Annotated in this window: 75 protein-coding genes and 2 pseudogenes (2 of these 77 running past the window's edge); 21 read left to right on the top strand and 56 right to left on the bottom strand. The window is 67.9% G+C overall.

Annotated elements, in window-relative coordinates:
• From KK141_RS04695 to KK141_RS04685, 3 genes are all read right to left on the bottom strand, one after another.
• On the bottom strand, positions 1–467 hold the start of the coding sequence (locus KK141_RS04695; RefSeq protein ID WP_214571709.1) for a PilW family protein. It extends 829 nt beyond the left edge of the window; only the first 467 of its 1296 coding nucleotides appear in the window; its start codon is at positions 465–467; its stop codon lies beyond the left edge, outside the window.
• Entirely contained in the window at positions 464–982 is a 519-nt protein-coding gene (gene pilV / locus KK141_RS04690; protein ID WP_214571566.1) for a type IV pilus modification protein PilV, read from the bottom strand. The genes KK141_RS04695 and pilV overlap by 4 nt, the downstream gene beginning before the upstream one ends.
• Positions 983–1307: 325 nt before the next feature.
• A complete protein-coding gene (locus tag KK141_RS04685; protein ID WP_250901564.1) occupies positions 1308–3158 on the bottom strand; it encodes an ABC transporter ATP-binding protein in 1851 nt (616 codons plus the stop codon).
• Positions 3159–3427: 269 nt separating this feature from the next.
• Between KK141_RS04685 and KK141_RS04680 the strand changes: the two genes are divergently transcribed.
• On the top strand, positions 3428–4669 hold the full coding sequence (locus KK141_RS04680) for a TIGR03862 family flavoprotein (protein ID WP_214571567.1): 1242 nt from the start codon (positions 3428–3430) through the stop codon (positions 4667–4669).
• A gap of 104 nt (positions 4670–4773) precedes the next feature.
• On the opposite strand, the gene KK141_RS04675 is transcribed toward KK141_RS04680, so the two are convergent.
• Both KK141_RS04675 and KK141_RS04670 read right to left on the bottom strand, forming a co-directional pair.
• The gene (locus tag KK141_RS04675) at positions 4774–5316 is read right to left on the bottom strand and encodes a hypothetical protein (RefSeq protein ID WP_214571568.1); all 543 of its coding nucleotides are present in this window, start codon (positions 5314–5316) and stop codon (positions 4774–4776) included.
• 138 nt (positions 5317–5454) lie between these two features.
• Positions 5455–7008, bottom strand: a complete 1554-nt coding sequence (locus KK141_RS04670) for an oligopeptide:H+ symporter (protein WP_214571569.1) — start codon at positions 7006–7008, stop codon at positions 5455–5457.
• Positions 7009–7127: 119 nt separating this feature from the next.
• Here KK141_RS04670 and KK141_RS04665 point away from each other — a divergent pair, with 119 nt between their 5' ends.
• The 3 genes from KK141_RS04665 to KK141_RS04655 are packed head-to-tail and all read left to right on the top strand — an operon-like array spanning position 7128 to position 8247.
• Positions 7128–7586, top strand: a complete 459-nt coding sequence (locus KK141_RS04665) for a ribonuclease domain-containing protein (RefSeq protein WP_214571570.1) — start codon at positions 7128–7130, stop codon at positions 7584–7586.
• Positions 7583–8020 carry a barstar family protein gene (locus KK141_RS04660; RefSeq protein ID WP_167255672.1) on the top strand — a complete coding sequence of 146 codons (438 nt, stop codon included), beginning with the start codon at positions 7583–7585 and terminating at the stop codon, positions 8018–8020. Before KK141_RS04665 ends, KK141_RS04660 begins: the two co-directional genes overlap by 4 nt.
• Positions 8020–8247 carry an RNA-binding S4 domain-containing protein gene (locus tag KK141_RS04655; RefSeq protein ID WP_167255674.1) on the top strand — a complete coding sequence of 76 codons (228 nt, stop codon included), beginning with the start codon at positions 8020–8022 and terminating at the stop codon, positions 8245–8247. Before KK141_RS04660 ends, KK141_RS04655 begins: the two co-directional genes overlap by 1 nt.
• A 424-nt stretch (positions 8248–8671) precedes the next feature.
• On the opposite strand, the gene KK141_RS04650 is transcribed toward KK141_RS04655, so the two are convergent.
• Positions 8672–9508 carry an arylamine N-acetyltransferase gene (locus tag KK141_RS04650; protein WP_214571571.1) on the bottom strand — a complete coding sequence of 279 codons (837 nt, stop codon included), beginning with the start codon at positions 9506–9508 and terminating at the stop codon, positions 8672–8674.
• 140 nt (positions 9509–9648) lie between these two features.
• Here KK141_RS04650 and msrA point away from each other — a divergent pair, with 140 nt between their 5' ends.
• The gene (gene msrA, locus KK141_RS04645) at positions 9649–10353 is read left to right on the top strand and encodes a peptide-methionine (S)-S-oxide reductase MsrA (protein ID WP_214571572.1); all 705 of its coding nucleotides are present in this window, start codon (positions 9649–9651) and stop codon (positions 10351–10353) included.
• Positions 10354–10412: 59 nt separating this feature from the next.
• Here msrA and KK141_RS04640 read toward each other — a convergent pair whose 3' ends face one another.
• The 5 genes from KK141_RS04640 to hutU form a co-directional block, all read right to left on the bottom strand.
• A complete protein-coding gene (locus KK141_RS04640) occupies positions 10413–13133 on the bottom strand; it encodes an EAL domain-containing protein (protein WP_345777591.1) in 2721 nt (906 codons plus the stop codon).
• A gap of 91 nt (positions 13134–13224) precedes the next feature.
• Positions 13225–13998 (bottom strand): iron-containing redox enzyme family protein, encoded by a 774-nt coding sequence (locus KK141_RS04635; RefSeq protein WP_214571574.1) that lies wholly within the window; start codon positions 13996–13998, stop codon positions 13225–13227.
• A 323-nt stretch (positions 13999–14321) separates the two neighbouring features.
• Entirely contained in the window at positions 14322–15308 is a 987-nt protein-coding gene (locus KK141_RS04630) for a GyrI-like domain-containing protein (protein ID WP_214571575.1), read from the bottom strand.
• Positions 15305–17038, bottom strand: coding sequence for an amidohydrolase family protein (locus KK141_RS04625; RefSeq protein WP_214571576.1), 1734 nt, complete (start codon positions 17036–17038; stop codon positions 15305–15307). Before KK141_RS04625 ends, KK141_RS04630 begins: the two co-directional genes overlap by 4 nt.
• A 167-nt stretch (positions 17039–17205) precedes the next feature.
• Positions 17206–18876, bottom strand: coding sequence for a urocanate hydratase (gene hutU, locus KK141_RS04620; RefSeq protein ID WP_214571577.1), 1671 nt, complete (start codon positions 18874–18876; stop codon positions 17206–17208).
• 194 nt (positions 18877–19070) lie between these two features.
• Here hutU and KK141_RS04615 point away from each other — a divergent pair, with 194 nt between their 5' ends.
• The 3 genes from KK141_RS04615 (at position 19071) to KK141_RS04605 (ending at position 21842) form a co-directional block, all read left to right on the top strand.
• A complete protein-coding gene (locus KK141_RS04615; protein ID WP_214571578.1) occupies positions 19071–19649 on the top strand; it encodes a hypothetical protein in 579 nt (192 codons plus the stop codon).
• Between the two features lie 178 nt (positions 19650–19827).
• Entirely contained in the window at positions 19828–21336 is a 1509-nt protein-coding gene (locus tag KK141_RS04610) for a DNA-3-methyladenine glycosylase 2 (RefSeq protein WP_214571579.1), read from the top strand.
• On the top strand, positions 21333–21842 hold the full coding sequence (locus KK141_RS04605; protein ID WP_214571580.1) for a methylated-DNA--[protein]-cysteine S-methyltransferase: 510 nt from the start codon (positions 21333–21335) through the stop codon (positions 21840–21842). Before KK141_RS04610 ends, KK141_RS04605 begins: the two co-directional genes overlap by 4 nt.
• 15 nt (positions 21843–21857) lie before the next feature.
• Here the strand turns inward: KK141_RS04605 and KK141_RS04600 are convergent, their stop codons facing one another.
• Positions 21858–22358 carry a hypothetical protein gene (locus tag KK141_RS04600; protein ID WP_214571581.1) on the bottom strand — a complete coding sequence of 167 codons (501 nt, stop codon included), beginning with the start codon at positions 22356–22358 and terminating at the stop codon, positions 21858–21860.
• A gap of 51 nt (positions 22359–22409) precedes the next feature.
• On the opposite strand from KK141_RS04600, the gene KK141_RS04595 reads away from it, so the two are divergent.
• Complete coding sequence (locus tag KK141_RS04595; RefSeq protein WP_214571582.1) at positions 22410–23672, top strand: ectonucleotide pyrophosphatase/phosphodiesterase; 1263 nt, start codon at positions 22410–22412, stop codon at positions 23670–23672.
• Positions 23673–23847: 175 nt separating this feature from the next.
• Here KK141_RS04595 and KK141_RS04590 read toward each other — a convergent pair whose 3' ends face one another.
• The 7 genes from KK141_RS04590 to KK141_RS04560 all read right to left on the bottom strand — a co-directional run bounded on the left by KK141_RS04590 (position 23848) and on the right by KK141_RS04560 (position 32232).
• Complete coding sequence (locus KK141_RS04590) at positions 23848–25110, bottom strand: MFS transporter (protein WP_214571583.1); 1263 nt, start codon at positions 25108–25110, stop codon at positions 23848–23850.
• Positions 25111–25201: 91 nt separating this feature from the next.
• On the bottom strand, positions 25202–28210 hold the full coding sequence (locus tag KK141_RS04585) for a glycoside hydrolase domain-containing protein (protein WP_214571584.1): 3009 nt from the start codon (positions 28208–28210) through the stop codon (positions 25202–25204).
• 87 nt (positions 28211–28297) lie between these two features.
• Positions 28298–29284, bottom strand: coding sequence for a multidrug resistance efflux transporter family protein (locus KK141_RS04580; RefSeq protein ID WP_214571585.1), 987 nt, complete (start codon positions 29282–29284; stop codon positions 28298–28300).
• A gap of 62 nt (positions 29285–29346) precedes the next feature.
• Positions 29347–29838, bottom strand: coding sequence for a GNAT family N-acetyltransferase (locus KK141_RS04575; protein WP_345777592.1), 492 nt, complete (start codon positions 29836–29838; stop codon positions 29347–29349).
• On the bottom strand, positions 29835–30125 hold the full coding sequence (locus KK141_RS04570) for a DUF1778 domain-containing protein (protein ID WP_214571586.1): 291 nt from the start codon (positions 30123–30125) through the stop codon (positions 29835–29837). The genes KK141_RS04575 and KK141_RS04570 overlap by 4 nt, the downstream gene beginning before the upstream one ends.
• Before the next feature lie 71 nt (positions 30126–30196).
• Complete coding sequence (locus KK141_RS04565; RefSeq protein WP_214571587.1) at positions 30197–31549, bottom strand: HAMP domain-containing sensor histidine kinase; 1353 nt, start codon at positions 31547–31549, stop codon at positions 30197–30199.
• Entirely contained in the window at positions 31546–32232 is a 687-nt protein-coding gene (locus KK141_RS04560; RefSeq protein WP_214571588.1) for a response regulator, read from the bottom strand. Before KK141_RS04560 ends, KK141_RS04565 begins: the two co-directional genes overlap by 4 nt.
• Before the next feature lie 150 nt (positions 32233–32382).
• Here KK141_RS04560 and KK141_RS04555 point away from each other — a divergent pair, with 150 nt between their 5' ends.
• Positions 32383–32880: a Spy/CpxP family protein refolding chaperone gene (locus KK141_RS04555; RefSeq protein WP_214571589.1), complete on the top strand. Its 498-nt coding sequence runs from the start codon at positions 32383–32385 to the stop codon at positions 32878–32880.
• Between the two features lie 64 nt (positions 32881–32944).
• Here KK141_RS04555 and KK141_RS04550 read toward each other — a convergent pair whose 3' ends face one another.
• The 4 genes from KK141_RS04550 to KK141_RS04535 all read right to left on the bottom strand — a co-directional run bounded on the left by KK141_RS04550 (position 32945) and on the right by KK141_RS04535 (position 36473).
• The gene (locus KK141_RS04550; protein WP_214571590.1) at positions 32945–33367 is read right to left on the bottom strand and encodes a heme-binding protein; all 423 of its coding nucleotides are present in this window, start codon (positions 33365–33367) and stop codon (positions 32945–32947) included.
• Positions 33364–34212 (bottom strand): alpha/beta hydrolase, encoded by an 849-nt coding sequence (locus KK141_RS04545; RefSeq protein WP_214571591.1) that lies wholly within the window; start codon positions 34210–34212, stop codon positions 33364–33366. Before KK141_RS04545 ends, KK141_RS04550 begins: the two co-directional genes overlap by 4 nt.
• Positions 34213–34224: 12 nt before the next feature.
• Complete coding sequence (locus tag KK141_RS04540) at positions 34225–35343, bottom strand: aldo/keto reductase (RefSeq protein ID WP_214571592.1); 1119 nt, start codon at positions 35341–35343, stop codon at positions 34225–34227.
• Between the two features lie 62 nt (positions 35344–35405).
• Positions 35406–36473, bottom strand: coding sequence for an aldo/keto reductase (locus tag KK141_RS04535; protein ID WP_214571593.1), 1068 nt, complete (start codon positions 36471–36473; stop codon positions 35406–35408).
• Positions 36474–36570: 97 nt separating this feature from the next.
• Between KK141_RS04535 and KK141_RS04530 the strand changes: the two genes are divergently transcribed.
• On the top strand, positions 36571–37473 hold the full coding sequence (locus KK141_RS04530; RefSeq protein ID WP_214571594.1) for a LysR family transcriptional regulator: 903 nt from the start codon (positions 36571–36573) through the stop codon (positions 37471–37473).
• On the opposite strand, the gene KK141_RS04525 is transcribed toward KK141_RS04530, so the two are convergent.
• The 3 genes from KK141_RS04525 to KK141_RS04515 all read right to left on the bottom strand — a co-directional run bounded on the left by KK141_RS04525 (position 37464) and on the right by KK141_RS04515 (position 39605).
• The gene (locus KK141_RS04525; protein WP_214571595.1) at positions 37464–37619 is read right to left on the bottom strand and encodes a hypothetical protein; all 156 of its coding nucleotides are present in this window, start codon (positions 37617–37619) and stop codon (positions 37464–37466) included. The genes KK141_RS04530 and KK141_RS04525 overlap by 10 nt on opposite strands.
• A gap of 149 nt (positions 37620–37768) precedes the next feature.
• Positions 37769–38176, bottom strand: a complete 408-nt coding sequence (locus KK141_RS04520; RefSeq protein WP_214571596.1) for a DoxX family protein — start codon at positions 38174–38176, stop codon at positions 37769–37771.
• Positions 38177–38228: 52 nt separating this feature from the next.
• Positions 38229–39605: a formimidoylglutamate deiminase gene (locus tag KK141_RS04515; RefSeq protein ID WP_214571597.1), complete on the bottom strand. Its 1377-nt coding sequence runs from the start codon at positions 39603–39605 to the stop codon at positions 38229–38231.
• A 71-nt stretch (positions 39606–39676) separates the two neighbouring features.
• Between KK141_RS04515 and KK141_RS04510 the strand changes: the two genes are divergently transcribed.
• Genes KK141_RS04510 through KK141_RS04495 form a run of 4 tightly spaced genes read left to right on the top strand, consistent with a single transcriptional unit; the run spans position 39677 to position 45372 of the window.
• Complete coding sequence (locus KK141_RS04510; RefSeq protein WP_214571598.1) at positions 39677–41248, top strand: bifunctional GNAT family N-acetyltransferase/carbon-nitrogen hydrolase family protein; 1572 nt, start codon at positions 39677–39679, stop codon at positions 41246–41248.
• Entirely contained in the window at positions 41245–42675 is a 1431-nt protein-coding gene (locus KK141_RS04505) for a chloride channel protein (RefSeq protein WP_214571599.1), read from the top strand. The genes KK141_RS04510 and KK141_RS04505 overlap by 4 nt, the downstream gene beginning before the upstream one ends.
• Complete coding sequence (gene hutI, locus KK141_RS04500; protein WP_214571600.1) at positions 42672–43895, top strand: imidazolonepropionase; 1224 nt, start codon at positions 42672–42674, stop codon at positions 43893–43895. Before KK141_RS04505 ends, hutI begins: the two co-directional genes overlap by 4 nt.
• Positions 43864–45372 (top strand): hypothetical protein, encoded by a 1509-nt coding sequence (locus KK141_RS04495; protein ID WP_214571601.1) that lies wholly within the window; start codon positions 43864–43866, stop codon positions 45370–45372. Before hutI ends, KK141_RS04495 begins: the two co-directional genes overlap by 32 nt.
• Before the next feature lie 91 nt (positions 45373–45463).
• Here the strand turns inward: KK141_RS04495 and KK141_RS04490 are convergent, their stop codons facing one another.
• The 3 genes from KK141_RS04490 to KK141_RS04480 form a co-directional block, all read right to left on the bottom strand.
• Positions 45464–45625 (bottom strand): 30S ribosomal protein THX, encoded by a 162-nt coding sequence (locus KK141_RS04490; RefSeq protein ID WP_090450405.1) that lies wholly within the window; start codon positions 45623–45625, stop codon positions 45464–45466.
• Positions 45626–45747: 122 nt separating this feature from the next.
• Positions 45748–46725: a cation diffusion facilitator family transporter gene (locus KK141_RS04485; protein WP_214571602.1), complete on the bottom strand. Its 978-nt coding sequence runs from the start codon at positions 46723–46725 to the stop codon at positions 45748–45750.
• 49 nt (positions 46726–46774) lie between these two features.
• Positions 46775–47197 carry a MerC domain-containing protein gene (locus tag KK141_RS04480; RefSeq protein WP_214571603.1) on the bottom strand — a complete coding sequence of 141 codons (423 nt, stop codon included), beginning with the start codon at positions 47195–47197 and terminating at the stop codon, positions 46775–46777.
• Between the two features lie 107 nt (positions 47198–47304).
• On the opposite strand from KK141_RS04480, the gene KK141_RS04475 reads away from it, so the two are divergent.
• A complete protein-coding gene (locus KK141_RS04475) occupies positions 47305–49305 on the top strand; it encodes a TonB-dependent receptor (protein ID WP_214571604.1) in 2001 nt (666 codons plus the stop codon).
• A 118-nt stretch (positions 49306–49423) separates the two neighbouring features.
• On the opposite strand, the gene KK141_RS04470 is transcribed toward KK141_RS04475, so the two are convergent.
• Genes KK141_RS04470 through gltX form a run of 3 tightly spaced genes read right to left on the bottom strand, consistent with a single transcriptional unit; the run spans position 49424 to position 51649 of the window.
• Positions 49424–49906 (bottom strand): transcriptional repressor, encoded by a 483-nt coding sequence (locus KK141_RS04470; RefSeq protein WP_214571605.1) that lies wholly within the window; start codon positions 49904–49906, stop codon positions 49424–49426.
• Between the two features lie 48 nt (positions 49907–49954).
• Entirely contained in the window at positions 49955–50233 is a 279-nt protein-coding gene (locus KK141_RS04465) for a hypothetical protein (protein ID WP_214571606.1), read from the bottom strand.
• Between the two features lie 15 nt (positions 50234–50248).
• Positions 50249–51649, bottom strand: a complete 1401-nt coding sequence (gene gltX, locus KK141_RS04460) for a glutamate--tRNA ligase (protein WP_214571607.1) — start codon at positions 51647–51649, stop codon at positions 50249–50251.
• Positions 51650–51678: 29 nt separating this feature from the next.
• Here gltX and KK141_RS04455 point away from each other — a divergent pair, with 29 nt between their 5' ends.
• A complete protein-coding gene (locus KK141_RS04455; protein ID WP_214571608.1) occupies positions 51679–52461 on the top strand; it encodes a transporter in 783 nt (260 codons plus the stop codon).
• Between the two features lie 127 nt (positions 52462–52588).
• Here KK141_RS04455 and KK141_RS04450 read toward each other — a convergent pair whose 3' ends face one another.
• A complete protein-coding gene (locus tag KK141_RS04450) occupies positions 52589–53023 on the bottom strand; it encodes a DUF4399 domain-containing protein (RefSeq protein ID WP_214571609.1) in 435 nt (144 codons plus the stop codon).
• 169 nt (positions 53024–53192) lie between these two features.
• Here KK141_RS04450 and KK141_RS04445 point away from each other — a divergent pair, with 169 nt between their 5' ends.
• Positions 53193–54353 (top strand): glycosyltransferase family 1 protein, encoded by a 1161-nt coding sequence (locus KK141_RS04445; protein WP_214571610.1) that lies wholly within the window; start codon positions 53193–53195, stop codon positions 54351–54353.
• Positions 54322–54894 carry a phosphatase PAP2 family protein gene (locus KK141_RS04440; RefSeq protein ID WP_214571611.1) on the top strand — a complete coding sequence of 191 codons (573 nt, stop codon included), beginning with the start codon at positions 54322–54324 and terminating at the stop codon, positions 54892–54894. The genes KK141_RS04445 and KK141_RS04440 overlap by 32 nt, the downstream gene beginning before the upstream one ends.
• A gap of 4 nt (positions 54895–54898) precedes the next feature.
• On the opposite strand, the gene KK141_RS04435 is transcribed toward KK141_RS04440, so the two are convergent.
• The 8 genes from KK141_RS04435 to KK141_RS04400 all read right to left on the bottom strand — a co-directional run bounded on the left by KK141_RS04435 (position 54899) and on the right by KK141_RS04400 (position 96436).
• Complete coding sequence (locus tag KK141_RS04435; RefSeq protein WP_250901562.1) at positions 54899–55597, bottom strand: 4'-phosphopantetheinyl transferase superfamily protein; 699 nt, start codon at positions 55595–55597, stop codon at positions 54899–54901.
• Positions 55598–55766: 169 nt separating this feature from the next.
• Positions 55767–57161 carry an MATE family efflux transporter gene (locus KK141_RS04430; RefSeq protein ID WP_214571613.1) on the bottom strand — a complete coding sequence of 465 codons (1395 nt, stop codon included), beginning with the start codon at positions 57159–57161 and terminating at the stop codon, positions 55767–55769.
• Positions 57158–58645, bottom strand: coding sequence for a cytochrome P450 (locus KK141_RS04425; RefSeq protein ID WP_214571614.1), 1488 nt, complete (start codon positions 58643–58645; stop codon positions 57158–57160). The genes KK141_RS04430 and KK141_RS04425 overlap by 4 nt, the downstream gene beginning before the upstream one ends.
• A 20-nt stretch (positions 58646–58665) precedes the next feature.
• Positions 58666–90441 carry a non-ribosomal peptide synthetase gene (locus KK141_RS04420; protein ID WP_214571615.1) on the bottom strand — a complete coding sequence of 10592 codons (31776 nt, stop codon included), beginning with the start codon at positions 90439–90441 and terminating at the stop codon, positions 58666–58668.
• A 30-nt stretch (positions 90442–90471) separates the two neighbouring features.
• Positions 90472–93786 (bottom strand): ACP S-malonyltransferase, encoded by a 3315-nt coding sequence (gene fabD, locus KK141_RS04415; protein WP_214571616.1) that lies wholly within the window; start codon positions 93784–93786, stop codon positions 90472–90474.
• 168 nt (positions 93787–93954) lie between these two features.
• Positions 93955–94164, bottom strand: a complete 210-nt coding sequence (locus tag KK141_RS04410) for an MbtH family NRPS accessory protein (RefSeq protein WP_214571617.1) — start codon at positions 94162–94164, stop codon at positions 93955–93957.
• Positions 94165–94512: 348 nt separating this feature from the next.
• Positions 94513–95316: a TetR/AcrR family transcriptional regulator gene (locus KK141_RS04405; protein ID WP_345777593.1), complete on the bottom strand. Its 804-nt coding sequence runs from the start codon at positions 95314–95316 to the stop codon at positions 94513–94515.
• Between the two features lie 199 nt (positions 95317–95515).
• The gene (locus KK141_RS04400; protein WP_214571618.1) at positions 95516–96436 is read right to left on the bottom strand and encodes a hypothetical protein; all 921 of its coding nucleotides are present in this window, start codon (positions 96434–96436) and stop codon (positions 95516–95518) included.
• Here KK141_RS04400 and KK141_RS04395 point away from each other — a divergent pair.
• On the top strand, positions 96408–96593 hold the full coding sequence (locus KK141_RS04395) for a hypothetical protein (RefSeq protein ID WP_214571619.1): 186 nt from the start codon (positions 96408–96410) through the stop codon (positions 96591–96593). The genes KK141_RS04400 and KK141_RS04395 overlap by 29 nt on opposite strands.
• Before the next feature lie 118 nt (positions 96594–96711).
• On the opposite strand, the gene KK141_RS04390 is transcribed toward KK141_RS04395, so the two are convergent.
• From KK141_RS04390 to trpB, 6 genes are all read right to left on the bottom strand, one after another.
• Positions 96712–97224: a hypothetical protein gene (locus KK141_RS04390; protein ID WP_214571620.1), complete on the bottom strand. Its 513-nt coding sequence runs from the start codon at positions 97222–97224 to the stop codon at positions 96712–96714.
• Between the two features lie 168 nt (positions 97225–97392).
• Entirely contained in the window at positions 97393–100518 is a 3126-nt protein-coding gene (locus tag KK141_RS04385; protein WP_214571621.1) for a TonB-dependent receptor, read from the bottom strand.
• A gap of 82 nt (positions 100519–100600) precedes the next feature.
• The gene (locus KK141_RS04380) at positions 100601–101500 is read right to left on the bottom strand and encodes a TetR/AcrR family transcriptional regulator (protein ID WP_214571622.1); all 900 of its coding nucleotides are present in this window, start codon (positions 101498–101500) and stop codon (positions 100601–100603) included.
• 1619 nt (positions 101501–103119) lie between these two features.
• Positions 103120–103989: an acetyl-CoA carboxylase, carboxyltransferase subunit beta gene (accD, locus tag KK141_RS04375; RefSeq protein ID WP_214571623.1), complete on the bottom strand. Its 870-nt coding sequence runs from the start codon at positions 103987–103989 to the stop codon at positions 103120–103122.
• 46 nt (positions 103990–104035) lie between these two features.
• Entirely contained in the window at positions 104036–104836 is an 801-nt protein-coding gene (gene trpA, locus KK141_RS04370) for a tryptophan synthase subunit alpha (protein WP_214571624.1), read from the bottom strand.
• Positions 104833–106038, bottom strand: coding sequence for a tryptophan synthase subunit beta (trpB, locus tag KK141_RS04365; RefSeq protein ID WP_214571625.1), 1206 nt, complete (start codon positions 106036–106038; stop codon positions 104833–104835). Before trpB ends, trpA begins: the two co-directional genes overlap by 4 nt.
• Before the next feature lie 127 nt (positions 106039–106165).
• Between trpB and KK141_RS22905 the strand changes: the two are divergent.
• A pseudogene (locus KK141_RS22905) lies at positions 106166–106990 on the top strand (LysR family transcriptional regulator); the annotation flags it as partial.
• A gap of 60 nt (positions 106991–107050) precedes the next feature.
• Here KK141_RS22905 and KK141_RS22900 read toward each other — a convergent pair.
• The 9 genes and pseudogenes from KK141_RS22900 to prmB all read right to left on the bottom strand — a co-directional run.
• Positions 107051–107656, bottom strand: a pseudogene (locus KK141_RS22900) (phosphoribosylanthranilate isomerase); the annotation flags it as partial.
• Positions 107653–108420 (bottom strand): tRNA pseudouridine(38-40) synthase TruA, encoded by a 768-nt coding sequence (gene truA / locus KK141_RS04355; protein ID WP_214571626.1) that lies wholly within the window; start codon positions 108418–108420, stop codon positions 107653–107655. The gene truA and the pseudogene KK141_RS22900, both read right to left, overlap by 4 nt.
• Positions 108421–108537: 117 nt before the next feature.
• Positions 108538–110907: a FimV/HubP family polar landmark protein gene (locus KK141_RS04350; RefSeq protein WP_214571627.1), complete on the bottom strand. Its 2370-nt coding sequence runs from the start codon at positions 110905–110907 to the stop codon at positions 108538–108540.
• 183 nt (positions 110908–111090) lie between these two features.
• Positions 111091–111381: a hypothetical protein gene (locus KK141_RS04345; RefSeq protein ID WP_250901561.1), complete on the bottom strand. Its 291-nt coding sequence runs from the start codon at positions 111379–111381 to the stop codon at positions 111091–111093.
• Positions 111381–112409, bottom strand: coding sequence for an aspartate-semialdehyde dehydrogenase (locus KK141_RS04340; RefSeq protein ID WP_214571628.1), 1029 nt, complete (start codon positions 112407–112409; stop codon positions 111381–111383). Before KK141_RS04340 ends, KK141_RS04345 begins: the two co-directional genes overlap by 1 nt.
• Positions 112410–112553: 144 nt before the next feature.
• The gene (locus KK141_RS04335) at positions 112554–113558 is read right to left on the bottom strand and encodes a D-glycerate dehydrogenase (RefSeq protein ID WP_214571629.1); all 1005 of its coding nucleotides are present in this window, start codon (positions 113556–113558) and stop codon (positions 112554–112556) included.
• Positions 113559–113604: 46 nt separating this feature from the next.
• Positions 113605–114693 (bottom strand): chorismate synthase, encoded by a 1089-nt coding sequence (gene aroC, locus KK141_RS04330; protein WP_214571630.1) that lies wholly within the window; start codon positions 114691–114693, stop codon positions 113605–113607.
• Between the two features lie 31 nt (positions 114694–114724).
• Positions 114725–115279 carry a GNAT family N-acetyltransferase gene (locus KK141_RS04325; RefSeq protein ID WP_214571631.1) on the bottom strand — a complete coding sequence of 185 codons (555 nt, stop codon included), beginning with the start codon at positions 115277–115279 and terminating at the stop codon, positions 114725–114727.
• A 3-nt stretch (positions 115280–115282) separates the two neighbouring features.
• Positions 115283–115343, bottom strand: the end of a protein-coding gene (gene prmB / locus KK141_RS04320; protein ID WP_214571714.1) for a 50S ribosomal protein L3 N(5)-glutamine methyltransferase. The gene runs 863 nt beyond the window's last position; only the last 61 of its 924 coding nucleotides appear in the window; its start codon lies beyond the right edge, outside the window; its stop codon occupies positions 115283–115285.

Here is a 115343-nt window from a genome sequence, read left to right as displayed (position 1 = left end):
AGCACGTCGGCGCCGATCACGCGCTGCCCCGCGGCGCGCCCCATCGCGGGCAAAGTAGCCGGCGCCGCCGGCACGCAGCTCGTTTTGCCGCACGCGTAGCCGCGCATCGACAGAAAGCGCGGGAACCGGTACGGCGAAACCGGCGCGGCCGGATAAGGCGCACGGCCCCAGCGTGTCGTTACATCATGCAGCGCACCCAGCAGGTCGCTCGCCAGCACGGTGGGCGCGGCGCCTGCGCGGCCGCAGTAGAACGCATTCGCCGCGCGCAGGTCGCGGCTGAGCCGGTCGATGGCGAAGCGGCCGCTTTCCTGCAGCAGGTTGAGCTGGGCCTGCGTACGGTAGCTGCTGGAGGTCGCCACGAAGGCGGCGACGAAACCGATGGCCACGATCAGACCCAGCGCCATCGCGACCATCAGTTCGATCAGGGAATGGCCGGAGGGGCGGTGCGCAACCTGGGCGACGGTCATGGCTGAAAGACCCAGGCGAAGCTGCGCGGCGCGGTGGCGCGGTGGTCCCGGTCGCCGATACCGCGCTCGAGCCAGCGCACCGTCATCGTGCACAGCCCGCCGAACGGCGGTGGCCGGCGCAACGGTTCGGCCGTGAGCGCGAAGCCGGCGCCGCGGTCGCAGTGGATGCTGCCCTTGCCACCCGGCAGCACCGCCTGCAGCCGCGCCGCCCAGACGGCGCGGTCATGCGCCGCGAGCGCTTCGGGCATGCATCCGACGGCAGCGCCGCAAGCCGAGCTGCGGACTTCCGCTTCGCCATCGTAGGCACCGGTCCATACCGCGGCGGTGTTGGCGCGCATGCGTTCGACCATGGCGCCGGCAAGCAGGCTGGCCTGCGTGTGCAGATAGGCGATATGACTGGCGCGCGCGGCCAGCAGCATCCATTCGCCGATACCCAGGGTGCCGATGCTGAAGATGGCGAGGGCGACGAGGACTTCGAGCAGGGAGGCGCCGCGTGGAGGCGTTGAGGTGAGCATCGGGTTCCGTCCGTGGGGGGAGGATGCTCAGCTTAGGCAGGGCGGGAGTGGCTGGAAGAGGTAGCGATGATTTTCTGCGGGGGGTGCAGAAGTGCGGCGCGGAGGGAGAAAAGCTAGAAGTGCATCACGAGGTCGGTGCGCGATGCTTCGCTGACTGAGGCATATGGTTTGGAGACAATCGGCGCGTTTTGAGCACGCGATGAAGAGCTTTGCGGCTGCCGTGACCCTCAGCTCAGCGCTCCGGCCGGCCCCTCACCCCGACCCTCTCCCCGGAGGGGAGAGGGAGATGAAAGGGTGAGGCGAGCTAAGACGAACTCAGGCAAGTTCAGGCGATGACTGCGTCGTCTTCCGCTGCGACAAACCCACCCGTCTGCCGCTTCCACAAGCGCGCATACAGGCCGTCGCGCGCGATCAGTTCCGCATGCGTGCCGCTTTCGACGATATGCCCCTTGTCCATCACCACCAGCCGGTCCATCCGCGCGATGGTGGACAGGCGGTGGGCGATGGCGATCACGGTCTTGCCGCGCATCAGCAGTTCCAGGCTGTCCTGGATCGCCGCTTCCGCTTCGGAATCCAGCGCCGAGGTGGCCTCGTCCAGGATCAGGATCGGCGCGTCCTTCAGCAGCACGCGCGCGATGGCGATGCGCTGGCGCTGGCCGCCGCTCAGTTTCACGCCGCGCTCGCCGACGTGCGCGTCGTAGCCGGTGCGGCCTTCGCCATCGGCCAGTTGCGGAATGAACTCGTCGGCGCGCGCCTTGCGCACGGCTTCGCGGATGTCTTCCTCGGTGGCGTCGGGGCGGCCGTACAGCAGGTTGTCGCGGATCGAGCGGTGCAGCAGCGAGGTATCCTGGGTGACCACACCGATCTGCGAGCGCAGGCTTTCCTGCTGCACCTGGGCGATGTCCTGGCCGTCGATCAGGATGCGGCCGCCTTCCAGGTCGTACAGGCGCAGCAGCACGTTCACCAGGGTGGACTTGCCGGCGCCGGAAGGGCCGACCAGGCCGATCTTCTCGCCGGGGCGCACGGCCAGGTCCAGGCCGGCGATCACGCCGCCCTTCTTGCCGTAGTGGAAATGGATCTCGTCGAAACGCACGCCGCCGTGGTTCACCTGCAGCGGCACGGCGTCCGCGCGGTCCTGCACCAGGCGGGGCCTGGCGATGGTTTCCAGGCCGTCCTGCACGGTGCCGACGTTTTCGAAGATGCCGTTGACCACCCACATGATCCAGCCGGACATGTTGTGGATGCGGATGACCAGCCCGGTGGACAGCGCGATCGCGCCCACCGTCACCCTGCCCTGGCTCCACAGCCATACCGCCAGCGCCGAGGTGCCCACGATCAGCAGGCCGTTGAGCGCGCTGATGGTGGCATCCATGGCGGTGGTCAGGCGGGTCATCGCGCGCATGCGCTGGATCTGCTCGCCCATCGCCTCGGCCACGTAGGCCTCCTCGCGGCGGGTATGCGCGAACAGCTTCAGGGTGAGGATATTGCTGTAGCCGTCGACGATGCGGCCCATCAGGCGCGAACGCGCTTCGGACTGCTTCCAGGAGCGCTCCTTGGTGCGCGGCACGAAGTACGCCAGGGTGATCACGTACAGCACCAGCCAGGCCAGCAAGGGCGCGGCCAGCCACACGTCGGCGTGCGCGAACATCACCAGCGCGCTGCCGGTGTAGATGGTGACGTACCAGATCGCATCCACGATCTGCACCGCCGATTCGCGCAGCGAGCCGGCTGTCTGCATGATGCGGTTGGCGATGCGGCCGGCGTAGTCGTTCTGGAAGAAGCCCAGGCTCTGGCGGATCACGTAGCGGTGGTTCTGCCAGCGGATGCGGCTGGTGAGGTTGGGCACGATGGCTTGGTTCACCAGCAGGTCGTGCAGCAGGATCAGCACCGGGCGCGCAATCAGGGTGACCAGCACCATCCACAGCAGCTCGTTGCCGTGCTCGGCGAAGAAGCCGGCCGTGGGCACGCCCTTGGCCAGGTCCACGATGCGGCCGATAAAGCCGAACATCGCCACTTCCACGATGGCCACGCCGAAGCCAACCACGATCGCCGCGGCGAACACCGGCCACACCTGGCGCAGATAGAACACGTAGAAACGCCAGACCGAGTCCGGCGGCATGCCGTCCTCGGGTTCCTTGAAGGCGTCGATCAGGGATTCGAACCAGCGGAAGATCATGGGGAGGTCCTGCCATGCCAGGTGAGGCATGGTGCCTGAAAAGGGGGTGAGGGGGATGACAAGTTGAGGGCCGCCCCCTCCTATAGCAAGTGGGCGTAGGTTGGGGTGAGCGCAGCGAACCCCAACATGGCGGCACGATGCGACGCCTCGTTGGGGTGACGGCCTGCATCCGCAGCCCGCCCTTCGGGCCATCCGCTGCGCGGATGTTCGCTATGGCATCCTGCCTTCGCAGTCGCCTTCGGCTCACCCCAACCTACAATGCGTTCTTCATGTCCAAGCCCACGCCCACTCTCGCCATCGTCGGCGCCGGCCCCGCCGGCCTGATGGCCGCCGAAACCGCCCGCGCCGCCGGCCTCGACGTCGACGTCTACGAAGCCAAGGGTTCGGTCGGCCGGAAATTCCTGCTGGCCGGCGTGGGCGGCATGAACCTCACGCATGGCGAGCCGCGTCCCGCCTTCGACGGGCGCTACGGCGAACGCGCGGCCGAAGTCGGGCATTGGCTGGACGATTTCGATGCCGACGCACTGCGCGCATGGGCGCGCGGCCTGGGCGTGGAGACCTTCGTCGGTACTTCCCACCGGGTGTTTCCCGCCGACCTCAAGGCCGCGCCGCTGCTGCGCGCCTGGGTGCATCGGCTGCGCGAGAGCGGCGTGCGCTTCCACGTGCAGCACCGCTGGCTGGGCTGGACGGACGACGGCGCGCTGCGCTTCACCGCACCTGCTGGCGAACTGGCGGTGCGCGCGGATGCCACCGTGCTGGCGCTGGGCGGCGGCAGTTGGCCGCAGCTGGGTTCGGATGGCGCCTGGCAGCCGTGGCTGGCCGCGCGCGGCGTGGACGTGGCGCCGCTGGAGCCGGCCAATTGCGGTTTCGATATCGGCTGGAGCGCGCATCTGGCCGAGCGCCATGCCGGCGCACCGCTCAAGCCGGTGGTGGCGCACTGGCACGACGCGGACGGCCGCGAGCAGCAGCGCCAGGGCGAGTGCGTGATCACCGCGACCGGCATCGAGGGCAGCCTGGTGTATGCGCTCTCGGCGATGCTGCGCAAGGCGATCGCACGCGACGGGCAGGCCACGCTGACACTGGATCTCGCGCCGGACCGTCCGCTGGAACGCCTGCAACAGGACCTGGCCAAGCCGCGCGGCAGCCGCTCGCTCAGCGAACACCTGCGCCGGCAAGCCGGCATCGCCGGCGTCAAGGCCGCGCTGCTGCACGAGCTGGTGAGCAAGGAGAAACTGCACGACAGCTCGAAGCTCGCCCGCGCGATCAAACGGCTCGATCTGCGGCTGAAACAGCCCCGCCCCATCGCCGAAGCGATCAGCAGCGCCGGCGGCGTGCGCCTCGAAGCGATGGACCAAGGCCTGATGCTCAGCGCCCTGCCCGGCAGCTTCTGCGCCGGCGAGATGCTGGACTGGGAAGCGCCGACCGGCGGCTACCTGCTGACCGCCTGCTTCGCCAGCGGACTGCGCGCGGGCGCCGCCGCGGCGGCGTGGGCGCTGGCCCGTCCGCTCTAGCAAGGACGCGTAGGTTGGGGTGAGCCACAGGCGAACCCCAACATTCAGCTCACCGCATGGTTGGGGTTCGCCTATGGCTCACCCCAACCTACGTCCTGTGCTGCTTACTTCAGATTCGCCTTGCTGGCGTCGATATCCGCCTGCAGCTTGGTCGCCAGCTCCTTCGACGCATGGTCGAGCAGGCTGACGAACAGCTTCGGATAGTTGGTCTGCCCGTTGACCTCGGCCGTCGGCTCCAGGTGCGGCTCGCTGCGCGTGACGAAGCCGCGCGCATTGGTGGTGCAGCGCATGCTGATGTCCAGCGTGGCGATCGAGGGCTTGTCGTCCTCGTGGCGCACGCGGATGTCGGTCTTGACCCGCTCGCAGGCCACGGTGAGGTTGGAGATGTAGGCCGGCTGCAGCGCCTGGCGCAGCTGGGCCTGCAGCACCTCGGACACGGGGCGGGAGGGGCTGAGCACCACCTTGTCGTCCAGGCCGCGCACCTGCAGGTCGCCCGCGGTGGGCTCCACGCTGATCCACGGCGCGAAGGCCGGCACCACCAGTGCATCCACCGGCGCGGTCTCGCGCGCCTTCTGTCCCCCGCAGGCGGCCAGCGCCAGCGCGATCACCGCCAGGCCCGCCCCACGGGCCATCGTCGTCTTGTTCATGGTTTCCCCCCAGCTAATTAGCCGAAATGTACCTTGCACTGCGGCAATCGGGCAACGCCGGATGCGCCTCAATGCGGCGCGGTTCGCAGGAATCGCCCATCGGCCACAACCGTCTAGCCGTCCAATCGACGCGGCGACTCAGGCCGCGCGGTAGTTGTCCACCTCGCGATAGCGGCGCGCATAGGCGCCGAAAGCCAGCGCGGCCAGCAGCGCGAAGGCGGCGAAGAAGAACATCTGGAAGGCGTCGACGCTGAGGCCCGTGCTGGCGATATGCCCGGTCACCGCCTCGTCCCGCACTGCGGCATTGGCGATCAGCACCCACAGGTTGCCGATGGTGGTGGACAGGTACCAGAAGCTCATCATCACGCCCTTCATCGACGCCGGCGCCTGGCTGTAGGCGAACTCCGGCCCGGTGGCGGAAACCAGCACCTCGCCGAAGGTCAGCAGCACATAGGGCAGCACCTGCCACACGATCGACAGCGCCTGGCCGTCGTCCAGCAGCAGCTGGTAGCCGCCCACCACGATCCAGGCCAGCCCGGCGAAGGCGATGCCCATGGTCATCTTGCGCAGCGCGGTGGGCTCGACGCCGCGGCGGCGCAGCAGCGGGAACAGCACCAGGTTGTTGAACGGGATCAGCAGCATCACCAGCAGCGGGTTCAGCGCCTGCATCTGCGCCGGATGGAACCACCCCGGCGCGGCCATCGCATTGCCCTGCAGCACCCAGGTCGAGGCCTTCTGGTCGAACAGCGAGAAGAACGGTGTGGTCAGCGCGAAGACCACCAGCACGCGCAGCACGTTGCGCGCGCCGTCCACCGCCGCATCCGCATGCCGACCGCGCGCACGCTCCAGCTGCAGCCAGGCGCCGGCACCGACGCCGCCGAGCAGCGCCACGATGGCCAGGCACAGCGCGATCACGAAACCCAGCGAAGGAGCCATGGCCAAGGCGGCGAGTGCGGCGAGCACGCCCGCGCCGGCCAGCCACAGGCCCGGCCGCGCCTGCCCCGGCGCCTGCGTGAGCAAGGCCGTGCGCACCACGCGGGAGAACGCATCCGGATCGGGCGGCGATGGCGGCACCATCACGTAGCGGTGCCGCCCCAGCCACAGCACGAACGTGGCCGCGAGCATCAGCGCGCCAGGAATACCGAACGCCACCGCCGCGCCGAAATGGCGCAGGAACATCGGCGCCAGCAGCGAGGCGAAGAACGAGCCGAAGTTGATGATCCAGTAGAAGGCGTCGAACACCGGCTTGGCCAGGTGCTTGTTGGCGCTGTCGAACTGGTCGCCCACGAACGAGGCCACCAGCGGCTTGATCCCGCCCGCGCCCAGCGCGATCAGGCCTAAGCCGACGTAGAAGCCGGTGGGATGGTGCTCGAACAGCGCCAGGCACAGATGCCCCAGGCAGTACACGAGGCTCATCCACAGCACGGTGTGGTACTTGCCGAAGAAGCGGTCGGCCAGCCAGCCGCCGAGCAGCGGGAAGAAGTACACGCCGATCACGAAGGTGTGGAACACGTCCTTGGCCGCGCCCGGGCGCTCGGCTTCCGGCAGGTGCAGCAGCAGCGAGGTGATCAGGAACGGGGTGAGGATGTTGCGCATCCCGTAGAAGGAAAAGCGCTCGCAGCCCTCGTTGCCGATGATGAAGGGGATCTGGCGCGGCAGGCGGCCGCGCGCGGTGGAAGGGGCGGCGCTCATGCGTGGCTCCAGGGGACCGGCCAAAGCCTCGAGTGTGCCGCAAGATTTTGCGGACACCAAGCCAGTGCCGCGTCATCTGGCCCTGTTAAGCTGCGCGCCACTTCAAGCGGCGGGGTCCCATGCGCTCCTTCAAACCATTGCTGGTGCTGGCCGTGGTGGTGTTCGCGGTCTTGCTGTGGAACCGCCGCACGGCGCCGCCGGTTCCTGCGGCCACGCCGCAGGCGCAGTCCGCAGCCACGCCCGCGCCGATGGCGCGCCAGGCTCGTGGCGCAACATCCCCAGCCAGCGTGCCTGCCAACGGCCTGCCCTCCTTCCTGCCGCCCGAGGCCGGCGACACCCTCGCCCTGATCGCGCGCGGCGGCCCGTTCCCGAACCGCCAGGACGGCGTGGTGTTCGGCAACCGCGAAGGCCTGCTGCCGCAGCAGCCGCGCGGCTATTACCACGAGTACACGGTGGCCACGCCCGGCCTCGACTATCGCGGCGCGCGGCGGATCATCACTGGCGGTAATCCGCCGGTGGTTTACTACTACACCGACGACCATTACCGCTCGTTCCGCGCTTTCGAGGTGCCGCGATGACTCCCCAGGACCACGACATCGACCTGCTCGACCCCGACGCCGGCGGCGTGTTCTTCGTGATCGAGGAAGACCTCGATCCGCTGGGCGCCCAGGGTTCCAGTCAGGGCCTGTTCGTCGCCCGCACCAGCCTCAAAGGCTGCACCGGCAAGGACGAACTGCTGCGCCGCCTGAAAGCCTCCTGGCGCCTGCCCGCCGAGTTCGGCGACAACTGGGACGCCCTGGCCGACGCCGTCAACGACCTGGACTGGCTCGAAGGCACCGGCTACCTGCTTCTATTCGACCACGCCGACGACCTGCGCGAAGCCAGCGAAGAAGACTTCGACATCCTCCTGGACATCCTCGACGAAGCCGCCGAGACCTGGCAGGAAGACAGCAAACCCTTCTTCGCTTTCTTCGCCATGCCCGAAAGCGCCTTCAACGACCCGGATTTCTGATGCAGTCCATCGATTTCGACCTCGACGACCGCCACGAGCACGTCGAACTCAACCAACTCCTGAAACTGACCGGCCTGTGCGACAGCGGCGGCGCCGGCAAGGCCATCGTGGCCAGCGGCGCGGTGTACGTGGACGGGCAGCAGGAGCTACGCAAGACCTGCAAGATCCACGCAGGCCAGGTCGTCGAGATCGACGACATTCGTATTCGCGTGAAGCGCGCGCCGTAAAGCTCGCTCGAACAACGCCATCGCGAGCCCCGGCCCCTCACCCTGCCCTCTCCCCGGAGGGGAGAGGGGTGAAGTCGTGAGGCAGGCAGGAACGAAGAACAAAAGCTAGCGCCAGTCCTTGAACGTCCTCTTCGCCACGGCACGTTGAAGCACCCGCTACGTAAACGCAACGTCGTTTCTTATAGACCCAGGTTAATCAGGTTACCGCAGCCGCCCACCGCTCCTTCTAGTCGCGTCGCGAGCCGTTGCTCTCAGGCCATTTCTTTTGGGTTACTTTTTCTTTGGGCCAGCAAAGAAAAAGTGACTCGGGCGCCGGCAGGCGCACGAAATGCCCGCTGCATAAGCGGCCCATTCGCGGCACCGCGAAAACCAGGCGATACCGCAAAAGGATCCCGGCCTACGCCGGGATGACGAGCAGGGAGGGCTACGCCGACACAACAGGCGAAGGAAGCGGCATCGCATCAATCCGCGCCCGCAGATGCGTCACCTGCGGCACCCGCAACAGAAACTCGCGCTCCAGAACATCAAGGATCTCATCCGTATCGGTAAGCGTGCGCCGCACAGTCTCCCCACCCAACGTATGCACCGCAAAATCCCGACTACGCAAAGTCAACCGCCGCCCCGGCACCGTACGCGCAATATTCAACCCATGCAGAAAATGCGACTCAGGAAACGTCGATGTGTAATGGTTCGCCACCACATAATCGACATCATCCTTAGGCTGCAGATCAAACCGATACAGCGTCTGCCACTGCTCCCGCACCAGCGCCTGCATGCGCCAGATGCCCCCCTGCTCCAGCAGCCGATACGGCTCATGCGTACTCACCTGCTCCACCAGCGGCACCAGCTTCAGCGCCCCCGGCAACACCATCCCCCCAAACCCCACATCGGCCAGCCAGCTCTCGCCATCGATCTCGATGCGCAACAGCATGTGACTCTGCGCAGTGACATCATCGTCGTCACGCTGCCATAGCACGCGGGCGATCAGCCCCCGCACCGGATAGCCGATCGCACGCAGCACTTCGCGGAACACGAAATTCTGCTCGAAGCAGTACCCCCCGCGCCCGAACTCGACCAGCTTGCGCTCCAGCCGCCGCGGCTCCAGCACCACCGGAATGCCCAGGAACGGATCGAGATTCTCGAACGGAATCGCCGCCACATGCGCCACCGCCAAGGCACGCAAGGTCGCCACGTCGGGCTTCGCTTCCCCCTGGAAACCGATGCGCCGCAGATAGGCCGGCAGGTCGATGGCGTAGCTCATGGAAAACACCTTGGGGAGCGGCTGGGGAGGCGGCACGATAGCACTGCGGCCGGAGGTAACCCCGTGCCATTCGTGGGCGAAAACAGTTCGAACGGCGCCGCTGTGCGCGCCGCCCCTTTCGATCGATGGAGCCTCGCACCATGAGCACCCGCCTGCCCCGCCTCCGCCTGCTCGCCGGCCTGATGCTGGCCGCCGGCACCACCGCCTGCGGCGTCGTTGCCGCCGACAGCGCACCCGTCGCCGCACCGGCGCCCACCGTCGACGCCGCGCCCGCCCTGGGCGAGCAGACCGCCGTATTCGCCGGCGGCTGTTTCTGGGGCGTCGAATCGGTGTTCGAGCACGTCAAGGGCGTGAAGAAGGTCTGGTCCGGCTATGCCGGTGGGCAAGCGGCTACGGCCAGCTACGAGCAGGTCTCCGGCGGCAACACCGGCCATGCCGAATCGGTCAAGGTCGTGTACGACCCGGCCAAGGTCAGCTACGGCAAGCTGCTGCAGGTGTTCTTCTCGGTCGCCACCGACCCGACCCTGCTCAACCGCCAGGGCCCGGACACCGGCACGCAGTACCGCTCGGTGATCTTCTACGGCAACGACGAGCAGAAGCGCGTGGCCAGCGCCTATATCGCCCAGCTCGACCAGGCCCACGTGTTCCGCGCACCGATCGTCACCCAGGTGGCGCCGCTCAGGGCCTTCTACATGGCCGAGGCCTACCACCAGGATTTCGCGCGGCTGCATCCGGACTATCCGTACATCGTGATCAACGATGCGCCGAAGGTGCGCCATCTGAAGGAGCTGTTCCCGGCCGAGTACAAGCCGGACGAAAGCGTCGTGGACGTGCAGTTGCACTGAGACGAACGGCGTAGGTTGGGGTTCGCCTGCGGCTCACCCCAACCTACGCATAAGCATCCTCAACGCTGCTTCGGCGGCACCAGCCGCAGCTTCGCGGGCTTCGGGCTGCGCACCAGCTGGCGCGCGATCTCCTCGGCCGCTTCGGGGCGCGAGTAGTAAAAGCCCTGGCCTTCGGCGCAGCCGGCCTTGAGCAGGAACTCGTGCTGCTCCTTGGTCTCGATGCCTTCGGCGATCGGCCGCAGGCCCAGGCTGCGCGCGATGGCCAGCATCGCCTCGGTGATGGCGGCGTTGTTGGAGTCCTGCGGCAGGCCGTTGATGAAGGAGCGGTCGATCTTGAGGAAGGCGATGGCCGACAGCTTCAGATAGGCCAGCGAGGAATAGCCGGTGCCGAAGTCGTCGATCGCCACGCCCACGCCCAGCGCGTGCAAGGCATGCATGGTGCGGTCGGTCTGTTCGCCCAGGCGCAGGATGGCGCTCTCGGTGATCTCCACCAGCAGGCGCTTGCCGTCCAGCTGCTCGGCATCCAGCGCCGCGCTGAGGCGCTCGATAAAGGTGCGGTGGCCGAAGGTGCTGGCCGAGACATTGATCGCCATGCGCAGCGGCGGCAGGTGCGCCTGGTCCCAGCGGCGCACCTGGGCGCAGGCTTCGCGCATCACCCATTCGTCGATCTGGCGGATCAGGCCTAAGCTTTCCGCCATCGGGATGAATTCGTCCGGCAGCAGCACGCCGCGTTCCGGATGGCGCCAGCGCAGCAGCGCTTCCACCGCCACGATGCGGCTGGTGCGCAGTTCCACGTTCGGCTGGTAGACCAGGTACAGCTCGCCGCGTATCAGGGCCTGGCGCAGGTCCACGCCCAGCATCAGGCGGCGGCGCGCGTCGGCATGCATCAGCGGCGTGTAGAAGCGGAACGCGTTGCGCTCCTCGGTCTTGGCCACGTACATGGCCGCGTCGGCATTGGTGATCAGGGTGATCGGGTCGCCGCCGTCCAGCGGGAAGCCGGCGATGCCGATGCTGGCGCTGAGCGCGATCTCGTAGTCGCCCACCAGCACCGGCTCGGCCAGCGAGGACAGCAGGCGCGTAGCCATGGTGCGCGCATCTTCGCGCGTGGGCAGGCGGCCCAGCAGCACGGTGAACTCGTCGCCGCCGATGCGCCCGGCCACGTCGTGCGGACCCAGCGCGCGGTCGATGCGCTCGGCCACCTTGACCAGCAGGCTGTCGCCGATCGCGTGGCTGTAGCTGTCGTTGACCACCTTGAAGGCGTCCAGGTCCACGAACAGCACCGCCACCGCATTGCGGCCGTGGGTGGCGCCGAGGATGGCGTGTTCGCACAGGCGCTCGAACTCGGCGCGGTTGACCAGGCCGGTGAGCGGGTCGTGCGTGGCCAGGTGTTCCAGGCGCAGGCGGTCGGCCTTGATCGCGGTGATGTCGGTCAGCACCGCCACGTAGTGCTGCACGCGGCCGTAGGTGTCGCGGATGGCGCTGATGCTGAGCAGTTCCGGATAGGTGCTGCCGTCCTGCCGCCGGCTCGACACCTCGCCCTTCCAGTTGCCGCCGTTGGCGACCGTGTCCCAGATCGAAGCCGGCAGCGGCGAGCCGTCGAGCTGGGTGCGCGTCTCGTCGAAGCGGCGCGTGCGCACGGCGTCGGCGTCGTAGCCGGTGATACGGGTAAAGGCGGTGTTGACCGTGGTGATGCGGCGCTCGGCATCGGCGATCACCACACCTTCGGCGATGCCGGCCAGCGCTTCGGAGGCGATGCGCCGCTCGTGCTCCATCGTCAGCCGCTCGGACACGTCGCTGATGATCGCCTGCCGCACGAAGCGCTCGCCCCACAGCGCCAGCGCGCTCTGCGTTTCCACCGGGCGCGCCTCGCCGCCGGCGTCGCGCAGCAGGGCGACGTTGCTGTCCTGCGGCGCCTCGCCCGAGGCGAACAGGCGCGCGAACGATTCGCCCAGCAGTTCGTCCGGGCCGCGCCCGGTCCAGCGCGCGGCTGTGCGGTTGGCGTCGAGAATCTGTCCGGAGGATTCGTCGACCATCACGATGGCCGAGGCGGCGCTGTCGAACAGCAGCCGGTAGCGTTCCTCGGTGCCGCGGATGCCGGCCAGGATGCGGCGCGCCATGCGCAGCCAGAGCAGTCCGGCGACCAGGGTGATCAGGGCCACGCTGGCGAACAGCACCCGGCCCATCCAGGTGGCGCCGTTGGCGATGTGCAGCGAGAAGCTGCTGCTGCGCGGCTCGATGAAATCGTTGAGCTGGTGGATGCGGTCGCGCTGCCGCGCGAGCTCGGCCGGGGCCAGCGCGCCGGTGGCATAGCTGCGTTCGAGTTCGCCGGCGATCACGTTCAGTTCGGCGATCTGGCCGTCCACCGAATGCCAGTCGACCAGCGCCTCGCGCATATGCGGGGCGGCGGAAAAATACTGCAGGATGAAAACCATGCCGGGGATCGCCGAGGGGATCACCCCGCCGCGGCGGAAGGCCTCGATCACTTCGGCCCGGTCGAAGTCGCCGCTGTCGATCTTGTCGCGCGCAAAGCGGTCGGTCATCAGCACCGCGTAGTTGCGGCGGAAACCCTGGAGGTAGACCGGGTCGCCCTTGGTGGCGTAATTCTCCAGGTCCACCACCGCCTGCTTCTGCGCCTTGGACCAAAGACTCTCGCCGTTGAGAAAACCGGCGAGAGTCACCTGGAGCTGCAAGGCCCCCCATGTAAGGGCGAGGACCAGCCCGAGCATTGCCGCCAGTGCGTAGGCCAGCGGCAGCAGCCTTTGCAGCAGGGGTCTTCGCAAGCCAGTACGAGCGTTACGCATAGCGTCCCGTGTCCTCATTCAAGCCGACATCCACTGCCTGCGATGCGTCCCGCCCGGCAAACGCGTTGCGTCAGGCTGCGGCTTCACTGACTGACCACGGATCCTGGCGCACGTCCAGGCAGCGGTCCAAGGTGATCTGCATGCTGACGTAGCTGCGTCGCACGCATTCCCCCAGATAAGCCACCTCGGCCGGCGTCGGCGCCGTCCCCATTAGCGTACACACAATTTCGAGCGCCTCCCAAGGATGAGTATCGTCGTAGGCTGCGTGAAGTTGGAGCCAACGCAAGCCCTTGCCCCGGGTCTCGGTCGCAAAGGCTTCCTTGTAGGGGCTTTCGAACACCTTCTGGGACCACTCCCCGGTTGCGCCTTCCACCGCGTAATTGGTGGCGATCATGCCGGCGGCGAGGGAAGCCTTGGTGCTTACCTGTTCGCACCAGTCGGGCAAGGCTCCCGTGCCATGGGGCGGCAACCCGTGCAGGACCTCGTCGCGGCTGATCCCCGCCGCTTCGGCCCAATCCAGCCAGTACTCGGCATGGTTCTGCTCCACACGGATATTGCGCACCAGCCAGCGCCGGGCCAGGTTGTCGCCCTGGGTTCGGCCGTACTGGGTCTTCAGCAGGTTCAGCGCCATGTAGGCCGGGAAACGCTCGATGACGGGCCAGATCCCCACCATGAAGTCTCGCGTGGAGGCAGCGTGAAGACGACTGTTCATCATCAGCTCCCATACCTCGTGGTTCACCACCGTGCGCTTGGTCTCCTCGGCGGCGTGGACGATGTCCTGCGCCCAGTGCGGATAGCTGCTCAGCTCGGTCAGCGCGCCGGTGCGTTCAAATTGCGTAGTCATGATGCGATCTCCAGTGTTTTGACTGACGTCGGCCGAATGGCCGACGCCCCGGCGCCAGAAAGGTGCCGGAGATCACATATTCTTCGTACTGGAGGTGGCAGGACATCGAAAAGTGTCCGGCTCTTCGGGGTAGTGCCATCGGCCGCCCCTTCGCTGCCGAAAGGCCGGCCGACGCGGTTTCGCGGGGCTGTGCCGGCCAGCAGCCGCCAACCGGCGCGGGGCTTCATTTTCCCCGGGGCGCGGGGTGCTCCGCAGCACCCTGAGCTATCGAAAGAGGTATCCCTGACGAGCGATACCGCGGGTTTCGGGCCGCGGCGCCGCGCTCAGCCGGCGTGGCGCACCGGCAGGCACAGCAGGCAATTGAACACGCCGGTGTCCTTGTCCATCTTGAAGTCCAGCCCGTACAGCTCGACCGCGCGGCGCGCCTCGTCGCTGGTGTCGACCACATAGCCGCTGCCCGGCAGCCATTCCGACACGAAGCGGCCCCAGGCGCCGGAAATCTGCGCGGCGGTACCGCCGAACAGCGCGCAGGCATAGCAGCCGCCCTTGAGCGTGGTCAAGCCGATCTCGCCCTGCGGCTTGAAGTCGTCCGCCACTTCGATGCAGGCGTCGTAGCGCAGCTTGTCCGCCGGCGTGACGCCCGGGTCGTCCATGCACACGCCGTACATCAGCCGCGGCGGCGGGATCAGCCCCTGCTCGCGGCACCACACCGCGAAGCGCTGCCACAGCTGGGAAATGCTCGCACTGCCGTAAGGCCCGACGTGGCGCATATAAGCAATGCGTGCATCGTTGAGCAGCTTGATCTCGACTTGCATGGGAAGGTCTCCGTTGGCGGGAACGTGGCCGTGCGGCCACATGCCCCCATCGTTGCGGATCGCTTCCAGCACGGCTTGATGCTTCTTGCTTTCGTCTTGACGAATCTTGCTGAGCAGCTCGCGCCGCGCCTCGATCCAGCCGCGATGGCCGCCGCCGCGCCACTGCGTGGGCGTCATGCCGAAATAGCCGCGGAAGGCGCGGGTGAATACTTCCGGCGACGCGAAGCCGACATCCAGCGCAATCGCCGACGCTGTCGCCGGCTGCGCCGCCATCAGCCGCGCCGCTGCCACTTCCACGCGCCGCCGGCGCACGCGCTCGGCCAGGGTCTCGCCGGCCAGCGCCTTGAAGATGCGGTGGAAGTGATACGGCGAGAAATGCGCGACCTTGGACAGCGCATCGAGATCCAGCGGCTCGGCCAGATGCGCGTCGATGTAGTCGAAGACCCGGTTGATGCGGGCCAGATAGGCGTTGTAGCCAGCCGTCGAAGCGTTCACTGCTGATCTTTCACGAACCATACGCGCGCGATCTTGCCCTGCTCCACTTCGTAGATCGCCGCCGCATGCAGCGTCTTGTTGTCGGGGCCGACGCCGGTCACCTCTTCCTCGTCGATCACGCGCTTGCCCAGCAGCATGCGCCTGACGATGCGCACATGCAGCTGCGGCGAGTTCTCGAAGAACTTCCCGTAGCCCTTGCGCATCGCCTCGGTACCGGACGTCACCAGCTTGTCCGGCTGGTCGTACAGTTTGACGTCCGGCTGGTAGGTATCCAGAAAAGCGTCGATGTCGCGCGCGTTGTAGGCATTGACCTGGCGCTGCACCACGTCGGCGGCGGAGACCGGCAGCAGTTCGTCCTGGCGGTAGGCATGGCCGCCCTTGATCACCAGGGCGATGTCGTGCAGATGCGCCGAATCCTGCAGCGGATCGGCATTGAGCACCACCAGATCGGCGAACTTGCCCGGCGCCACGCTGCCCAGCTCGCGCTCGCGGCCCATCAGGCGCGCGCCGTTGAGGGTGGTGTCGGTGAGAATCTGCGCGGGGGTGAGACCGGCCTTGGCCATCCAGGCGTATTCGCGATAGATCGACGGGCCCGGCAGCGTGCCGATATTGCCCGCGTCGGTGCCGACCACCACCGGCACACCGGCATCCTGCACCGTCTTCAGGTTCTGCAGCAGCACGGTCGGATCGGGGATCGCGGGGTGCTCCTTGATGCGCTTCAGCAGCCGCTCCGGCACCAGCCCGGGCGGCAGCTGCATCAGGTCGGACAGGCTGCCCATGATGGCCGGATTGCCCAGCGCGTACTCCTGCGGCGTGAACGCGAACTGCTGGTAGAAGCTGCGCATGTAGGCGCGCATCACTTCCAGCGTGGTGCTGTACAGCGCCTTGCGCTGTTTCAGCAGCGCCATGAAGTCCGCATCGAGCGGCTTATCGTCCACACCGTGCACGAGAATGTCGGCACCGGCCTTGAGCGCGGCGCGCGCGGTCTCAAGCTCGGTGGCATGCACGGCGACGCGCAAGCCGTGGCGATGCGCCTCGTCGATGGCGGCACTGACGATCGGCACGAACTGCTGCGCGGTGCTGCCCTTCTCTACCACGTACCAGATCTTGATGTAGTCCGGCTTATGCGGCAGTTCCTGGCGGACCAGCTCGCGCGCCTTCTCCGGCGTGTCGGCCAGGATGATCGGCGGATCGGCCACGTCGCTCAGCACCGGCGGCTTCCAGGTCGAGATCAGCGGCCCGGTCACCGCCACGCGCGGCGCGCGTTCGGTGCGCGCGGCGATATCGCGCACCTCGAAATTCCACATCGGGCCGCCCACATCGGCGACCGCGGTAATGCCCGAGGCCAGATAGCGCGCGAAGGTGTCGCCGAGCTGCGTCTTGATGCCGGCGATCTCGGTCTCGTACGGCACCGCCTTGCGCAGATCCAGGCCGTCGGGCCGGGTATACAGGCCGCCGGACTGGAAGAAATGCACGTGCGCATCGACATAGCCCGGCACCACCCACTTGCCGCGCGCATCGATCACCTGCGCACCCTTGGGCACGGCGACCTTCGCCGCGGGGCCGGCCTGCACGATGCGCCCGTCGCGCATCAGCACCACCGCATCGGGCACCGGCGCGCTGCCGTCGGAATTGACCAGGGTGCCGCCGGTAAGCGCGGTGGTGGTGTCCTGCGCGTGGATGGCGGCGGACGACAAGAACAGCACAACGAACAGCGCGACGCGTTTCATCGATGCTCTCTCCATGAGTTCCATGGTCCGGCCCGCGGCCGGACCGGCAAGGGGCGAAGAATAAGCCTTGCCGGGCATCAACAAAGATGCCTGAAGTCACGTGCGGGGCTGGAAAAAAAAAGCGCCCTCATCGATGAGGGCGCTTGATCGGCAGGCTCACACCGGCTTCACACCATCGGCAGCTTCAAACCCTGCTCTTTCGCGCACTGCACCGCGATGTCGTAGCCGGCATCGGCATGGCGCATCACGCCGGTGCCGGGATCGTTCCACAGCACTCGCGCCAGACGCTTGTCGGCTGCCTCGCTGCCGTCGCACACGATCACCACGCCGGAATGCTGCGAATAACCCATGCCCACGCCGCCGCCGTGATGCAGCGACACCCAGGTGGCGCCGCCGGCCACGTTGAGCATGGCGTTCAGCAGCGGCCAGTCGGACACGGCGTCGCTGCCGTCCTGCATCGCCTCGGTCTCGCGGTTGGGGCTGGCCACCGAGCCGGAATCCAAGTGATCGCGGCCGATCACCACGGGCGCCTTCAGCTCGCCCTTGCGCACCATCTCGTTGAAGGCCAGGCCGAGCTTGTGGCGCAGGCCGAGGCCGACCCAGCAGATGCGCGCCGGCAAGCCCTGGAAGCTGATGCGCTCGCGCGCCATGTCCAGCCAGCGGTGCAGGTGGGGATCGTCCGGGATCAGTTCCTTCACCTTGGCGTCGGTCTTGTAGATGTCTTCCGGATCGCCGGACAGCGCCACCCAGCGGAACGGACCCACGCCGCGGCAGAACAGCGGACGCACATAGGCCGGCACGAAGCCGGGGAACTCGAAGGCGTCGGCGCAGCCTTCGTCCTTGGCCATCTGGCGGATGTTGTTGCCGTAGTCGAAGGTGGGAATGCCGGCGCGCTGGAACGCCAGCATCGCTTCCACGTGCGTGCGCATGGAGTGCTTGGCGGCCTTGGCGGTGCCGGCCGGATCGCTCTTGCGGCGCTCGAACCACTGCTCCACCGTCCAGCCGCTGGGCAGGTAGCCGTTGACCGGGTCGTGCGCGCTGGTCTGGTCGGTGACCGCGTCCGGCTTCACGCCGCGGCGCACCAGTTCCGGCAGCACGTCCGCCGCATTGCCGAGCAGCGCGATCGACTTCGCTTCGCCGGCAGCGGTGTACTTGGCGATGCGCGCCAGCGCGTCGTCCAGGTCGGTGGCCTGCTCGTCGACATAGCGGGTCTTCAGGCGGAAATCGATGCGGCTCTGCTGGCATTCGATATTCAGCGAACACGCACCGGCCAGCGACGCCGCCAGCGGCTGCGCGCCGCCCATGCCGCCCAGGCCCGCGGTGAGGATCCACTTGCCCCTGAGGCTGCCGCCGTAGTGCTGGCGGCCCATTTCCACGAAGGTCTCGTAGGTGCCCTGCACGATGCCCTGCGAACCGATGTAGATCCACGAGCCGGCGGTCATCTGGCCGTACATCATCAAGCCCTTCTTATCGAGCTCGTTGAAGTGCTCCCAGTTCGCCCAGGCCGGCACCAGGTTGGAATTGGCCAGCAGCACGCGCGGCGCATCCGGGTGGCTGGGGAACACGCCGACCGGCTTGCCGGACTGGATCAGCAGGGTCTCGTCGTCGTTCAGTTCACGCAGCGCGCGCAGGATCGCGTCGAAGCATTCCCAGTTGCGCGCGGCGCGGCCGATGCCGCCGTACACCACCAGCTCGGCCGGGTTTTCCGCCACCTCCGGGTCGAGGTTGTTCTGCAGCATGCGGAACGGCGCTTCGGTGAGCCAGCTCTTGCAGCTCAGCTCGCCGCCGCGCGGCGCGCGGATGGTGCGGGTGGTGTCGATACGCGTCGGGGCATTCATGGGAAATCCTGACCAGCGGGGGAAAAAAGCAATTATGGGCGCCCGTTTTCGCCGCCGCCAACTGCACTGCGGCAAAACCGCGCCGCCGCCGACCCGACCGTTTGGCCGATTGCCGCCCCGCCGGGGCGGGACCAGACTTTTGCGCAGGGGAATCAAGGCACTGGCCGCCGTCGCGGTTCGAACGGGAGGCTCCCATGTACGCGACACGTACGACTTATTACCTTGCCGCGCTCGCCGTCGGCGTGCTGATGGCCGGCTCCGCCACTGCCGCCGACAAGGCCGCGCCGAAGAAAACGCCGGGCGATGCGGAACTGATCGCCAGCGCGATGCGCGCCGCGCCACCGGGCGTCGCCAAGGGCGCCACCATCATCGCGATGAATGCGGACGGCAGCACGCGCACGCTGCGCAAGGGCACGAACGACTACACCTGCATGCCGGACAACCCGGAAACACCCGGGCCGGATCCGATGTGCATGGACAAGAACGCAATGGAATGGGCGCAGGCCTGGATGGGCCACAAGCCGCCGCCGACCGGCAAGATGGGCGTGATGTACATGCTGTCGGGCGGCACGGATGCGAGCAACACGGATCCGTATGCGACGAAACCGGATGCAAGCAATCACTGGATCAAGACCGGCCCGCACATCATGGTGGTGGGCGCCGATGCGGCGTTCTACGACGCGTATCCGAAAGGCGCGGACCCGGATACGTCGGCGCCATATGTGATGTGGGCGGGGACGCCGTATCAGCATCTGATGGCGCCGGTGAAATAACCCCGCAGCGGCTTTCACCACGGCGTAGGTTGGGGTGAGCGCAGCGAACCCCAACGTGGCTGCCGCGGTGAGAGGTCCGTTGGGGTTCGCTGCGCTCACCCCCACCAACCCGGGAGCCCGCCCGATTGATGTCCGAAAACGGCGAGTCCCCCGCCGCCCCCGGTGCTAGCCTGCGTGCATGGCCACCGTCCCCACCCCCAACGCGCCCCTCCCCGACCGCCTCTGCGAACAGGCCCGCCTCAGCCGCGACGCGCGCTTCGACGGGCTGTTCTTCACCGCCGTCACCAGCACGCGCATCTACTGCCGCCCGGTCTGCCCGGCACCGTCGCCGAAGGCGGAGAACGTGCGCTATTACGCCAGCGCCGCCGCGGCCGAAGCGGCCGGCTTCCGTCCCTGCCTGCGCTGCCGGCCGGAACTGGCGCCGGGCAACGACAGCTGGCAGCGCGGCGACCATGTGATCGCACGCGCGCTGAAGCTGATGGAGCAAGGCGTGCTGGAAGACGACTCGCTGGAAGACATGGCGCAGCGATTGGGCGTCGGCGCGCGCCAGCTGCGCCGCGTGTTCGTCGAGCGCCTGGGCGCGCCGCCGATCAGCGTGCACACCACGCGCCGCCTGCTGTTCGCGAAGCAGCTGCTGACCGAGACCGAGCTGCCGGTGACCGACGTCGCGCTGGCCTCCGGCTTCCGCAGCCTGCGCCGCTTCAACGCGGCGTTCCAGCAGGCGAACCGGATGCCGCCGCGCGAACTGCGCCGCCATCCGGCGAAGGCGGCGGACGGCGGCCTGGTGCTGCGCCTCAACTACCGGCCGCCGTACGACTTCGAGGCGATCCTGGCGTTCCTGCGCACGCGTGCGCTGCCGGGCGTGGAGCAGGTGGACGAGCACAGCTATGCACGCGTGTTCGGCCCCGCGGATGCACCCGGCTGGCTGCGCCTGAGCGCGTGGCCGAACGGCGAGCACGCACTGAAACTGGAACTGCAATGCCCGCAGCCGGCGCGCATGCTCGGCGTGGTGTCGAAGCTGCGGCGCATGTTCGACCTGGACGCGGACCCGCAGGCGATCGGCGCCGTGATGGATGCCGGCGGCGTGCTGAAACCGCTGCACCTGCGCCGCCCCGGCCTGCGCCTGCCGGGCGGCTGGGACGGCTTCGAGATCGCGGTGCGGGCGATCCTCGGCCAGCAGGTGAGCGTGGCGGCGGCGCGCACGCTGGCCACGCGCATCGTGCAGCGCTGGGGCACGCCGGTGACGGGCATCGTGGCGCCGGGGCTGGAGCGCCTGTTTCCCGGGCCGGAACGGCTGGTCGACGTGGACCTGCGCGAAGTGGGCCTCACCTCGGCGCGCGCGAACACCGTGCAAGGCGTGGCGCGCGCGCTGCTGGACGGGCGCATCGATTTCCGCAGCGAACAGCCGCTGGACGCGTTCGTGGCGAGCTGGGTGGAACTGGCCGGCATCGGCGAATGGACCGCGCACTACATGGCGATGCGCGCGCTCAGCCACCCGGATGCGTTCCCCGCCGCGGACCTGATCCTGCGCCGCGCCGCCGCCGGCGACGGCGCGGAACTGAGCACCAAGGCGCTCACCGCGCTGGCCGAAGACTGGCGCCCCTGGCGCGCCTATGCGGTGATGCATCTGTGGCGCGCCGCCACCGACGCGGCCGAGCGCGCCAAACCGAAGGCAAAGAGCGCATGAGCGAGACGATCTGGTACGACGTACTGCCCACCCCGATCGGCCAGCTGCTGCTGGTGGCGGATGCGCATGGCTTGCGCGAGGTGTGGTTCGAGACCGGCCGGCAGCGCAAGTCGCCGCAGCCGGAATGGGTGCATGCCGCCAAGCCGCTGGCCCAGGCACGCCGCCAGCTGGAGGAATACTTCGCCGGCGAACGCACATCCTTCGAGCTGAAACTGCATCCCGTCGGCACGCCGTTCCAGCTGGCCGTGTGGGAGGAACTGGGGCGCATCCCCTATGGCGTGACGATCAGCTACGGGGAACTGGCGCGGCGCATCGGCCAGCCCGCGGCGATGCGCGCGGTGGGTGCGGCGAACGGGCGCAATCCGATCCCGATCATCCTGCCCTGCCACCGCGTGATCGGCAGCAACGGCAGCCTCACCGGCTTCGGCGGCGGGCTGCCGACCAAGCGTTTCCTGCTGTCGATGGAAGACCGCATCGCGCACGGCGACCTGTTCGCGCTGCCGTAGCGCGGGCCGCGGCGCTCAGCGCTGCGGCGGCTGCTGGTTCTGCGGCTGCGCCTGCGGCGTGGGATGCAGCTGATCGAGCACGGACGGCGGCGGCTTCTTCGCCGTCGACGACTGCCGCACCGGCTGCGGCAGCACCACCGGCGCGCTGGACGATGCGGCGCGGTACTGGTCCACGGCCGCGCGCTGGCGCGCGTCGAAGCGGTCCTGCTGGGCCTGGTTGGACAGGTCCAGCCCCTGGGCCGCGGCGGGATTGTTCGCCAGCGGCTGGCGCACCGCCGCCGCATTGCGCTGGCGCTGCTGCTCCTGCAGCTGGCTGGTGCGCAGCTTGTCCTGCAGGATCGCCTGCTGGTTCGCCTGCTGCGAATTGATGGCGTTGTAGTTGGGCTGGTAGTTGGGCTGCTGCGCCTGCTGGCGCTGCTGCTGTTGCGCGGCGGCCGGCGCCGCGACGGCCAGCACCGCCAGCCCGAGCAGGGCTGGCCGGACAAGACGCTGTATGGACAGAGATGTAATGGTCATACGAGTGCGCGATGATGGTGGGATTGCCTGGATCATCGTATGGACTCGCGCATGAAAATCCTGTTTCGCCTGCTGTTCTGCTCCGTTGCCGCATTCAGCGCCGGGTGTGCCACCCGTCCCCCGGCTAAACCCGCGCCGGTGGTCAAGGCCGCGCCGGCCCCGCTGCTGCTGATCTCGATCGACGGCTTCCGCGCCGACTACATCCAGCGCGGCCTCAGCCCCACCCTGGCCGCGCTGGCCCACGAAGGCGTGCGCGCCCAGGCCATGCAGCCGTCGTTTCCGTCGCTGACCTTCCCGAACCACTACACCATCGTCACCGGCCTGCGCCCGGACCACCACGGCATGGTCAACAACACCATGTTCGACCCGGAGCTGGGCGAGTTCTCGCTGAGCAACCGCGCCGCCGGCGCCGACGGCCGCTGGTGGGCCCAGGGCACGCCGATCTGGGAGACCGCCGGCCGCCAGGGCCTGAAGACCGCCACCATGTTCTGGCCCGGCAGCGAAGCACCGATCCACGACTACCGTCCGGACCACTGGCTGCCCTACGACGGCGCCATGTCGCCGGAGCAGCGCGTGGACACGGTGCTGAGCTGGCTGGACCTGCCGGCCGGCGAACGCCCGACCTTCCTCACCCTGTACTTCGACGACGTCGACCATGCCGGCCACAGTTACGGCCCGGATTCGAAGCAGGTGAACGAATCCATCGCCAAGGTCGACAGTGCGCTCGCCCACCTGGTCGACGGCCTTAAACAGCGCGGCCTGCTCGACCGTATCAATATGATCGTGGTGTCCGACCACGGCATGGCCAGCGTGCCGGCCAAGCACAACGTGATGGTGGACAAGCTGGTGCCGCTGAACCAGGTGCAGGTGGTGAGCCTGGGCGTGCTGGCCGGCTTCAACGCCAAGCCGGGCCATGACTTCGCCAAGATCGAGGCGAAGCTGGAGAAACAGCAGCAGCACATGCAGTGCTGGGACAAGACGCGCATCCCCGCGCGCCTGGCCTACGGCAAGAACCCGCGCGTGCCGCAGCTGGTGTGCCTGGCCGACGTGGGCTGGCGCGTGACCACCAGCGACTACGTGGCCAAGAAGCTCAAGAAGGGCGACAAGCTGAGCCTGGGCGAGCACGGCTACGACAATGCCGACCCGACCATGCAGGCGCTGTTCGTCGCGCGCGGCCCGGCCTTCCGCCAGGACACCGTGCTGCCGGCGATCTCGAACGTGGACGTGTATCCGCTGATGACCCAGCTGCTGGGCCTGACACCGGTGCAGAACGATGGCGATGCGCAGGCGTTGAAGGGTGCGCTCAAGCCATAACGCCTGTCGTAGGTTGGGGTGAGCCGCAGGCGAACCCCAACATCAAGGCCTCGCACTGTTGGGGTTACTGGCTGCATCAGCAGCCAGCCCTTTGGGCCATCCGCTACGCGGATGTTCGCTACGGCATCCTGCCTTCGCAGTCGCCTGCGGCTCACCCCAACCTACGCCAAAGTGATCAGAGCTCCGCCAGCGGCGGCTCGTCGCCCTTCGACGGCGGCCCCGGCAGCGGCGCCAGATGGCGCAGCCGCCACGCGATCAGCAGCCCCGCCAGCACCAGCGCGCCGACAAAGGCCGCCACGCCGTTCCAGCCATGGGACGCATAGAACAACCCGCCGCCCGCACCGGCCAGGCTGGAACCCATGTAGTACGCGAACAGATACATCGACGACGCCTGCGCCTTGGCCAGGCCCGCGCGGCGTCCCACCCAGCTGCTGGCGATCGAGTGCCCGCCGAAGAAACCGAAGGTGATCGCCACGATGCCCAGCACGATCAGCGCCAGCGGCGCGGTCAGGGTCAGCAGTACGCCGGCCAGCATCAGCGCGAACGCGGTCCACAGCACCTTGCGCCGCCCCAGCTTGCCGGCCAGATGTCCCATCCAGGCCGAACTGAACGTACCGATCAGATAGACGCTGAAGATCAGGCCCACCACCGCCTGGCTCAGCCCGTACGGCGGCGCCAGCAGGCGATAGCCGATGAAGTTGTAGACGGTGACGAAGGCGCCCAGCAGCAGGAAGCCCTCGGCGAACAGCCACGGCAGGCCCGCGTCGCGGAACGCGCCGGCAAAGCGCTGCTGCAGGGTTTTCCAGTGAAACGGCTGCACCGTGAAATGCCGCGACGGCGGCAGGCTGCGCCAGAACACCAGCCCCGCCAGCAGGCCGATCGCACCGACCGCGCCCACGCCCGCGCGCCAGCCGACAAAGTCGGCCATCACGCCGGCGACCAGGCGTCCGCCCATGCCGCCGATCGCATTGCCGCTGATATACAGACCCATCCCCAGGCCGATCGAATCCGGATGCATCTCTTCGCTGAGATACGTCATGGCGACCGCGGGCAATCCGCTCAAGGTCAGCCCGAGCAAGGTGCGCAGCACCAGCAGCATGTGCCAGTCGCGCACCATCGCGGTGGCGATGACCAGCAGCGAGGAGGTGAGCAGCGACACCGTCATCACCGACTTGCGGCCCCAGGCGTCGGATACCGCGCCGGCGACCAGCATCGCGACCGCCAGCACGCCGGTGGTGACCGACAGCGACAGCGCCGCGCCGGCCGCGCTGACGCCGAAGTCCTTGCTGAACTCCGGCATCAGCGGCTGCACGCAATACAGCAGGCCGAAGGTGGCGATACCCGCGGCGAACAGCGCGAAATTGGTGCGCCGGAACAGCGGCGTGCCGTGGCGGATGAACTCCTCGTCCGCGCGGTTCGCGGCGGCCTGGGCTTGCATGGTGGTCCCGTGCATAGTGGTCTTTGGCGGCGCGCCGGGGACTGGCGCGTCCGTCCAGGATAGAACCATCGTGCGGTGCGATCGACCGGACTTATTCCAGCCGCAGCAGCCAGCCCTTGCCCGGTTCGACAGGAATCGCATCGCCCGGCTTGAACGTCGCCGCCGGTTGGAAGCCCGGGATCGCCGGCGCCACCAGTTTCGCCTTGGCCGGATTCAGGCCCAGCGCCTTCCAGTCGATGGCGAGTTTCGCGTCGGTCTTCTCCGGCGCCCACGAGGCCAGTGCCACCAGGGTGCCCTGCCCCTTGCGCACGTAGCTGGTGGCGAGCACGTCGTCGCGGCCGGTCTTGACCGGCGCATCGTGCACCCACCAGCCGATCATCTCGGCCTTGGCGATGCCGAAGTCGTCCCACAGCTTCCACAGCGGACGCGGATCGCTCTTGGGCGACCAGCCCAGCCGGCTGGTCATACCGAACACCATGCCGCGCCACGGGTTGCCGTCGTTCTGCAGCATTTCGCCCATCAGGCCGTAGGGGATGCCGGAGATCTCGGTCAGCCAGTACGCCGGCGTGCTCTTCTCGTAGTCGAAGTATTCGCCGAACCACAGGCGGTCGATGTAGGGGAACAGCTCCATGTACAGCAGCGCGCTGTTGATATAGCCGTCGCGCGGGTTGTACTGGTTGGCCGAGTGCAGGTCGATCAGCGGATCCTGCCGGCGTGCCTGCAGCACCTTGCGCACGCGCTTCATGGTGATGCGGTCGTAGGCGACGTCGTCCAGATACAGCCCGTCGATGCCTTCGTTGCGCGCCAGCCAGTCCAGGCCTTCGATGTAGTAGTTGTGCCAGCGGCTCTGTCCGGCATTGATCACCGCCGCGTCGCGGTTTTCCGGCACGTGCCAGGCGGGGATGTAATCGCCGTCCATGTGTTCCTGCAGCCAGGAGAAGCCGCCGCCCTTGCCGGCGCTGATCACCTCGTGGCCCAGCGATTCGAGCATGGGCAGCTCGGGCGCGCGGTCGGACAGCTCGCGGATGGTGTCGTAGATCTTCACCCGCATGCCGCGCTGGTGGGCCGCGTCGATGTACTTGCGCATCGCCTCGGCTTCCAGGAACGGATAGTTGATCCACGGATTGATCGGCGTGGCGTGGTGGATGTTCACCACGTTGGCGCCGTCGGCCTTGATCGCGTCGAGGTCGCCGTACTTGTGGAAGAAGCGCTGGCCGAACTGCTGCGCCGGCTGGATGGTCTTGAACGGCGTCACGCGCAGGACCACGTCGTAGCGCAGCGTCTGCCCTGCCTTGAGCGTGCGCGAGCCGCTGAAGGCGCGCACCAGGTAGCGCTCCTTGCCTCGCTCCAGATCGATGCCGCCCTGTCCGCCGTTGTCCCAGGACTGCGGGATGCGCAGCGGCTGCTGCTGGTAGAAATTGGTGTTGAGCGGGCGCAGGTAATGTTCGTCGCGCAGGTGGAATTCCAGGCCGGCGTTGACCGCGCCGATCCACGCACCGTCCTGGTTGTTGCGCACGTTCCAGTGCCAGCTGTAATCGGCCGGCGCTTCGCCGCCCTGCTGGCCGAGGCCGAGCTGGTAATGGGCCACCTCGTTGCGCAGCGGAATCTCCAGGCGGATGTCGCCGATCTGGGTTTCCTTGTCGGCCTGCAGCTCGATCGCGTATTGCAGCGTGCCGTCCGCTTCCAGCGACGCCTTCACTTCGCCGCGCAGCGGGCCGGCGTTGCCGGTCACCGTCCAGTGCACCTTGCCCGGGCCATCCGTTTCCACTTTCGGCGCGCCCTTGCCGGCGAGCGGATGCACACCCGAGCCGTCTTCCACCAGCAACTGCATCGGCGCCTGCAGCAGCGCCTGCGGCTGCTTGGCGAAGCCGGTCATGCGCTCGTCGAAGCGGCTTTGGATTTGTGCGGGCAGGCCGCTGTCGGCGAGCGAGATGTCGCGGCCAAGAATGTCCAGCGTCGCGCCTTTCACCGCGATGGGCGTGAACGGCTTCACCACCGTGTCGTCCTGCGCCAGGGTGGAATCGAGCCAGCGCAGGCGGGTGAGCTTGAACGGATCGTCGTCGCCATGCGCAACCGCCACGCCGTCGCCTACCGTGATGGAAAGCGGCACGCGCTGCGCATCCGCGCCGTCGGCACCGACGGTCACTTCGCCCTGGTATAGGCCGGGCTTGGCGTCCGCGGGAATATCCACGCCCATCCACAACGGCTGCACACGGCCCTTCGCCACGTCCACGCGGGTGTCGAACGGCCGGCCGGTGTAGTCGATGCCGCGCAGGTTGAAGCAGGTCAGCGCGGTGGCGGGGATGATCGCGCCGTCGGGGCCGTGCAGGTCGCCGAAAGCCACGCGCACCGCGTTTGCAGGCGCGCGCGCTGCCCACAGGCCGATCTGGAAGCTGAGGTATTCGCCACGTAGCACGGTGTCGCTTAAATCGCCGCCAGGGCCGCGTTGCGCCCAGGAAGCCGGCAGCGTGTCGAACATGCGCACGGGGTTGGCGCGCGTTTCCGGAAACAGCAGCAGCGGCTCGGCATGCTTCGCCAGCAGTGCATCGAGTTCGGCCGGCGTGGCGGTGCGTTCCATGTCGGTATACGCATCGAAATCGTCGACCGCTTCGTAGCGCAGCACCTGCGCCTGCGGCAGGCGTTTCCAGGCCGAGGCCTTGCCGAGCTTGCCGGCCCAGGCCGGGTCGGCGATGTCGCGCGCCGCGACGTAGGTGACCACCGGGTAATTGCTGCGGCCGCCGCCGACGTAAGGCTGGTAGTACACCGCGTAGGTGCCTGCCTTCGCTGCCTGGAACACCAGTTCGCCGGATGCGCGGTCGATGGTGCCGGTGACGAGGTTGGCCACCGGCGTGCCGTCGGGATCGGCCACGATCACCGCCACCTTCTCCGGATGCGCATCGCGGCGGCGCCAGGGGATCACCACGTGTATGGCCTCGGCCGGCGCGTCGACTTGCACGAGATAGCGATGGTTGCCCAGCCGGGCCGGATCCCAGCGCAAGGCCGGTGCGCCGTGTTCGTCCGCCTGCGCCATCGGCGCCAGCGCCAGCGACGCTCCCGCCACCATGCAGGCCAGCACTGCCCGCGCGTAGAAATGCCGCATCGTCCACCTCGCCCATGCTGCTAAACGGAGGTGTTTAACCCGATGCGTGCGGGCGAGGCAAGTTCCGGACGTCTGGACGGCCGCGATTCAAGCGCCGCGGTCGGTGCGCAATGTGCGCAGTTCCTCATCGTGGCCGGCCGCGCCGCGGCCGCTGATCCAGCCGAACAAGGCAATGCCCGCCACGATCAGCACCGCGCCGCAGGCGGCGTAGCCATGCGGCCAGGCCTCGCCCAGCAGCAGGCCGCCGAGCAAGGTGGCGAACAGCAGCTCCGCCGCCTGCATCGCCTCCACCCCGGCCAGCGCGGTGGGCTCGCTGCGCACCATGTCGGTGGCGCGGAAGAACAGCACAGTGGCGATCACGCCGGAGGACAGCGCTACGCCGCCGGCGAGCAGCACGTCGCGCCACGACGGCGGACCGACCGTGGCCCAGGCGATGCCGGCGAACAGCAGCCACAGCGGCCAGCTGCACAGCGTCATGCCGAACACGCGCTGCACCGCGCCGAGCCGTGCGTGGCCGTGCTCCAGATGCAGCAGCAGCATGCGATTACCCAGCGGATAGGCGAACGCCGACACCACCACCGCGCCGATCGCCAGCCAGTCGCCCGCGCTCAATCGCCCCTGCGCATGCCCCCATTGCAGCGCGAACACGCCGGCCACGATCAACGCGCCGATCGCCAACGTGCGCCAGGCCAGCCGGCCGCGCGCATCGCGGTAGATCAGCGGCGCCATCAGCGGCCCGGCCAGCACGGTGGTCTGGAAGCTGCCGGCGATCAGCCACGACGGCCCGCTGCTGGCGGCCCAGGTCAACGGCACACCGAACAGCACGAAACCCACGCTGCTCCACAGCAGCCAGGTGCGCGGATGGCGGCGCAGCTCCCGCGGCAGCTCGCCCAGCCCGCCCTGCCAGGGCAGCACCAGGGCGAGCAGCGGCAAGGTGATCAGATAACGCAGGATGCCCGCCCACGCCCAATGCCCGCCGCCGGCGACGAAGCTGCGGTTGAGCACATAGGTCAGCGTGAAGAACAGCGCCGAGCACAGGGCGAGCCCGACGGCGGCGAGAGCGTTGGAGCGCATGGGGAACTCAGGACGGGTGGAACGAAGATCGATCTTAGGCGATGCGGCCGGCATGCCGGCGTCTACAGGTTCGCCTGCAGATCGGCCAGCGTGATCATCAGCAGCATCGGATCGAGCGGAGAAGGATCGAAGCCCACGTGGCGGTAGAACGCGCGCGCCTCGTGGCTGAGCGCATGCACGAGCATGCCGCGGATGCCGATCGCATCGGCCGCGTGGCCCATGCGCAGGCAGGCGTCGCGCACCAGGGCGCGCCCCAGGCCCTGGCCCTGCCAGGCGCGATCGACGGCCAGCCGTCCCAGCACCACCACCGGCACCGGGTCGGGCATGTTGCGGCTGAAGCGGCTGGTGGCGATGTCCCCGGCCACCGCGCTGGAGGCCAGCGCGTAGAACGCGACCACGCGTGCCCCCTCGCAGGCGACGTAGGTGCGCGAAGCACCCGTCGCCTGGTTGTTGATGGCTCGCCGCCTGAGCCAGCGGTCGAGGCTGTCGACGCCGCAGGCGAAGGGTTCGAGCTGGTGGTGCGCGGACAGCGGTTGCGGAGCGGTCAGCGTCACGCCTTGTCCCAGGGGGCCTTGCTGCGCAAGGTCTGGCGCAGGCGTTCATTGGACTGGGGCGGCTCGTCCAGGCGCTCCAGGAAGGCGGTGTATGCCTCCGGCGTGGCCATGACGACCGCCTGCTCCAGCAGGGCTTCCTCGGCGGCCGTGCGGGCGGCGTCGAGGACGAAGTCGGTGCGGGTCTTACCCCGGACCTGGGCGGCTCGGTCGATCAAGCTGCGGTCCTCCGGTTTGATACGAAGGTTCAGCGTATCCCGCTTGGCGGAAGGAGCGTCGGGTTTGGTCATGAGATTCAGACTCCAGGCAAGGCTCCAGCCTAGCAGGACGTACTGACAATGTCATTACGTGCAGGCCGCCATTACCCCTGCAGCGGCAAGCTCAGGCGCACTTCCAGCCCGCCGCCTTCGGCATTGCGCGCGCCGACCTCGCCGCCGTGCACCTGCGCCACCCGGCTGACGATGGCCAGGCCCAGCCCGTGGCCCTCCGCCTTGGGCGCGTTGCTGCCGCGGAAGAACGGGCGGAACAGCTGGGACAGCTCCTCTTCCGGCACGCCAGCGCCGTGGTTGCGCACGATCAGCTCGGCATGCCCGTGCTCCGCCCGCACCGCCAGCTCCACGCTGCCGCCTTCGGGGCTGTACTTGAGGGCGTTGCCGAGCAGGTTATCCAGCGCACGCTCCAGCAACTGGCCGCTGCCCGAAACCCAGGCCGGCGCCTCGATCGCCGCATTCAGGCGCAGGCCGCGTGCCGAGGTCTCGATCGCCGCCTTGGCCACGCATTCGCGTGCCAGCGCGGCGAGGTCCACCGGTTCGCGCTCCATGCCCGGCAGGCCGCCTTCCAGGCGCGAGAGGGCCAGCATCTCGCCGGTCATGCGGTCCAGGCGGACGATCTCGCGCTCGGCCTGGGCGAAGTACCCGGCGGCCTGTTCGCCGTCGCTGCGCCGGGCCAGGTCGAGGATCAGCTGCAGCCGCGCCAGCGGCGAGCGCAGTTCGTGCGAGAGGTCCTGCAGCACGGCGCGGTCGTGCGCGACCAGCGCCTCGATGCGCACGGCCATGGCGTCGAAATCCTGCGCCAGCTGCGACAGCTCGCCCGGCCCGCGCCGCCCTTCCGGGCCGACCCGCGTCGACAGCTCGCCCGCCGCCATGCGCCGCGCCGCGCGCTGCATTGCTTCCACCGGCCGCGCCACGCCGCGCGCGAACCACCAGCCGATCAGCACGATGAACAGCAGCGAGAGCGCGAACTGCACGGCCAGGTAGATCTGGTTGCGCGTCTGCATGGGAATGCGCGAATGCGTGCGGCTGAGCGCGACCAGCTGGCGCGTATGGCCATCCGCGCCGCCCACCTGCTGCACGGCGAGATAGATGCGCGGATACGGCTGCATCACCAGGTCATGCCCCGACGCCAGCCACTGCGGCAACTGATCGCGCACGCTGCCCGGCAGGCGGATCGGCACCAGCGGCGCCCCGTTCTCGTACAAGGTGGCGTCGACACCGTCGCGGCGCTGGTCGCGGATCCATGCTTCGAGGCCGCCGGTGCCTCCGCTTGCATAGGCTTCGTTCGCGCTGTCGGCCAGTGCGGTCCAGTTGATCTCCACCGCGGTGTTGTATTCGATGAAGCTGCGCGTGACATAACCGCCCAGCAGCAGCACCGCCAGGTTGGCCAGCACGATCCACACCAGCAGGCGCCAGAACAGCGAGGTCTTGAACGGATTCATGCCACGCCCACCACCAGCACGTAACCGGCGCCGCGCACCGACTCGATCCGCGGCGCCTGTTCGGACGCCTCCGCCAGCTTGTGCCGCAGGCGGCTCACGTGCACGTCGATGCTGCGGTCGAAGCGCTCCAGCTCGCGCCCCAGCGCCATGCGTGTCAGCGTGGCCTTGTCCACCAGCTGGCCGGCGCGCTGGGCCAGCGCCAGCAGCAGACCGAATTCCGCACCGGTCAGCGACAGCTCCGCCTCGCCCGCATACGCGCGCCGCTCGCCCGGCAGCAGGCGCAGCACGCCCACCTCCAACGTGCCCGCCGCGGCCGGCGAATGGCGGCGCAGCTGCGCGCGCACGCGGGCCAGCAGTTCGCGCGGCAGACAGGGCTTGGAAAGGTAATCGTCGGCGCCGAGCTCCAGGCCGATCACCCGATCCACCGGCTCGCCGCGCGCGGACAGCATGATCACCGGCAGCCGGTGCTGCAGGCGCAGCTCGCGCAAAGTCTCCAGGCCGTCGCGGCCGGGCATCATCACGTCGAGGATCAAAAGGTCCGGCCGCTGCGCGGGATTGCTCAGCCGCGCCAGCGCTTCCTCGCCGTCGTGGGCCACGTCGACCGTGAAACCCTCCCGGCGCAGGTATTCGGCCAGCAGGTCGGTCAGGGCGCGGTCGTCGTCGGCAAGCAGGATTCGTTGCATGAGTCGCTGGCGTGGGTTTTTGCGCCATTCAAACGGCGCGGGAGCCCAGGAACCACGGGCTTTACGCTTCTTTACCCATCGGCAAAAAACATACACGCGGGGTTGTCGTCAAATACTCCGCAAGTCCCCCCAACCCGAAAGGTGAAGAACATGCGCAAGTCCCTCTTCCTCGGCCTGGCCCTCGCTTCCGCCATGACCCTTGGCACCGCGGCGTTCGCGGCCGGCCAGGACGGCGGCCAGCATTTCGGCGGCCATCGCGGCGGCCACGGCTTCATGGCCATGCAGAAGCTCAACCTCACCGACGCGCAGAAGGCCAGCATCCACGACCTGGTCAAGAACAGCTTCAGCCAGAACAAGGCCCAGCGCGACGCCCTGCGCGCCCAGCGCCAGTCCTTCGAGTCGATGACCCCGGACCAGGCCGGCTACCAGGCCGCCGCGGCCCAGCTGGCCCAGGCCGAAGCCGCCGCCACGCAGACCCGCGTGCAGCAGCAGGCCCAGATCAAGGCGCAGATCTACGCCCTGCTGACCACGCAGCAGAAGGCGCAGTGGGCCGCACTGAAGCAGGAGCGTGAACAGCGCCGCCAGCAGTGGATGCAGTTCAAGGCGCAGCAGAAGGCCGCCGGCTCCAGCGCGTCGACGGCCCAGTAAGACCTTCTCTGGAAGGGTAGTGCCCCGGTGAAAGCCGCGTCCGCCCCGTGCGGACGCGGCTTTTTTACGCCGGCATCAAGGCCGCGCCGGCGGCGGCCACCTGGGCGTCCTGGGCGGACTGCATGCCGGAGACGCCGATCGCACCGACCACCTTGCCGTCCCGGTACAGCGGCAGGCCACCGTCCAGCGGCAGCAGGTTGTCCATGCCGAGCAGGCGCAGGCCCAGTCCGCCGTCGCGCACGGCATCCTCGAACAGCTTCGACGGGCGGCGGAAATTCACCGCCGTTTCGGCTTTCGCCTGCGCCACCGCGACGCTCGCATGCTGCACGTCGTCCAGCGCATGCAGCATCACCAGATGGCCGCCGCTGCCGACGACAGCGATGGCCATCGGCCAGTCGTTGCGCTGCGCCTCGGCCTGCGCCGCGGCCATCACGCGAGCGGCATCGGCGAGAGAAATCGGCGCGCCGTACGAAGGCGGGCGGCTCATGCGCGCACCGTGGCGAGGAATTCGCGCAGCAGCGGCAACACCACGTCGGGACGTTCGATATTCGCGTGATGGCCCGCGTCGGGCACGCGGATGAGGCGCGCATCCGGCAAACCGGCGGCGAGGCGCTCGGACAGCTCGATCACTTCCGGCTGGTCTTCCTCGCCTACGATCAGCAGCACCGGCATGCGCAGTTCCGCCAGACGCTCCGGCGCGGGGATCGGCGGATTACGCTGCAGCGAAGCGTGCTTCCAATAGCCGTCTGCGCGGCCGAAGTTCCATGCACTCATGGCGGCGATGCGTGCGCGTGCTTCCCGGTTGCTCTGCTGTGGCGTGCGGCGCGGCCCATCCACAAAGCTGCGCAGCGAGGTTTCCAGCAAGGCATCGGCATCGCCGCCCTGCACCGCCGCCCAGAACGCCTGCGCCTCCGCCGTGCGCGTGGCGTAGTAGCCCCAGTAGCCGGCGCCGATCAGCGCCAGCGCACTCACCCGCTGCGGATGCGCCAGCGCGAAATCCAGCGCCGTGCCGGCGCCGCCGGAACAGCCGAGCAAGGCAGTGCGTTCGATGCCGCTGTCGTCGAGCACGCGTTGCAGGTCTTCGTGATGCGAGAACGGCGTGGCCGGCATCGACGAGCGGCCGAAGCCGCGCAGGTCGTAGCGCAGCACGCGGTGGTCATCGGCCAGCGCGGCGAATGCTTCGTCCCACTGGCCGCTGTCGACCAGGAAGCCGTGCAGCATCGTCACGGCATCGCCGCGCCCCGCTTGTTCGGCATGGAAATGCACGCCGTCGGCCTCGATCCAGCGCGCCTGCGGCGCGCCGGTCTTCTTGTGCAAGAAAGTCGCTGACATGAAGGCCTCTCCTCAGCGGCTGGCGCGCACGTCGCGCGCTTCCACCGCATCCACCCACACCGGTGGCGCATAGCCGGCCGGCTTGTCGCCCACCGCGACGCCACCGTGGATGCGGGTCTGCTGGCGGTCGGCGAACATGTAGTACGGGAATGGCGCGTCCGGTGCGCTGGCTTCGTCCAGCCGTGCACGCAAAGCGTCCGGCAGCGTGAAGTCGAGTGCGCCGAGGTTGTCGTCCAGCTGCGCCAGCTTGGTCGCGCCGACGATCAGCGCCGCGATGCCCGGCCGGTTCGCGGCCCAGTTCAAGGCCACCTGCGCCATGCTGCGGCCGCTTTCGCGCGCCACTTCTTCCAGCGCGGCGACGATGCGCCAGTTGCGCTCGGTGAAGCGCTCGAAGCCCGGCGCCGCGGTGACCTTGGCCAGGCGCCCATCGCCCTCTCCGCCGGCCTGGCTCGGCCGGTACTTGCCCGACAGCAGGCCCATGCCGAGCGGACTCCACGCCGTAATGCCCATGCCCAGCTCGGTGGCCAGCGGCACGAACTCGTGCTCGATATGCCGCTCCACCATCGAGTACTCCAGCTGCATGTTCACCAGCGGCGTCAGCGCATGCGCCTCGGCATAGGTCTGCGCACGCGACGCATACCAGGCCGGTGTGTCCGACAGGCCGGCGTAGCGGATCTTGCCGGCGCGCACCAGGTCGTCGAGCGTGCGCACCACTTCCTCGGCCGGCGTGATGCGGTCCCAGGTGTGCAGCAGATAGAGGTCGATGTAATCCGTGCGCAGGCGGCGCAGCGAGCCTTCCACCGCGCGCAGGATGTTCTTGCGGCCGTTGCCGCCGGCATTGGGATTGCCGGGCTGCGCGTTGTAGCTGAACTTGGTGGAGATCACCACGCGGTCGCGCACGCCGGCCTGCTCCACGAACTTGCCGAGCAGGCTTTCGCTGCTGCCTTCGGTATACATGTCGGCGGTGTCGATGAAGTTGCCGCCGGCGTCGAGATAGCGGTCGAACATGGCGCGCGCGGTGTCTTCCGCGGCGCCCCAGCCCCAGTCCTCGCCGAAGGTCATGGTGCCGAGCGAAAGGCGGCTGACGCGCAGGCCGGAGCGGCCCAGGGTGTAGTACTGGTCGAGTGACATCGTTCTGTTCCTTGAAAGCGTGGGTGGGGAGGTCAGGGCTAAGAAAATCAGGGCTGGAAAAATCAGGGAAGACGGCCGACCTTGGCGTTGCCGAACAGCACCTGGCGGGTCTGTTCGAGCTGCATGAAGTCGTGCGGGAAACCGAGTTCGATGGCGCTGGCCTGGTCCAGGCGGCGGCGTTGTTCGTCGCTGAAGGCGATCTCCAGCGCGCCGAGGTTGTCTTCCAGCTGCTTGAGCGTGCGCGCGCCGACGATCGGACCGGTGACGGCGGGATGCAGCAGCGTCCACGCCAGCGCCACCTGCGATGGCGTGCGTTCCAGTTCCAGCGCTATCTGCTTGACCACCTCGGCGATATCCAGGGCGCGCGGCGTCAATGCGCCGATCGCCGCGGCGACATCCTTGCGCGTGCCGGTGACGTCGCTGCCGACGACCTGGCCGACGTGGGCCAGGTCCGCGCGGCTGTACTTGCCGGTCAGCACGCCGCTGGCCAGCGGCGACCAGGCCAGCACGCCCAGGCCCAGCTCTTTTGCCATCGGCAGCAGCTCGCGCTCCACCGTGCGCTCGGCCAGGTTGTACTGCACCTGCAGCGCCACCAGCGGTGCCCAGCCGCGCAGGTCGGCCATGGTCTGCATGCGCGCAACCTGCCAGGCCGGCGCGTCGGAGATGCCGGCGTACATCACCTTGCCGGAGCGCACCAGGTCGTCGAAGCCGCGCATCACTTCTTCCACCGGGGTGAGGTCGTCCCAGGCGTGCAGGTAAAGCAGGTCGATGTAGTCGGTATCGAGGCGGCGCAGGCTCGCTTCCACCGAACGCATCATGTTCTTGCGGTGGTTGCCGCCGCCGTTCGGATCATCCGGCCGCATGTTGAGCGAATACTTGGTGGCCACCACCAGCGAATCGCGGCGCTCGCCGATGAACTGGCCGAGCAGGCGTTCCGAGCTGCCGCCGGTATAGAAGTTGGCGGTGTCGATGAAGTTGCCGCCGCGCTCCACGTAGAGGTCGAAGATGCGGCGCGACTCGGCAGCGTCCGAACCCCAGCCCCAGTCCTCGCCAAAGGTCATGGTGCCGAGCGAGAGGCGGCTGACGCGCAGGCCGGAGCGGCCGAGGGTGTAGTAGCGATCGAGCGGCATGGTCGGAGTCCTCCGGTTGGGATGGAGGCAGTCTGGCCCTTGCCATTGCGTAGAAAAATACGGATTCTTTTGAAGCGTTATTTAGGAAATCTAATCAATGCGCGACGACCACTCCCCCACCCTGCGCGCCTTCCACCTGATCGCCCGCTACGGCAGCTTCACGCGCGCAGCGGCCGACATGGAGGTGACCGCTTCCGCGCTCAGCCAGACCATGCGCCAGCTGGAGCAGCGCGTCGGCGTGCGCCTGCTGCAGCGGACCACGCGCAAGGTCGGCCTGACCGAAGCGGGCCGGCAGTTCCTGCAACGCATCACCCCGGCGCTGGCCGCGATCGACGGCGCGCTGGACGAACTGCGCCAGCATGGCGACCGCCCCGCCGGCACCTTGCGCGTGACCGTGCCGGAGATCGTGCTGGACTGGCTGGTGGCGCCGCTGCAGGCGGATTTCCTGCGGCGCTGGCCGGAGATCACGCTGGATATCGGCGTCACCGGCGGGCTGGTGGATCTGGTGGCCGAGGGCTACGACTGCGGCATCCGCCTGGGCGAACGCCTGGCGCGCGACATGGTGGCGGTGCCGCTGGGCGGCAAAGTGCGTTCGATCGTGGCGGCCGCGCCGGGGTATCTGGACAAACATGGACGGCCGCAGCATCCGCGCGATCTGCAGAACCATGCCTGCATCCGCAACCGCTACGTGACCAGCGGCGCGATCTACCGCTGGGAGTTCGCGCAGCGCGGACGCTGGTTCGATCTCGACGTGGGCGGGCCGCTGATCGTCAACCATCCGGCGCTGGCGATCCGCGCCGCGCTGGACGGACTGGGCCTGACCCATACGCTGGAGCCGGCGGTGCGCGAACATCTCACCGCCGGCCGCCTGGAAAGCGTGCTGGACACCTGGCTGCCGCCCTACGACGGTTTCTATCTGTACTACCCCAGCCGCTTCCAGGTACCGCCGAAACTGCGCGCGTTCATCGACTTCCTGCGCGAGCGCATGGCTCAGCGATAGCGGTAATGCCCTTCGACCCATACGTGCGGGCCGGACCAGTAGCCCGGCACCCACACGCGGCCGCGCGCGGGAACGACGATGCAGCCGCTGAGCGCCGCGGTGGCGGCAAGCAAGGCAGCGCAGAAGAAGATCTTGGTCCGGCCCATTGACGTGCTCCGAGTGGAGAGGTGGGCAGGAAAACGGCGCGTGTGAAATGGCGATGACGAAGCGGCGCGGCGCACGATGCCGTGCGTTCAGGCCGCGGAGGGACGGCGTTCAGCGTGCGGCGCCGTCCCAGCGATGATGCAGTGCGGCGTCAGGTCCAGCGGCTGTACGGCTTGCCCAGCGCCATGCGCCCCGCGCCCAGCAGCATCACCGCGATGGCGCCGCCCAGGTACATGCCCTGCAGCTCCAGCGCCCAGCCGCCGGTGTCGGCCAGCGTCAGGAACTGGCTGGTGTGCACCAGCAGCAAGGCCACCACCATGTTGACCGCGACGATCAGCGCGCCGATGCGCGTCCACAGGCCCAGGATCAGCAGCAGCGGCGCCACCACTTCGCCCACGTACACGCCGTAGGCGAGGAACGACGGCAAGCCCTGCTGCGCCAGCACCTGCACGACGAAGCCCGGGCCGTGGATCAGCTTGGACACGCCATGGAACAAAATCAGCGCGCCCAGCACCACGCGCAGCACCAGCTTGCCCAGTTCGTTGGATGAGGACTGCATGGAAGGCTCTCCGTCGGCATAGCGGCCGCCCCGCGCGGCCGGGCGTTACAGCTCAGCCGCGCGCCAGGCGCTCCACCACCGCACGGTAGCGTGCGGCGATGCCGGCTTCGTCGTGATGATGGAAATCGCGCACCACCCAGCGGCCGCCGCACATCACATGGCGCACCAGCGGCGTGTTGCCGGCGAACAGGAAGCTGTCCAGCAGCGAGCGCGTGTCGCGTGCCGCGAGCAGCGGCGATGCCTCGTCCAGCACCAGCAGGTCGGCGCGCGCGGCGGCGTTCAAGCCGCCGACGGGCAGGCCGGCCGCGCGTGCGCCGCCGTGCAGCGCGGCGCGCCACAAGGTCTCGCCGACGCTGTCGCCTTCGCGCCGCGCCGCGATATTGCGGTGGCGCGTGGACAGGCGCTGGCCGTATTCCAGCCAGCGCAGTTCTTCCACCGGCGAGATCGAGATATGCGAATCCGAACCGACGCCGAGCACGCCCTTGGCGTCGAGATAATCGCCCAGCGGAAACAGGCCGTCGCCGAGATTCGCTTCCGTGGTCGGGCACAGGCCCGCCACCGCGCCGCTGCGCGCCAACCGCGAGGTTTCGTGGCCGGTCAAGTGGGTGGCATGCACCAGGGTCCAGCGCGCGTCCACCGGCGCATGGTCGAGCAGCCATTCCACCGGGCGCGCGCCGCGCGTGGCGAGGCAGTCCTGCACTTCGCCGATCTGCTCGGCGATGTGGATATGGATGGGCAGGTCCTGCGCGATGTTTGTAGCGAGCAGGCCGCGCATGGCTTCTTCCGGCACCGCGCGCAGCGAATGCAGCGCGATGCCGATGCGCAGGCCGTCGCCTTCGTGGCGGCGCAGGGCTTCGAGCATCTTCACGTAAGAAGACAAGTCGTTGCCGAAGCGCCGCTGCCGCGGACTGAGTGGGCGCCCGTCGAAACCGCCGGTCATATACAGCACCGGCAGCAAGGTCAGCGCGATGCCGGTTTCGCGCGCCGCTTCGATCAGCGCCAGCGACATCGCCTCGGCTTGCGCATACGGCGTACCGTCGGGCTGGTGATGCAGATAGTGGAATTCGCAGACCTGCGTATAGCCGGCCTTGAGCATTTCCACGTACAGCTGCGCGGCGATCGCCTTCAGTTCCTCCGGACCGATCGCGGCGGCGAAGGCATACATGGTCTCGCGCCAGGTCCAGAAACTGTCGTCGCTGCGCCCCTTGCGCTCGGCCAGGCCGGCCATGGCGCGCTGGAACGCGTGCGAATGCAGGTTGGGCATGCCCGGCAGCACCCAGGTGCCGAGCCGTTCGGCCTCGCCCCCACCATGCTCACCGAGGGGCGGCGCGACATGGCCGGTGGCATCCACCGCGAAGGCGCCGTCGGCGCTCCAGCCATCGGCCAGCCACAGCTGGTCGGCGCTGTAAGTACGGGTGGCATCGCTCATCGACAAGGCTCCGGCTGCGTTGCGCGGAGTGTAACCGGCCCTGCACGGATGGCTACGGCATAATGCGCGGCATGGCCAAGAAGAATGAACACACTCCCAAGCTGCTGGTGCGCCAGGCGCAGCCGGCCGACGTTCCTGCCCTGGTCGCGCTGACCGGCCGCGTCTATACGCCCGAGTGGGGGCATTCGGCCGAGATGCTGCGTTCGCAGCAGACGCACTTCCCCGAAGGGCAGTTCGTGGTCGAGTACGAAGGGCGCATCGTCGGTTATTGCGCCACCTTCCGCATCGACGAGGCCAGCGCGCTGGCGCCGCATACCTGGATGCAGATCACCGGCGGCGGCATGGGCTCGCGCCACAAGCCGGACGGCAACTGGCTGTACGGCATGGAAGTGGTGGTGCATCCGGATTACCGCGGCATGCGCATCGGCCAGCGCCTGTACCAGGCGCGCAAGCGGCTGTGCACCGACCTGAAGCTGCGCGGCATCGTGTTCGGCGGCCGCGTGCCGGGCCTGGCCCGCACCATCCAGCGCTACGGCAGCGCCGAGGCCTACGTGCAGGCGGTGGTGGAAGGCAAGCGGCGCGACCCCACGCTCAGCTTCCAGCTGTCCAACGATTTCCAGGTGATCGGCGTGCTGCGCGGCTACGTGCCGTCGGATTACGAATCGCTGGGCTACGCCGCGCATCTGGTATGGCGCAACCCGCAGTTGCTGAACCAGCCGGACGTGCCGTCGATTCCCTCGCCGCAGCGCCTGCCCGATTCGGTGCGCGTGGCGTCGGTGCAGTATCTGCAGCGGCGCATCCAGTCGTTCGAGGAATTCGCCACCCAGGTGGAATACTTCACCGATATCGCGGCGGACTACAGCGCGGATTTCGTCACCTTCCCCGAGCTGATCACCCTGCAGCTGCTGTCGATCGAGAACGCCGAACTGTCGCCGGTGGAGTCGATCCGCAAGCTCAGCCAGTACACGCCGCAGGTGAAGGAACTCTTCAGCCGGCTGGCGGTGCACTACAACATCAACATCATCGCCGGCTCGCATCCCACCGAGCAGCCGAACGGCGACATCCACAACGTCTGCTACGTGTGCCTGCGCGACGGCTCGATCCACGAGCAGGAAAAACTGCACCCCACGCCCAGCGAACGCACCGTGTGGAACATCACCGGCGGCGACAGCGCGGCCACCATCCAGACCGACTGCGGCCCGATCGGCGTGATGATCTGCTACGACTCCGAATTCCCGGAAGTGGCGCGCCACCTCACCGACCAGGGCGCGCTGATCCTGTTCGTACCGTTCTGCACCGACGTGCGCGAAGGCTACCTGCGCGTGCGCTACTGCTCGCAGGCGCGCGCGATCGAGAACCAGTGCTACGTGGTGCTGTCCGGCAACGTCGGCAACCTGCCGGGCGTGAACAACTTCGACATCCAGTACGGCCAGAGCTGCATCCTCACGCCCAGCGACTTCCCGTTCGCGCGCGACGGCATCGCCGCCGACTCCACGCCCAACATCGAAACCGTGCTGTTCGCCGACCTGCGCCTGGAAAGCCTGGCCCGCGCGCGCAACGCCGGCGCGGTGCAGAACCTCAAGGACCGCCGCTTCGACCTGTACGAAACGCGCTGGACCACCAAGCGCGACGGCAAATCATGAGCGAACCGGACACCGGAACGCCGGCCGGCCGGCTGCGGCGGCTGGCCGGTTCGGATCTGTTCTCGCCGGTGCATTGGCGCCGGCGGGTGCTGTTCTGGAGCGGCGCGGTCATCGTCGGCCTGGCCGCGGTCGGTTTTGCCCAGGCGGCCGACTACGCCTTCGGCCTGTTCCATCGCATGCTCGAGCACAGCCGCTGGTGGGCCTTCCTGGTCACGCCGTCGATGTTCGCCGTACTGGCCTGGCTGACCTCCGGCGCGCTCAAGCCCACGCGCGGCTCGGGCATTCCGCAAGCCATCGCGGCACTGAAGGTGGAAGACGAAGGCTTCCGCAGCGGCCTGCTGTCGCTGCGCGTGGCGCTGGGCAAGATGGCGCTCACCCTGGCCGCCTTGCTCGGCGGCGCCTCGGTGGGGCGCGAAGGCCCCACGGTGCACGTCGGCGCCGGCCTGCTGTATTCGCTGGGCCGGCGCTTCGGCTTTGCCGACGCGGCCGCGGCGGGGCGCTTCATCCTGGCCGGTTCCGCCGCGGGCCTGGCTGCCGCCTTCAACACGCCGCTGGCCGGCGTGGTGTTCGCCATCGAGGAAATGAGCGGCGCGTTCGAGCACCGCATGAGCGGCATCCTGCTGACCGCGGTGATCATCGCGGGCGTGGTGTCGCTGGGCATCCTCGGCAACTACGCGTACTTCGGCCGCCTCGACATCGGCTTGCCGCTCGGCCGCGCCTGGTGGGCGGTGCTAGCCACCGGCGTCGGCTGCGGCCTGGCGGGCGGGCTGTTCGCGCGCCTGATCCTGCCGCACGACCAAGGTGTACGCGGCGCGATGGGCCGCCTGCGCGCACGCCATCCGGTGCTGTTCGCCGCGGCCTGCGGCCTCGCCCTGGTGCTGCTCAGCCAGCTCACGCAGACCGGGCTTTACGGCACCGGCTATGCGCAGGCCCGCGCCATCCTGGAAGGACACCACGACACCGTGAGCGCATTCGGCGCGCTGAAATTCCTGGGCAATATCGCTTCCTACTGGGCCGGCATTCCCGGCGGCATCTTTTCGCCCGCGCTGGCGGTGGGCGCCGGACTCGGCCAGAACATCGCCGCGCTGCTGCCCGGCGCGGACATGTCGGCAGTGGTGCTGCTGGCGATGGCGGCGTATCTGTCCGGCGTGACGCAGGCGCCGCTCACCGCTACCGTGATCTCGATGGAGCTGACCGCCAACCAGCAGATGGCGCTGCCGATCATGGCTACCTGCCTGCTGGCGCGCGCGGCTTCCTCGCTGCTGTGCCGCAAGCCGGTGTACCGCGCTCTGGCCGAGCGGCTGATCGAAGGCTATGAGCAGGAGCTGGCGCGGCGCGACACGCCGCCTGCTGCCAGCGACAACAACGCGGCGCTGGTGGAAGATCCCGCCACGCCCACGCCACCCGAACCACGCGAGACACCATGAACACGCAAGCCTGGGACCTGTTGCTGACCGGCGCCACGCTCGCCACGTTCGAAGGCGCGCAGCCCTATGGACTGATCGAGGACGGCGCCATCGCCGTGGCCGGCGGACGCATCGCCTGGATCGGCCCGCGTGCGCGGTTGCCGGCCGATGCGCCGAAGCGTGCAGCGCACGTCGAAGAACTCGACGGCGCGCTGGTCACGCCCGGCCTGATCGACTGCCACACGCACCTGGTGTTCGGCGGCGACCGCGCGCACGAGTTCGATCTGCGCCTCAACGGCGCCAGCTATGAGGAAATTGCGCGCGCCGGCGGCGGTATCGCTTCGACGGTGAAGGCGACGCGCGAGGCCGGCGAAGACGGCTTGTTCGCGCAGGCACTGCCGCGTGCGCGTGCGCTGCTTGCCGATGGCGTCACCACCATCGAGATCAAATCCGGCTACGGGCTGGAACTCGAAAGCGAGCGGCGCATGCTGCGCGTGGCGCGCCGGCTCGGCGAAGCACTGGGCATCACCGTGCGCACCACCTTCCTCGGCCTGCACGCGCTGCCGCCGGAATACCAGCAGGACCGCGACGCGTACGTCGAGCTGGTGTGCGACCGCATGCTGCCCGCGCTGGCGGAGGAAGGGCTGGTCGATGCGGTGGACGCGTTCTGCGAAGGCATCGGCTTCACCCGCGAGGAGACGCGCCGCGTGTTCGAGCGCGCTCGCTCGCTGGGCCTGCCGGTGAAGCTGCATGCCGAGCAGCTGTCCAATCTGGAAGGCGCGGCGCTGGTGGCCGAATACGGCGGGCTTTCCGCCGACCATCTGGAATACCTGAGCGAAGACGGCGCGCGCGCGATGGCGGCGAAGGGCACGGTGGCGGTGCTGCTGCCGGGTGCGTTCTACGCGCTGCGCGAAACGAAACTGCCGCCGGTCGCCGCGCTGCGCGAGCACGGCGTGGCGATGGCGGTGGCGACGGACTGCAATCCCGGCACCTCGCCGCTGCTGTCGCTGCGCATGGCGGCCGGGATGGCCTGCACGCTGTTCCGGCTGACGCCGGAAGAAGCCTTGCGTGGCATCACGGTGAACGCGGCGCGTGCCTTGGGTCTCGATGATCGTGGCACGCTGGCGGTGGGCAAGCGCGCGGATCTCGCCATGTGGGAGGCGAAGCGGCCGGCGGAGCTGTGCTACTGGATCGGCGGCGAGCTGGTGCGTGCGGTGTATCGCGGCGGACGGCAAGCCTGATACGCCACTGATTTTCAGAACACTCCGATCGCGTCTCCCGCTAGCCTTTGTCTGCGGTCCCACACGGAACGTGCGGGCGCATGCGGGAGGCGCGATGGTGGACTTCAGTCAGTTTTCGAATATGCGGTATGTCGGTTGCGTGCCGGTGCTTCCGGGCGCGGATGGCGCTCGCTCGACGGCATGGGCATCTCTGCTCGATCCCTCGCTGCGTGAAGGCTGGTGCGTGCGCGTATCGATGAGCCATGCGGTGGAGTCATCGCTGGACGCTGCACCGGTCATGGATAGTGACATTCTTCCGCTCATCGCCCGCCTCGAAGCGATGGCGGCGGTCATCGCGCCGGGCACGCCCTTCCCGATGGAACGCGCGGCGGATTTTCCCGTTATCGAGCCCGGCGATTCGGCCCAGCTGCCGACCGCCCTGCTCGATGCCTGGCAAGCGGCCCTGCTCGAAGCCTGCGATGCGGGCCACGAGGAAGCACGCTGGCTGCTCGTCCAGGTGCTCGCCCTGCAGCTGGACCGGGCCGCCATGCCGCAGGTGCATGCGCTGCATCGCGTTGCGCAGGCGCATGCCTTGCGTGGCGAAGAGCAGGCGCAGGAAGACGCCAGGACGGAATGGCAGGCGCGGCGCATCGAGCTGGATCTGGCGCTGGCCAGGCGGCTGAGCGGCGCCTCGAGGCGCTTCGCGCTGCACGACATGGGCGCACGCCATGCCGCGGCGGTCGAGCAGGGTTCGGGTGTGGTGCTAAAGGCCTGGATCGAGGCGCTGCTCTACACGGCCGAGCAGCAGCTGGGCGATGTCGCACTCAGCAAGCTGACTGAAGCGATGCTCGCAGCCCAGCGGCTGTGCGCTGTGCCGGATATGGCCGATGCGGGAGAGTACCTGCTGGCACGTGTGCTGCTGCGCCTCGCGGGCTGCGAGCGCGGCGACATACGCCTGCAGATGCTGGCCGATGCGCAGCACCTGCTGGATGGGTTGTTTACGCGCACCTCAAGCGCGCGCGTCGCCATGGCGGTGGCGGAAGCCTCGCTGGAACACGGCCGCGCCGCCCCGGTCGAGTCGGCAAAGGAGATCTTTTCCCATGCCCTCGCCCACGCCTTCATCGCCGGCTGCGACCCGCGCTGGCAACAGGCCAGCCTGCGCTGCCGCCTCGCCATCCAGCTCGCTTATGAAGCCTTGCCGGAGATGTCGCCACAGGGTCACGTGGCGCTCGATCTGGCGCGCAAGCTGGAGCGCCAGCCGCTGCCGACGGCCGAAGCAGTCGAAGACATGACCCGCACCTTTATCCGCCATGGAGAATTCGCGCGCGCCTGCCGCCTGTGCGCAAAGGCGTGGCTGGCGGGCACCCGCTTCCACCGTTTGTCCTCGGCGTGGCGGCAGGCCGGCGCGGCATGGCGGAACCAGCTCGCCTCGGCCCGCGAGCAGGCCGATTGGCAGGAGAACGAACGCTACCGGCGCATCGCAGCCCAATGGCTATGAGCGCGCGCCGTTTGCCGCCCTCAAAGAAAAAGCCCCGCCGTAGCGGGGCTTTTCGACCGGAACCCGTCTCTGCTCGAGACAGGTCGGCGCTTCAGGCCGACTTCTTCTTCGGCGCGGCCTTCTTGGCGGCGGCCGGCTTGGTCACGGTCTCCTTGGCGCCCACCACGGCAGGCTGCGCGCCGTGCACGCGGGTGTTGCCGTAGCTGCCACGGTAGGTCTTGCCGCGACGGGTCTTGCGATCGCCCTTGCCCATGGGGAACTCCTTAGGTTAGTCGAGTGGGTGCATCGAGTTTGACTCGACGCAGGTTGAACGGCCGATCATCCTAGCAGTGGCCGCCCAAAGCGCAATAGGCGCCCGGGCGCGGCCCGGCAGGCTCAATCGCGGCGCTGGCCGGCGCAGCCGCGGGTGTGATCCGGGCAGGGGCCGGGGTCGATCTGCACCGTCACGTGCCGGATGCCGAAGCGCTCGCCAAGCACGCGGTTGATCGCCGCGATCGCCGTGGCGCCGTTGCCTTCGTCGTGCAGTTGCGCATGCACGGTGGCCATGCGCGAACCGGAAGCGAGCTGCCAGACGTGCAGATGATGCACATTGCTGATGGAGACATCCGACTCGCGCAAGGCGATTTCGATCTCGCCCGTATCCAGCCCTTCCGGCACGCCTTCCAGCAGGATGTGCGCGGAGCGGCGCAGCAGGCGCCAGGCGCTGTTGAGGATCAGCAGCGACACCAGCAGCGACAGCACCGGGTCGGCCCACAGCCAGTCCATCCAGCGCACCGCCAAGGCAGCGAGCACCGCGGCCACCGAACCGAGCAAGTCGCCCAGCACGTGCAGCGCCGCGCCGGCCACGTTTACGTCGTCGTGGTCATGGCCATGCAGGGTGCGCAGCACCACCAGGTTCACCACCAGGCCCACCAGCGCCACGATGAACATCACGCCGGAAAGAATCGGCGTCGGCGTGAACAGCCGCTCGATCGCCTCATAAGCAATGAAGGCCACCAGCGCGAACTGCGTCAGCGCATTGAGGAAACCCGCCAGCACTTCCACGCGGCCGTAGCCGTAGCTGCGCCGTGCATCCGCGGGGCGGCGCGCCATCCATGCGCCGAGCACCGCCAGCAGCAGCGCCAGCGCATCCACCAGCATATGGCCGGCGTCGGCCAGCAGGGCCAGTGAACCGGACCACAGGCCGCCGACCGCCTCGGCGATCATCATCAAGGTGGTGAGCACGAAGGCGAAGGCGAGCTTGCGCTCGCGGCCGTTCAAGCCGATGCCGGCGTGCGAATGATCGTGGCCGTGCGCGCCATGCTCGTGCGCGTGATCGGCATGATCGTGGGAATGGTCGTGCGTATGACTCATGCGCGAATGCTAGAAAGCGCGCTCGCCGTTACACAATCACGAGGCCGCATCAGTGCGCGCAGTCCACGCTGTGCACGTGCCCCTGCTCGCGGTCCGCGCGCAGGTTGATGAAATGCGCGGCCGCCACCAGCAGGCCGCCGCAGGTGACCAGCGCGCTGTGCACACCGACCGAATATCCCTCCGCCACGGTGACGCCGAGCACTAGCAAGGCAAGTCCCGGCAGCGCCAGGCGCAAAGGCAGCACGCGATGGTGGCGGCGATAGCCGCTGAGCAGGCTGACCAGCGCCAGCACGCAGGCGAACAGCACGAAAGCGCGCTCGAAACGGTGATCGGCCAGGAAGTCCAGGCCGAGCAGCGGCAGCAGCGCCAGCACGAACGGCAGCGCGGCGCAGTGGATCGCGCACAGGAACGACGCCATCGCACCGATGCGATCGGCAATGCGCCACCAACGGGTTTTGCTCTCCTGGTCCATCGGTCGACTCGTAAAAAAATGCGCCAAACGTGACTTCTTGCCTGGGCGATGGGAAGTGATGTTACTTTATAACATCCACGGAATCCACTCCCCAGGAACAACCCAGCATGCGCAAGACCATGATCGCCATCGCCCTCGCCGCCAGCCTGGCCGCCATCGCCCCGCCGCTGCAGGCGGCCGACGAAACCACGGATATCGCGGCGGACAAGGACAACCACAAGCCCAAGGCCAAGGATCTCGACGCGATCACCGTCAACGCCGTGCCCCTGGGCCAGCAAGCCGACCAGATCGTCGCCCCCGTGGCCGTGCTGGCCGGCTCGGCGCTGGACGAAGTGAAGGCCGGCACGCTGGGCGAGACAGTCTCCGCCATCCCCGGCGTGCAGACCACCGGCCTGGGCAAGGCGGTGGGCCGGCCGGTGATCCGCGGCATGGACGGCCCACGCGTGGCGGTGCTGGAGAACGGCCTCGGCTCGCAGGACGTGTCCAATATCAGTCAGGACCACGCCACCTCGGTCGAGCCCTTCCTGGCCGACCAGATCGAAGTGCTGAAAGGCCCGTCCACCCTACTCTACGGTTCCGGCGCCATCGGCGGCGTGGTCAACGTGGTCGACGGCCGCATTCCGATGGCCGCGCCGCAGAACGGCTTCAGCGGCCGCGCCGAAGGCCGCTACGACACCGGCACCGAGGGCAAGACCGGCGTGTTCCGCGCCGACGCCGGCAACCAGCAGTTCGCCCTGCACGTAGACGGCATGCGCCGCGACGACGGCAACTACGACATCCCCGGCGGCACCCAGGCCAACAGCCAGGTGAAGACCACCTCCGGCGCGGCCGGTGCCTCACTGCTGGGCGACTGGGGTTACTTCGGCCTCTCCGTGTCGCGCTATCTGGACAAGTACGGCAGCCCCGCCGAACCGGGCAATGCGGAAGAAGGCGAGCCGCCGGTGCACATTAAGCTCGAACAGACCCGCTACGACATGAAGGGCGGCTTCAACCAACCGCTGCCCGGCATCGCCAAGGCGGAAGTGAGCTTCGGCCACAACGACTACCAGCACGTGGAATACGAAGGCGAAGCCGCCGGTACTACGTTCAAGACCAAGGCCAACGAAGGCCGCCTGCTGTTCACCCACGAACCGCTGGCCGGCTGGGAAGGCGCCTTCGGCCTGCAGTACATCCATCGCGACTTCTCCGCCGTCGGCGAGGAGACCTTCGTGCCGCCCACCTCGACCAAAGCCTGGGGTTTGTTCCTCACCGAGCAGCGCCAGTTCGGCCCGCTCAAGCTGGAACTGGGCGCGCGCACCGACCGCCACACCGTCACGCCGGACGACCAGCCGCGCCGCAAGTTCTCTCCGTCGAGCTTCTCCGCCGGCGCATCGTGGCGTTTCACCGAACGGTGGCACCTAAGCCTCAACCTCGATCGCGCCCAGCGCGCGCCGGCCGAGGAAGAACTGTTCGCGCACGGCCCGCATGCCGCGTCCAACAGCTACGAAATCGGCGACGCCAACCTCAAGAAGGAAACTGCCAACCAGGCCGAACTCGCGCTGCACTATCACGGCGATTTCGTCGAAGGCAAAGTCGCCGTCTACAGCAACCGCTACCACGACTTCATTTATCTGGCCGACACCGGCGAAGTGGAAGACGGCATGCCGGTGCGCACCTGGTCGCAGCGCGATGCGAAGTTCCGCGGCGCCGAAGCCGAAGCCACCTTCCATCTGGCCCGCAATGCCAGCGGCGCCTGGGATTTCCGCGCCTACGGCGACACCGTGCGCGCGGATCTGGAACACGGCGGCGGCAACCTGCCGCGCATCCCGGCCGGGCGTCTCGGCGGCCAGCTGAGCTGGAGCCGCGACGACCTGCGCGCCAGCGTCGGCGCCGTGCGCTACTTCGCGCAGAACCGCACCGCCGCGTTCGAAACGCGCACCGCCGGCTACACCCTGGTGAATGCACATGCCGCATGGACCTTCCACAACGGCGAGCGCAGCCAGTGGGAAGCCTTCCTCGACGGCAGCAACCTCACCAACCGCAAGGGCCGTCTCGCCACGTCGCTGTTCAAGGACCAGGTCCTGCTGCCGGGACGCAGCGTGTCGATGGGCCTGCGCGCGTTCTTCTAAGCACCACCGCGTTCTCGGTCGCGCCAGCCCCTCCCCCCCTCGATGGCGTGGCCGAAACCAAGGGGCGCGATGCGCAATGCATCGCGCCCCGCCTTTTATCCGAGAGAGAAAACGGGCCTCAGCCCTTGCAGCAGTGCTTGCAGATGCCGTGCACTTCCAGCGTCTGCGCCTGCGGACGGAAGCCGAAGGCCTTGGCCTGCGCCTCGATCAGTTCGGCCACGCGCTCGTCGCACACTTCCTGCGCGCTCGAACACACGTCGCAGATCAGGAACGGCACCTGGTGCGCCTCCGCCGGATGGTGGCAGGACACGAAGGCGTTGATCGATTCCAGCTTGTGGATGAAGCCGTGCTCGAGCAGGAAGTCGAGCGCACGGTACACCGTGGGCGGCGCCGCATTGCCATGGCGCTCGCGCAGATGGTCGAGCAGGTCGTAGGCCTTCACCGGCTTGCCGGCGGCGGCCACCAGTTCCAGCACTTCCTTGCGCAGCGGGGTCAGGCGCAGCCCGCGTTCCTCGCTCGCGTTTTCCACCGCACGCACGAAGCCCTTGGCATCGTCGTGATGGTGGTGGTCGTGCGGCTTGTCGGTAGCGGAATGGCTCATGGGTTCACCTCGGGGCGGGATGATACACCGCCTCGGGTAAGAGCCCGTTCAGGGCCGCCGGCGCGGCAGCGGCGGCGGCAACAGCCGCCTGGGCCGCAGCAAGATCGCCACCCAGCCCAGCGGCCCCAGCACCGCCGCCCACACCACGCCTTCCCAGGTGCGCCCGCGCCACCAGCCCAGCAGCGCGCCGACCGCCACGAACACCAGCGACCACCAGAACATCGCCGCCCACGGCACCATCGCCATGAGGTTCCAGAAGATGTGCCAGCTCGCGTCCGGCGCATCCATGTCCACGCCCTGGGTGGCCCTGGCGAGCAGCTCGTCCACGGCGGCGTGCGCGCCTTAGCCGCGCGCCAGCGCGATGGCGTCGTCGATGCGCTTGAGCGCTTCCTCGCGCCCAGCCAGGAACACCGTGTGGTCGATCGACGGCGACACCTGGGTGCCGGTCATCGCCACGCGCAGCGGCTGGGCGATCTTGCCCATGCCCAGCTCGAGTTTTGCCGCGATCTGCTCCACCGCCTGGTGGATCGCCTCCGGCTTCCACTCGCTGGCGGCGAACAGCGCCCTGGCCTGCTCCAGCACCGCGATGGCGCTGTCGTTGCGCAGATGCTTGGCCACCGCCTTGTCGTCCCATTCGACGATCGGGCCGTACCAGATCTTCGCGCGCTCGGCCATTTCCTTCAGCGTCTGCACGCGGTCGCGCAGCGCCACGATCACGTCGGCCGGCGCCGGGCCATTGCTGTAGTCGATGCCGGCCAGCTGCAGCTGGTGCTCGAATTCCGGCGCGATCGCCTGCGGCTCGTCGGTCTTCAGGTAATGCTGGTTGAGCCAGGAAAGCTTGGTGACGTCGAAGCGCGAAGCGGCCTTGTTGACGTCGCCGATATCGAACAGCGCGATCATCTCCTGCTCGGAGAAGATCTCCTGATCGCCATGCGACCAGCCCAGGCGCACCAGGTAGTTGAGCAGCGCGTGCGGCAGGAAGCCGTCGTCGCGGTACTGCATGACGCTCACTGCGCCGTGGCGCTTGCTCAGCTTCTGGCCGTCGGGGCCGAGGATCATCGGCAGGTGCGCGAATTCCGGCACCGGCTTGTCCAGCGCCTTGTAGATGTTGATCTGGCGCGGCGTGTTATTGACGTGGTCGTCGCCGCGGATCACCTCGGTGATGCCCATGTCGATGTCGTCCACCACCACGGCGAAGTTGTAGGTCGGCCAGCCGTCGGAGCGGAAGATCACCAGGTCGTCGAGCTCGGCATTGGCCCACTCCACGCGGCCCTTCACCTTGTCGTCGAACACCACCGATCCTTCCAGCGGGTTCTTGAAGCGGATCACCCGGTTGGGATCGTCGCGCAGCGGCTCGTTGCGGTCGCGGTAATAGCCGTTGTAGCGCGGCTTCTCGCCGCGGGCCATGGCGGCCTCGCGCATCGCCTCGATCTCTTCCTTGCTCTCGTAGGCGTAGTACGCCTTGCCGGCCTTGAGCAGCTCGTCGGCTACCTGCTTGTAGCGCTCCAGGCGATGGGTCTGGTAGACCGGGCCCTCGTCGTGGACCAGGCCCAGCCAGCGCATGCCGTCCAGAATGGCCTGCACGGCCTCCTGCGTGGAACGCTCGCGGTCGGTATCCTCGATGCGCAGCACGAACTGGCCGCCGCGGCGGCGCGCTTCCAGCCAGCAATAAAGCGCGGTGCGGGCGCCGCCGATATGCAGGAAGCCGGTAGGACTGGGGGCGAAGCGGGTGCGGACGGTCATTGGATCTTCTTGGGGTATGGAGCGAAACGATGGATTTTAGCCGAATCGGCCGCCGGCACCGCGCCCTGCTGCCCGCCCAGCTGCTCGTCTTGTTGACTTGCTGCACCGGCGCGGCGCTGGCCGACGACGCTCCCGGCTTCGACCGCCCCGGCTGGGGCTTCGCCACCAACCCGCTGCACGCCGGCCAGTTCGCCTACGAACAAGGCCTGCCCGACTGGAGCCGCCAGCGCGACGCCGGCGCCAGCAGCGACCTGTCCATGTACGACAGCCTGCTGCGCCTGGGCCTGGGCGGCGGTACCGAACTGCAGCTCGGCGGCACGCCATACAACCGTTTGCGCCAGACCGGACAGCCCTCCGTGCACGGCCGCGGCGACACCACCCTCGGGCTGAAGTGGGTGCCGGTGATCGGCGACGTGTGGTCGTGGGGCCTGCTCGGCACCGCGGAATTCACCGACGGCGCACGCGCCTTCCGCAACGACCATCCCGCCTACACCTTGGGGTTCGACGCCACCCAGCAGACCGGTGGCAAGATCGCCTTCGGCTATTACGCGCAATGGCAGCGCAGCGGCGGCAAGGACAGCGTCCAGTTCGCGCCGAGCATCGGCTACCAGTTCAATCCGCAGTTCGGTGCGTATCTGGAAGCCATGGCCCAGCACGACGCAACCCAGGGCTTCGGCAGCGAAGCCGGCACCGGCCTGGCCTGGCAGCCGCTGGCCAATCTGCAGTTCGACAGCTGGGTGCGCCACCGCCTGGGCGGGCATGCGCCGACCTGGGAGGCCGGGCTCGGCGTGGCGATGTTTTTCGGGCGCTGACCCCGAACCTGTGGGTAGGTTGGGGTGAGCCGAAGGCGAACCCCAACGTTGCAGCACACGCATCGCACGAATGTTGGGGTTCGCCTTCGGCTCACCCCAACCTACGCCGGAGGTGTCAGCCGTTGCCTTACTTCACGTGCACGGTGATCTTCTTGGAGACCACCGCCGGATCGAACGGAATATGGTTCTCGTCCGCCAGCTCCAGCTGCAGCGTGTGCGTGCCGGGCTTGAGCTTCACCGTGGTCTCGGTCTGGCCATTGCCGAAGTGCAGGTGGTTCTCGTCCTTCGGAATCACCTGGCCGGCGGCCGGCAGGTCCTTCACGTCGACCAGCAGGTGGTGATGGCCGGTGCCGTCCTTCTTCACCCCGGCCGGGGCCACGCCCATGCCCTTGAGGCCGAATTCGACGGTGAATTCCTGGCCCACGGTGGCGCCGTCCTTCGGGCTGATGATGTAGACCTCGGCACCGGCGGGGGACTTGGTCACCGGCAGGCCGGGAGCGTCGGCGGCGATCGCGGCGGCGGCCGTCGAGGCCAGGGCCAGAGCGAACAGAATGCGCTTCATCGTGGGATCTCCTTGGCATGAAGGGGGACGGCCAGTGTAAGCGCATCGTCATGCGGAAAGCGCCCTACGAACTCTCAACTGGGAGTAGTCGTAACGCGGGCGTCATGAACGCGCCACGCCCCCGCAACGCCCCAGGACGAACCTATGCCGGGCCAGCACAGGTATCGCCATGCGCATCGGCATTGTCACTGAGACGTATCCGCCGGAAATCAACGGGGTCGCACTTACCGTGCACAGCCTCGCCGCCGGCCTCGCCGCTCGCGGCCACACCGTCGAACTGACCCGGCCGCGCCAGGCCGAACCGTTCCACGACGAGCCGGGCATCTTCCCCGTCGAAATGCGCGGCGCCGCGCTGCCGCGCTATCCGGGCCTGCGCTTCGGCCTGCCGGCCGGCCGCAACCTGCGCGAGCGCTGGACGCGGCTGCGCCCCGACGCCATCTACGTCGCCACCGAAGGCCCGCTCGGCTGGTCGGCGGTGCGCGCGGCCAAGGCACTGGGCATCCCGGCCGCCACCGGCTTCCACACCCGCTTCGATACCTACGCCAACCACTACGGCGTGGGCTTCCTCACCCCGATCGTGCGCGGCTACCTGCGCCGCTTCCACTGCCGTGCCGCCGCCACCCTGGTGCCGACCGACGCGCTGGCGCGCGAACTGGCGGACCTGGGCGTCGACACGGTGCGCCTTCTGCGCCGCGCCGTGGACACCCAGCTGTTCCACCCCAGCCACCGCGATCTCGGACTGCGCGCCTCCTGGGGCGTCGACGGCAATACGCCGGTGGTGCTCTACGTCGGACGCATCGCCGCGGAAAAGAACCTGGACCTGGCCGTGCGCACCTTCCGTGCGATCCAGCGCGAAGTGCCCAAGGCGCGCTACGTGTGGGTGGGCGACGGCCCCTCGCGCGCCGCGCTGCAGGCAGCCAATCCCGATTTCATCTTCGCCGGCGTGCAGCGCGGCGAGGCGCTGTCGCGCCACTACGCCAGCGCCGACGTGTTCCCCTTCCCCAGCCTCAGCGAAACCTTCGGCAACGTGATCCTCGAAGCGCTCGCCGCCGGCCTGCCGGTGGTGGCCTACGAGGAAGGCGCCGCCCGCGAACATCTGTCCTCCGGCGTCAACGGCTTCCGCATCGAGGCCGGCAACGAGCGTGCCTTTATCGAGGCCGCCTGCACGCTGACCGCCAACGCCAGCCTGATCCGCCACATGGGCCGCGCGGCGCAGGCCAGCATCGCCAATCTCTCGCCGGACGCGGTGATCCGCGAATTCGAATCCCTGTTGCGTGAACTGGCCAAGGAGCATCGCGATGAACACTCTGCCGCCGCTGCACACGCCTGAGCTTTCCAACGGACCACGCCTGGCCATCGACCGGCGCATCTGCGTCGCCGCCAACCACTGGGGCGCGCGCCGCGCCGTCGGCGTGTTCTTCGGCATCGTCAGCCGCCTGGGCGACGGGGTGTTCTGGTATTCGCTGATGCTGGCCCTGGCCCTGTTCGACGGGCGCCGCGGCCTCGCCGCCGCTGCACAGATGGCCATCACCGGCCTCACCGCCCTGCTGCTGTACCGCCTGCTCAAGCGCTGGACGCGCCGCCCGCGCCCGTTCCGCGCCTGCCCCGGCGTGATCGCCCACGTGCCGCCGCTGGACGAATTCAGCTTCCCCTCCGGCCACACCCTGCAGGCGGTGAGCTTCACCATCGTGGCGCTGGCCTGGTATCCGCTGCTGGCCCCGCTGCTGCTCACCTTTACGGCGCTGGTCGGCGCCTCGCGGGTGATCCTGGGGTTGCATTATCCGAGCGATGTGATCGCCGCCACCGCGATCGGTGGTGCGCTGGGTTCGCTCTCGCTGTGGGTGCTGCCGCTGATGCACTGGATGCACTGAGCGGTCAGCGGCTCCACACGCAGCTGGTGATGGCGGTGCTGTCGTCCAGCAGCGAGTAACCCAGGCGGAAGCGCATCCCGGCCGGCAGTGCCGGCACCAAGGTCTCGGCGATTTCCGCTTCGATCGCTTCTTCATTCGAATCGACGATCTTCAGCGCGCTGAACTCGAAGACCCGGCCGACCTCAGCCGCGGTCGCCTTGTAGAAACTTTCCTTGGCGGAAAACGCGATCGTCAGCGCCATCGGCTCGCCGAACCGCCGCGCGAGTCCGGCCAGCACCTTGCGCTCCGCCACATCGACCACCGATTGCACGATCGCATCGAACGCGCCTGGCGCCACCACGTGTTCGATATCGATCCCGACGCCGCGCACCGCGACTTCGCTCACGACGACGGCCGCGGCGATCCCCACCGCATGCGTAATGCTTCCGATAAAACCCTGCGGCCATGCAGGTGCACGCGACGGCCCGATCGCCAGGTCGCCCGCCTCAGCGCCAGCTTCCGAGAGCGCCGCCATCGCAGCACGCCGTCCGGCAAGATATTCCGCCTTGCGCTTTGGCACGCTTCGCGCGATGGATGGCGGGCAAGCGATGCCGTGATGGGCGAAATGCGTGTCGTCGCTTTCCTCCATATCAAACGCCAACACGAATGCATCGGGCAAATTCCCTGGATGTCGTTCCAACGACAGACGCCGCAACTCCTGCATGCCCTCTCCTTTGCACATCGCCTCGAATTAAGCCCCTCTCCCTCCGGGAGAGGGGTTGGGGTGAGGGTTCGGGCGGAGCGGTGCGCCACACTCCGCCCGTACCCTCATCCGGCTGCCGCCACCTTCTCCCGGAGGGAGAAGGATTCCAGACTGCAGAACCGACGCGAGCTCAAGCTTCTACTTGCGGCCGCAACACAATCTCATTCTGCCGCCGCCGCACCGCCACCCAGATCCGCCAGAAATACAGAATCCCGATGCCCGCCTCGAACGAGGAACCGACCACCCACGCCGTCGGCAGATACTCCGGATCGCCCACATGCCCCAAGGTGATCAGGTAAATCGTGGGAATGCTCAGCACCCACATCATCACGAAGCGCACCGCGAACAGGAACCGCGTCAGTCCGAACGCCTCCAGCACCGCCTGCCCCGTCATCGAGAACGCGAACGCCAGCGAATACGTCCACAGCACTTTCGAAGTGGCGACCGCGGCGTGGCGGATCTCGTCGGGCTTGTCCGCCAGACCGAACGGATCGAGCAGCACGTTCGGGGTGACGATCTGCAGATACGCCGTGAACGCCACATACACCAGCTCCAGCGCCAGCGTTACCAGCATGATGCGCGGCACCTGCTCGAACTCGCCCTGCCCCAGCGCATTGCCGCACAGCACGCTGCAACCGATGCCTAAGCCCAGCAGCGGAATCACGCCGATATAGCTCACCGTGAGGTTGACATTGTTGGCCGCCAGCGCAATCGCACCCAGCCCGGCGATGATCCAGATAAACGCCGCATTGCCGAAGTTGCCGATGCCCGCGGTCACGCCCAGCGCCACGCCCTTTTTGATCCGCGGCATCAGGTCGCCGCGATGCAGCCCGCGCGCCGCCACCAGCCGCCGCACGTCACTCCACACGTCCTTCGGCATGTACGCCACATAGATCAACGTGATCGCCAGGGTGCCGGCCAGGGTGCCCAGCGCCGAACCGCGCATGCCCAGCCCCGGCAAGCCGAAGCGGCCGAACACCAGGCCGATGGTCGCCACGATGCCCACCGCCTGGCCGACCAGTCCCGCCACCAGGGTGATGCGCGTCTTGCCGATACCGTTGAAGTAGGACGACAGCGCCATGTTGAAGGTCATCGCCGCGCCGAAATACGCCGACCAGTAGAGAAACTGCGATTCCAGTCGCGTGAGGTTCGGCGGCCGGTCGCTCAGCGCCGGAATCCACGCCATCAGCGGCGCCATCAGCCACAGCAGCAGCGCGAACACCACGCCCACCACCACGCCGATCGCCGCCTGCCACGCCGCATCCGCATGTCCCGAGCGGCCATAGGCCTGCGCCACGCAGGAGCGCGAGAAGCCCACCACGGCGACGAAGAAGCCGACGATCGCCATCGCCGTGTACACCGCGGGGCCGGACGCGGCCAGCGTATCGGCCGAGTACCGCGCCAGGCAGATGCGGTCGACCAGCATCATGATCAGGTTGCCGATCATCGAGCCCATCAGGGGCAGCGACACCTTCAGGATGCGCCGCGCGATGGCGGCGCTGGACGCGGGCGCGATGGCGTTCAAGCCGCGCCTCCCGCCGGTGGCACGCGCAGCTTCAGCCGCACCGGCACGGAACTCGGCGCCATGAAGAAATTCAGCAGCTCCTTCGCGGGTGGCGCCTTGGGGTCGGGCTCCAGCTCGAAGTTGCGCACGATCATCGACACCACCACCTTGATCTCGGTCAGCGCCAGGAACCGCCCCGGGCACAGCCGCGCACCGCCGCCGAACGGAAACAGCTTGCGGCTGGGGTCTTCCTCGCCGGGCTCGCGCAGCTCCGCCACCCAGCGCTCCGGCCGGAAGCGATCCGGCTCGGGGAACTGCGCCGCGTCATGCCCCTCGCCCGCCGTCGCCACGATGATCGCGGTGTTCTTCGGAATGAAGGTATCGGCCACCACGCAATCGGCGTTCGCGGTCAGCCCCAGATACGGCGCCACCGCCTTCAGCCGCTGCGTCTCGCTGTGCGCCGCCTCCAGATAATGGAAAGCCTTCATCTGCTCCCACTCGCGCGGCAGCGGCGCTTCGCCCAGCACCTGGTCCGCTTCCGCCGCCAGCGCGACCGCGGCGGCCGGGTTCTGCGCCAGCAGGCACAGCATCCAGCCGATCGAGTTGGCGGTGGTGTCCTCGCCGCCGATCACGCTGAGGATGGCATTGGCCACCAGCTCCTCGTCGGTGAATTCGGATTCCGGATCCTCGCTGGCCGCGATCATCGCCTCCAGCATGTTGGCCGGCTTGCGCTGCAGTTCGCGCTGCTGCTCCATGCGCTGGCGCGTGTTGCGGATGAACTCCTGCACCCGCGTCTCGATCTCGGCGAACGAGCGCTCCGCCGCGCGGTCCACCGGCAGCTTGAAATAACGCCAGTACGGAAACGCCGCGGTGGTGCGCTGGCCCAGGCGCTGGAACATGCTGTCGATATCGCGCTGCAGCGGATCGCCGTCCTGGTTCACCGCGTCGATATCGTGGCCCATGGCGATGCCGACGATGGTGTCCAGCGCCATCGCCTTCAGGTCGCGGCGCAGGTCGATGGCGCGGCCTTCGAGCACGGCCTTCTTCCAGCGTTCGAGCATGCGCTCGGTCAAGGTCACCATCTTCGGGAAGAAGTTGCGGATCACCTCGGCATTGAGCCCGCTCATCACCAGCTTGCGCTGCTTGCGCCAGGCCGCGCCCTCGGCGGTGAACACGCCGCCGATGTTGAGCTCATTCATGATCGTCTTCAGCCCGCCGTTGCGGCGAAAACCGTCGGGACGCTCGCGCATCACGCCGTGCGCGGTGGCCGAATCGGAAACGATCACGATGGTGTGGCCGAACACCTGCAGGCGGAACATCGGCCCGTACTCGCGCACCCAGGCGCTGAATTTCTGGTGCATCTGGCGGCCGCTCAGCTGCAGCGCATTGCCGACCACGGGCTGGCCCTTCGGTGCGGGCAGGTCCTCGATGCGGCGGGTGTAGCTGAGCTGGGCCGGGGCTTCCTCGGGCAGAGCCAGTGCTTCGGAGGCGGCGGTTTCGTTCATGGCATTCCCCTGTTGAGCGCTCACGGACTGGCCGCGGTGAAGGACAGATTCGGCGTATAGCGGCCGATCCGCGCCGAGATGTCGCGCGCCAGCTTTTCATTCAGCGGCGCCGACACGATCGACAGATGCGAACCGCCTATCCGCGACACCTCCAGATGCCGGCCCACCAGGTCGCGCCAGCCGAGCGAGACCTCGTCGCCTTCATGGCGATCGGCGGCGAAATACGTTACCGGCAGCTGCGCCGCCGGCGGACGATAGTCGTCGGCCGCGCGGCCGCAGGCTTCGTACAGCGCCACCGTGCGCTTCACTTCGTCCGCATCCAGCCCCGCCGGCACCAACCCCGCGCCCATGCACAGCGCGATCATGCCGTCGAGATCGCCGCGTATGGCGCGCGCCATCAGCTCGGGATAGTCGGGATGGGTGCGCCAGTCGCCGGCCAGGTTCAGGTCGAGCAGCCAGTTCAGCAGCGCGCGGCAGGCGTCGTGCTGCACCGGATGCCGCTCGCGCTCCCTGGCGCGCAGCGCCGGCGCGCTGGTGTCGATCATGCCGACGAACTGCACGTCCTCGCCCGCCGCCAGCAGGCGATGCGCGATCTCGTACGCCACCATGCCGCCCAGCGACCAGCCGGCCAGCAGGTACGGACCGGACGGCCGCACCTCGCGGATCGCATCCAGATACGCCGTGGCCATGGCGTCGATGCTCCGGTGCAGCGTCTCGCCCACCGCCAGGCCATACACCGGCTGGTTGGCATCCAGGTGCTGGGCCAGGTCGAACGCGTACTGCACGCCGCCGCCGATCGGATGGATCAGGAACAGCGGCGCGGCCGCACCTTTGGCGCGGATCGGCACCAGGTTCGGATGCAGCCCGCCCTGCTTGCGCGTATCCACGAACGAAGCCAGCGCGCCCAGCGTGGCGTGCGAGAACAGGTCGCGCAGTTCGATCTCCGCCACATGCCGCTTGCGCAGCTGCGACACCAATTGGGTCGCCAGCAGCGAGTGGCCGCCGAGTTCGAAGAAGTCGTCGGTCAGCCCGACCTTCTCCACCTTTAGCAGCTCCGACCACACCGCGGCGATGGCCTTTTCCATCGCCGTGCGCGGCGCGATGTGCTCGCCTTCGTCCTGCGCCATCTCCGGCGCCGGCAACACCTTGCGGTCGACCTTGCCGTTGGAGGTCAGCGGCATCACCGCCAGCCCCACGAAGTACTCCGGCACCATGTAGTCGGGCAGCGTCTGCGCCAGGGTCCGGCGCAGCACCGCCGGATCCGGCAGCGACTGGCCGTCGTGCGCCACCAGGTAAGCCACCAGGCGCTGCACGCCGCGCTCGTCCGGCCGCGCCAGCACCACCACGTCGCGCACCGCATCCAGCCCGGCCAGCGTGGATTCGATCTCGCCCAGCTCGATGCGCAGGCCGCGGATCTTCACCTGGTGGTCGCTGCGGCCCAGGTACTCGATGTTGCCGTCGGGCAGATAGCGCGCCAGGTCGCCCGACAGGTACATGCGCGCACCGTCCTCCGTGCTGAAGGGGTTGGGGATAAAGGTCTGCCCGGTGAGATCCGGCCGGTTCACGTAACCGCGTGCCAGGCCGACGCCCGCGATATACAGATGCCCGACCACGCCCACCGGCACCGGGTTGAAGTAGTCGTCCAGGATATGGATCTGGATGTTCGCGATGGGCTTGCCGATCGGCACGCAGTTGAGCGCGCTGTCCTTGCGGCACTGCCAGTAGGTGACGTCGACCGAAGCCTCGGTCGGGCCATACAGGTTATGCAGCTCCACGTGGTCCCAGGTGGCGAAGAAGCGCTGCTGCAGATCCATCGGCAGCGCCTGGCCGCTGCACATCACCTGGCGCAGCGAACGCCCGCTGCCGGGCTCCACTTCGTTGAGGAACACTTCGAGCATCGGCGGCACGAAGTGCGTGGTGGTGATGCGCTCGGCGTCGATCAGGCCGGCCAGGTAGGCCACGTCCTGGTGGCCGCCGGGCTTGGCCACCACCAGGGTGGCGCCTTCCAGCAGCGGCCAGAAGAACTCCCACACCGAGACGTCGAAGCTGAAAGGCGTCTTCTGCAGCACGCGGTCGGCGGCGGTCAGCGGATAAGCCTCCTGCATCCACTCCAGGCGGTTGACGATGCCGCGATGGTCGATGCCCACGCCCTTGGGCTTGCCGGTGGAACCGGACGTATAGATCACATAGGCCAGGTCGCCCGGCTGGGTGGCGTTGATCGGATTGCCGGCATCCTCCATCGCCCAGCTCGCGGCGTCGCCGTCGATGCACAGCACCGGCAGGCCGGGAATCGCCGGCGCGGCGTGGCGCAGGTGCGCCAGGGTGAGGATCGCGGCGGGCGCCGCGTCTTCCACGATGGTGGCGAGACGGTCGGACGGATAGGTCGGGTCCAGCGGCACATAAGCGCCACCGGCCTTCTCGATCGCATACAGGCCCACGATCATCTCGATCGAGCGCTCGGTGCACAGGCCGACCAGCACGTCCGGCCCCACGCCGAGATGGCGCAGATGGCGGGCCAGGCGATTGGCTTGCGCGTTGAGCTCGGCATAGGTCAGCGACTTGTTCTCGTACACCACCGCGGTGTGGTCCGGCGTGCGCGCCACCTGCGCCTCGAACAGCTGGTGCAGCGTCTGCGTTTCCGGCGTGATGCGCGGATAGACCTTGGCCGTGTCGTTGAAGCCGTAGACCAGCTGCCGGTGCTCCGCCGCGCTGACCATCGGCAGCTCCCCCAGCGGCCGTTCCGGTTCGGCCACGATGGCCTGCAGCAGGTTGGCGAAGTGCTCGCCCATGCGTTCGATGGTGGCGCGGTCGAACAGGTCGGTGTTGTATTCGAAGCTGCCGTACAGGCCTTGCGGGCCTTCGCTGAAGGTCAGCGTGAGGTCGAACTTGGCGGTCACCGTCTCGTGCGGCACCAGCTCCAGTTCCAGCCCGGGCAAGGCAAGATTCAGCGGCGCGTTCTGCAGCACCAGCATCACCTGGAACAGCGGCGAATAGCTGGTATGGCGTTCCGGCTGCACCGCGCCCACCAGCTGCTCGAACTGCACGTCCTGGTGGGCATAGGCGTCAAGCGTATTGGCGCGCACTTGCTTGAGCAGGTCGGTGAAGCCGGCGCTCAGGTCCACCTGGTTGCGCAGCACCAAGGTGTTGACGAAGAAGCCGATCAGGTCCTCGATCTCGCTGCGGTTGCGGTTGGCGATCGGCGTGCCGATGCAGATATCGTTCTGCCCGGAATAGCGCGCCAGCAGCACGTTGAAGGCCGCGCACAAGGTCATGAACAAGGTGCCCTGCGACTTGCGGCTCAGCGCCTGCAGCTTCGCGCTCAAGTCCGCCGGCAGCGCATAGGCCAGCGCCGCGCCGTCCTGGCCCTGGGTAGGCGGACGCGGACGGTCGGTGGGCAGGGTCAGCAGGGGCGGCGCGCCCGCCAGCTGCTGCTTCCAGTAGCCGAGCTGCCGCTCCAGCACCTCGCCGCTCAGCCATTCGCGCTGCCAGCGCGCGAAGTCGACATAGCGCATCGGCAGCTCCGGCAGCGCCACCGGCGCACCGAAGGCGCGGCTGGCGTACAGCGTGCCCAGCTCGCGCACCAGGATGCCCATCGACCAGCCGTCGGAAACGATGTGGTGCATGGTCAGCAGCAGCAGGTGCTCCTCGTCGGCCAGCCGCAGCAGGCTGCCGCGCACCAGCGGACCGCCGTGCAGGTCGAACGGCGTGCTCGCTTCGTCCAGCATCAGCTGGCGGGTCTGCGTCTCGCGTTCGCGCGGCGCGCTGCCGCGCAGGTCGTGCAGCTTCAGCGCCAGTTCCAGGCGCTCGGCGATGTATTGCACCGGCGTGCCGTCGGCGCTGCCGAAGCGCGCGCGCAGCGCATCGTGGCGCAGCACCACGTCGTTGAGCGCGCCTTCCAGCGCGGCCGTGTCCAGCCGGCCTTTCAGGCGTACCGCGGCGGGAATGTTGTAAGTGGGGCTGTAGCCTTCCAGCTGGTCGAGGAACCACAGCCGCTGCTGCGCGAACGACAGCGGATAGCTTTCTTCCCGCACCGCGGCCGGCGCCGCCACCGCGCTGGCCGGCGCCGCCGCAGGCGCAGCGGCAGCCACCCACGCCACCAGCGCCGCCACCGTCGGCGCTTCGAGGATCGCCGCCACCGGCACCTCCACGCCGAACTCGTCGCGGATGCGCACCGACAGCCGCGTCGCCAGCAGCGACTGGCCGCCGAGTTCAAAGAAGTCGTCGTCGAGGGCCACCGACGGGCGGCCCAGCAGTTCGCACCAGATGCGCATCATGGTGCCGGTGGCGTCGGTGGCCGGAACGTCGGCTGCAGCAAGCGCCAGCCCTTCCTTGCGCACCGCCCCCAGCGTCGGCAACGCATCGACGGCATCCGGATAACGCACATCCGTCCAGCACACCTCGCGTGCGAACGGATAGCTCGGCAGACTCACGCGGCGCGGCTTCACGGCGCCGGCGTACAAGCCGTTCCAGTCGAACGCGAAACCCTTCACCCACAGGTCCAGCAGCTTGCCGTACTTGCCCTTGGCCACCCAGGCCTGCACCGCGACCTGCATGTCCTCATCGTCGGCCAGCGCGGAGAACGCATTGCGCTTCGCCTGTCCCGCATAGACTTCGTCCACGTCCTTGCTGCCGGCGAGGATCGCCGCCAGTTTGCTGCGCAACTCGTCCAGCGATTCCACCAGCAGCGCCAGGCGCTCCTCCATCCCCTCGCGCCCCACCTGCAAGGTGTAGGCGATATCGGCCAGCGCCAGGTCGGAAGCGTGCCGCTCCGGCGCCAGCGCTGCCAGCAGGCGTTCGATGCGCGCTTTCAGGCGCTCCGGATCGCGGGCGGACAGCACGATCATCGCGGGGCCATGCAAGCCACCTCGCATCGACGACGACGGCTCGACGTACTCCTCGATCACCAGATGCGCATTCGCGCCGCCCGCACCGAACGAGGAAATCCCCGCACGCCGCGGGAACTCCCGGCGGCGCCCGTCGACATCCAGCTGCGGCCGCGTCCACGGCGCCAGCGCCTGCTGCACGAAGAACGGCGTGTCGGCGAAACGGATTTCCGGATTCGGCGTGGCCGCATGCAGGCTCGGCGCCAGCATGCCGTGCTTCATCTGCATCAGCACCTTGCTCACCGCGACGAAGCCGCTGGCGCTCTCGCTATGGCCCAGATTGGACTTGGCCGAACCCAGCGCGCAGAACTGGCGGTCCTGCGTCCACTGGCGGAACGCCTTGGCCAGGCCGGCCACCTCGATGGGATCGCCCAGATGGCTGCCGGTGCCCTGCGCTTCCACATAGCTCACCGTGCGCGCATCGATGCCGGCGCGGCGCAGCGCATCGCCCACCAGCTGCGACTGCATATTCGGGTTCGGCACCAGGTAGGCGTTGGTCTTGCCGCCGGAATTGATCGCGCTGCCCTTGATCACGCCGTAGATATGGTCGCCGTCGGCCACCGCGCGATGCAGGGATTTAAGCACCAGCGCGCCCACCGCCTCCGCGTCGACGAAGCCATCCGCACCGGCCGCGAAGGATTTGCACTTGTCGTCGGCCGACAGCATCGCCATCGAGGCCAGGTCGATCAGCTGGGTCGGCGCCACGATCAGGTTCACGCCGCCGGCGATCGCCACCTCGCTGTCGCCGCTGCGCAGGCTCTCCAGCGCCAGATGGATGGCCGTCAACGAGGACGAGCACGCGGTATCCACCGCCAGGCTCGGCCCCTGGAAATTGCACAGGTGCGAAATGCGGTTGGCGATCGACCAGAAGCGCGCGCCGGTGGCGTAGTGCTCGTTGGTGACGCCGACGAACACGCCGACCTTGCGCGTCGCGCTGAGGCCGGCGGCCGTATAGCCCGCGTCCTCGATGCTGGCATGCACTTCCTGCATGAACAGCCGTTCCTGCGGGCTCATCAGGCGCGCCTCGCTCGGCGCGATATGGAAGAACAGGCGGTCGAAGCCCTGCACGTCGTCCAGCAGCCCGGCCCAGCGCGTATAGGTCTTGCCGGCCTGGCCCTTGCGCTCGTCGAAGAAGCGGCCGTGCGCCCAGCGCTCCGGCGGCACCTCGCTCACGCTGTGGCGGCCGGCGGCGAGGTTGTCCCAGAACTGGTGGACGTCGTTGGCACCCGGGTAGCGGCCCGAGAGTCCGACGATCGCCACGTCGAACGGCGCCACCGCGGCGGGCACGGTGGGGATGGTCGCTCCCACCGGCTGCACGTCGCGTACCGTGGCATTGACTGGCTGTACCACCGCAGCCGGCGCTGCCGCCGGTGCGGCGGCAGCAATACCTGCCCAGCGCGACAACGCTGCCGGGTCGGTACGCAGGAAGTGATCGACCAGCCCTTCGATATCGTGATGCTCGAAGAACAGCGTCGCGCCGATGTGCTCCGCACCGAACACCGCGCGCAACGCGTCGGTCAGCTCCATCACCAGGATCGAATCGAGTCCGTACTCGTCGAAGCCCACCGTCGCCCCGATCGCCTCCAGCGGCAGCGCCAGGCGCCGGCTGATCAGCTTGCGGAACTGCAGGATGCTCTTTTCGCGCAGCACGGCGCTGGCCGGCTGCGTGTCGGTGGCGTGACCGTGGTGCGGGGTGAAGTCCTTGGAATCGTTCATGGCAGGTGAGTTCCGTTCGTGGTTCGTGTCACGTGACAGCGGAGGTGTCGGCTTGAGATGGACGGTGCGCAGGCTGAGTTTTTCGATACGCACGCAGACCTGGCCGTGTGCATCGCAAAGATCGATATCGAGTTGGCGGATGTCGCCGGTGGCTGTGGCACCCGACGAGTGGCGCACATAGGCCCACATCGCGGCGGTGCACGGTGCGCAGGCCTGCACGGCGTCGACCGCGAACGGCAGGGCCAGCGCAATGCCTTGTTCGCCATGCGCTGCCAGATGCATGCCCAGCGATGACTGCAAGGCGGCATCGAGCAGGCTGGGATGCAGCGCGTAATCGGGCAGTGTGGCGGCGACCGAAGCTGGCAAGGAAATCTTCGCCAGCACTTCGCCCTCGCCGACGAACAGCTCGTCGATGCCGCGGAAGGCCGGGCCGTACTGCAGGCCTTTGCTTTCGAAGATGGCGTAGCAGCGCTCGTGGCCGACATGCGCCGACGTGCAGCGGGCGCGCAGCGCGGCGAGGTCGTGCCGGTCGGTGGCGGCCTGCGCCGCGGCTGCGATGCCTTGGCTGTGGATCGCGCCGTCGTTGCCGCGCAGTTCGAAGCGGAACGCGCCGTCGGGCTCCGCGGTGAGCGCCAGCTGCAATGACAGTCCGCTGTCGTCCGCTACCGCCGGACGGATCCATGCAACCTTGCCAAGGTGCACGCCGGATCCCGGCATCGCCTGCTGCGCGGCGGCGCGAACCATTTCCAGCTGAGCCACGCCGGGAAGCACGCGGCGCCCCTGCACGCGATGGTCGGCGAGGAAGAACTCCGTGCCGTCGAAGCGGCTGCCGAAGCGGCCTGCCGCCGCATCGGCGGTCTGCAGCAACGGATGCTTGCGGGGCGTTGTGGCCCGTACCTCAGCACCCGTCCACCGCCCCATCGCTTCCGGCTCGACCGCGATGAAATGATCGGCCAGCGCATCGATGCTCGAATGCTCGAAGAACAGCGTGGAGGAAACCCGCTCCTCGATACCCAGCTCCTCGAACGCCGCACGCAACGCGTTGGTCAGCTCCAGCACCAGGATCGAATCCATGCCGTAGCGGTCCAGCCCCGTCGCCGTATCGATCTCGCCGGCCGGCAGCTTCAGCGCCTTGCCGATCAGCTTCGCAAGCTTCGCGCGGCAACGCTCGCGCAGCGAAGCCGCATCCGCCGGCGCAGCCGCTTCGGCCGGGTGCGAAACCGCGGCAGCTTCCACCCGTGCAGGCGCACTCGCCTTCACCGCCGGCTTCTGCAGGACGACACCGTCGCTCTCCGCGACGATCACCTGCTGCCCCAGGCCATGCGCCGGTTCCGCCGGGAAACGCAGCTGGCGATAACCCTCCTCGCGCAGCACGGCCTGCCAGCGCGCCGGCGACAGGCTCGGGCAGCCGGGAATACGCAACGCCTCGTCCTCGTACAGCCACCAGCCGTCGAGCAGGCCGAAGGTCAGATGCGACCACAGCTCGCAGCTGGCCAGCTCGTTGAGCACCAGCTGTCCGTTCGCACCCAGCAAGGCCTTGGCGTTGCGCAGGCTCTCGCGGATGTCACGCGTGGCGTGCAGCACGTTGGTGGCGATGGCCAGGTCGTAGCCGCCGGCCTCGATCTCCTGCCCTTCGAGCGGGCTGCCGATATCCAGCAGCCGGTAGGAGAGATAGGGATACGACGGCCCGTACTTGCCCTGCGCATGCAGCAGGAAGGCGCGCGACAGGTCGGTGTAGCAGTACTCGCCGATATGCGGCGCATACGGCGCCAGCCGCGCCATCGCGCGCGCGCTGGTGCCGCCGGTGCCGGCGCCGATCTCGACGATGCGGATGCGCGCCGTCGGATCGCGCGCCACGCGGGCCGCGACAAAGGCGAGCACGGCATCGCACAGCACGTCGTTGAAATGATCGGCGACGGCATTGCCCTGGTACACGCCCTCGACCAGCCGCATCGACGAATCCGGGAACATCACCGCGGTGGCTTCGACCTCACCGCGCAGGATCGCCGGCAGCGAGCGCAGCATGGTGTCGACCAGGGTTACCTGGGCCTGCCGTACGTGGCCTGCGGCCTGCCACTGCGCCTTGCGTGCGTTCCATTCGGACCAGGCGTGTTCCAGCGAAGGAAACGCGCTGAAACCGGCCTGGGCGATCATCCGCAGGCTGTGCTGCAGCCAGCGCGCATAGCGCGGCGACGCGGATCCCGGATCCGCCAGACCCAAAGCCTGCAGCTCGCCGCGCAGGATCGCCAGCGCCAGGCGATCGATCTCCCGGCCCTCGGCCGCGAGATGCACTGCATCGCCCTGGAATGCGGGCGGCGCGCTCAGGGTGTTCGCCACCGAGTCGAAGCGCGCCGGGTGCATGCGCACCTTCGCCTGCCCGACCAGATCGAACACGCCGCCGCGCACGTCCTCGCGCATCGCCTTCATAAAGCCCAGCTGCGGCAGCGGCGAACGCAGCAGCCGCTCCAGCGCCCGCACGCCTTCGGCCGGTTCGATCGAACCGATACCCTGCCGCGCCATGCGCTCGCGGTAGTCGTCGGAAGCGACCACGCCGACGCTGCCCCAATAACCCCAGTTCATCACCTTCACCGGATACGGCAGGCGGGCGGCCAGATGCAGCGCGTAGGCGTCCTTGAAGGTGCAACCCGCCGCATAGTTGCCCTGCCCCGCGGCGCGCACGAAGCCGGCCAGCGAGGACAGGAACAGCATGAAATCGAGCGGTTGCGTGCCGAACACCTGGGCGATCCGCACGCTGGCCGCGACCTTGGCCGCCAGCCCCGCGCGCAGCCGCGCTTCGTCCATCTGCGCCACGCTCTTGTCGAGCAGGTCGATCGCGGCATGCACCACGCCGTGGATCGCGCCATGGCGTGCGAGCACTTCCGCGCAGGCCCGTTCCAGCGCCGCGCGGTCGGCCGCATCGGCCGCGATATAGAGCGGTGCCGGACCGAGCGCGCCCAGCCGCGTCCGCGCCTGCGCGATCGCCTCGTCTTCCGCACGGCGGCCGATCCACACGATGCGCGCGCGGTGCGTGCGGATCATGTGCTCGCTCCAGGCCTGGCCGATGCCGCCGGCGCCGCCGATTACCACATAGACGCCATCGTCGCGATAAGGCGAAGCCTGTTGCGCCACGCTCGCCGCCTCCACACGCGACAGCACCTGGCGGAACCACTGGCCGCCACGCCAGGCCAGCGTGACGCCGCGGGCTTCGTCGGCCAGCCGATACATGCGGTCGAGTGGCCAGGCGTCGACGCGCGGCATGTCGAGCAGGTGCAGGCGCCAGCTGGCGAATTCCTTCGCCACGGCGCCCATGAAGCCATGGATCGCGGCATGCCGTGGCGCCACGGTGTCGGAGCCGTGTACGGATTGCGCCTGCACGGTCACCACGGTCCAGTCGAGCGCGCGGCGGTCGAAGCCGATGCCAAGCAGTGCCTTCACCAGGCGGAAGGCGGCGATGACGCCGTGTTCCTGGGCGTCGATCAGCGCTTCGTCGTCATGCGCCGCATGTGCTTCGCCGTCTGCCAGCCAGACGATGCGGTCGAATGAGCCGAGCGCACGCAGGTGTTGTTCGAGCACGGCGACATCCGCCAGCATCGAATCGAGCACCACCGCATCCGGCAACGCATCGAGCAGCATCGCCCGCTGTGCCGACGAGCCGCCGGCGATCAGCGTGCGCCCACCTTCCGTACTGGCGGCGAGCTTCGGTTCGACGACTTCCCAGGTCGGCAGCAGCAGCCATTCGTGGCCAGTGGCCACGGGTTCTACGGGCTCGCTGCGAGCCGGCGCCGTCGTCTCCGGCACCCAGTAACGGCCACGTGCGAACGGATAGGTCGGCAGGCCGATGCGACGCGGCGTGCGCGCACCGTGCAACTGGCGCCAGTCGACAACGGCGCCCTTCACCCAGGCATCGAGCAGCTTGTCGAGATCGCGGGCTGCGATCCATGCGTCGATCGCCTGCGCATCTGCTGCAGCGTCGCGGCGTCCGCGCGAGGCCGTGCCACGATGGATATGTGCCGACGACTCCCCGGCCGCCACGACGGAACGCAGCCGCTCGCGCAGTTCATCCATCGACGCCACCGGCAACGCCAGCCGCGATTCCATCGCCTCACGCCCCACCTGCAGCGTATAGGCGAGATCGCCCAGATCCACTTCGGACCGCGTAAGGAAATCCAGCAGCAGGCGCACCTGCTCCTGCAACTGCGCCTCGCTGCGCGCCGACAGCACCACCGGCACGGGCGCGCCGACCGGCGGCCGCGCCGCCATCGGCGCCAGATACTCCTCCAGCACCACATGCGCATTCACGCCGCCAAAGCCGAACGAACTCACGCCCGCACGGCGCGGCAATGGCTTGCCCTGCGCATCGCGCAACGCCGCCCACTCCCGCGCCTCGCGCACCACATAGAACGGGCTGCCATCCAGTTCCAGATACGGATTAAGCTGTTCGCTATGCAGGCTGCGCACCAGCGTGCGGTGCTTCATCTGCAGCAGCACCTTCACCACGCCGGCTACACCGGCGGCCAGTTCCAGATGGCCGATATTGGTCTTGACCGAACCCAGCCCGCAGTAAGGCGCGGCAACCGCCTCTGCGCCGAAGGCAGCCTTCAGCCCCTGCACCTCGACCGGATCGCCCAGCCGCGTACCGGTGCCGTGCGCTTCGATATAACTCACCGTGCGCGGATCGATGCCCGCCTGCCGCTGCGCCTTGCGGATCACCTCGGCCTGCGCCACCGGATTGGGCGCCGTCAGCGAGTTGGCATGGCCGCCATGGTTCTCCGCCACGCCACGGATCAGGCCATGGATCGCGTCGCCATCGCGCTCGGCTTCCGACAGCTTCTTCAGCACCAGCATCGCCACGCCTTCGCCACGCACATAGCCGTCGGCTTCGGCGGCGAAGGTCTTGCAGCGGCCGTCGGCGCTGAGCATGCCGGCCTTGCTGAAGCTGATATGCGCTTCCGGCGTCACGATGGTGTTGACGCCGCCGACCACCGCGACCGATGCCTGCCCGCCGCGGATCGCGGCAACACCGCGCGCCAGCGCCACCAGCGAGCTGGAACACGCCGTTTCCACCGGCTCGCTCGGCCCATGCCAGTCGAACATGAAGCTGATGCGGTTGGGCCCGACCGAAGGCACGCCACCGGTCGAGGCATAGGCTTCGCCGCCCAGCCCCGCGCGGTCGACCAGCCGGCCATAGCCGGTGGCGCCCGTGCCGATATAGACCGCCGTATCGCTGCCTGCCAGCGCATCGCCCGCATAGCCGGCGTCTTCCAGCGCCTTCCATACGTGGATCATCGCCAGCCGCTGCTGCGGATCCATCAGCTCCGCTTCTTTCGGCGAGACGCCGAAGAACATCGGGTCGAACTCGTCGACGCACTCGATAAAGCCGCCCCAGATGATCCGGGTGCGGTGCGCCTCGCGGCCCTGGTCGCCATGCAGGCTGCGCCAGTCCCAGCGCGCCGGCGGGATCTCGTCGATGCAGTCGCGGCCGGCGCGCAGGTTCTGCCAGAACGCTTCGATATCCGCGGCATGGGGGAAGCGGCCGCTCATGCCGATGATGGCGATCGGCTCGTCCGCGGCGGGCACCGCAGCCACCGGCACGGGTGCGCTCACGGTGGCGACGGAAACAACCGCCGCCGCGCGCTTGCGCACCGGCGGCGCGACGACGACGCCCTGCTCGCGCACCAGGTGATCGATCAGGCTGTCCAGCGTGGGATGCTCGAAGAACACCGTCGGCGTCAGCCGCAGCTGGAAGCGCTGGTTCAAGGCGTTACCGAACTCGGTGAGCGAGACGGAATCGAAGCCGTACTCGCTGAAGGTGGTTTCGCCGTCCAGGTCGTCCGGCTTCACCTTGATCAGGGCCGAGACCAGCTCTGTCAGCGCAGTCCATACTGCCTCGCGCGAAGATTCAGCCGTCTCTTCGATCGCCATCTCTTCCACCGCCGCGATCGGCGCCACAGCGATGCTCTGCGTTGCCGTGCCGAGCACTCCCTCGCGGATGCGCCCCGGCTCGCCCGCCACGACGAGCAACTGGCTGGCATCGCTCGCCCAGGCCTCGCGCAGGATCCGCACGCCCTCGGTGCTGGCCAGCGGATGCATGCCCAACTGCTGCTGCATCATCGTCTGCGTCGCCGCGTCCACCTGCATGCCGCCTTCGGCCCATAGCGGCCAGTCGATCGACAGCGTGCGTCCCTGCCGTTCGCCGCGAACCACCCGCTCCGCGCGTTCATGCGCGAAGGCATCCATAAAGGCATTCGCCGCCGCGTAATCGGCCTGCCCCACGCTGCCCAGCGCACCCGCGATGGAGGCGAAGCAGATAAAGGCATCCAGCGCGATATCGCGGCTGGCCCGGTCGAGATTCAGCGTGCCCGCCACCTTGGCGCGCAGCACCTGGCGCAGTTCGTCGCGGGTCTTGGCCAGCAGGAAGCTGTCGCGCACCACACCGGCGCTGTGCACGATGCCGTCGAGGCTTTCGAACTCCTCCGGAATGCCGCGCACCAGCGTGTCGATGGCCTCGGCATCGGCGACGTCCACCGCGTGATAGCGCACCACCGCGCCGAGCGCTTCCAGCTCGCGGATGCGGCCCTTGATCGTTTCGTCCAGCGTGGAACGGCCGGTCAGCAGCAGCACCGGGTTGCGCACTTCGCTGGCGATGGCGCGGGCGAAGATCAGGCCCAAACCGCCGGCGCCGCCGGTGATCAGATAGACGCCGTGGTCCTTCCAGGGCGATGCGCTCTGCGTCGACGGCCGTACTTCGATCCATTCCGCGGCTTGGCGCTCGCTGCGCACATAGCGCAGGCGCTGGGTGGCGCCGTCTTCGTCCAGTGCGGCGGCGACGTCCTGTCCTGCCTCGACGGCGATCAGCTGGCCGACCAGGCGCGGGCTTTCCAACCTTGCGGTACGCAGCATGCCATCCAGTCCGGACAGCGCCTGCCACTCGCCTTCCCGCGGCACGACGACCTGGATCAGGTGGCGGCCGGGCTGGGCGCTCAGGCTCTGCAGCGTTTCCAGCAGCAAGGTTGCTGCCGCTTCGAACGAGCTGCCGAGGTCGGCAGCGGTTGGCGCAACGACGCAGGTCGCCTGTGGGAACCGCTCGCTAACACGCACGGCCAGCGCTTCTTCCAGGCCGCACAGCAGCACGACTCGCGAAGCGGTAGCGGCACCACCTTCGGCCGCAGGACGCACCGCCCATGCGGGCCGGAACATCAGCGTCTCGATCGGTCCGGCCGCTGCAGCGATCACTGGCTCGGCACGTGCAGGCGTCTGTACCGCTCCCGTGGGGAACCAATGGCGCTCACGCGCAAACGGATACGTCGGCAGGCTGATACGGCACGGACGCAAACCATTCCCATACAGGCGCCGCCAATCGAGATGGAAGCCCTTCGTCCACAGGTCGAGCAACCGGTCGTATTTGCCACGCGCAAACCAGCTGGCCACCGTGCCGGCCATATCGTCGTCGCCGGCCAGCGCAGCAAGTGCACCGGCGCTGCGCCGCGCCTGTCCCAGATAAAGACCTTCGACCGCAGTATCGCCGGCTAGCCACGCCGCAAGCTTGCCGCGCAGTTCGTCCAGCGAATGCACCAGCAGCCCAAGGCGTTCGTCCATCGCCTCGCGTCCGACCTGCAGCGTGTAAGCCAGGTCCGCCAACTTGAGTTCCGGCTCGGCCAGGCAGGCCATCAGCTCGCCGGCTTTTTCGCGCAGCCGTTCTTCGTCGCGGGCGGACAGCAGCACCATCGCGGGACCGCCGGGCGGCGCTGCCGCGACAGCAGGTTCGTACTCCTCGATCACCACATGGGCATTCGCCCCGCCCGCGCCGAACGAGGAAATACCGGCGATACGCGTCCGCTCGCGCCCATCGATCACCGGCCGCTGCCATGCGGCCAATTGCTGCTGCACCACGAACGGCGTGGCCGCGAAATCGATATTCGGATTCAGCACCGCCGAATGCAGGCTGGGCGCCAGCTGCCGATGCTTCAGCTGCAGCAGCACCTTGGTCAGCCCGGCAATGCCGGCCGCGCTTTCGCAATGGCCGATATTCGACTTCGCCGAACCGATCGCGCAGTAGCCGGTGTCCTTTGTCCATTGCCCGAACGCCTTGGACAATCCGGCGATCTCGATCGGATCGCCCAGGCTGGTGCCCGTGCCATGCGCTTCGATATAGCTGATCTGCCGCGCATCCACGCCACCGGCACGCAAGGCGCGCTCGATCACCTTGGCCTGCGCATTCGGGTTCGGCACGGTATAGCCGTTGGTCTTGCCGCCATGGTTGACCGCGGTGGCGCGGATCACGCCGTAGATATGGTCGCCATCGGCCCTGGCCTGCGCCAACGGCTTGAGCAGCACCGCGCCCACGCCCTCGCCCGGCACATAGCCTTCGCCGCCTTCGCCGAAACTCTCGCAGCGCCCCTTGCCCGAAATGAACTTGCCCTGCGCCAGCACCAGGTATTTGTTCGGATGCACCGACACATTGACGCCGCCGGCAATGGCCACCGCGCAGCCGCCGCGCGCCAGACTCTCGCAGGCCAGGTGGATCGCCGTCAGCGACGAGGAGCACATGGTGTCCAGCGCCAGGCTGGGTCCGTGGAAGTCGCAGAAGTAGGAGATGCGGTTGGCGATCGAGGCCGGGCTGCCCGGCGCCGCGACGAAGCGGCCGTGCGCCTGTTCCTGCGCGCCGTAAAGCTGGTACTCCTCGTACATCACGCCAGCAAACACACCGACATCGCCGTCCTCGGCCACGTTCTCGCGCGTATAGCCGGCGTCCTCCAGCGTGGCGTGCACGCATTCGAGGAACAGGCGCTCCTGCGGGTCCATCAGCTCCGCTTCGCGCGGCGAGATACTGAAGAAGCGCGCGTCGAAACGGTCGACGCCATCGATAAAGCCGCCCCACTTGCCGTAGGTCTTGCCGGCAGCGTTGCGGTCCGCGTCGAAGTACAGGCTGTGGTCCCAGCGGTCCGCCGGAATCTCGGTGATGCTGTCGCGGCCCTGGCTGAGGTTGGCCCAGAATTCCTCCAGGTTGCGCGCCTGCGGATAGCGGCCGGCGACGCCGATGATGGCGATGCCTTCTTCCTGCACTTCGCTGCGGCTGACGAAGCGCGAACGTAGGCGGCTGGCTGCGACGGGCGCGGAAGGCGCGGCCATCGGCGCGGGCGTCGCGACGGCGCTTTCGCCCACCAACCCGCCCACCGCCGCACGGTGATGCTGCAGGAAGTAATCCGCCAGCGCCGCGATCGACTGGTATTCGAAGAACAGCGTCTTCGGCAGCGCGCCGAAGGCCTGTTCCAGCCGCGCGGTCAGGTCCAGCGTCATCACCGAATCGATGCCGTAGGCTTCCAGGCGGGCTTCGGCGTCGATGCGCTGCGGCGGCAGCTTCAGCGTGGCCGAGAGCATGCGCACCAGATGGCGCACGGTGCGCTCGCGCAGATCGTCGACCGCGGTTTCGACAGGCGCCACCGGCTGCGCCGGCTTCGGCGCCGCGACGCCCTGCTCCGCTTTCTGGCCCAGCACGTCCGAGCGCAGGCGCGCCAGGTCTCCCGCGGCCACCAGCACCTGGGGCGAACCCAGCGACCATGCCTGCGCCAGGGCGGTGCAACCTTCCACGGTCCCCAGCGGAGCCATGCCCCGCTCGCGCAGAAGACGCTGCCGCGTAGCCGCATCGACGCGCATGCCGCCGTGATCCCACAGCGGCCAGTTCACCGACAAGCTGCGGCCGCTGCGCTGGCCTTGTGCAACCAGGACATCGCGGTGGTGCGCAAACGCATCCATGAAGGCGTTTGCGGCGGCATAGTCGGCCTGGCCGACGTTGCCGATGGCGCCGGCCAGCGACGAGAACACGATAAACGCGTCGAGCGGAAGATCGCGGCTCGCTTCGTCCAGATACAAAGTGCCAGCGACTTTCGCGCGCAGCACGTCGCGCAGATCGCCGTGCGACTTGCGCAGGATAAAGCCGTCGCGCAGCACGCCAGCACTGTGCACGATGCCGTTCAGGCCATCGGCCTCGACGATCTCGCGCACGCCGGCCAGCACCGCGGCGCGGTCGCCCACGTCGAGCTGGCGATAGCGGGCCATGGCGCCCAGCGCCGCGAGCTCGTCGAGCGCAGCCTGTGTTTCGCCGCTCAGCGGCGAGCGTCCGGTCAGCACCAGGGTGGCGCCTTGAGCCTGCCGCGCGATATCGCGGGCGAACACCAGCCCGAGGCCGCCTGCGCCGCCGGTGATGAGATAGGTGCCACCGGCTTTCCATGGCGAAACGGCATCCGCCGCCGGTTGCGCTTCCATCCATCCGGCGGTCTGGCGCACGCCATCCGCATAGCGAATCGAAACGGCGTCGTCAGAGCGGTTCTCTACCAGCGCACGCGCCGCATCCTGGCCCGCCTCGATGCGGATCAGCTGGCCGCGGATACCTGGATTCTCCAGCCGCGCGGTACGCAGCATACTTTCCAGTCCAACCATTGCCTGCGCCGCGCCCTGCGCCGGCACTACCACCTGCACCAGGCAAGGGCCGGGTTCGGTGGCCCATGCGCGCAGCGTATCCAGCAAGGCGGCGGCGGCCGCTTCGTAGGACTGCGCAAGATCGCTGCCGAGGTCCACGGCCATCGCGTCGCCGAACGTAACGCGCACACGATCGGCTTCTGCTGGCGCGAAGCCCGCAAGCAGCACGGCATGCTTTGCCATGGAACCGGCTACGTCTCCCGAAGCGGCTTGCTGCGCAACCCACGCGGGCGTCGCCAGCAGAACCGGCGCGGCATCCTGGATGGCCGGCGCCTGACGGAGGACCACTCCGCCGAAACGGATGCAGATCCGGCCCGCGTCATCGCACAGGTCGATATCGAACGTCTTGCTGGCTGAGTCGCTGTCGTCGCGCTGCGTCACCACAGCCCACATACGCTCGACGCACGCGGCATGGACGTCCAGCGACGCAAGCGATGCGGGCAACCACAGCGTGTCGCCCTCGGGCGAAGCCAGGCCGACCGTGGCCTGCAAGGCCGCATCGAGCAGGCTCGGATGCAGGCCGAATGCGTCCAGCTTCGTACCTGCCGGCAGAACGATGCGCGCCAAGGCCTGACCCGTTCCAACCAGAACTTCGGCCAGGCCGCGCAACGACGGACCGTATGCCAACCCCATGCGCTCGAAGGCCAACTGACACTGCGCCGCATCCAGCCGCGACGCCACGCAGACCTGGCGCAGGCTCTCAATATCATGCGCGGCTGGCGGCTCGCCTTCCTCGACGAGAGCCACCGATCCCACCGTGCATACCGCATCGCCCGTGGATATCTCGAAGCGGATCGCCGCATCGTCCTGCGGCAGCAAGGCGACATGCACCTCCACCCCATCCGCATCCGCGATTACCGGCCGCTGCCATGCCACGTCCACCAAGCGCAGCCGCTCGTCGCCATCCAGCGCCTCGCGCACGGCCCGGTGCACCATCTCCAGCTGCGCCACGCCGGGCAGCACGCGGCTGCCGCGTACCACGTGATCGGCAAGGAAGGACTCGCGGCCGGTAAAGCGCGAGCTGAAACGCTGCAGCGCAAACGTCGACGTATTCCGGTGCAGCAGCGGATGCAGCGCGGCAGCCTGCAACTGCGCCGAAGGCTCCGCATCCAGCGGCAGCCAGTAACGCTCGCGGGCAAACGGATACGTCGGCAGGCTCACGCGGCGCAACGGCCGGCCCGCGTGCAGGCTGCGCCAGTCGAACGCCAAGCCCTTCGCCCACAGCGCCAGCAGCTTGCCGTGCTTGCCCTTGGCCAGCCACGCACGCACCGTGCCGTCCATATCGTCGTCATCGGTGAGCTCGGCCAGCGCCTCGCGGTTGCGCTTCGCCTGCCCCTGGTAAAGCTCGTCGATCGCCGTGTCGCCGGCCAGCCAGGCCGCCAGCTTGCCGCGCAGTTCGTCCAGCGTATGCACCAGCAACGCGAGGCGCTCGTCCATCGCTTCGCGGCCGACCTGCAGCGTGTAGGCGAGATCGTGCAAGGAGAGCTGCGGATCGGCCTCGATGGCGGCGAGCAGACGCTGCGCCTGTTCGCGCAGGCGCACGTCGTCGCGCGCCGACAGCGGCACGATGGCCGGGCCGTCATCCCGATGATCGATCGATACGGCTTCGACGTATTCCTCGATCACCACATGGGCATTCGCACCACCGGCACCGAACGAAGAGATGCCCGCCAACCGCGGCCGCTCGCGACCGTCGACCACCGGGCGCGTCCACGGCGCCAGCTCCTGCTGCACCACGAACGGTGTCGCGTCGAAATCGATGTTCGGATTCAGCACTGCCGAATGCAGGCTCGGCGCCAGCTGCCGGTGTTTGAGCTGCAGCAGCACCTTGGTGACGCCGGCAATGCCCGCCGCGCTTTCGCAGTGACCAATATTCGACTTCGCCGAACCGATCGCGCAGTAGCTGGTGTCCACCGTCCAATGCGCAAACGCCTTCGACAATCCGGCGATCTCGATCGGATCGCCCAGGCTGGTACCCGTGCCATGCGCTTCGATATAGCTGATATGGCGCGCGTCGACCTTACCCTTGCGCAAGGCGCGTTCGATCACCTCCGCCTGCGCATTCGGGTTGGGCACCGTATAGCCGTTGGTCTTGCCGCCGTGATTGACCGCGGTGGCGCGGATCACGCCGTAGATATGGTCGCCGTCGGACTTGGCCTGCTCCAGGGATTTGAGCAGCACCGCGCCCACACCCTCGCCCGGCACATAGCCTTCGCCGCCTTCGCCGAAGCTTTCGCAGCGGCCCTTGCCCGAGATAAAGCGCCCCTGGGCCAGGGTGAGGTACTTGTTCGGATGCACCGACACATTGACGCCACCGGCCAGCGCCACCGCGCAATCGCCGCGCTGGATCGCCTGGCAGGCCAGGTGGATCGCCGTCAGCGACGACGAGCACATGGTGTCCAGCGCCATGCTCGGGCCGTTGAAGTTACAGAAGTACGAGACGCGGTTGGCGATGGACGCCGGGTGGCCGGGCACCGCCAGCGCCTTGCCGCGGGCCTGCTCCTGCGCACCGTAGAGCTGATACTCCTCGTACATCACGCCAGCGAACACGCCGACGTTGCCATTCTCGGCGACGTTGTCGCGGGTGTAGCCGGCATCCTCCAGCGTGGCATGCACGCATTCGAGGAAAAGACGTTCCTGCGGGTCCATCAGTTCCGCTTCGCGCGGCGAGATATTGAAGAACAGCGGATCGAAGCGGTCGACGCCATCGATAAAGCCGCCCCACTTGCCATAGGTCTTGCCGGGAGCGTTGCGGTCTTCGTCGAAGTAGCGCGAGTGATCCCAGCGATCGGCCGGGATCTCGGTGATGCTGTCGACGCCTTGGCTCAGGTTGGCCCAGAACGCATCCAGGTCGATGGCCTGGGGATAGCGGCCGGCGAGGCCGATGATGGCGATAGTGCCGGTCTCTTCACCGGTGGCGCGGTTGCGCAAGGCATAGCGTGCCTGACGTGTCGGAGGCGCGGCCGTCGTCTTCGTTGCCACAGGCATGGATACCGTCGCGGCCGCGCTGCGCCGCTCGCCGAGCAGGCCAGCCAGCGCCTCGCGATGCTGCCGTGCGAAGTAACCCGACAGCGCGGCCAACGTCTGGTACTCGAAGAACAACGTCTTCGGCAGCGGGCCGAAGGTCTTTTCCAGTGCACGCGTCAGGTCGAGCACCATCAGCGAGTCGATGCCGTAAGTCTCCATGCGCGCCTTGCGGTCGATCCGGTGCGCGGGCAGCTTCAGTGCGGTCGACAGGAAGCGTTCGAAATGGCGTGTGGCGCGTTCCAGAAACGCAGCGTCCTCTTCGACGGCGGCCATAAGCGCCACCTGGGCAGGGGCGATCGCCATCGGCTCCACGACAACGCTGTCTTCGGCGACCGCGGCCTCGACGATGCGGAACGCCAGTTTGCGGAAACGCAGGCGCGGCATGCCGTCGTCGCCGCACAAGTCGATATCCACTACGTCGGCCGCATCGCCCTGCCGCACAACAACCCAACTCGCATCCGCGCATGGCCCGAAGACATCCAGCGCAGCCAACGACACGGGAAGCATCAGCGGCGGCGTGTTGCCGCCATCACCGACGAACAGGCCAATGGAGGCTTGCAAGGCCGCATCGAGCAGCCCCGGCGGCAGCTCATAAGCCTGCCCCGCCGCACGCCAGACCTCGGGCACCGCAACCCTGGCGAGCACCACACCCTCGCCCGCAAACACTTCGACCAGGCCGCGGAAGCCTTCGCCATAGCCCAGGCCCATGGCATCGAACATCGCATAGCAGGCAGCAGCATCGAGATGCCGCGACGCGCAGCGTGCGCGCAAGGCATCGATGTCATGCGGCATCGGCGCGGCCGCGCTGGCCGCCGTGGTGACCGTACCCTGGCCATACAGCAGATCGCCATCCGCATGGAGCTCATAGGCGACATCGCCGCCGTCCCGCGGATAAAGCGACAGATGCAGCTCCACGCCTTCGTCGCCGGCAAGCACCGGCCGCGTCCAGGCGACGTCCTTCAGGTGCAGGGTACCGCTGGACTCCAGCACCATGCCCGCCGCCGCACGCGCCATCTCCAGCTGCGCAACACCCGGCAACACCGCACGCCCGCCGACGCGATGATCGGCGAACACCGTTTCGTTCCCGCCGAAGCGGCTGCTGAAACGCGGCCCTTCCAAGGTCGAGGTATTGCGCTGTACCAGCGGATGCAGCGCAGCGGCGACAACGCGCGGGACCGCGCTCGCCGCGATCCAGTAGCGCTCCGCCGCAAACGGATAGGTCGGCAGGCTGACGCGGCGCGGCGCGCGGTGGGCGTGCAGCCTGCGCCAGTCGATCGCGTGGCCCTGCACCCAAAGCTCGACCAGCGTATCCAGCCGCCCCTGCGCGATCCATTCCTGGATCTTGCCGTCCATGCCCTCGCGCGCCTTGTCGGCGCGGCCACGGTGCACCGCGCCGGTACCGTCCAGGAAACGCGTCAGCTTGCCGTGCAGATCGTCCAGCGAACTGGCGATCACACCGAAACGTTCCTCCATCGGCTCGCGGCCGATCTGCAAGGTGTAGCCGAGATCCGCCAATGAGACGCCCGAACGCGTCTCCGGCAAGGTGACGAACGCCGCCAGCTGCCGCACCTGCTCGTGCAAGCGCTCGCCATCGCGTGCGGACAGCAGCACGGCAACCGGGCCTTCGACAGCATCCGCCACCGGCGCGAGGTACTCCTCCAGCACGACGTGCGCATTGACACCGCCGAAGCCGAACGAACTCACGCCCGCGCGCCGCGGCACCGCGCGGCCCTGCGCATCGCGCAGCGCCATCCATTCGCGCGCCTCGCTGACCACGCGGAACGGACTGCCTGCCAGGTCGATGTACGGATTGAGCGTCTCCGCGTGCAAGCTCTTCACCAGCCGGCGGTGCTTCATCTGCAGCAGCACCTTCACCACGCCCGCCGCGCCCGCGGCCAGTTCCAGATGGCCGATATTGGTCTTGACCGAACCCAGCGCGCAGTGCGCCTCGGCCACCTCGCCGCCGCCGGTGGCGGCATAGAGATCGTGGAACGCCGCCTTCAGTCCGTTGACTTCCACCGGATCGCCCAGCGGTGTGCCGGTGCCATGCGCTTCGATATAGGTCACCGTGCGCGGATCGATGCCGGCGTCCTGGTGCGCGCGGCGGATCACCGCGGCCTGGGCCGCGGGATTGGGCGCGGTGAGCGAATTGGCGCGGCCGCCGTGGTTCTCCGCGGTGCCGCGCACCAGGCCGTAGATATGGTCGCCATCGCGCTCGGCATCGGCCAGCTTCTTCAGCACCAGCATGGCCACGCCTTCGCCGCGCACATAGCCATTGGCGTCGGCGGAGAAGGTCTTGCAGCGGGCATCGGCGCTGAGCATGCCGGCGCGCTCGAAACTGATATGCAACTCCGGGTTGACGATGGTGTTGACGCCACCGGCCACCGCCATGGCGCAATCGCCGCGCTCGATCGCCAGCACCGCGCGGCGCAGCGCCACCAGAGAGCTGGAACAGGCGGTTTCCACCGGCTCGCTCGGCCCGTGCACGCCGAGGAAATAGCTCATCCGGTTGGGGCCGACCGAAGCCACCGTGCCGGTGGAGGAATAGCCTTCGATCGCCGCACCGGCGCGGCTGGCCAGGGTGGCGTAGCCGCTGGGCATGGTGCCCACGTACAGGCCCAGGTCGCCGCCGGCCAGCGCCGAGGCGGCGTAGCCGGCATCCTCCAGCGCCTTCCACACGTGGATCATCATCAGCCGCTGCTGCGGATCCATCAGCTCGGCTTCGCGCGGCGAAATGCCGAAGAAAGCAGGGTCGAATGCGTCCACGCCCTCGATAAAGCCGCCGCGTACCGCACGGCCCGCGCTGCCTTCCGGCGCGCGTTCGCCATGCCAGGCCAGCCAGTCGGCGCGGCCGGCGGGCATCTCGCCGATGCAGTCGCGGCCTTCGTCGAGGTTGCGCCAGAACGCGTCGATATCCTCCGCCATGGGGAAGCGGCCGCTGATGCCGATGATCGCTACCGGTTGTTTCGCTGCGGGTGCGGGGGCCGCGGCGATGGCGGCGTAGCTGCGGCGCGCACGGCGGGTCTCCTGCATCGGCGTTTCGACCGCGACGACCAGTGCGGGCGTCGCTACCGCCGGGGCCGGCGCAGCGAAGCGCGCCGTCAGCACGTCGCGATACTCGCGCTCCAGATAACCGGCCAGGCCATCCAGCGTGGAGTACTCGAAGAAGATCGTCGGCATCAGGTCGAGGCCGTACTGCCGGTTCAGCGCATTGGCGAAGCCGGTCAGCGAGATCGAATCGAAACCGTACTCGTTGAGCGAGGTATCGCCGTCGAGATCTTCCGGCTTCACCTTGATCAGCGCGGATACCTGAGCCATCAGCGCGCGCTTGAGCGGATCGCGCAGGCCTTGCGCCGGAGCAGCATCGCTGGGCGCAGCGGGCACGGCGCGCGTTTCCGCCGCGGGCGCAGCACGCGGCGCATCGAGAAAGACCTCGCGAATGCGGGCGGCATCGCCTTCGATCACCAGCACCTGACCGATGTCGGCGGCCAGCGCGCGGTGCAGCGCCTCCACGCCATGCGCACTGCCCATCGCGCGCATGCCCCACTGCCGCAGCAGCATGGCGCGCGTCGCCTCGTCGGCGTGCATGCCACCCTCTTCCCACAGCGGCCAGTTCACCGACAACGAGCGGCCGTGGCGCTCGCCACGCGCCACACGGGCGGCGCGCTCGTGCGCGAACGCATCCATGAAGGCGTTCGCCGCGGCATAGTCGGCCTGACCCACATTGCCCGCGGCGCCGGCGATCGAGGAGAAGCAGACGAAGCAATCCAGCGGCATGTCGCGCGTGGCTTCGTCGAGATTCAGCGTGCCGGCGACCTTGGCCGCGAAGACGTCGCGCAGCTGCTGGCGGGTCTTGCCGGCGAGGTAGCCGTCGCGCAGCACGCCCGCGGCGTGGATGGCGCCGTCGAGGCTTTCGAACTCTTCGGGGATGTCGCGCACCAGCGCGGTCAGCGCCGTAGCATCGGCGACGTCGATGGCGTGGTAGCGCACCACGGCGCCGAGTGCTTCCAGGCGGCGGATGACCGTGTGGATGCGTTCGTCCGGCGCGGAGCGGCCGGTCAGTACCAGGACCGGATTGCGTACGTCGCGAGCGATCGCTTCGGCGAAGATCGAGCCGAGTCCGCCGGCGCCGCCGGTGATCAGGTAGACGCCATGGTCCTTCCACGGCGAGGGAGCGACAGGCATCTGGCGTTCGGACCAGCCCGCCACCTGCCGTTCACCGCCGACGTAGCGCACGTGGCGCGCATCGTCGTCCCGGTTCTCCAGCAGTGCCTTGGCAATATCCTGTCCCGGTTCGACCACAATCAGCTGGCCGTGAAGGCGCGGATTTTCCAGCCGTGCGGTGCGCAGCATGCCGAGCAGGCCGGCCATCGGGCGATCGTCGCCATGGGCTGGCACCACGATCTGCACGCGATGGATGCCACCCTGCGTGGACAATGCCTGCAACCGCTCCAGCAAGGTAGCGGCGGCGGCTTCGTAACGCTTTGCGAGGTCGCCATCCATCGACGGCGCCACAAGCGTCACGCCCGGCAACGCAACCTCAGCATCGACACCGCAGGCCATGACCAGATGGCTGGCGAGCGGCTCCGTGCCGGCGGCCTCGGCCGGCTTCGCGGCCCATGCCTGTTCCAGCATCAGGGTGCGAATCGCGGCGGGCTCGTTCGCCACGGCCGCCATCGCGCGCAGCCCCACTTCGGTGAAGCGGACGCAGACCGTACCTTGCTCGTCGCACAGATCGATATCCAGCCGCGGCACGGCTTGTCCGCCGTCGCTGCCGACGCTGTAGCACACCACGGCCCAGGCGACATCCGCACACGAGCGCAGCACCCGTAGCCCGCCGAGTGCGAACGGCACCTGCGGCACCGCGGCCTCTGGCACCGGAAACTGCAGGCCCAGCGTGGCCTGGAATGCGGCATCGAGCAGGCTCGGATGCAGCTCATAGCCATCGGCCGGCGCTGCTGCGGGAACGGCAATGCGCGCGAGCACCTGGCCAGCGCCAGTAAAGAGTTCGCGGATGCCCTGGAACGACGGCCCGTACTGCAGGCCCATCCGCGCAAATGCGGCGTAGCAGTCCGCTGCGGTGTAAGTGGTCGTGCACGATGAGCGCAGCAGCACGAGATCGTGATTCGCCACCGCCTCGGCGCCGCTTCCGTCGACGGCCATGCCTTGCGCGTAAACCAGGTCGCCATCGCCATGGATCTCGAAACCGACAGCGCCATCCGCTTCCGGATAAAGCGACAGCTGCAGCGCGATGCCATCCGGACCGGCAACGATCGGCCGCATCCACGACACGTTCTTCAGGCGCGGCTCGAAACCGGCGCCGGCCACTTCGGCGACCGCGCGGCGCGCCATTTCCAGCTGGGCGACGCCGGGCAGCATGCGCGTGCCGCGCACCACGTGGTCGGCGAAGAAGAACTCGTCACCGCGGAAACCGGCGCTGAAGCGCGGCCCGTCGAGGTCCGAGGTATTCCGTTGCAGCAACGGATGCAGATTCGTACCGGCTACGGCGGCAAGCGGGCGGGCCTCGCTCGTCTGCACCCAATAGCGCTCGCGCGCAAACGGGTAGCTGGGCAGACTGATGCGCCGCAGCGGTGCATCCGTGCGCAGACGCGCCCAATCGATCGCCAGGCCCTTCACCCACAGATCGAGCAGCTTGCCGAACTTGCCGCGTGCGATCCACGCCTCGACGATGGCTTCCGCATCGTCGTCCCCGGCAAAGACAGCCAAGGCTTCCTTGTTGCGCCGCGCCTGTCCGCGATAAAGATCTTCGACCGCGCTTTCTCCGACCACATAGGCCGCGAGTTTCGCGCGCAGCTCGTCCAGCGAATGAGCCAGCACGCCGAGGCGCTCATCCATCGCTTCGCGGCCCACCTGCAGCGTGTAGGCGAGATCGTGCAGCGGCAGCTGCGGGTCCGCCTCGATCGCGGCGAGCAGGCGCGCGGCCTGTTCGCGCAGCCGGTCCTCATGGCGCGCCGAAAGCACGACGAGAGCCGGCCCGGTCGACTGCGCCACCGGCTGCGGCGCGATGTACTCCTCGATCACCACATGGGCATTCGCACCACCGGCACCAAACGAGGAAACGCCGGCAAGTCGCGGCCGCTCGCGCCCATCGATCACCGGCCGCGTCCACGGCGCCAGCTCCTGCTGCACCACGAATGGCGTCGCGTCGAAATCGATATTCGGATTCAGCACTGCCGAATGCAGGCTCGGCGCCAGCTGCCGATGCTTGAGCTGCAGCAGCACCTTGGTGACGCCGGCAATGCCCGCCGCACTTTCGCAGTGGCCGATATTCGACTTCGCCGAACCGATGGCGCAGTAACGCGTGTCGCGCGTCCAGTGGCGGAAGGCCTTGGCCAACCCCGCGATCTCGATCGGATCGCCCAGGCTCGTGCCCGTGCCATGCGCCTCGATATAGCTGATCTCGCGCGCATCCACGCCGCCCCGACGCAGCGCGCGCTCGATCACCTTCGCCTGCGCATTCGGATTCGGCACCGTGTAGCCATTGGTCTTGCCGCCATGATTGACCGCGGTGGCCCGGATCACGCCGTAGACGTGGTCGCCATCGGCCTGCGCCTGCGCCAACGGCTTCAGCAGTACCGCACCCACGCCCTCGCCCGGCACATAGCCTTCGCCGCCTTCGCCGAAGCTTTCGCAGCGCCCCTTGCCCGAAATAAACCGGCCTTGGGCCAGCATCAGGTACTTGTTCGGGTGGATCGACACGTTCACGCCGCCGGCGATGGCCACGGCGCAATCGCCGCGCTGGATCGACTGGCAGGCCAGATGGATCGCCGTCAGCGAGGACGAGCACATGGTGTCCAGCGCCAGGCTGGGACCGTTGAAGTTGCAGAAGTAGGAAACGCGGTTGGCAACGGAGGCGGGGCTGTTGAGCAATGCAAGGTTGTTGCCGCGCGCCTGCTCCTGCGCACCGTAGAGCTGGTATTCCTCGTACATCACGCCGGCGAACACGCCGACGTTGCCGTCCTCGGCCACGTTCTCGCGCGTGTAGCCCGCATCTTCCAGCGTGGCATGCACGCATTCGAGAAACAGGCGTTCCTGCGGATCCATCAGCTCCGCTTCGCGCGGCGAGATATTGAAGAACAGCGGATCGAAGCGGTCGACGCCGTCGATGAAGCCGCCCCATTTGCCGTAGGTCTTGCCCGGCGCATCGCGGTCGGCGTCGTAGTAGTCGCGGTAGTCCCAGCGCTCGGCCGGGATCTCGGTGATGCTGTCGATGCCCTGGCTCAGGTTGGCCCAGAACGCGGCCAGGTCGGCGGCCTGCGGATAGCGGCCAGCCACGCCGACGATGGCGATCTCGCCGACGGCGCCGGTGGTATCGATCGCCTTCGCCGCGCGCTCAGGCAGGTGGGAACCGAAACGGGGGCGGCGCGATACCGGCGCCGGCACCGGTGCGAGCGTTTCGCGAGGCGCCGCCACCGGCGTTGCCTGCGCGGTATCGCCCAGCGCATCGACCAAACGCCCACGATGCTCTTCGAGGAAATGCCCGGCCAGCTCGGCAATGGTCTGGTATTCGAACAGCAAGGTCTTGGACAGCGTACCGAACACCTGCTCCAGCGAGCGGGTCAGCTCCATCACCAGGATCGAATCGATGCCATAGGCCTCCATCCGCGCCCGCGCGTCGATGCTTTCCGGCGAACGCTTGAGCGTGCCGGCCAACAGGCGGACGAAGTAGCGCACGGCTTTATCGCGCAGTTCGGCGGAGACGGAACCCGCTTCGATCGAGGGTGTGGACGCCGCAACCGGCGTGCCCACGAGTGAAGCCTTGAACCGGCCGATCGCACCTTCCGCCACCAGCACCTGCGGGACATCCATCGCCAGCGCCTGTTCCAGCGCGGCGAGCCCGCTGGCCGTGCGCAAAGGCACCAGGCCGCTGTGTGCCAGCAGATCCGCGCGGGTCGCGTCATCGACGCGCATGCCGCCCTCTTCCCACAGCGGCCAGTCCACGGACAGGCTGCGGCCGTGGCGCTGGCTTTGCGCGACGAGTTCGGCGCGATGGCGGGCGAAGTCATCCATGAAGGCGTTCGCCGCCGCGTAGTCGGCCTGGCCGACATTGCCGAGCGCGCCGGAGGTGGAGGCGAAGCAGAGGAACAGGTCCAGATCCAGATCGCGGCTGGCTTCGTCCAGATGCAGCGTGCCGGCGACTTTCGCGCGCAGCACGTCGTGCAGTTCATCGCGGGTCTTGCGCACCAGCAGGCTGTCGCGCAGGACGCCGGCGGCGTGGACGATGCCGTTGAGGTTGGCAAGTTCGCTGACGCAGGACAGGACCGCTTCGCGATCGCCGACGTCGAGCTGGCGATAGCGCACCATGGCGCCCATGGCCGCCAGGTCGGCAAAGCTGGCGTCAGGCAGCGGCGAGCGGCCCGTGAGGATCAGCGTGGCGCCCTTCGCGGCTGCAGCGATGTGGCGGGCGAGAATCCTGCCCAGGCCGCCTGCTCCGCCGGTGATCAGGTAGGTTCCACCGGTCTTCCAAGATGAGCGGGTAACGGAAGACGGAGTCGCTTCCTCCCACGAGCCTTCGTGGCGCGCGCCACCCACATAGCGGATGCGCGACGCCTGGCTGTCGCGGTTATCGGTGATGGCCTGGGCGATGTCCTGCCCCGGCTCGACTTCGATCAACTGCCCGACGATGCGCGGGTTCTCGCGCTGCGCGGTGCGCAGCAGACCGCCGAGGCCGCCCAGCAGCTGCGCTTCACCAGCTTGGGGAGCGACGACCTGCACCAGGTGCCGCCCGGGCTGCCGTACCAGCGCCTGGATCGCTTCGAGCAGCGAAGCCGCCGCGGACTCGTAGCGCTCCGCCGCATCGCCATGCGCGTCGATATCGATAAACGCCGCGCCGGGAACCCGTTCGCGCAGACCCGTCGACGGCACGCATGACAACACCAGATGTTGCGCAGGAGCCGCCCACTTCGCGGCCGCAGCTTGCGTCCATGCGGGAACAAACAAAGCTGTCCGCACGGTTTCTTCGTTTGCCTGGCCCACCGCACGCAGCGAGAAGCCGGCAAGGTGCGCGCAGACCGCGCCGCTGTCGTCGCAAAGATCGATATCGAAGCGGCTGACGCCGTCGCCGGCGCGCTGTCCTGCTTCGCGGCGGAGCAGCGCCCACAGGTCGCCGTGGCATGGCGCCATCACGTCCAGCGACGCCAGCGCAAAAGGCAGGGCGAGTCCGGCATCCGTCCATTGCCCGTCGGCAGCAAACACGATCGCCGCCTGCAGCGCGGCATCCAGCACGCTGGGATGCAGCACGTAGTCGCCCTGCGAAGGCTTGGCGGCGTCGGGCAGCACGATGCGCGCAAGCGCCTCCGTATCGCCGATCAGGACGTCGCCCAGCGAGCGATGCGCGGGACCGTAGGCCAGGCCGATACGGTCGAACAGCTCATAGCTCGCGCCCGCATCGCGGACGGAACGGCGGCAGCGCGCGCGCCATGCGGCCAGATCGTGCGTCACCGAGTCCGCGGCGGAAAGCTGCCTCGTCACCGCACCCTGGCTGTAGACGCTGCCCTCGCCGTCGTCGCCGTAGATCTCGAAGCCGAAGCACCCCTCGCCTTCCGGGAACAGTGCGACATGGCAATCCTTGGACTCGTCTTCGGCAACGAAGGGACGCAGCCACACCACATCCTGCAGGCGGCAGGCGCCACCCGCGGCGAACGCAAGCTCCGCTGCGCAGCGGACCATCTCCAGCTGCGCCGCCGCCGGCAGGGTCCGTCGCGACTGCACTACGTGGTCGGCAAGGAAAAATTCGCGGCCGGTGAACCGGCTGGTGAAGCGCAGGCCGGACACGGTCGAGGTATTGCGATGCACGAGCGGATGGATCGCCGCCTGCACGCCGGGCGCCGCTTTCAGCTCGACCCAGTGCTTGTCGCGCACGAAGGGATAGGTCGGCAAGGCGAGGCGGCGGCGCGGAACGGAGGCGTAAAGAGCGGTCCAATCGAAGGACTCGCCCGCGGCCCAACGCCGCGCCGTTTCCAGTGCATCCGCATCGGGCCGGAGCAAAGCCGCTTCGGCAGACGATGCGATCGCTTCGGCCGAAAGCTCGCCCGCAAAGATGCCGCTCGTGCCGCCTTCAAGCCAGGACTGCAGCCGCTCCCGCAGCGCCGCCACCGAATCAACCACCACAGCCAGGCGTGCCGCCATCCCCTGCCGTCCCATCTGCAAGGTGTAAGCGAGATCGGCCAACTGTCCATCGCCGATATCGCCGGAGGCCAGCACATCCAGCAACTGCTTCGCGCGCTCGCGCAACACCGGAACGGTCTTGGCGGAAAGCACGATCAACGCAGGTTCGCGCGAAGGAACCACTTCGTCGGCCGCTACCTCGCCAACGGGATACTCCTCGACCACCACATGCGAGTTGACGCCGCCAAAGCCGAACGAACTGATGCCCGCACGGCGCGGAATCGGCCGCCCTTCCTCGTCCTTGCGCACCACCCACGGCTGCGCCCGGTCGACGATAAAGAACGGACTGCCTTCCAGCGCAATGCGCGGATTGAGCCTGGTGTAATGCACCAGCGGCGGAAACACGCCATGCCGCATGCACAGGATGGTCTTGATCAGGCCGGCCATGCCGGCCACCGATTCCAGATGGCCGATATTGGTCTTGACGCTGCCGATGCCGCAGGACCCGGCATCCAGCGCTTCGCCGCGCTCTTGCGCCACGCGGGCGAAAGCCATCTTCAGGCCTTCGATCTCGATCGGATCGCCCTTGGGCGTGCCGGTACCGTGCGCTTCCACATAGCTCACCGTGCCCACCGGCACGTCCGCTTCGCGCAGCGCATGCGCCACCACGTTGGACTGCGCCAGCGAACCCGGATAAGTGACCGTGCGCGCATGCCCGCCATGGTTGACGGCGCTGCCGCGCAGCACCGCCAGGATGCGGTCCTTGTCGGCCAGCGCCTTGGCCAGCGGCTTGACCAGCACCATCGCCGCACCTTCGCCGCGCACGTAACCGTTGGCGCGCTCGTCGAAAGTCTTGCAGCTGCCGTCCGGCGACAGCATGCCGGTCTTGGAGAACGAGATGAAATGCGTTGGGCTGCACAGCACGCTGACGCCGCCGACCAGGGCCTGCTCGCATTCGCCGCGGCGGATCGCATGCGCGGCCTTGTGCAGCGCCACCAGTGAACTGGAACAAGCCGTGTCGACCGGAATGCTGGGGCCGTGCAGGTTGAGGAAATAGGAGATGCGGTTGGGAATGAGCGCGGTATGCGTGCCGGTGGCGACGTGCGCCTCCACGGCATCGAGCGCGCGGCCCAGATGGTCGCGGTAGTCGAAGGTGAACACGCCGACATAGACGCCGGTGCGCGTGCCGCTGAAAGCGCGCGGGTCGTAGCCGGCGTCCTCCAGGCAGTTCCAGGCCTGCTCCAGCATGATGCGCTGCTGCGGATCCATCACCGCCGCTTCGCGCGCGGAGATGCCGAAGAAGTCGGCGTCGAAGAACTCCACGCCGTCCATGAAGCCGCCCCATTTGCTGGTCGACTTGTTCGGCTCGCGCACGTCTGGCGAGTAGAACGCCTCCCTGTCCCAGCGGTTCGCCGGCACCTCGCCCACGCTGGATACCCCGGCGCTCAGGTTGCGCCAGTACTGCGCATAGTCGGCGGCGCCCGGGAAGCGGCAGGACATGCCGACGATGGCGATGTCCTCGCGTTCGGGGGATACGTTGATAGGCTGAATCTGACCGGCGTTCATGCGCGTGCCTTCCTGTGCTTCGATTCGTTATCAGCCGCGGCGCAGCCGCGCGAAGGAACGATTGAGATGCTCGGCCGCGCCTTCCATCACGCGGACGGCGATGTCGTCGACGTGGCGCGCGGTCCACGGCTCCAGCGCCGTGCCCTTCACCCACTGGTTGAACGAGCCCAGCGCGGGGCCCGTCTGGATCTGGTAGTTCACGCGGTCGTCGCCCTTGCCTTCCATGGCGATGCGCGTGCAGTAGGCGAAGTACCAGCGAAACACCAGGGCCATCTTGTGCTTGGCATTGGCCTCGGCCTTGGCGATCTCGTGTTCCAGGCCCACCGAACGGAAATAGGCGCGGGTCTCTTCCCAGATCTCGCCGAAGCTCTTGTGGAAAAACGTCGTCTCCAGCTGCTTGCGCGTGCGCTCGGGGATGTCGTCCAGGCTTTCGTGGTGGCGGTACAGCGACAGCAGCTTGTTGGCGCGCGCCGGGAAGAACACCGACTTCTTCAGCACCTGCACCTGCGCGCCGATCTCGAACATGTCGCCGGCCGGCGCGTACTCGGTGTCCTGGATGTCCATGGCCTGCAGCAGCGCCTTGCCGTCGGCGCTCATGCCCGATTCCACCGTGCACTGGTTGATCGAGCCGGTGACGATAAAGTCCGCGCCCAGCAGGAAGGCCGCGGCCGCCGCTTCGGGGCCGCCGATGCCGCCGGCCAGGCCCATGCAGATGGGCTCGGCATAGCCATGCGCGGCCTGCAGCTCGTCGCGCAGCTTCATCAGCGGCGGCAGCATCACCGCCACGATGCCGCCGTCGGTGTGGCCGCCGGAGTCGGCTTCGACGCAGACGTCGTGGCTCATCGGCACCGACGGCGCCCAGGCCGCCTGCTCCGCCGTGACCAGGCCGCGTTCGAGCAGGCGCTCGACGATGGCCGGCGGCGGCGGGCTCATGAAAGCGCGCGCGACTTCCGGGCGCGATACCTTGGCAATGACGCGATGCGTGCACACCAGCTCGCCCGCCGCGTTGCGCCGCAATCCATTCAGGCGGAAACGCACCAGCGCCGGCGTCATCTGCATGAAGGCGGCCGCCTCCACGTTGCGCACGCCGTGGCGCAGATAGAGATCGACCACCGCCTCTTCCTGCGCCGGGTGTTCGTAGTTGGCGAGCAGGTTCATGCCATAGGGCTGGCCCGCGTCGAGCTCCGCCTTGATGCGCAGCAGCCCCTGCTCGATCTTCGCCGGCGACAGGCCGCCGGCGCCGAAGAAGCCGAGCAGGCCGGCCTTGCCCATGCGCACCACCAGTTCGGCCGAGGCGACGCCGCGGTACATCGCGCCGCTCATATAGGCGTAGCGCACGCCGTGGCGGCGACGGAAGATCGCGCTGCCCAGCGACGATGCTTCGATCGCGCCAGCTTCGCTGCGCGTGGCGGCGACAGGCTCCACCGGCCGGCCGGCATCGTTCGCGCGAGCAACGATGGCAGGCGCCATCGGGGCGGCATCCTCCTCGTCGTCGAAGATCGGCGTCTGCGTGCGACGGATTTCCGTCACCATCTTGGACAGGATCGTCGCGCCCAGTTCCTGGAACTCCACCTCGCCCTTGCCCATCACATAGCGGATCGAATCCACCCAATGCACGGGGGTGGCGATCTGGCTGGCCAGGGTGTCGGCGATGCGGCTGCCTTCATACGGCCGCGCGGTGGCGTTGGCGATCACCGTGGCTTTCGGCGCCTCGAAGCTGAAGCCGCGCAGGAACTCGGCGAACTCCGCCTGCACCGGCCGCATATGGCGCGAGTGGAACGGCGCGCTGACGTTCAGCGGCACGTAGCGCAGTTGCATCTTCTCGAACAACTGCGCTGCCGCGGCCAGCGCCTCGTGGTCGCCCGCGATGATCGTCTGCGTCGGCGTATTTAGATTGGCGATATCGATGCCGTGCAGGCGATGCTCCTGCAGCATGCCGCGCAGATCCTGCGCCGACGGCCCCATCACCGCGGCCATGCCGCCGCCGCCCGCGCGCCCCATCAGCTCGCCGCGCTTCTGCACCAGGCGCAGGCCGGTTTCGAAGGAGAACACGCCGGCCGCGTGCAGGGCGTTGTACTCACCGAGGCTGTGGCCGGCGAAGATGATCGGGGCATCAGCGGCTTCACTGCTCTGCGCTTGGTAGTAGTGCAGCGCGTTGACCACATACAGCGCGGGCTGCGTGTACTGGGTTTTGGAAAGCAGGCCATCGCGATCGTTGAGGCACAAGTCCTCCAGCGAATAACCGAGGATCTCCGACGCGTTGCGCACCTGCTCGGGAAAGAGCGGGAACAACTCCTTGCCCATGCCTTTGAACTGCGAACCCTGGCCTGGAAAGATGACTGCCTTCATGGGGCGTGACTCCGGTAGTTGTCCGTTACTTACCTGTCCCTTGCTTGCCGCTGCCGTTCGCGCGGGTCTTGGCAGCAGTGCATCGAGCCGCGCGAGATCGCCGCCGGAAGACGACAGGATCGGGCGGATCTGCGCGCCGCCAACGGGCAGCGCGTGTTTCAGCAGCGTCGCCATCGTCCCGGCGGGGCTGGCGTCGATATAGCGATGGCCTTCCGGCGCACCGATCGCCGCCAGCGTTTCCGGCAGGCGGATGGGATCGCGCACGACGGACCAGAAATCGGTGGGCGTCATCGCGTGCAGCACGGCGCCCGCGGTGCAGCAGGCGATGGGCATGTGGCCGGCCTTCGGCGCGAGCGTGCGCAGGAACGCTTCGTACGGCGCCTTCGCCGCATCGACCCAGCGCGAATGGAACGGAAACGCCACGGGCAGCCGCTGGAAACTCATACCGCGCTGGCGCAGCAGATATTCCACGGCCTCGCCGTTGGCTTCCGGCAGCGACAGCACCGTATGCCTGGCGAAGTTGCGCGCGCCGACTTCGCACAGCGCAAGCAGCGCGGCGTCGAGATAGCGCTGCGGTTCGCCGAGCACGGCGATCATGCGTCCGGGTTCGGCATGCGCTTCGACGGCCAGCGCCTGCTCGATCACCGCCAGCAGCGCGGCATCCGCATCGATCCAGCCGGCGGCGGCCGCGGCGGCGAACGTGCCGAGGCTGGAGCCGAGCACCAGATCGATCTGCAGGCCGCGCTCGCGCAGCGACGTCGCCAGCGCATGCTCGACCATGAAGATCGCGGCATGGCTGTGCAACAGGCGCGTCAGCGGTTCATGGCTGCTCTGCGCGGGATACAGCAAGGCCAATACGGACTCGCCGCAACGCTCGCGCACCACCCCATCGGCGTGCTGCATGCTCGCGCGGAAGCATGCATCGCCTTCGAACAATTCACGCCCCATCCCCACGTGATGGGTACCCTGCCCCACGAACGAAAGTACGGTTTTCACGAGCGACGCATCCATACTGGCTCATGGCTCCGCTGCACGGCCGCGGTGACGGCCGTGCGCACACGGAAACCATGGCTGACCGTGCAGCCAACTCCCCTCCCCCAAGGGGCATCACGATGACGATCCCCAACAGATCGTCAGTAACGCAAAGCGAAACGCGTTGCGGCGCTAGCGGCGCACGCTAGCGCCGAGCGATGTCGGACGCATGTCAGTCCACGTCGCTCCGATGAATTCGAGACAGGCCGCCTTCGGCCCCTGCTTGCCCGCTTTCGCCCACCCTTGCGGCAGCGCCTTGTACACGGGCCAGGTCGAGTACTGGCCGTGCTGATTGACCACGACTTCGTAAAGTGTTTCCGACGGGCGCAAACCGGTAGACATGCGTACTCCTAACGAGGGACGTCCTGGCGCCAACGCGCGCACGACGTTTCAGATCCATGGAAAACGATGCTGATACGGCAGGAATGGCGGCAGGCACGCGCACCTGCTGGTGCGCTGAGCGGCATGCTTGACCCTCCCCTCTTAGATTCTTCAAACAATGCGCGCGGCTTTGCAAGCCGCAAGTTTTTGCGTTGCCGTGTGCAGTTGGCGTTTTCGCCGATTCGGCGGCGTACTGCGGGCGCGCGTACGCATGCGCGCGCGCGATGCGCGCGCATGTGGCTCACTGGTACGCGATGCGTTCTTTGGTGAACAGGATGAGCCGAGAACGTTCGCGTTCGCGGCGTGCGCTCAGGCGCCGTCGTTCGATTCGTTCAACATGGTCAGCACGCCGAACGACTTGTGGCTCGCTGCCTGGCCGCTGGCCGCCTGCACGGCATCGGTCGCTTTCGCGGCGGCATCGGCCTGCCCCATCACCTGCTCGACGATCTCGATCTGTTCCGGGCTGCCGAAGGGGCTGGTCAGCATCGGCGACAGCAGGGAAATCAGGCGCGCGAGCACCACGGCATCGCTCAAGGTTTCGCCCATGCCGAGCGAGGCGATGAGTTCGTCCATGTCCTCGCCGGCGAGTAGGCCGGACAGGCTCTTGAGGATGAAATGCAGGCGCATGCCCAGTTCGTTGCGCGGCAGTTCCGGCAGCGCGCGCGAGAACGCCTCGAAGAAACGCCCGAAGATCGGACGGTAATGCTCCTGCAGATGGTCGCGGATAAACGGCGAAGGATCGCTGTAGACGCGGCCGAGCAGGCGCATGAAGGCAGGACCGCCGGCGGGATCGCGGCTGAGCCGCAGCGCCGGCACGAACAGGATGCTCAACACGGCCGACGCATGCAGCGGCTTGCCATCCGCCTCCTGTTCGCAGGCGGCCAGCAATTGCAGGCGCTCCTGGTTGAGGCGATCGAGCCGCTTGGACAGCAGCTCCTGCACCAGCAGTTCCTTGCTGCCGAAGTGGTAATTCACGGCGGCCAGGTTGGCGTCGGCCAGCTGGGTAATCTGCCGCAGCGACATGGATTCGAAGCCGCGCTCGATAAACAGCGCTTCGGCTGCCTGCAACAGGCGGATACGGGTATTTCCCGACGCGGTCACTTGGCTATTCACGCGTAAATTCTCACCTTTGCTGTTCTACCCGATCCTACCAGCACGGACGGACCATAACCGGCATAAAAACGAGTTCAATATCCAGAATTGAATAGGCGTTTCGGTGGGAGTAACCCCTCTCCCTTCCCTGCGGGCAAAGGAGAGGGGTTTTATTCCGCGAAAACCGGCGGCTTATTCAAAGATAATCGTGGAACCCGGCTTATTTTTCGCTGGCCTGCACGTAGATGGTCGGCCCGATCGCCGTATCCCCGCTCATGATGGCCGTGTTCTTTCCTGCCGCGGCTGGCAATCCTTCCTTGAGGTTGACCGCGGCCGTCACGATGCCCTGCAGGATCGGCGTGACGATCGGGATCGGCAGCAAGGTATTGCCGCAGCCTTCGGCCTTGGGCACCGCGAAGGAGTTGTCGACCAGGGTGCCGCCATCGGCCATCAGGATCTGCCCGACCGGGTCCGTCGTATCGAGAAACGACAGCGTGGCCGGCACGCCGCTGATCGGCGTATTCGGCGCCGGCGGGCTGGTGGTATTGGCGACCAGTTTCAACATGATCGGATGGCTGGCCGAGCCGATATAGCAGGTGTTGCCCAGGAAGGGATTCTGCAGATGGATGCGGATCGGCAGCTGGATGACGGTGGGATCTTCCGGCGGCGATGGCGGGAACGAAGCGTTGATCAGGTTGGCCTGCGCCGGCCCCACCGGCTCCGCGGTGGCGTAGACGTCATTCACCGTATTGACGATATGCCAGAACGCCTGCGCCAGCGGACCGGGCCAGGTGCTGTCCGGCTCCATCAAGCCGAGCAGGCCGCCCGGTACTTCCAGCGGCGTCGCCGACATGGCGGGCGCGCCATCGACGGGAACGTAGAGCGCGCCCAGGCCCGCGATATTGTTGACACCGCCCTGCAGCACGATCGGCTTGGTGATCGGCACCGTGGCCTTGCCGATCTTGAACGAGCCCGAGGAGATGGTGGAAACGACGCAAGCCGTGACCTGGTCGTTCGATTGATACGGGCAATGCTGGAAAACCGCATAGTCGCCCGAAGGTGTTCCGGCACTCGCCGTCTGCGCGCAGATGCCCAGCGCGCCGGCGGCGGCAATGCCGAAGAGCTTCAATGTTTTTGACATGGTGATCTCCGGTGTTTCTAGTGAAAGCTTGCGCATGGCAAGCCATGGATTCCGGCACAGCCGCACCAGGCCCGCGAGCGCCATCAAGGCCCTGCAAGCGGCTTCTCACTTCAAAATCAGCTACGGCACGACGCTCGATCGCGGCGCGGATAAATAAGGCTGCGCAAGAGGTCGCCCTCTTGCGCAGCGGTACGACGGAAAAGCATCCCAGCTACGCCGTCCCTGGCGCGTCCCGGCCAAGCTCCTGCCGGCCGGAACGCCATGCCGCTCCTTGATTACGGATACACGATGCTCAGCGTGGCGCCGCCACCGGTGTTGACCACCGGCAGGTTGCCGCTGGTCACCGCGCAGGCGCCCGGATTGAGCTGGCCGTTGAAGGTGGCCACGCCGTTGTTCAGCGTGATCGGCACCGGGCCGGCGCCGCAGGTCACCGGGTTGCCGTTGATGCCCACCACCTTGACGCCCTGGGCCACGCCACCGCTCGCGCTGGTGATGTTGAGCGCCCAGTTGTAGTTGGTCGCCTGCAGGTTGTTGCAGTTGGCATTGTTGCCGTTGGCCGGATCCGGGCTGAACACGGCGCTGGTCACGGAGCCCACGCCGCCGACCACCGAAATGGTGAAGACGGAATGGCACGGAATCCTGATTGCGCCGCCGAGCGCCGACAGACTGGTGGAACCCGCAGCGGTAAACGTACCGTCCGGCGTGAAATGCGAAGCGAAACTAGGCGCGGCGGCCAACATGCCAACAGCCAGCACACCACTTGCAGCGATGGATTTGACGAAGGTCATGCGATGACTCCTTTCAAGGTTGGGAGGTGCGATCAGCACCAGGCTGCACCGCAGCCGGAACGCAGGCCGCAGTGGCTTGCGCCGGCAACGCACAGGGCATTGCCAGCGTGGATGCGGGGACATCGCAGACGCGCCTGCGCTATCACCGCATAAGAGCGGTGAAACCTCTCAGTTGAAGCCCATGCGAACGGAGACCCCGTAGATCCTGGGATCGAGAGTGAAGACGTTCGTGGTCAGGCCGCTGTCGTCGCTGTTGACGAAGGCGTCCGTAATCGGTGTGTCGTTGAACAGGTTCTTGACGTAGAGCTGTACGGTGAGATCGGTCTTCGCCGACTGCCAGGTCAGCGAGAGATTCGCGTTGCCCCAGCCGCGCAGCTTGTCCGACACCGTGTTGTAGATGCGCGCATAGCTGGAGCTCTGGCGGTAGTAATCGCCGCGCAGGGTGAAGTCGCCGCTGGCGGTGAAGAAGGTGTACTGCGTGCCGACGTTGCCGGTCCAGTGCGGCGAGTTCGGCAGCTGCTTGCCGCCGAGATCGGCGTAGAAGCCCTTGCCGCCGTTCGGCGCCTGCGTATTGGGATTGTAGAAATCGCCGCTGGCCAGCTGGATCGAACCGTCCGGCGCGACGTAGTTGCTGGTCGGGAACGGACCGCCGCAGAACGAGGCGATATCGTTGAAGGCCAGCACGTAGCCGCTGGTCTGCGCCCACTGCAGCAGCTTTTCCACTTCCGCCTTCGGCGCCACGCAATTGGACGCCTGCTGCAGCCAGGGCTTGATCACCACGTAGTCCGGATTGCCCTGCGTGCGGTTCAGCACGTCGATCGAGCGGGAACCGTTGGCAAGCCGCGTATGCAGATAGCCGAGGTTGCCGTCGAAGCGCAGTGCGCGCGTGGCCTGCCAGGCGCCTTCGAGCTCGAAGCCGAAGATCTTCGCATCGAAGTTCTCGTTCAAGGTGGCGCGGTCGACGATCTGCGAGACCTGGTAGTCCTTGTAGTCGTAGTAGAACGCGTCGGCGTTAAGCATCAGCTTGCCGCCGTCCATCATGTTCTTGGTGCCGATCTCGAACGCATTGACGTATTCGGGCTTGAACGTCGACGGGCCCGGATTGAAGTAAAGGTTCTTCGGATCGGCGCCGATGCCCGGCGAGTTAGTGCCGCCGGCCTTGTAGCCGCGCGACAGCGAGGCGTAGACCAGGGTCTCGTCGGTGAAGGACAGCTTCGGCTTCCAGTCCAGCACCAGGCGCCCGGTCGGCTTGCGCCAGCGTTGGTCGATATCCGGCAGGTGCGGATAGCCGTAATTGACGTAGCCGCCACCGGCGGCGCCCGGCATCAGCAGCAGCTGGCTGGGCACCGGCGTGCTGATCTTCTGGTCGTCGGTGTAGCGCAGGCCGGCGGTCAGTTTCACCGTATCGGAAAGCTGGTAATACAGCTCGCCGAACAGCGCCTTGGACTTGGTCTCGCCGATATTCTGGCTGCGGAAATAGTTATGGCCCTGGCCGTTGATGCTGCCGATCGGATTCGGGTCGATATACACGCAGGAGTTGTTGTACTGGTCCAGGTAGTTCGGCGTGCAGTTGATCGGCGTGCGGCCGAAATAGCCCTGGTTGAAGAATTCCTGCGCGGTGGCGGTAAACACGTTGTTGAAGACGAAATAGTCTTCGTCGATCTTGTAGTCCAGGTAATTGGCGCCGACGCTGAAATTGAAGCGCCCGTCGAACGAGGACTGCAGGCGGAATTCCTGCGACCACTGCTTGCTGTGCGAGCGCACCAGGTCCACCGCCAGATAACCCTTGGACGGACCGAGCTGCGGATCGGTGTACACGCCGCCGGGCGTGATCGGATAGGCGGGGCCACCGAAGTTACCCGTCACCGGATCCGGGAACGGATTCAGCAGGCCGTTCGAATCGTTGAAGATCGGGTTGGACTGGAAGCGCCCGTAGTCCTGCGTCGAATAATAGAAATCGCGCGAATAAGCCGTCTGCGAGATCAGCTTCAGATCCTCGCTGGGCTTGAACTCCAGGTTGATCTGGACCACGTCGTTCTTGGCCTTGAAACGCGGGTCGTAGCTGGTGGCGATGGTGCGCAGGTTGGTCGACTGCTGCACGCCGGCGAAGGGGTCGCCCGGCTTGACCAGCGACGGCGTCTCGAGAAAGTCCGGCGTGATGCCCAGCGGCAGGCTGGTGCGCGCGAACAGCAGCTGCGACAGGCTGGCGCCGTTGGGCACGCCGAACGCGCCCTTGCCGTAGAGCGAGCCGGGCTGGCAGCCCTGGCTGAATTGCGGCTGGTTGAATTCGGGCACCGCGGTGTCGCCGATCTGGGTCGGGCCCGGATCGTTGTGGCAGAGCTGCTTGCCGGTGCGCGAGCGGTCGTCGTTCTCGTTGAAGTGCTCCCACACCAGGCTGGCGTTGAACTTGTCGCTGGGCTTCCACAGCAGGCCCATGCGGCCGCTCCACAGGTCGCGGCCGTTGACGTCCTTGTTGGTCACGGTGTTGTTGTCGTAGCCGCTGCGCTTGGTCCAGGCACCCGCCAGGCGGTAGGCCAGGGTGTCGCCGATCGGCACGTTGACCATGCCGCTGAAGCGGCGGCTGTCATAGTTGCCGGTTTCGGCCTTGAACCAGGAGTCGAAGCCATCCAGCGACGGCAGGTTCGGGATCATGTTGACCACGCCGCCGGTGGCGTTGCGGCCGTACAGGGTGCCCTGCGGGCCGCGCAGCACTTCGATGCGGTTGACGTCGAAGTATTCCTGCTCGAACAGGCGATTGCGGATCAGCGGCGTGCTGTTGAAGCTCACCGCTACGCCGGGATCGGTGGTGACCGACAGCGCCTTGGTGCCGACGCCGCGGATCGAGAAGTTGTAGCTGGCGAAGTTGGATTTGGAGAACGTCACGTTCGGCGTGGCGCGCAGCAGCTCGGCGCCGCCTTCGATCTTGTGGTCGTCCAGCGATTGCGCGTCGAACACCGACAGGGCGATCGGCACGTCGATCGGACGCTCCTCGCGCTTCTGCGCGGTCACCGTCACTTCGCCGAGCTGGACGACCTTGTCGGCGTCCGCCTTGCTGCCTTGCTTGCCGCGGGATTTCTTGTCGGGAGCGGCCTGGCCGCCCGCCTGCGCCTGGGGATCCGCCGCGGGCGCGGCATTGCTCGCCGCGGGCGCCGGCTTGGCGTCGTTCGGTGCCGCGGCATCGCGGCCGTTGTCGGTGGCATGCGCGCGCGCCTGGATGGCTAGACAGGACAGAATCGCCAGCATGAGCACGCGTGGCTTGACCGACGTATGCGGCCGATATGGCTTGTGTTGCATTACTCCCCTCCCAATGAAGAGTCGCTAGGCGCGACACCTGTATCCCCGGCCCGAAGGCCCTCCCCCTAGAACCACTGCAGAACTACGCAAACCACTGGACGCGGCGCGCCGGCGGACCGGCCGCTACGGCGGCTTCGTCGAAAGCGGAAGCCGCTACCGGCGCCCTCTCGCCGCCCATCGCCGGGACCATCACTTCGTCCGCGGCGCGAAAGGGATCGCGGCCGCCAGCCCGCACTCCCCGAGGCGCGGCCGCCGGTATCTCCGGTTCCACCACTTCCGCGGTGGCCACCACCTGGCCCACCACCTGCTCGACCTGGCTGTCGCGCTTCGGATCGCGGAAAGGCGTGACCAGGATCGGCGTGACGAACACCAGCAGGCGCGTGATCACCAGCGATTCGCTGACCGGCTCGCCCATGCAGATGGCGCAGGCCAGCTCGGCCAGGTTCGCCCCCGCCATGACGCCGGCCAAGGCCTTCAGGCCAAAGCGCAGGCGCGTGCCCAGTTCACGCGGCGGCAGTCCCGGCAGCGCGCGCTTGAAGGCCTTGAAAAAGCGGGTCGAAATCGACCGGTGGCTTTCTTTCAGATAACCGCGGATGACCGGCGATGAATCGCCATAGGCACGCAGCAGCAACTGGATCCGCGTGCGTTCCCCGATGCTGTCTTCGCGCATGCGCAATACCGGGATAATCAAGGCGCCAAGCACGGCCTGTGCGGCAATCGCGCTATTGCCATTAGGTTGTTCGCACGTTGCGAGCAAATGCAGGCGCTCCTGATTCAAGCGATTCAGACACGAAATCATCAATTCGCGCATCAAGGCTTCCTTGCTGCCGAAGTAGTAACTGACCAGGGCGGGATTCGCCTGCGCGAGTCCCGCGATCATGCGCAGCGACGTCGCCTCATAGCCGTGCTCGACGTACAGCGTCTCGGCTGCACGCAACAGGCGATGTTTGGCGCCCTGCTCATCGTTGAGCTGATTCGACATCGGTTGCCGGTCCCCGCTGATCCTCCGGCCGTCCCCGCCTGCCCCTCCGGCAAGTGGAACGTCGGATTCAAGTCTCCATTTGAACGCGTGGTTTCATACGAGCGTTCGCAAGATTGACTCGCGTAGGGGTAAAAGCAAGTTGCAACGCAAGGACTGGTATCGGGCGCTTTTGAAAGGCGCATGCCGTTGGGTAAAAACCCTTTAAATCAGCGCTTGAAGCGTTTCCGACAACGTCAGCTTCACGAAGGCGAGGAAACGGTGCGCAGGGGGTATTTTCTGCGGCGCAGCATTTGGTGATCCGATTAAAACTCTTGGTTAATTCAATTAGTTGATCCGGGTATAAAAGATTTTCACGTGGTTATCACGGGAATCGGGACTTGGGGCTAATTGCTTTTGAAAAGCGCTTGGGCGTTCTCGACCCTCAGCACATCGCTCCGACCGCCCCCTCACCCCGGCCCTCTCCCCGGAGGGGAGAGGGGGATGCAGGGCGAGGCGAAAATCGAGCGAAGAGCTCGCGGCGCAGCCGCGGCGTTCCGCTGGTGCGCTTTTGCTCTGGCTTTTGCCTTTGCTCTTGATCTACCGGGTCCCCTTGGCGCCGGCGGTGAGGGCTGGACGAAAAGGCCCCGCAGGGGGCGGGGACACGATGTCCCCGCCTTTTTGATCAGGGCATGGATGCCCTGTCAAAAAGCCCGGCCAGCCCTCACGGACCCGTAGGTGGCGTAGCCACCGGAGGGCGCCAAGCAGGGTGCCCTCTCTTTTTGGTTACTTTTTCTCTGGGCACGCAGAGAAAAAGTAACTCGGGCCGCGGCAGCGGCACGAAACACTCGCCGCAGGCGAGACACCCACGCGTCAGCGCAACAACCAAGCGATACCGCCACTGGATCCCGGCCTACGCCGGGATGACGAGCAAGGGGTTGCGCACCCTTCGTTGCGCAGAACTTCCGCAAAGCGTGCCAACCCACTGTTCCCCAAGGCCCGCAGCACGCTTATCCACAAGCTTACCCAGCCCACATCCACAAAACCTGTGGAAAACCCCCCGTCACATGACGACGTCATGACCAAAACTCTCGCAGCGCGTCCACACACCCGCCCCATCAAACACTTGAGGATGTTTTCCACAGGCTCACCTGCAGAGCATCCACAGCAACTGTGGAAAACCCACGCTCAGCATGTGTGCTCGCCGCCGCGGCGTTGGAGTTCGCTGCGCTCACTCCAACCTACGCCGGTGCGCGGAGATGCGAAGCAAACCCGCGACAGCATGACCAAAACTTTCGCAGCGCGTGCGCACACCAACACCATCAGACACTTGAGTGTGTTGTCCACAAGCTCACCCGCAGAACATCCACAGCAGCTGTGGACAACACCACGGTGCCACCACGCCGCCGCGCGCGAAAACGCATGTTTTCAGCCATTTCGCAAGCGTTTTCTGCACGCTGCGGCGTTACGCGCATGACCAAAACTTTCGCAGCGCGTGCGCATCGCAACACCGTCAGTGACTTGCAGTGCTTTTCCACAGGCTTACCCGCAAACCATCCACACCGCCTGTGGAAAACATCTGCGCGCGCGCAAAAAAAATGCCGCCTCGCGGCGGCATTTCTCTTGAATCGCGGCAGCGGCGATCACGCGGCGCGCGGCGCCCTGGTGAGGATGCCCAGCACGTCGGCGAGCTTGTCGCGCATCTCGCGGCGGTCGACGATCATGTCGATGGCGCCGTGCTCCAGCAGGAACTCCGAGCGCTGGAAGCCTTCCGGCAGCGTCTCGCGCACGGTCTGCTCGATCACGCGCGGGCCGGCGAAGCCGATCAGCGCCTTCGGCTCGGCCACGTTGACGTCGCCGAGCATGCCGAGGCTGGCGGACACGCCGCCGGTGGTGGGATGCGTGAGCACGCTGATGTAGGGCACGCCGGCGTCGCGCAGGCGCGCCAGCGCGGCCGAGGTCTTGGCCATCTGCATCAGCGAGAACAGCGACTCCTGCATGCGCGCGCCGCCGGTGGCGGAGAAGCACACCAGGGCGCTGCGCTCGGCCAGCGCGCGTTCGGCGGCGCGGGCGAACTTCTCGCCCACCACCGAGCCCATCGAGCCGCCCATGTAGCTGAACTCGAAGGCCACCGCCATCAGCGGGCGGCCCTTGAGCTTGCCGCTCATGGCCAGCAGCGCGTCCTTCTCGCCGGTGGACTTCTGCGCGGCCACGATGCGGTCGCGGTACTTCTTGGAATCGCGGAACTTCAGCGGATCGGTGGGCTCGAGGTTCGACCACAGCTCCTGCGTGGAGCCTTCGTCCAGCAAGGCCTGCAGGCGCGCGCGCGCCTCGATCGCGTGGTGATGGCCGCACTTGGGGCAGACCATCAGGTTGCGTTCCAGCTCCGGGCGGTACAGCACGGTGCCGCAGCCGCCGCACTTCTCCCACACGCCCTCGGGGACCTTGCCCTTGCCGGCGTTGGAGCTCTGCGTGCGCGCACGCGGGGTCATGATTTTCTGCAGCCAGTTCATCGCTACACCTCAAACGTTCCTGACCGAAACGATCAGGAAGATCGTTTCAGTGTGCGTCCAGCGCCGTGCGGATCGGTTGCAGGAAAGCCCTGGCGCGGTCGGCGATGTCGTCCGCCCGCTCGGCCCCCGCCAGCCGTTCGACCAGCGCGCTGCCGATGACCACGGCATCGGCGAATCCGGCGATGGCCTTGGCGCTCTGCGCATCGCGCACGCCGAAGCCCACTGCCACCGGCGCCTTGGCGCTGGCCCGGATCCCGGCCACGCGGGCCGCGATGTCCGAGGTACTCAGGCGCCCCGCGCCGGTGATGCCGGCAAACGACACATAATACAGGAAACCCTCCGCCGACCCGCACAGCCGCGCCATACGCGCGGGTGCGGTAGTGGGGGCCGCCAGCAGGATCTGCCTCAGCCCGGCGGCCTTCAGCGGGGCCAGCACGGCCGATTCCTCCAGCGGGCAATCCACCAGCAGCACGCCGTCCACGCCGGCCTCGACGGCGGCGCGGGCGAAGCGCTCGTAGCCGTGGATCTCCACCGGATTCAGATAACCCATCAGCACCACTGGCGTGTCGGCGTCGCGCTGGCGGAATGCACGCACCCAGCCGAGCACGTCGGCCAGGCCCACGCCCTTGGCAATGGCGCGCTCGCTGGCGTGCTGGATCACCGGGCCGTCGGCCATCGGATCGGAAAACGGCACGCCCAGCTCGATCACGTCGGCACCGGCCTCGACCAGCGCGTGCATCAGCGCCACCGTGTGTTCCGGCGCGGGATCGCCGGCGGTGACGAAGGGAATCAGGCCGGTGCGGCCGGCGCGCTTGAGCGCTTCGAAGCGGCGGTCGATGCGGTTCATACCTGCACTCCTTCGCGGGCGGCGATGGTGTGCACGTCCTTGTCGCCGCGGCCGGACAGGTTGCACAGCACGAGTTGGTCTTTCGGCATGCCGCGGGCGAGTTTGATCGCCTGCGCCACGGCATGGCTGGATTCCAGCGCGGCGAGGATGCCCTCGGTGCGCGCCAGCAGATGAAACGCTTCGAGCGCCTCGTCGTCGGTGACGCCGACGTATTCGGCGCGGCCGGCATCCTTCAGGAAGGCATGCTCGGGGCCGACGCCCGGGTAATCGAGGCCGGCGGAGACCGAATGCGTTTCGGTGATCTGGCCGTTGTCGTCGCACAGCACGTAAGTGCGGTTACCGTGCAGCACGCCGGGGCGGCCGGCGGCGAGCGAAGCGGCGTGATGGCCGGTGGCGATCCCCTCGCCCGCCGCTTCCGCACCGACGATGCGTACATCGGCATCGTTGAGGAACGCATGGAACAGGCCGATCGCATTGGAGCCGCCGCCGACGCAGGCGGTGATCGCATCCGGCAGGCGGCCGTACTGCGTGAGCATCTGCTCGCGCGCCTCGCGCCCGACGATGGCGTTGAAGTCGCGCACCATCATCGGATACGGATGCGGGCCGGCCACGGTGCCGATGATGTAGAAGGTGTCGGCCACATTGGTGACCCAGTCGCGCATGGCTTCGTTGAGCGCGTCCTTGAGCGTCTTGGAGCCGGAAGTCACCGGCACCACTTCGGCGCCGAGCAGCTTCATGCGGTAGACGTTGATCTTCTGCCGCTCGATATCCACCGCGCCCATGTACACCACGCACTTCAGGCCGAAGCGCGCGGCCACCGTGGCCGAGGCCACGCCGTGCTGGCCGGCGCCGGTCTCGGCGATCACGCGCGGCTTGCCCATGCGCTTGGCCACCAGGGCCTGGCCGATGGTGTTGTTGATCTTGTGCGCGCCGGTGTGGTTGAGGTCCTCGCGCTTGAGCAGGATCTGCGCGCCGCCGACGTGCCGGGACAGGCCTTCGGCGTGATAGATCGGGCTGGGGCGGCCGACGTAGTACTTCAGGTCGCGATCGAGTTCGGCGAGGAATGCCGGGTCTTCGCGCAGGCGCAGGTAGGCCTCGGTCAGCTCGGCGATCGGCGCCATCAGGGTTTCGGCGACGTACTGGCCGCCGAAGTCGCCGAAGCGGCCGTGCTCGTCGGGCCAACGGTGGAAGTCCTGGGACATGTGCGGTTTCCTCTAGCGGCAGGGGCGCCGCGAAGAACCTTCCCGCGGGCGCCAGACCGATAAATTAACGCACGGACCGGCCATACGAAAAGCGATAAGATCGCCGCAACCTGTCAGCAAAACTCACATGTCAGCCGTCCGCGACCTGCCCCCGCTGAATGCCCTGCGCGCCTTCGAGGCCACCGCCCGCCTGGGCAGCGCCAGCCGCGCCGCGGAGGAACTGCACGTCACCCATGGCGCGATCAGCCGCCATCTGCGCGCGCTGGAAGAAGCGCTGGGCCAGCCGCTGTTCGCACGCCAGGGTCGCGGCCTGGCGCTGACCGCGGCGGGCGAGCAGTTGCGCGACGGCGCGCGCGATGCGTTCGAACAGCTGCGCGATACCTGGGCACGCGTGGCGCGCGGCCAGGCGGATGCGCCGTTCGTGCTCGGCTGCCCCGGCAGCCTGCTGGCGCGCTGGATGATTCCGCGGCTGGAACGGCTGCGGCAGGACTTGCCCACGTTGAAGCTGCATCTGTCCGCGCAGGAGGCGCCGTTCGATCCGGCGCTCGCCGGCATCGATGCGGCATTGCTGTTGTCGGAGCCGCCATGGCCGGGCGACTGGCGTGTGCATGAGCTGGCGCCTGAGCGGATCGGGCCGGTGCTTAGTCCGCGTTATCCAGGGGCAGCGAAGCTGCAGGAGCTGTCACCACAAGGGCTGCTGAGCGAGGCGCTGCTGCATACCGCTTCGCGGCCGCAGGCGTGGCCGCAGTGGGCGGCGCTGGCGGGGCTGCAGCCGGCGCAGCTGCGCTATGGGCAGGGCTTCGATCATCTGTACTACCTGCTCGAAGCGGCGGTGGCGGGATTGGGCGTGGCGATCGCGCCGGTGCAGCTGGTGGCGGACGATCTGGCGAGTGGGCGGTTGTTGGCGCCGTGGGGGTTCGTCACCACGCCGGCGCATTGGATTCTGGCGGTGCCGCGGCGTGCGTACAGCGCACAGGTGGAAACGCTGGCGGATTGGCTGCGCCACGCATTGGCGTACGGCCTCGATGAAGGCGTGCATCTTCGCTGCATCCTTGATGCCGGGCGCGGACTCAATCCCGCTCGACACATCCACCGCCCACGGCTGCGCCACGCGAACGGCGTGCGCGACGTTCGCGGCGGTCAATCCGCCGGCAAGGATCAACGGCTGATCGAGATCGGTCGGCATCAGCGACCAGTCGAAGGCCTTGCCGCCACCGCCCGCTTCACCCAGGCCATGCCCATCCAGCAACAACCCCGCCGCGCCGGGATACTCGCGCAGCAGCGGCAAGGCCGCAGCGCCCTCGCCCATCGCGATGGCCTTCAGATAACGATGGCCGAACTGCGCGCACCACTCGTCGCTTTCATCGCCATGGAACTGCAGCAGATCGGGCTGCACTTCGCGCAGCACTTCGCGCACATGGGCGGCATCGTCATCCATGAACAGCGCGACGGTGCTGACAAAGGGCGGCAGCGCGGCGCAGATTTCCCTGGCGCGCGCGATATCCACCCGGCGCTTGCTGCGTGCGGTGAAGATCACGCCGATCGCATCGGCGCCGTATTGCGCGGCCAGCTGCGCATCTTCCACGCGCGTCATGCCGCAGCACTTGATGCGGGTCATTGGCTCACCTCCGGCGGCAGGCCCCAGTGCGCTTCGTAGCGGGGGCCAAGAAAGGTGAGGCCCGATGACGGCGCGGTCGGCCCGGCCACTTCGCGGTTGCGCCCGGCCAGCAGTTCGCCGACCCAGGCCGCCGGCTGCTCGCCGCGCCCCACCGGCAGCAGCGAGCCGACGATATTGCGCACCATGTGATGCAGGAATGCGTTCGCCTCGATCTCCACCAGCACCTGTTCCTCCTCGCGCCGCACGCTCACCGCCAGCACTTCGCGCCGCGCGTGCGCGGCCTGGCAGGACACCGCGCGGAAAGCGGTGAAGTCGTGCTCGCCGATCAGCACCTGCGCTGCCTCGTGCATGCGCGCGGCATCCAGCGGCTGGCGCTCCCAGGTCACGTAGCGCCCATCCAGCGCCGCGCGCACGGGGCGGTTGAGGATGCGGTAGCGGTAGCGCCGGCTGCGTGCGGAGAAGCGCGCGTGGAAATCGTCCGGCACCGTTTGCGCCCATAGCACCGCCACGCTGCGCGGCAGGTTGGCGCAGGCGCCGAGCACCCAGCCGCGCGGATCGCGCTGCACGTCGGTGTCGAAGTGCACCACCTGGCAGCGGCCGTGCACGCCGGCGTCGGTGCGGCCGGCGCAGGTCACCTCGACCGGATGCGCGGCCACGAACGACAAGGCTTTCTCCAGCGCGCCCTGCACGGTGGCCCCGTGGGTCAGGCGCTGCCAGCCGAGGAAGTCGGTGCCGTCGTATTCGATGCCCAGGGCGATGCGCATGTGGAGCCAGGCGAAGCTGCAAGGCCGACGAGGTTAGCATCCCGCGCCCGCGGCAAGCCCCAAAAACATCGGGCCGGCATATAGCCGGCCCGATGTGGAAACATTTGCAACGACGACTCAGCGGATGCCGTCGAGCAGCTTCTGCGCCACGTCCTTCTGCATCTGGGTGCCTTCGTGCAGCACTTCTTCCAGCATGGCGCGCGCGCCATCCGGGTCGCCCATGTCGAGGTAGGCGCGGGCCAGGTCCAGCTTGGTGTCGACCGGGTCGTCGTTGAAGCCGCCTTCGTGTGCATCGCCGGCGTGGACGAAATCGTCTTCCGCCGGGCTGTGCGCCGGCGCGGCCGGAATCTCGTCTTCCAGGTCGGCGAACTGCCAGGTCGACACCGGCTCGTGTCCGGTCGCGGCGACCGGTTCCGGCTCGGCAGCCGGCGCGGCGTTGGCGAGCGGGCGCGGGGTCAGGTCGAAGTCGAAGTGGTACTCGCTGACCTTCGGGTTCTTCGGGGGCAGCGGAGCGGCCGGGATCGGCGGGATGTCATTGGACGAGAGGTCATCGTGCGAGGTCTCGGCGTAGCGGTCCAGGTCGAACTGGTGCAGCGCTTCGTGCTCGTCCTCGTTCTGCGGCGGCAGCGGCGGCGGGTTGCCGCCCGAGAACAGCGGATGGCCGGGGACCAGATCCTCGCCCATCGACACCACGTCCAGCCATTCCGGCTGGTCGGGGCTGGAGATATGCGCGTGCATCGCTTCCGCGGCGGCTTCGAAATGGTCTACGTCGCGGCGGCTGTAGTACAGGCTGACCAGTTCCAGGTGCAGGCCGACGTCGTCCGGATGTTCGGCCAGCTGGTCGAGCAGTTCGTCCTGGTCCGGATCGGAGCCGCCGATGGTCGGTTCGGCGCCGAAGCGGTCGGCCAGCGAGGAAGCGGAGCGCGGCGCGGGCGCATCGCCCGACTTCTTGCGGCGGCCCAGCAGCGCGCCCAGGAGCAGCAGCACGACAGCGCCGGCACCGGCGGCGAGCGCCCAGGTCTGCATGTACCAGGGTTCTTCCTCGGCCGGCGCGGGCGGCGCCACCGGGGCGGGCTTCGGCGCCGGCTTGTTCTCCGGCTTGGCCGGCGTGCTGGCCACCGGTGCGGTGGCGGCGGCGCTGCCGGTGGAGGCCGGGGCGGAGCTGGTGCCGGCCGGGGTCACGGCCAGCGTGTCGGCGGGCTTGGGCGCGCTGGCGGCGGGCGCGGGCTTGGGCGCCTCGGCGACGGCGGGCTTGGCCTCGGCGGGCTTCGCTTCGGCCGGCTTGGTCTCGGCGGCGGCCGCGGCGGCAGCCGGCGCGCCCTTGCGGGCTTCGGCCAGCTTGCGCTGCAGGTCGGCGATCTCGTTGTCCTTCAGCGCCAGCAGCTTGGTGTTCTTCTGGTTGATGTCTTCCAGGTCTTTCAGGCGCGACTTCAGCTCGTTGCCCTGCTGTTCCAGGGTGGCCATCGCCTCCTTGCTGCGCAGCAGGTCTTCGCGCAGGCCAGCCGCGGCCTTGGCGTCGCCCTTGGCGCTGCCGCCGGCGGCGCCCTGCGCGCCGTCCTTTGCCGGCACCAGGGAGAGACGGTCGGAAGGCTCGCCCTTGCCGGCGGTCGGCGCGGTGGAAGCGGCCGGACGCGTGCCGGCATCGGCCACGCTGGTGGCGGTGCGCGCGGCGCCCGAGCTCCAGTCGCCGTTCTGGCGGCGCACTTCGGCGGCGGCCGCGGCCACCGCCATGGCCTGCGCGTCCTGCGCGGAAGGCACGCGCAGCACGGCGCCGGTCTTCAGCGCATTGATGTTGTCGCGGTAGAACGCATCCGGATTGGCCTGCTTGAGGGCCAGCAGCATCTGGTTGATGTCCACGCCCTGCGGCGCGGTGTCCTTGGCGATGGACGACAGCGTCTGGCCGCGTTCGACCGGGCCGTATTCGCCGTTCTTCACCGCGGGCGCGGCGGCCGGCGCAGGCTTGGCGACCTTGGCGGGCGCGGGCTTGGCGGCGGCCTGCTGCTCGTCGGTGGCGGGTGCCGGCGCGGCGTGGCGCGCGGGCTTGCCGGACGAGGCGGCGACAGCGGGCGCGCGGGTGGCGGGCGCGGCGCCGGGGCTGCTCGGCGGGTCGAGCAGGATGGCGAATTCGCGCACGCTCTTGCCGGTGGCGCTGCTCACTTCGACCAGCAGGTCGAGGTAGGGATCGTTCACCGGCGCGGCGCTGGTGATGCGGATCACCTTGCGGCCGTTGCCGCCGTCGATCACCGCGAACTGCAGCGGGATATTCGGCGCGCCGCTGATGCCGGCCTTGGCGAATTCCTCGCCGGAGGCGAGCTTGGCGGACAGGTTCTGCAGCTCGGAAGGATGTTCCGGGTTCAGCGGAATCTCGGCCAGCAAGGGCTGGCCCAAGGCCGACTTGACCTGGATCTGGCCCAGCTCGAGCGCGGCGGCCTGGGTGCTGCCTAAGGCCAGCGCCAGCAGCACCGACAGTCTCAACGAACGATTCATCGCGTGTTCCCCCGAACTGCCCCGTGACGTTTCTTATATAAGGATCGCCGCACTCGGGCGGCGATTCCGTCGACAAGACGACACTTTAAGTTAGAAAAAGGCCCACAAACAATAGTTGCGGCCGATATTTACAACGCATTGCTGCGAGAGGTTCTCGCAGCGGTCCCGCTTATTGGGTCTTGCTCAATGGCCCGGGCCGGGAGCGGCCTTGGCGCTTTTCAGTGCTTCCAGCTGCTGGCGCAGCTCCGCGATGGCGCGGTCCTGCTGCTCCATCTTGCGGTCGGCCTGCTCGCTCTGGGCCTCCTGCGAGGCGACGTCATGCTGCAGGCGCTGGACCTCGGCGTTCTTGCTGGCTACGCGGTGCTCGGCCTCGGCCTTCGGTGCGGGGGCCGCGGCCCCCAGCTGCTGACCGGCCCAGGCCGGCATCGCCATGCATGCGACGCAGAGCGCCAGGCTGGTCAGGCGGGCTTGCATCAGAGATGTTCCTCGATCAGCAGCTCGGCGATCTGCACTGCGTTGAGCGCCGCGCCCTTGCGGATGTTGTCCGAGACGATCCACAGGTCCAGGCCGCGCTCGTGAGAAATATCTTCGCGGATACGGCCGACGAAGACCGGGTCCTTGCCCGCCACGTCGCCCACCGGGGTGGGATAGCCGCCGGCCTTGCGCTCGTCCTGCACCACCACGCCCTCGGCTTTTTCCAGCAGCGCGCGGGCCTGTTCGGCGGTGATCTTGTCGCGGGTCTCGATGTGCACGGCCTCGGAATGCCCGTAGAACACCGGCACGCGCACCGCGGTGGGATTCACCTGGATGGTGTCGTCTTCCAGGATCTTGCGGGTCTCCCAGACCATTTTCATTTCTTCCTTGGTGTAGCCGTTGGCCTGGAAGTCGTCGATGTGCGGGATCACGTTGAAGGCGATCTGCTTCGGGAACTTCGACTTTTCCACTTCCTGGAAATTGAGCAGCGCGGCGGTCTGCCGGCCCAGTTCTTCCATGCCCGAGCGGCCCGCGCCGGACACCGACTGGTAGGTGGCCACGTTGATGCGCGTGATGCCGGCCTGGCGGTGGATCGGCGCCAGCGCCACCAGCATGCCCATGGTCGAGCAGTTCGGATTGGCGATGATGCCGCGCGTGGTGTACTGCGCGATGGCGTGCGGGTTCACCTCGCTGACCACCAGCGGGATGTCGTCCTGGTAGCGGAACTCCGAGGTGTTGTCGATCACCACCGCCCCCGCCGCCGCCGCGCGCGGCGCGTGCTCGCGGCTGACCGAGCCGCCGGCGGAGAAGAAGGCGATGTCCACGCCGGCGAAGTCGTAGTCGGCAAGATTGCGCACGGTGACCGATTTGCCGGCGAAGTCCACTTTGCCGCCCGCCGAACGCTCGCTGGCCAGCGGGACCAGCTCGCCGACCGGGAATTTGCGCTCGGCCAGGATAGCCAGCAGGGTTTCGCCCACGGCGCCCGTCGCGCCGACCATCGCCACCTTGTAGCTGCTCTTCTTGCTCATGTTCCAGGTTTCAGTAGAGGGACTCGGAGATCCGTCCGAACGGGGCCGATATCCGCATCAACGGAAATCTAGCCGGGGTTGAAGGCAAAACAATACGCGATCTGCCTGGGCGTGAATGGCATCACGCTTTGAAACAGCCGCTTTTTAGGACCAACGTTTCATCACTTCGGGATTGAGCGGCGCCGGCGGACGTCCGGCGCGCGGTCCGTGGCCCAGCGCGGCCAGCACATTATCGGCCGCCAGCGTGGCCATGGCGCGGCGCGTATCCGCGCTGGCGCTGGCGATATGCGGACTGAGCAGGACATTCTCCAGGCGCAGCAGGTCCGCATGCAGCGCCGGCTCGCCCTCGAACACGTCCAGCCCCGCGGCCGCCAGCCGCCCCTCGCGCAGCGCGGCGGCAAGTGCCGCGTCGTCCACGATGCCGCCGCGGGCCACATTCACCAGCACCGCCGTGGGTTTCATCAGGGCCAGCTCCGCCGCGCCGATGGCGTGGTGGCTTTCGCGCGAATACGGCAGCACCAGGATCAGGTGATCGGCGCGGCGCAGCAGCTCGGCCTTGTCGACCAGGCTGGCGCGGCATTCGCGCTCCACCGGCCCGGGCAGGCGCGAGCGGTTGTGATAGAGCACGTGCATGTCGAAGCCGACCGCGCGGCGCGCGATGGCCTGGCCGATGCGGCCCATGCCCAGGATGCCCAGCGTCTTGCCGTGCACGTCGAAGCCCAGCCAGTCGTCGAAACGCATGCCGCCCTGCCACTGCCCCGCGCGCAGCCAGCGCTCGGCGGCGCCGACGCGGCGCGCCGCGCCCAGCATCAGCGCCCAGGCGTAGTCGGCCACGGTTTCGTTGAGCACGTCGGGGGTGTTGCAGGCGAGGATGCCGGCGCGGGTCAGCGCCGGCACGTCGAGGTTGTTGTAGCCCACCGCCAGGTTGGAGATCACGCGCAGGCGCCGGTTGCCTTCGAGCACCGCCGCGCCCACCGGATCGGCCAGGCCGATGATGGCCGCGTCCACGCCGGCCAGGTGCTCGCGCAGCTCTTCCGGCGCATGCCGGCGCTCGATCGCCTCGGCCTGCACGTCGACGTATTCGGACAACCGCGCCAGCACCTCGGGGAACAAGGGGCGCGACACCCACACTTTCTGTCTTGCGCTCATGTACTCACATCAGTCTTGCCGCGCCGGCGGTGCACGCAAAGCGCGTTCACGCCAGGCGCGGACTCACCTCGCCCACGTCGCCGCACTGGGCGCGATGGCGCAAGGCGTGGTCCATCAGCACCAGGGCCATCATGGCCTCGGCGATCGGCGTGGCGCGGATGCCCACGCAGGGATCGTGGCGGCCCTTGGTGACCACCTCGACCGGTTCGCCGGCCAGGTTCACGCTGTGGCCGGGAATCAGAATGCTCGACGTCGGTTTCAGCGCGATCGAAGCGGTCACCGCCTGCCCCGTGCTGATGCCGCCGAGAATGCCGCCGGCATGGTTGGACGCAAAACCGGCGGGGCTCATTTCGTCGCGATGCTCGCTGCCGTGCTGGGCCACCGCGGCGAAGCCGTCGCCGATCTCCACGCCCTTCACCGCATTGATCGACATCATCGCTGCGGCGAGGTCGCCGTCGAGCTTGCCGTAGATCGGCTCGCCCCAGCCCGGCGGCACGCCCTCGGCCACCACGTTGACGCGCGCGCCGACGGAGTCGCCGGACTTGCGCAGCGCGTCCATGGTCTTCTCAAGCTCGGGCACCTGGGCCGCATGCGGCCAGAAGAACGGGTTCTGCTCCACGGCATCCCAGTCGAAACCCTGCGGCGCGATGCCGCCCAGCTGCGCGAGATAACCGCGCACGCGCACACCGTAACGCTCGGCCAGCCATTTCTTGGCGATCACCGCGGCGGCCACGCGCATGGTGGTCTCGCGCGCCGAAGAGCGCCCGCCGCCGCGCGGATCGCGGATGCCGTACTTCTGCCAGTAGCTGTAGTCGGCGTGGCCGGGGCGGAAGGTGCTGACGATGTCGCCGTAGTCCTTGCTGCGCTGATCGGTATTGCGGATCAGCAGCGCGATCGGCGTGCCGGTGGTGCGGCCTTCGTAGACGCCGGAGAGGATTTCCACCTCGTCCGCTTCGCGCCGCTGCGAGGTGTGGCGGCTCTTGCCGGTGGCGCGGCGGTCGAGGTCGGCGCGGAATTCGCTCTCCTCGATCGGCAGCCCCGGAGGGCAGCCGTCGATCACGCAGCCGATGGCCGGGCCATGGCTTTCGCCGAAGGTGGTGACGGTGAAGATCTTGCCGAAGGAATTGCTGGACACGGGGCTTTTCCTGGGGGCTAACCGGCCAAGCTTAGCGTGTACGGGCCGCCGGGTCTGCGCCGGTGCGCCATTCGCGCGCCAGCAGGGCGAACACCAGGTCGTCCGCCCATTCGCCGCGCAGCCAATAGCTTTCGCGGAAGTGCGCTTCCTGGCGCATGCCCAGCGAGCACAGCAGCGCCACGCTGGCGGTGTTGCGCGGATCGACCGAGGCGGTGGCGCGGTTGGCGCCGCGGGCGAAGGCCCAGTCCAGGGCGGCGCGCAGCGCTTCGCCGGCGTAGCCCCTGCCCTGATGCGATGGCGCGATGGTGATGCCGAGTTCGACACCGCCTTTCTCATCGGCGGCCAGGCCCAGCCCCAGGTCGCCGATCAGCTCGCCGCTGTCGCGCAGGCGGATGGCGCGCTGCCACCAGTGGCCCGGCGCGGGTTCGGCGGCCAGCGCCTCGATCCATTCCGCCGCCGCCTCCGGCGAGGCGGGCTGCCAGCCCTGGTAGCGGGCGACCTCGGGGTCGCCGCGGTAGGCGTACAGCGCCGCGGCGTCGCCGGACGTCAAGGCATCCAGGCGCAGGCGCGGCGTCAGCAGGTCCACGGCTCAGCCGTGGCGGGCGCGCGCCGCGGCGCGGATGACGCCGGCGTGCTCGATCAGGTCGCGG

It is taken from the genome of Dyella sp. LX-66, assembly GCF_018599165.1.
In the GTDB taxonomy this organism is placed as follows: Bacteria; Pseudomonadota; Gammaproteobacteria; order Xanthomonadales; family Rhodanobacteraceae; genus Dyella_D; species Dyella_D marensis.
The sequence above is the reverse complement of the archived record's forward strand: the minus strand, read 5'-3'. Positions and strand labels throughout refer to the sequence as shown.

Bases quoted from the DNA above. Each gene is read 5' to 3' on its own strand.
- KK141_RS04390 (WP_214571620.1), bottom strand. From the start codon at position 97,224: ATGACCTTCGTCAAATCCATCGCTGCAAGTGGTGTGCTGGCTGTTGGC.
- KK141_RS04520 (WP_214571596.1), bottom strand. From the start codon at position 38,176: ATGCAGTCCTCATCCAACGAACTGGGCAAGCTGGTGCTGCGCGTGGTG.
- KK141_RS04635 (WP_214571574.1), bottom strand. From the start codon at position 13,998: ATGACTACGCAATTTGAACGCACCGGCGCGCTGACCGAGCTGAGCAGC.
- KK141_RS04570 (WP_214571586.1), bottom strand. From the start codon at position 30,125: ATGACCAAACCCGACGCTCCTTCCGCCAAGCGGGATACGCTGAACCTT.
- KK141_RS04595 (WP_214571582.1), top strand. From the start codon at position 22,410: ATGAAAATCCTGTTTCGCCTGCTGTTCTGCTCCGTTGCCGCATTCAGC.
- KK141_RS04680 (WP_214571567.1), top strand. From the start codon at position 3,428: ATGTCCAAGCCCACGCCCACTCTCGCCATCGTCGGCGCCGGCCCCGCC.
- KK141_RS04525 (WP_214571595.1), bottom strand. From the start codon at position 37,619: ATGGGCCGGACCAAGATCTTCTTCTGCGCTGCCTTGCTTGCCGCCACC.
- KK141_RS04615 (WP_214571578.1), top strand. From the start codon at position 19,071: ATGTACGCGACACGTACGACTTATTACCTTGCCGCGCTCGCCGTCGGC.
- KK141_RS04655 (WP_167255674.1), top strand. From the start codon at position 8,020: ATGCAGTCCATCGATTTCGACCTCGACGACCGCCACGAGCACGTCGAA.
- KK141_RS04435 (WP_250901562.1), bottom strand. From the start codon at position 55,597: ATGCAGGAGTTGCGGCGTCTGTCGTTGGAACGACATCCAGGGAATTTG.
- KK141_RS04485 (WP_214571602.1), bottom strand. From the start codon at position 46,725: ATGAGTCATACGCACGACCATTCCCACGATCATGCCGATCACGCGCAC.
- KK141_RS04480 (WP_214571603.1), bottom strand. From the start codon at position 47,197: ATGGACCAGGAGAGCAAAACCCGTTGGTGGCGCATTGCCGATCGCATC.
- KK141_RS04600 (WP_214571581.1), bottom strand. From the start codon at position 22,358: ATGACCATTACATCTCTGTCCATACAGCGTCTTGTCCGGCCAGCCCTG.
- accD (WP_214571623.1), bottom strand. From the start codon at position 103,989: ATGAACTGGCTGCAGAAAATCATGACCCCGCGTGCGCGCACGCAGAGC.
- KK141_RS04670 (WP_214571569.1), bottom strand. From the start codon at position 7,008: ATGAGCGCCGCCCCTTCCACCGCGCGCGGCCGCCTGCCGCGCCAGATC.
- KK141_RS04565 (WP_214571587.1), bottom strand. From the start codon at position 31,549: ATGAATCCGTTCAAGACCTCGCTGTTCTGGCGCCTGCTGGTGTGGATC.
- gltX (WP_214571607.1), bottom strand. From the start codon at position 51,649: ATGACCGTCCGCACCCGCTTCGCCCCCAGTCCTACCGGCTTCCTGCAT.
- KK141_RS04650 (WP_214571571.1), bottom strand. From the start codon at position 9,508: ATGAGCTACGCCATCGACCTGCCGGCCTATCTGCGGCGCATCGGTTTC.
- KK141_RS04530 (WP_214571594.1), top strand. From the start codon at position 36,571: ATGCGCGACGACCACTCCCCCACCCTGCGCGCCTTCCACCTGATCGCC.
- KK141_RS04395 (WP_214571619.1), top strand. From the start codon at position 96,408: ATGCCGAAGAGCTTCAATGTTTTTGACATGGTGATCTCCGGTGTTTCT.
- KK141_RS04580 (WP_214571585.1), bottom strand. From the start codon at position 29,284: ATGCGCTCCAACGCTCTCGCCGCCGTCGGGCTCGCCCTGTGCTCGGCG.
- KK141_RS04660 (WP_167255672.1), top strand. From the start codon at position 7,583: ATGACTCCCCAGGACCACGACATCGACCTGCTCGACCCCGACGCCGGC.
- hutI (WP_214571600.1), top strand. From the start codon at position 42,672: ATGAACACGCAAGCCTGGGACCTGTTGCTGACCGGCGCCACGCTCGCC.
- KK141_RS04425 (WP_214571614.1), bottom strand. From the start codon at position 58,645: ATGAACGAAACCGCCGCCTCCGAAGCACTGGCTCTGCCCGAGGAAGCC.
- KK141_RS04420 (WP_214571615.1), bottom strand. From the start codon at position 90,441: ATGAACGCCGGTCAGATTCAGCCTATCAACGTATCCCCCGAACGCGAG.
- KK141_RS04440 (WP_214571611.1), top strand. From the start codon at position 54,322: ATGAACACTCTGCCGCCGCTGCACACGCCTGAGCTTTCCAACGGACCA.
- KK141_RS04550 (WP_214571590.1), bottom strand. From the start codon at position 33,367: ATGAGCCGCCCGCCTTCGTACGGCGCGCCGATTTCTCTCGCCGATGCC.
- KK141_RS04545 (WP_214571591.1), bottom strand. From the start codon at position 34,212: ATGTCAGCGACTTTCTTGCACAAGAAGACCGGCGCGCCGCAGGCGCGC.
- KK141_RS04475 (WP_214571604.1), top strand. From the start codon at position 47,305: ATGCGCAAGACCATGATCGCCATCGCCCTCGCCGCCAGCCTGGCCGCC.
- KK141_RS04625 (WP_214571576.1), bottom strand. From the start codon at position 17,038: ATGAAACGCGTCGCGCTGTTCGTTGTGCTGTTCTTGTCGTCCGCCGCC.
- KK141_RS04490 (WP_090450405.1), bottom strand. From the start codon at position 45,625: ATGGGCAAGGGCGATCGCAAGACCCGTCGCGGCAAGACCTACCGTGGC.
- hutU (WP_214571577.1), bottom strand. From the start codon at position 18,876: ATGAATGCCCCGACGCGTATCGACACCACCCGCACCATCCGCGCGCCG.
- KK141_RS04385 (WP_214571621.1), bottom strand. From the start codon at position 100,518: ATGCAACACAAGCCATATCGGCCGCATACGTCGGTCAAGCCACGCGTG.
- KK141_RS04590 (WP_214571583.1), bottom strand. From the start codon at position 25,110: ATGCAAGCCCAGGCCGCCGCGAACCGCGCGGACGAGGAGTTCATCCGC.
- KK141_RS04450 (WP_214571609.1), bottom strand. From the start codon at position 53,023: ATGAAGCGCATTCTGTTCGCTCTGGCCCTGGCCTCGACGGCCGCCGCC.
- KK141_RS04400 (WP_214571618.1), bottom strand. From the start codon at position 96,436: ATGTCAAAAACATTGAAGCTCTTCGGCATTGCCGCCGCCGGCGCGCTG.
- trpB (WP_214571625.1), bottom strand. From the start codon at position 106,038: ATGTCCCAGGACTTCCACCGTTGGCCCGACGAGCACGGCCGCTTCGGC.
- pilV (WP_214571566.1), bottom strand. From the start codon at position 982: ATGCTCACCTCAACGCCTCCACGCGGCGCCTCCCTGCTCGAAGTCCTC.
- KK141_RS04335 (WP_214571629.1), bottom strand. From the start codon at position 113,558: ATGAGCGCAAGACAGAAAGTGTGGGTGTCGCGCCCCTTGTTCCCCGAG.
- KK141_RS04510 (WP_214571598.1), top strand. From the start codon at position 39,677: ATGGCCAAGAAGAATGAACACACTCCCAAGCTGCTGGTGCGCCAGGCG.
- KK141_RS04340 (WP_214571628.1), bottom strand. From the start codon at position 112,409: ATGAGCAAGAAGAGCAGCTACAAGGTGGCGATGGTCGGCGCGACGGGC.
- msrA (WP_214571572.1), top strand. From the start codon at position 9,649: ATGAGCACCCGCCTGCCCCGCCTCCGCCTGCTCGCCGGCCTGATGCTG.
- KK141_RS04675 (WP_214571568.1), bottom strand. From the start codon at position 5,316: ATGAACAAGACGACGATGGCCCGTGGGGCGGGCCTGGCGGTGATCGCG.
- KK141_RS04470 (WP_214571605.1), bottom strand. From the start codon at position 49,906: ATGAGCCATTCCGCTACCGACAAGCCGCACGACCACCACCATCACGAC.
- KK141_RS04345 (WP_250901561.1), bottom strand. From the start codon at position 111,381: ATGCAAGCCCGCCTGACCAGCCTGGCGCTCTGCGTCGCATGCATGGCG.
- KK141_RS04380 (WP_214571622.1), bottom strand. From the start codon at position 101,500: ATGTCGAATCAGCTCAACGATGAGCAGGGCGCCAAACATCGCCTGTTG.
- truA (WP_214571626.1), bottom strand. From the start codon at position 108,420: ATGCGCATCGCCCTGGGCATCGAATACGACGGCACCGACTTCCTCGGC.
- KK141_RS04505 (WP_214571599.1), top strand. From the start codon at position 41,245: ATGAGCGAACCGGACACCGGAACGCCGGCCGGCCGGCTGCGGCGGCTG.
- KK141_RS04535 (WP_214571593.1), bottom strand. From the start codon at position 36,473: ATGCCGCTCGATCGCTACTACACCCTCGGCCGCTCCGGCCTGCGCGTC.
- KK141_RS04540 (WP_214571592.1), bottom strand. From the start codon at position 35,343: ATGTCACTCGACCAGTACTACACCCTGGGCCGCTCCGGCCTGCGCGTC.
- KK141_RS04410 (WP_214571617.1), bottom strand. From the start codon at position 94,164: ATGTCTACCGGTTTGCGCCCGTCGGAAACACTTTACGAAGTCGTGGTC.
- KK141_RS04610 (WP_214571579.1), top strand. From the start codon at position 19,828: ATGGCCACCGTCCCCACCCCCAACGCGCCCCTCCCCGACCGCCTCTGC.
- KK141_RS04685 (WP_250901564.1), bottom strand. From the start codon at position 3,158: ATGATCTTCCGCTGGTTCGAATCCCTGATCGACGCCTTCAAGGAACCC.
- KK141_RS04555 (WP_214571589.1), top strand. From the start codon at position 32,383: ATGCGCAAGTCCCTCTTCCTCGGCCTGGCCCTCGCTTCCGCCATGACC.
- KK141_RS04605 (WP_214571580.1), top strand. From the start codon at position 21,333: ATGAGCGAGACGATCTGGTACGACGTACTGCCCACCCCGATCGGCCAG.
- KK141_RS04560 (WP_214571588.1), bottom strand. From the start codon at position 32,232: ATGCAACGAATCCTGCTTGCCGACGACGACCGCGCCCTGACCGACCTG.
- KK141_RS04515 (WP_214571597.1), bottom strand. From the start codon at position 39,605: ATGAGCGATGCCACCCGTACTTACAGCGCCGACCAGCTGTGGCTGGCC.
- KK141_RS04350 (WP_214571627.1), bottom strand. From the start codon at position 110,907: ATGAATCGTTCGTTGAGACTGTCGGTGCTGCTGGCGCTGGCCTTAGGC.
- KK141_RS04585 (WP_214571584.1), bottom strand. From the start codon at position 28,210: ATGCGGCATTTCTACGCGCGGGCAGTGCTGGCCTGCATGGTGGCGGGA.
- KK141_RS04455 (WP_214571608.1), top strand. From the start codon at position 51,679: ATGGATTTTAGCCGAATCGGCCGCCGGCACCGCGCCCTGCTGCCCGCC.
- trpA (WP_214571624.1), bottom strand. From the start codon at position 104,836: ATGAACCGCATCGACCGCCGCTTCGAAGCGCTCAAGCGCGCCGGCCGC.
- KK141_RS04445 (WP_214571610.1), top strand. From the start codon at position 53,193: ATGCGCATCGGCATTGTCACTGAGACGTATCCGCCGGAAATCAACGGG.
- KK141_RS04665 (WP_214571570.1), top strand. From the start codon at position 7,128: ATGCGCTCCTTCAAACCATTGCTGGTGCTGGCCGTGGTGGTGTTCGCG.